Source organism: Streptomyces sp. NPDC050388, from assembly GCF_040655635.1.
Classification (GTDB): Bacteria; Actinomycetota; Actinomycetes; order Streptomycetales; family Streptomycetaceae; genus Streptomyces.
The window spans coordinates 1-115343 of record NZ_JBFAKH010000009.1; the positions used below are offsets into that span (position 1 = coordinate 1).

At 71.6% G+C, this 115343-nt stretch carries 96 protein-coding genes and 1 pseudogene (1 of these 97 running past the window's edge); 38 read left to right on the forward strand and 59 right to left on the reverse strand.

The features are described from left to right. Window positions 1–217, reverse strand: a 217-nt coding sequence (locus tag AB0I73_RS07030; protein ID WP_363034574.1) for a methylmalonyl-CoA mutase family protein, incomplete at its 3' end; no start/stop codon positions are given. 321 nt (window positions 218–538) lie between these two features. Between AB0I73_RS07030 and AB0I73_RS07035 the strand changes: the two genes are divergently transcribed. Further along, complete coding sequence (locus tag AB0I73_RS07035) at window positions 539–1408, forward strand: L,D-transpeptidase family protein (protein ID WP_363034576.1); 870 nt, start codon at window positions 539–541, stop codon at window positions 1406–1408. 212 nt (window positions 1409–1620) lie between these two features. Here AB0I73_RS07035 and AB0I73_RS07040 read toward each other — a convergent pair whose 3' ends face one another. The 5 genes from AB0I73_RS07040 to AB0I73_RS07060 all read right to left on the reverse strand — a co-directional run bounded on the left by AB0I73_RS07040 (window position 1621) and on the right by AB0I73_RS07060 (window position 6253). Continuing rightward, window positions 1621–2742: a hypothetical protein gene (locus tag AB0I73_RS07040; protein WP_363034578.1), complete on the reverse strand. Its 1122-nt coding sequence runs from the start codon at window positions 2740–2742 to the stop codon at window positions 1621–1623. Further along, window positions 2742–3416: an RNA polymerase sigma factor gene (locus AB0I73_RS07045; protein ID WP_363034580.1), complete on the reverse strand. Its 675-nt coding sequence runs from the start codon at window positions 3414–3416 to the stop codon at window positions 2742–2744. The genes AB0I73_RS07040 and AB0I73_RS07045 overlap by 1 nt, the downstream gene beginning before the upstream one ends. A gap of 385 nt (window positions 3417–3801) precedes the next feature. Further along, window positions 3802–4761: a hypothetical protein gene (locus AB0I73_RS07050; RefSeq protein ID WP_363034582.1), complete on the reverse strand. Its 960-nt coding sequence runs from the start codon at window positions 4759–4761 to the stop codon at window positions 3802–3804. Between the two features lie 237 nt (window positions 4762–4998). After that, window positions 4999–5616 (reverse strand): RNA polymerase sigma factor, encoded by a 618-nt coding sequence (locus AB0I73_RS07055; protein ID WP_363034584.1) that lies wholly within the window; start codon window positions 5614–5616, stop codon window positions 4999–5001. A 253-nt stretch (window positions 5617–5869) separates the two neighbouring features. Then, a complete protein-coding gene (locus AB0I73_RS07060; protein ID WP_363034586.1) occupies window positions 5870–6253 on the reverse strand; it encodes a hypothetical protein in 384 nt (127 codons plus the stop codon). Between the two features lie 189 nt (window positions 6254–6442). Between AB0I73_RS07060 and AB0I73_RS07065 the strand changes: the two genes are divergently transcribed. Then, entirely contained in the window at window positions 6443–6937 is a 495-nt protein-coding gene (locus tag AB0I73_RS07065; RefSeq protein ID WP_363034588.1) for a DUF1877 family protein, read from the forward strand. A gap of 57 nt (window positions 6938–6994) precedes the next feature. On the opposite strand, the gene AB0I73_RS07070 is transcribed toward AB0I73_RS07065, so the two are convergent. The 3 genes from AB0I73_RS07070 to AB0I73_RS07080 form a co-directional block, all read right to left on the reverse strand. Further along, window positions 6995–7555, reverse strand: coding sequence for a hypothetical protein (locus tag AB0I73_RS07070; RefSeq protein WP_363034590.1), 561 nt, complete (start codon window positions 7553–7555; stop codon window positions 6995–6997). Window positions 7556–7663: 108 nt separating this feature from the next. Further along, window positions 7664–8218, reverse strand: a complete 555-nt coding sequence (locus tag AB0I73_RS07075; RefSeq protein WP_363034592.1) for a hypothetical protein — start codon at window positions 8216–8218, stop codon at window positions 7664–7666. A gap of 116 nt (window positions 8219–8334) precedes the next feature. Then, a complete protein-coding gene (locus AB0I73_RS07080) occupies window positions 8335–9915 on the reverse strand; it encodes a glycoside hydrolase family 20 protein (protein ID WP_363034594.1) in 1581 nt (526 codons plus the stop codon). Window positions 9916–10344: 429 nt separating this feature from the next. Between AB0I73_RS07080 and AB0I73_RS07085 the strand changes: the two genes are divergently transcribed. From AB0I73_RS07085 to AB0I73_RS07115, 7 genes are all read left to right on the forward strand, one after another. Next, window positions 10345–10803 (forward strand): 2-oxo-4-hydroxy-4-carboxy-5-ureidoimidazoline decarboxylase, encoded by a 459-nt coding sequence (locus tag AB0I73_RS07085; RefSeq protein ID WP_363034799.1) that lies wholly within the window; start codon window positions 10345–10347, stop codon window positions 10801–10803. A 237-nt stretch (window positions 10804–11040) separates the two neighbouring features. Then, window positions 11041–11421 carry a succinate dehydrogenase, cytochrome b556 subunit gene (gene sdhC, locus AB0I73_RS07090; RefSeq protein ID WP_109377789.1) on the forward strand — a complete coding sequence of 127 codons (381 nt, stop codon included), beginning with the start codon at window positions 11041–11043 and terminating at the stop codon, window positions 11419–11421. A 5-nt stretch (window positions 11422–11426) separates the two neighbouring features. Next, on the forward strand, window positions 11427–11909 hold the full coding sequence (locus tag AB0I73_RS07095; RefSeq protein ID WP_363034597.1) for a succinate dehydrogenase hydrophobic membrane anchor subunit: 483 nt from the start codon (window positions 11427–11429) through the stop codon (window positions 11907–11909). A 19-nt stretch (window positions 11910–11928) separates the two neighbouring features. Then, window positions 11929–13683, forward strand: coding sequence for a succinate dehydrogenase flavoprotein subunit (sdhA, locus tag AB0I73_RS07100; protein ID WP_363034599.1), 1755 nt, complete (start codon window positions 11929–11931; stop codon window positions 13681–13683). Beyond that, a complete protein-coding gene (locus AB0I73_RS07105) occupies window positions 13683–14462 on the forward strand; it encodes a succinate dehydrogenase iron-sulfur subunit (protein WP_109377786.1) in 780 nt (259 codons plus the stop codon). The genes sdhA and AB0I73_RS07105 overlap by 1 nt, the downstream gene beginning before the upstream one ends. 287 nt (window positions 14463–14749) lie before the next feature. Beyond that, window positions 14750–15160: a VOC family protein gene (locus tag AB0I73_RS07110; RefSeq protein WP_363034601.1), complete on the forward strand. Its 411-nt coding sequence runs from the start codon at window positions 14750–14752 to the stop codon at window positions 15158–15160. 104 nt (window positions 15161–15264) lie between these two features. Beyond that, entirely contained in the window at window positions 15265–16038 is a 774-nt protein-coding gene (locus AB0I73_RS07115) for a TetR family transcriptional regulator (protein WP_363034603.1), read from the forward strand. A gap of 33 nt (window positions 16039–16071) precedes the next feature. Here the strand turns inward: AB0I73_RS07115 and AB0I73_RS07120 are convergent, their stop codons facing one another. Both AB0I73_RS07120 and AB0I73_RS07125 read right to left on the reverse strand, forming a co-directional pair. Beyond that, window positions 16072–17391, reverse strand: coding sequence for a metallophosphoesterase (locus AB0I73_RS07120; protein ID WP_363034605.1), 1320 nt, complete (start codon window positions 17389–17391; stop codon window positions 16072–16074). 24 nt (window positions 17392–17415) lie between these two features. Next, entirely contained in the window at window positions 17416–17664 is a 249-nt protein-coding gene (locus AB0I73_RS07125) for a hypothetical protein (RefSeq protein WP_363034607.1), read from the reverse strand. Window positions 17665–17836: 172 nt separating this feature from the next. On the opposite strand from AB0I73_RS07125, the gene AB0I73_RS07130 reads away from it, so the two are divergent. Beyond that, a complete protein-coding gene (locus tag AB0I73_RS07130; protein ID WP_363034609.1) occupies window positions 17837–19129 on the forward strand; it encodes a D-alanyl-D-alanine carboxypeptidase in 1293 nt (430 codons plus the stop codon). Here AB0I73_RS07130 and AB0I73_RS07135 read toward each other — a convergent pair. The 3 genes from AB0I73_RS07135 to trpS form a co-directional block, all read right to left on the reverse strand. After that, window positions 19077–19988 (reverse strand): YihY/virulence factor BrkB family protein, encoded by a 912-nt coding sequence (locus AB0I73_RS07135; RefSeq protein WP_363034611.1) that lies wholly within the window; start codon window positions 19986–19988, stop codon window positions 19077–19079. The two genes, AB0I73_RS07130 and AB0I73_RS07135, sit on opposite strands and share 53 nt — an antisense overlap. A 40-nt stretch (window positions 19989–20028) precedes the next feature. After that, window positions 20029–20607: a 2'-5' RNA ligase family protein gene (locus AB0I73_RS07140; protein WP_109377777.1), complete on the reverse strand. Its 579-nt coding sequence runs from the start codon at window positions 20605–20607 to the stop codon at window positions 20029–20031. Between the two features lie 187 nt (window positions 20608–20794). Continuing rightward, entirely contained in the window at window positions 20795–21802 is a 1008-nt protein-coding gene (trpS, locus tag AB0I73_RS07145) for a tryptophan--tRNA ligase (RefSeq protein ID WP_363034613.1), read from the reverse strand. 89 nt (window positions 21803–21891) lie between these two features. On the opposite strand from trpS, the gene AB0I73_RS07150 reads away from it, so the two are divergent. From AB0I73_RS07150 to AB0I73_RS07160, 3 genes are all read left to right on the forward strand, one after another. Then, window positions 21892–22491 (forward strand): sigma-70 family RNA polymerase sigma factor, encoded by a 600-nt coding sequence (locus AB0I73_RS07150; protein ID WP_363034615.1) that lies wholly within the window; start codon window positions 21892–21894, stop codon window positions 22489–22491. Beyond that, window positions 22488–23363, forward strand: a complete 876-nt coding sequence (locus tag AB0I73_RS07155) for a hypothetical protein (RefSeq protein WP_363034617.1) — start codon at window positions 22488–22490, stop codon at window positions 23361–23363. Before AB0I73_RS07150 ends, AB0I73_RS07155 begins: the two co-directional genes overlap by 4 nt. 134 nt (window positions 23364–23497) lie before the next feature. Next, entirely contained in the window at window positions 23498–24253 is a 756-nt protein-coding gene (locus AB0I73_RS07160) for a hypothetical protein (protein ID WP_363034619.1), read from the forward strand. 73 nt (window positions 24254–24326) lie between these two features. On the opposite strand, the gene AB0I73_RS07165 is transcribed toward AB0I73_RS07160, so the two are convergent. From AB0I73_RS07165 to AB0I73_RS07220, 12 genes are all read right to left on the reverse strand, one after another. Then, entirely contained in the window at window positions 24327–25775 is a 1449-nt protein-coding gene (locus tag AB0I73_RS07165) for a glycine hydroxymethyltransferase (RefSeq protein WP_363034621.1), read from the reverse strand. 298 nt (window positions 25776–26073) lie between these two features. Continuing rightward, complete coding sequence (locus AB0I73_RS07170; RefSeq protein WP_363034623.1) at window positions 26074–27297, reverse strand: glutathionylspermidine synthase family protein; 1224 nt, start codon at window positions 27295–27297, stop codon at window positions 26074–26076. A 35-nt stretch (window positions 27298–27332) separates the two neighbouring features. Continuing rightward, window positions 27333–27671, reverse strand: coding sequence for a hypothetical protein (locus AB0I73_RS07175; RefSeq protein WP_363034625.1), 339 nt, complete (start codon window positions 27669–27671; stop codon window positions 27333–27335). 280 nt (window positions 27672–27951) lie between these two features. Continuing rightward, window positions 27952–28908 carry an ABC transporter substrate-binding protein gene (locus AB0I73_RS07180; protein ID WP_363034627.1) on the reverse strand — a complete coding sequence of 319 codons (957 nt, stop codon included), beginning with the start codon at window positions 28906–28908 and terminating at the stop codon, window positions 27952–27954. Window position 28909: 1 nt separating this feature from the next. Beyond that, window positions 28910–30853 carry an ABC transporter permease subunit gene (locus AB0I73_RS07185; protein WP_363034629.1) on the reverse strand — a complete coding sequence of 648 codons (1944 nt, stop codon included), beginning with the start codon at window positions 30851–30853 and terminating at the stop codon, window positions 28910–28912. Continuing rightward, window positions 30853–31977, reverse strand: a complete 1125-nt coding sequence (locus AB0I73_RS07190; RefSeq protein WP_363034631.1) for a glycine betaine/L-proline ABC transporter ATP-binding protein — start codon at window positions 31975–31977, stop codon at window positions 30853–30855. Before AB0I73_RS07190 ends, AB0I73_RS07185 begins: the two co-directional genes overlap by 1 nt. Beyond that, a complete protein-coding gene (locus AB0I73_RS07195; RefSeq protein ID WP_363034633.1) occupies window positions 31977–33512 on the reverse strand; it encodes a GMC oxidoreductase in 1536 nt (511 codons plus the stop codon). The genes AB0I73_RS07190 and AB0I73_RS07195 overlap by 1 nt, the downstream gene beginning before the upstream one ends. A 183-nt stretch (window positions 33513–33695) precedes the next feature. Further along, complete coding sequence (locus AB0I73_RS07200) at window positions 33696–35216, reverse strand: aldehyde dehydrogenase family protein (protein WP_363034635.1); 1521 nt, start codon at window positions 35214–35216, stop codon at window positions 33696–33698. A 310-nt stretch (window positions 35217–35526) separates the two neighbouring features. After that, window positions 35527–36516: a malate dehydrogenase gene (locus AB0I73_RS07205; protein ID WP_363034637.1), complete on the reverse strand. Its 990-nt coding sequence runs from the start codon at window positions 36514–36516 to the stop codon at window positions 35527–35529. Window positions 36517–36951: 435 nt separating this feature from the next. Then, on the reverse strand, window positions 36952–38043 hold the full coding sequence (locus tag AB0I73_RS07210) for a DUF2690 domain-containing protein (protein WP_363034639.1): 1092 nt from the start codon (window positions 38041–38043) through the stop codon (window positions 36952–36954). Window positions 38044–38538: 495 nt separating this feature from the next. After that, window positions 38539–38961 carry a DUF3017 domain-containing protein gene (locus tag AB0I73_RS07215; RefSeq protein WP_363034801.1) on the reverse strand — a complete coding sequence of 141 codons (423 nt, stop codon included), beginning with the start codon at window positions 38959–38961 and terminating at the stop codon, window positions 38539–38541. Between the two features lie 127 nt (window positions 38962–39088). Beyond that, window positions 39089–39943, reverse strand: coding sequence for a bifunctional methylenetetrahydrofolate dehydrogenase/methenyltetrahydrofolate cyclohydrolase (locus AB0I73_RS07220; protein WP_363034641.1), 855 nt, complete (start codon window positions 39941–39943; stop codon window positions 39089–39091). A gap of 364 nt (window positions 39944–40307) precedes the next feature. Between AB0I73_RS07220 and AB0I73_RS07225 the strand changes: the two genes are divergently transcribed. Further along, window positions 40308–40913: a hypothetical protein gene (locus AB0I73_RS07225; protein ID WP_363034643.1), complete on the forward strand. Its 606-nt coding sequence runs from the start codon at window positions 40308–40310 to the stop codon at window positions 40911–40913. 115 nt (window positions 40914–41028) lie between these two features. Here the strand turns inward: AB0I73_RS07225 and purH are convergent, their stop codons facing one another. Together purH and purN are read right to left on the reverse strand one after the other, a co-directional pair. Continuing rightward, window positions 41029–42615, reverse strand: a complete 1587-nt coding sequence (gene purH / locus AB0I73_RS07230) for a bifunctional phosphoribosylaminoimidazolecarboxamide formyltransferase/IMP cyclohydrolase (protein WP_363034645.1) — start codon at window positions 42613–42615, stop codon at window positions 41029–41031. Further along, entirely contained in the window at window positions 42612–43250 is a 639-nt protein-coding gene (gene purN / locus AB0I73_RS07235) for a phosphoribosylglycinamide formyltransferase (RefSeq protein WP_363034647.1), read from the reverse strand. Before purN ends, purH begins: the two co-directional genes overlap by 4 nt. A gap of 339 nt (window positions 43251–43589) precedes the next feature. Between purN and AB0I73_RS07240 the strand changes: the two genes are divergently transcribed. Beyond that, entirely contained in the window at window positions 43590–44384 is a 795-nt protein-coding gene (locus AB0I73_RS07240; protein ID WP_363034649.1) for a hypothetical protein, read from the forward strand. 41 nt (window positions 44385–44425) lie between these two features. Here AB0I73_RS07240 and AB0I73_RS07245 read toward each other — a convergent pair whose 3' ends face one another. Next, window positions 44426–46051, reverse strand: coding sequence for a DUF6350 family protein (locus AB0I73_RS07245; RefSeq protein WP_363034651.1), 1626 nt, complete (start codon window positions 46049–46051; stop codon window positions 44426–44428). Between the two features lie 96 nt (window positions 46052–46147). Here AB0I73_RS07245 and AB0I73_RS07250 point away from each other — a divergent pair, with 96 nt between their 5' ends. Next, the gene (locus AB0I73_RS07250) at window positions 46148–47296 is read left to right on the forward strand and encodes a helix-turn-helix domain-containing protein (protein WP_363034653.1); all 1149 of its coding nucleotides are present in this window, start codon (window positions 46148–46150) and stop codon (window positions 47294–47296) included. Window positions 47297–47387: 91 nt separating this feature from the next. On the opposite strand, the gene sucD is transcribed toward AB0I73_RS07250, so the two are convergent. From sucD to AB0I73_RS07280, 6 genes are all read right to left on the reverse strand, one after another. After that, complete coding sequence (sucD, locus tag AB0I73_RS07255) at window positions 47388–48272, reverse strand: succinate--CoA ligase subunit alpha (protein ID WP_363034655.1); 885 nt, start codon at window positions 48270–48272, stop codon at window positions 47388–47390. A gap of 21 nt (window positions 48273–48293) precedes the next feature. After that, window positions 48294–49472, reverse strand: coding sequence for an ADP-forming succinate--CoA ligase subunit beta (gene sucC, locus AB0I73_RS07260; protein WP_363034657.1), 1179 nt, complete (start codon window positions 49470–49472; stop codon window positions 48294–48296). A 599-nt stretch (window positions 49473–50071) separates the two neighbouring features. Continuing rightward, complete coding sequence (locus AB0I73_RS07265; RefSeq protein WP_363034659.1) at window positions 50072–50977, reverse strand: hypothetical protein; 906 nt, start codon at window positions 50975–50977, stop codon at window positions 50072–50074. A gap of 193 nt (window positions 50978–51170) precedes the next feature. Then, on the reverse strand, window positions 51171–52334 hold the full coding sequence (locus tag AB0I73_RS07270) for a VWA domain-containing protein (RefSeq protein WP_363034661.1): 1164 nt from the start codon (window positions 52332–52334) through the stop codon (window positions 51171–51173). Window positions 52335–52381: 47 nt separating this feature from the next. Further along, window positions 52382–54769: a DUF5682 family protein gene (locus tag AB0I73_RS07275; protein ID WP_363034663.1), complete on the reverse strand. Its 2388-nt coding sequence runs from the start codon at window positions 54767–54769 to the stop codon at window positions 52382–52384. Beyond that, the gene (locus tag AB0I73_RS07280) at window positions 54766–55956 is read right to left on the reverse strand and encodes an AAA family ATPase (RefSeq protein ID WP_363034665.1); all 1191 of its coding nucleotides are present in this window, start codon (window positions 55954–55956) and stop codon (window positions 54766–54768) included. Before AB0I73_RS07280 ends, AB0I73_RS07275 begins: the two co-directional genes overlap by 4 nt. A 132-nt stretch (window positions 55957–56088) precedes the next feature. Between AB0I73_RS07280 and AB0I73_RS07285 the strand changes: the two genes are divergently transcribed. Then, the gene (locus AB0I73_RS07285) at window positions 56089–57444 is read left to right on the forward strand and encodes an SWIM zinc finger family protein (RefSeq protein WP_363034667.1); all 1356 of its coding nucleotides are present in this window, start codon (window positions 56089–56091) and stop codon (window positions 57442–57444) included. A gap of 334 nt (window positions 57445–57778) precedes the next feature. Next, window positions 57779–59494, forward strand: coding sequence for a DUF5691 domain-containing protein (locus AB0I73_RS07290; protein ID WP_363034669.1), 1716 nt, complete (start codon window positions 57779–57781; stop codon window positions 59492–59494). A 168-nt stretch (window positions 59495–59662) separates the two neighbouring features. On the opposite strand, the gene AB0I73_RS07295 is transcribed toward AB0I73_RS07290, so the two are convergent. Beyond that, window positions 59663–60079, reverse strand: a complete 417-nt coding sequence (locus AB0I73_RS07295) for a cobalamin B12-binding domain-containing protein (protein WP_363034671.1) — start codon at window positions 60077–60079, stop codon at window positions 59663–59665. A 453-nt stretch (window positions 60080–60532) separates the two neighbouring features. Between AB0I73_RS07295 and AB0I73_RS07300 the strand changes: the two genes are divergently transcribed. Both AB0I73_RS07300 and AB0I73_RS07305 read left to right on the forward strand, forming a co-directional pair. Next, window positions 60533–61399 (forward strand): alpha/beta fold hydrolase, encoded by an 867-nt coding sequence (locus tag AB0I73_RS07300; protein WP_363034673.1) that lies wholly within the window; start codon window positions 60533–60535, stop codon window positions 61397–61399. Window positions 61400–61577: 178 nt separating this feature from the next. Further along, entirely contained in the window at window positions 61578–63308 is a 1731-nt protein-coding gene (locus AB0I73_RS07305; RefSeq protein ID WP_363034675.1) for a peptidoglycan DD-metalloendopeptidase family protein, read from the forward strand. 69 nt (window positions 63309–63377) lie between these two features. Here the strand turns inward: AB0I73_RS07305 and pcrA are convergent, their stop codons facing one another. After that, window positions 63378–65861, reverse strand: coding sequence for a DNA helicase PcrA (gene pcrA, locus AB0I73_RS07310; protein WP_363034677.1), 2484 nt, complete (start codon window positions 65859–65861; stop codon window positions 63378–63380). A 356-nt stretch (window positions 65862–66217) separates the two neighbouring features. On the opposite strand from pcrA, the gene AB0I73_RS07315 reads away from it, so the two are divergent. Beyond that, complete coding sequence (locus AB0I73_RS07315) at window positions 66218–67444, forward strand: NlpC/P60 family protein (RefSeq protein WP_363034679.1); 1227 nt, start codon at window positions 66218–66220, stop codon at window positions 67442–67444. Between the two features lie 75 nt (window positions 67445–67519). Beyond that, window positions 67520–68533 (forward strand): tellurite resistance/C4-dicarboxylate transporter family protein, encoded by a 1014-nt coding sequence (locus tag AB0I73_RS07320; RefSeq protein WP_363034681.1) that lies wholly within the window; start codon window positions 67520–67522, stop codon window positions 68531–68533. On the opposite strand, the gene AB0I73_RS07325 is transcribed toward AB0I73_RS07320, so the two are convergent. After that, on the reverse strand, window positions 68511–68864 hold the full coding sequence (locus AB0I73_RS07325; protein ID WP_109377742.1) for a hypothetical protein: 354 nt from the start codon (window positions 68862–68864) through the stop codon (window positions 68511–68513). The genes AB0I73_RS07320 and AB0I73_RS07325 overlap by 23 nt on opposite strands. Window positions 68865–69190: 326 nt before the next feature. Between AB0I73_RS07325 and AB0I73_RS07330 the strand changes: the two genes are divergently transcribed. Next, entirely contained in the window at window positions 69191–69895 is a 705-nt protein-coding gene (locus AB0I73_RS07330) for an ATP-binding protein (RefSeq protein WP_363034684.1), read from the forward strand. Beyond that, complete coding sequence (locus AB0I73_RS07335) at window positions 69781–70383, forward strand: GNAT family N-acetyltransferase (protein WP_363034686.1); 603 nt, start codon at window positions 69781–69783, stop codon at window positions 70381–70383. The genes AB0I73_RS07330 and AB0I73_RS07335 overlap by 115 nt, the downstream gene beginning before the upstream one ends. A 209-nt stretch (window positions 70384–70592) precedes the next feature. Here the strand turns inward: AB0I73_RS07335 and AB0I73_RS07340 are convergent, their stop codons facing one another. Further along, window positions 70593–71315 carry a response regulator transcription factor gene (locus AB0I73_RS07340; RefSeq protein ID WP_363034688.1) on the reverse strand — a complete coding sequence of 241 codons (723 nt, stop codon included), beginning with the start codon at window positions 71313–71315 and terminating at the stop codon, window positions 70593–70595. Beyond that, window positions 71312–72604, reverse strand: a complete 1293-nt coding sequence (locus AB0I73_RS07345) for a PspC domain-containing protein (RefSeq protein WP_363034690.1) — start codon at window positions 72602–72604, stop codon at window positions 71312–71314. The genes AB0I73_RS07340 and AB0I73_RS07345 overlap by 4 nt, the downstream gene beginning before the upstream one ends. 178 nt (window positions 72605–72782) lie before the next feature. Here AB0I73_RS07345 and AB0I73_RS07350 point away from each other — a divergent pair, with 178 nt between their 5' ends. Together AB0I73_RS07350 and AB0I73_RS07355 are read left to right on the forward strand one after the other, a co-directional pair. Beyond that, window positions 72783–74165, forward strand: a complete 1383-nt coding sequence (locus tag AB0I73_RS07350) for a PspC domain-containing protein (protein WP_363034692.1) — start codon at window positions 72783–72785, stop codon at window positions 74163–74165. Next, the gene (locus AB0I73_RS07355; RefSeq protein WP_363034694.1) at window positions 74152–74385 is read left to right on the forward strand and encodes a hypothetical protein; all 234 of its coding nucleotides are present in this window, start codon (window positions 74152–74154) and stop codon (window positions 74383–74385) included. Before AB0I73_RS07350 ends, AB0I73_RS07355 begins: the two co-directional genes overlap by 14 nt. A gap of 44 nt (window positions 74386–74429) precedes the next feature. Here AB0I73_RS07355 and AB0I73_RS07360 read toward each other — a convergent pair whose 3' ends face one another. Together AB0I73_RS07360 and AB0I73_RS07365 are read right to left on the reverse strand one after the other, a co-directional pair. Further along, window positions 74430–74960: a DoxX family protein gene (locus AB0I73_RS07360; RefSeq protein WP_363034696.1), complete on the reverse strand. Its 531-nt coding sequence runs from the start codon at window positions 74958–74960 to the stop codon at window positions 74430–74432. 152 nt (window positions 74961–75112) lie between these two features. Beyond that, window positions 75113–76393, reverse strand: coding sequence for a hypothetical protein (locus AB0I73_RS07365; protein WP_363034698.1), 1281 nt, complete (start codon window positions 76391–76393; stop codon window positions 75113–75115). A gap of 275 nt (window positions 76394–76668) precedes the next feature. Between AB0I73_RS07365 and AB0I73_RS07370 the strand changes: the two genes are divergently transcribed. After that, window positions 76669–77157 carry a pyridoxamine 5'-phosphate oxidase family protein gene (locus AB0I73_RS07370; protein WP_363034700.1) on the forward strand — a complete coding sequence of 163 codons (489 nt, stop codon included), beginning with the start codon at window positions 76669–76671 and terminating at the stop codon, window positions 77155–77157. A 33-nt stretch (window positions 77158–77190) separates the two neighbouring features. Here the strand turns inward: AB0I73_RS07370 and guaA are convergent, their stop codons facing one another. After that, window positions 77191–78771 carry a glutamine-hydrolyzing GMP synthase gene (gene guaA / locus AB0I73_RS07375; protein WP_363034702.1) on the reverse strand — a complete coding sequence of 527 codons (1581 nt, stop codon included), beginning with the start codon at window positions 78769–78771 and terminating at the stop codon, window positions 77191–77193. Between the two features lie 359 nt (window positions 78772–79130). Between guaA and AB0I73_RS07380 the strand changes: the two genes are divergently transcribed. Then, a complete protein-coding gene (locus AB0I73_RS07380; protein ID WP_363034704.1) occupies window positions 79131–79445 on the forward strand; it encodes a chorismate mutase in 315 nt (104 codons plus the stop codon). A gap of 343 nt (window positions 79446–79788) precedes the next feature. Here the strand turns inward: AB0I73_RS07380 and AB0I73_RS07385 are convergent, their stop codons facing one another. Continuing rightward, window positions 79789–80976, reverse strand: a complete 1188-nt coding sequence (locus AB0I73_RS07385) for a hypothetical protein (protein WP_363034706.1) — start codon at window positions 80974–80976, stop codon at window positions 79789–79791. A gap of 313 nt (window positions 80977–81289) precedes the next feature. On the opposite strand from AB0I73_RS07385, the gene AB0I73_RS07390 reads away from it, so the two are divergent. Continuing rightward, on the forward strand, window positions 81290–82309 hold the full coding sequence (locus AB0I73_RS07390; RefSeq protein ID WP_363034708.1) for an LAETG motif-containing sortase-dependent surface protein: 1020 nt from the start codon (window positions 81290–81292) through the stop codon (window positions 82307–82309). A gap of 147 nt (window positions 82310–82456) precedes the next feature. Here AB0I73_RS07390 and AB0I73_RS07395 read toward each other — a convergent pair whose 3' ends face one another. The 7 genes and pseudogenes from AB0I73_RS07395 to AB0I73_RS07425 all read right to left on the reverse strand — a co-directional run bounded on the left by AB0I73_RS07395 (window position 82457) and on the right by AB0I73_RS07425 (window position 96148). After that, window positions 82457–84319 carry a GMC family oxidoreductase gene (locus tag AB0I73_RS07395; RefSeq protein WP_363034710.1) on the reverse strand — a complete coding sequence of 621 codons (1863 nt, stop codon included), beginning with the start codon at window positions 84317–84319 and terminating at the stop codon, window positions 82457–82459. Window positions 84320–84375: 56 nt separating this feature from the next. Further along, window positions 84376–85992 (reverse strand): succinic semialdehyde dehydrogenase, encoded by a 1617-nt coding sequence (locus tag AB0I73_RS07400; protein ID WP_363034712.1) that lies wholly within the window; start codon window positions 85990–85992, stop codon window positions 84376–84378. A gap of 121 nt (window positions 85993–86113) precedes the next feature. Then, the gene (locus AB0I73_RS07405) at window positions 86114–87907 is read right to left on the reverse strand and encodes a serine/threonine-protein kinase (protein ID WP_363034714.1); all 1794 of its coding nucleotides are present in this window, start codon (window positions 87905–87907) and stop codon (window positions 86114–86116) included. Between the two features lie 309 nt (window positions 87908–88216). Beyond that, window positions 88217–89389 (reverse strand): annotated as a pseudogene (locus AB0I73_RS07410) (serine/threonine-protein kinase); the annotation flags it as partial. 63 nt (window positions 89390–89452) lie between these two features. Then, window positions 89453–91099 carry a serine/threonine-protein kinase gene (locus AB0I73_RS07415; RefSeq protein WP_363034803.1) on the reverse strand — a complete coding sequence of 549 codons (1647 nt, stop codon included), beginning with the start codon at window positions 91097–91099 and terminating at the stop codon, window positions 89453–89455. Window positions 91100–91291: 192 nt separating this feature from the next. Then, entirely contained in the window at window positions 91292–93877 is a 2586-nt protein-coding gene (locus AB0I73_RS07420; RefSeq protein WP_363034716.1) for a protein kinase, read from the reverse strand. A gap of 153 nt (window positions 93878–94030) precedes the next feature. Beyond that, entirely contained in the window at window positions 94031–96148 is a 2118-nt protein-coding gene (locus AB0I73_RS07425) for a protein kinase (protein ID WP_363034718.1), read from the reverse strand. Window positions 96149–96319: 171 nt separating this feature from the next. Here AB0I73_RS07425 and AB0I73_RS07430 point away from each other — a divergent pair, with 171 nt between their 5' ends. After that, window positions 96320–97363, forward strand: a complete 1044-nt coding sequence (locus AB0I73_RS07430; RefSeq protein ID WP_363034720.1) for a serine hydrolase domain-containing protein — start codon at window positions 96320–96322, stop codon at window positions 97361–97363. 84 nt (window positions 97364–97447) lie between these two features. Here the strand turns inward: AB0I73_RS07430 and AB0I73_RS07435 are convergent, their stop codons facing one another. Beyond that, entirely contained in the window at window positions 97448–99154 is a 1707-nt protein-coding gene (locus tag AB0I73_RS07435) for a glycerol-3-phosphate dehydrogenase/oxidase (protein WP_109377723.1), read from the reverse strand. Between the two features lie 273 nt (window positions 99155–99427). Between AB0I73_RS07435 and AB0I73_RS07440 the strand changes: the two genes are divergently transcribed. Further along, a complete protein-coding gene (locus tag AB0I73_RS07440) occupies window positions 99428–100636 on the forward strand; it encodes a nucleotide sugar dehydrogenase (protein WP_363034723.1) in 1209 nt (402 codons plus the stop codon). Between the two features lie 592 nt (window positions 100637–101228). Here AB0I73_RS07440 and AB0I73_RS07445 read toward each other — a convergent pair. The 4 genes from AB0I73_RS07445 to AB0I73_RS07460 form a co-directional block, all read right to left on the reverse strand. Continuing rightward, complete coding sequence (locus tag AB0I73_RS07445; RefSeq protein ID WP_109377721.1) at window positions 101229–102353, reverse strand: GuaB3 family IMP dehydrogenase-related protein; 1125 nt, start codon at window positions 102351–102353, stop codon at window positions 101229–101231. A 127-nt stretch (window positions 102354–102480) separates the two neighbouring features. Next, on the reverse strand, window positions 102481–103983 hold the full coding sequence (gene guaB / locus AB0I73_RS07450) for an IMP dehydrogenase (protein WP_363034725.1): 1503 nt from the start codon (window positions 103981–103983) through the stop codon (window positions 102481–102483). A 175-nt stretch (window positions 103984–104158) separates the two neighbouring features. Then, window positions 104159–104746, reverse strand: coding sequence for a sigma-70 family RNA polymerase sigma factor (locus AB0I73_RS07455; protein WP_363034727.1), 588 nt, complete (start codon window positions 104744–104746; stop codon window positions 104159–104161). Window positions 104747–105258: 512 nt separating this feature from the next. After that, complete coding sequence (locus tag AB0I73_RS07460) at window positions 105259–105870, reverse strand: response regulator transcription factor (protein ID WP_003948568.1); 612 nt, start codon at window positions 105868–105870, stop codon at window positions 105259–105261. A 380-nt stretch (window positions 105871–106250) separates the two neighbouring features. Between AB0I73_RS07460 and AB0I73_RS07465 the strand changes: the two genes are divergently transcribed. Then, on the forward strand, window positions 106251–106658 hold the full coding sequence (locus tag AB0I73_RS07465; RefSeq protein ID WP_363034729.1) for a WhiB family transcriptional regulator: 408 nt from the start codon (window positions 106251–106253) through the stop codon (window positions 106656–106658). A gap of 143 nt (window positions 106659–106801) precedes the next feature. Here AB0I73_RS07465 and AB0I73_RS07470 read toward each other — a convergent pair whose 3' ends face one another. After that, entirely contained in the window at window positions 106802–107698 is an 897-nt protein-coding gene (locus AB0I73_RS07470; protein WP_363034731.1) for a LysR family transcriptional regulator, read from the reverse strand. An 80-nt stretch (window positions 107699–107778) separates the two neighbouring features. On the opposite strand from AB0I73_RS07470, the gene AB0I73_RS07475 reads away from it, so the two are divergent. The 3 genes from AB0I73_RS07475 (at window position 107779) to AB0I73_RS07485 (ending at window position 111139) form a co-directional block, all read left to right on the forward strand. Further along, the gene (locus AB0I73_RS07475) at window positions 107779–108459 is read left to right on the forward strand and encodes an MOSC domain-containing protein (RefSeq protein WP_363034733.1); all 681 of its coding nucleotides are present in this window, start codon (window positions 107779–107781) and stop codon (window positions 108457–108459) included. A gap of 216 nt (window positions 108460–108675) precedes the next feature. Further along, window positions 108676–110283 carry a multicopper oxidase domain-containing protein gene (locus tag AB0I73_RS07480; protein WP_363034735.1) on the forward strand — a complete coding sequence of 536 codons (1608 nt, stop codon included), beginning with the start codon at window positions 108676–108678 and terminating at the stop codon, window positions 110281–110283. An 82-nt stretch (window positions 110284–110365) separates the two neighbouring features. Continuing rightward, the gene (locus tag AB0I73_RS07485) at window positions 110366–111139 is read left to right on the forward strand and encodes an SDR family oxidoreductase (protein ID WP_363034737.1); all 774 of its coding nucleotides are present in this window, start codon (window positions 110366–110368) and stop codon (window positions 111137–111139) included. A gap of 47 nt (window positions 111140–111186) precedes the next feature. Here AB0I73_RS07485 and AB0I73_RS07490 read toward each other — a convergent pair whose 3' ends face one another. Continuing rightward, complete coding sequence (locus AB0I73_RS07490) at window positions 111187–111636, reverse strand: ankyrin repeat domain-containing protein (RefSeq protein WP_363034739.1); 450 nt, start codon at window positions 111634–111636, stop codon at window positions 111187–111189. 328 nt (window positions 111637–111964) lie between these two features. Between AB0I73_RS07490 and AB0I73_RS07495 the strand changes: the two genes are divergently transcribed. Continuing rightward, entirely contained in the window at window positions 111965–112126 is a 162-nt protein-coding gene (locus AB0I73_RS07495) for a hypothetical protein (RefSeq protein WP_363034741.1), read from the forward strand. Window positions 112127–112698: 572 nt separating this feature from the next. Beyond that, the gene (locus tag AB0I73_RS07500; protein ID WP_109377714.1) at window positions 112699–112977 is read left to right on the forward strand and encodes a GlsB/YeaQ/YmgE family stress response membrane protein; all 279 of its coding nucleotides are present in this window, start codon (window positions 112699–112701) and stop codon (window positions 112975–112977) included. Window positions 112978–113354: 377 nt separating this feature from the next. Here AB0I73_RS07500 and AB0I73_RS07505 read toward each other — a convergent pair whose 3' ends face one another. Further along, a complete protein-coding gene (locus tag AB0I73_RS07505; RefSeq protein ID WP_363034742.1) occupies window positions 113355–114335 on the reverse strand; it encodes a helix-turn-helix domain-containing protein in 981 nt (326 codons plus the stop codon). A 109-nt stretch (window positions 114336–114444) separates the two neighbouring features. Between AB0I73_RS07505 and AB0I73_RS07510 the strand changes: the two genes are divergently transcribed. Next, window positions 114445–115343: the 5' portion of a saccharopine dehydrogenase NADP-binding domain-containing protein gene (locus tag AB0I73_RS07510; protein WP_363034744.1), read on the forward strand. It continues 130 nt past the right edge of the window; only the first 899 of its 1029 coding nucleotides appear in the window; it begins with the start codon at window positions 114445–114447; the stop codon falls past the right edge of the window.

Here is a 115343-nt window from a genome sequence, read left to right on the forward strand (position 1 = left end):
CGTTGGACTCGGTCGCCGTGCCGAAACCGGCGTACTGGCGCATCGTCCAGGGGCGGCCGGTGTACATCGTCGGGTACACGCCCCGGGTGAACGGGAACTTCCCCGGCTCGCCCAGTTGCTCGGCCGGGTCCCAGCCCTCGAGGGACTCCGGCCCGTAGACCGGTTCGATGGGCAGTCCGCTCTCGGTGGATCGAGCACTGCCCGACTCGCGCGCCATGGTGTGATGCCTCCCGCTGAGCGGTGCTGCTCGGACCGCTCGCCTGTTACCCGTCAGTTACCCGCCAGTGAAGACCCGACGCCTCGACGGACTGTAGCCGTGCGGGTGCGGCCCGGTGCAGAGGCGCACGCTGGGACCTTGCTCACAGGGCCGGTGGGACCGCGCACACAGCACACGCCGCCCCGGCCGTCTTCCCGTCACACACCACCATGCCCCGTGGTTCGGAAGCGGTCACGTCCGGGGAACATCTCAGGGAAGAATCCTGGATGACGACCGACCGCGACCGGTGGGACGACGGGGGGCCGCGTGCGTAGTACGGGCATGGGGACGGGGAGAGCGGCGGCCGCGCTTCTGGCGCTGGCCGCCCTGACCGGCGGTGTCGTGGGGTGCACGGTGCAGCCCGTCGACGCGGACGGCAAGCCGCGTTCACCGATACGCATCGAGAGACCGAGCGGGACGCCGTCCGCGTACCGGCCCCCGGATTCCGGGTCCGGTTCCGACGGCGGAGGAAAAGGCGGCCGCGGCGGTGCGGAGACCGCCGCGCCGCCACGGCCGCCCGCGCGGGTGCTCTGGGCGCCCGGGGACTCGGGGCGTGACGTCCGCGAGCTCCAGGCCCGGCTGCGTCAGGTGGCCTGGCTGTTCGACGGCCCCACCGGGACGTACGACCGCCGGACGAGGGAGGCGGTCGAGGGGTTCCAGGGCAAGCGCGGGCTGCCGCGGACCGGGAGGACCGACACCGTCACCTGGCAGCGGCTGCTCGGTATGACGCACGAACCGGGCAAGTGGGAGCTGTACCTGATGGGCGGCCAGCCGGCCGCCGCGCCCGACGCGCGGTGCCGGACGGGCCGGGTGCTGTGCATCAGCAAGTCCACCCGCACCCTGCGCTGGATGATCGACGGGCGGACCGTGACGACGCTGCCCGTCCGTTTCGGCGCCGACCCGACACCGACCCGCGACGGCGTCTTCCAGGTCTACTGGAAGTCCCGCGACCACTGGTCGACGCTCTACGACTCGCCGATGCCGTACGCCATGTTCTTCAGCGGCGGCCAGGCCGTGCACTTCTCGGCGGACTTCGCCGCGCGGGGCTACGCCGGTTCCTCGCACGGCTGCGTCAACGTGCGGGACGAGGCCGCCATCGCCCGGTTGTACGGGCAGGTGCGCACCGGCGACAAGGTCGTCGTCCACGGGTGAGCGCCACGCGGGCACGGAGGGGTGAGAAGGGCGCGGGCAGGACCGGGGGAACGTGTCCCGCCCGCGCCGAGAGGCACGAGCCACAGGTACGGGGGGAACCCTGGCTCAGTGCCGAAGCCGATGACCAGTCGGCTCACTCATTACTGCGCCCCGGCGGCCGAAAACGTCACACATGGCGGCCAAGAGGTGGCCAAAGCCCGCAAAGCCACAGGTCAGCCGGGTTTGTTGGCACCCTTGCCGTTGTTGCCGCCGTTGGCGTTGTTGCCGCCGTTGGCGTTGTTGCCACCGCTGTTGGCGTTGCCGTTGCCCGCGCCCCGGTTGCCGTTGTTGCCCTTGTTGCTCTTGCTTCCGCCGTTTCCGTTGTTTCCGTTGTTTCCGTTGCCCCTGCCCTTGTTGCGGGTGCCGGAGTCGCCGTTGTTCTGCGCCGTGGAGCCGGAACCGGAGCTGTTGCCGGAGCTCGTGCCGCCGCCTGAGCCGGTTCCCCCGGCCCGGGCGGCCAGGACGTTCTCGCAGTACGGCCCGACCCGGGAGGGGCCGCCCGCGGCGTTCTCCAGGACTCGCTTGCGGCTGTCCTGGAGCTTCCTGCCGTCACGCAGCGCGCGGCAGGCCGAGGCGATCTGCCCGCGACCGGCACCGACCGCCGGGTCGCCCGGGCGCTCCGCCGTACCGCCGTCCTCGTCCTCGTCGGCGTCCTCGTCGGCGCCCGGCTCGTCCCCCTCCTGCCCCGCAGCCGCTTCGCCGTCCCCGGACCGCTTGCCCGGGTCGCTCTCCGGTATGTCTCCGCCCCGCGGGTCCCCCTGTGGCGGGGGCGGCTGGAGACGTTCGGGGGTGGTGGTGGCCGTGGCGGAGGCCGTGGGGTCGGAGCCCGAGGACCCCGCGGACCCCGTGGACAACGCCGGCAGGACGCCGGTCGCAGTCACGACCGCCGCTCCACCGAGCATGCCCACGGTCAGCGCGGCCGCCAGCCCGTAGCGCACGGGGCGCGCCCAGCGGGCCCCCCGCCGGGCTCCGGAACCGTCCGCACGCGGGGCGCCGATACGGATCAGCCCGGCGTCGGCGGCCCGCGTTCCGGCCCGGCGCGCGGCGGACGGGTCGACGTGCAGCTGTCCCTCGCGTTCCTCGCGCGCCTTGCGGAAGGCGGCCAACGCGGCTGCCTCACCGGGGAGTTCCTCGTCGGCCGAGGGGGGCGGGGGTGGGGAGGAGAGCGCGCCGAGCGTTCGGGCAAGGCGTTCTGCCTGGTCACGGGTGGCCGGGTCGGCAGCTTCGAGTGGCTCTCCGTTCAGCAGTCGCTCCGCGGTTTCGCGGTTCAGCCACCTGTACTGCTCGTCGGCCATCACATGTCCTTCTGCGTCCGCGCTCGCATGTGCGTCACACTCGCGGACGTCACCGCGGGGCGGCGCGGTTCTCTCTGAAGGGGGAGGGCATCGAGCACCCCGGTGGATTCCGGATGTGCCTCCGGATCGCCGTCGAGCATCTCGGCCAGCCGTTTCAGGCCCCGGTGCGCGGCCGTGCGGACGGCGCCCGGCCGTTTACCCAACGTCTCGGCCGCGGTCTTCGCGTCGAGGCCCACGACCACCCGGAGGACGACGGCCTCGGCCTGGTCCTGCGGCAGTCGGGCGATGAGGGCGAGGGCGCCGTCGGTGGCCATCGCCTCGATGGCCCGGTCTGCGGTGTCGAACGCCGCGGCCCGCCCGGCCAGTTCGGTCTCGTCGCCGCCGATCGCGGGGCGGCGCCCGCGCATGCGTATGTGGTCGAGTGCGCGGTTGCGGGCGATCCGGGCGGCCCAGCCGCGGAACCGGTCCGCGTCACCGCTGAACCGCTGCAGGTCCCGGGCGATCTGCAGCCAGGCCTCGGACGTCACGTCCTCCGCGTCGAGATCGCCGACCAGTGTGCGCACGTATCCCAGCAATCGCGGATGCACGGCTCGGTACACAGTGCGGAACGCGGTCTCGTCCCCGTCCTGTGCCGCCCCCACCGCGGCGGTCAACTCCGCGTCGTCCCCCAACACCGCGCGCGCCCTTCTGCGCCTCAGCCGGCACCGCTTCCGCGGACCGGGTACTCGCCGTCGTGGTTGCTCGATCGATTACGGACTCTAGGACCTGCCCCGGGGTCCGTGGTGGTTGTGGTCGTTTGTCCTTCACGGCCTGGCGCGAAAGGCACGTTACGACCTGAAACCTCTCCCCGTCCATGCCCGGCGACGCTTGTTGGTGATTTTCGTGCATGGTTCACGTGCATGGTTCAACAGACCTGTGACCGGCCGGTGTGACAGAAAACGCACGCATGGCGCTGTAGGAGTTACGGGCCGCCGCGCGGCCCGTGCCGCGCGACGGCCGGGGCCTCTCCTGTGGGGGGTGGCGGCCTCGGCCGTTGCCTTGGCGGCTGACGGGACGGGATTACGGATTCTTCCCGCCACCCGGCTGAGCAGGCTTGCCCTGACTGTCGCTCGCACCGTTGCTCGCCTTGTTGCCTGCGCCGTTGCTCGCCTTGTTGCCTGCGCCGTTGCTCGCGTTGCCGCCTGCGCCGTCGCTCATGCCGTTGCCCGAAGCACCGGTGCCGGAGGAGCTGTTCCCGGCCGCCCCGCCCGCGCCACCGGTCCTGTCGGCCGGCGCACCGGTGCCGCCGGGTTTCGCCTCACCCGTCGTCGGCCGCAACTGCGCGGCGCAGTACGCGTCGACGTTCGCCGCGCCGCCCGCCGCCTCGATGAGCCGCTGCCAGGCGACCGATTCCAGCGCCTTGCCGCGCCCTTCGACCCGCTCGTACGCCCGACAGTGGGCCTCGACGTCCCGGGCCCGGGTGGGGCGCTCCGGCGCTGCGGAGTCGGAACCGGGCCGGGAGTCCGCACCGGCGCCGGCGGACCGGTCGGCGGACGGACCCCCGGACGCCGAGGCGCTGGGCGGAGCCGAGGTGCCGGCCGGAGCCGAGGTACGGCCCCGGCTCCCGCCCTCCCCGGGCCCGTCCACCGCCGAGCCGGCCGCGCCGATCCCGGCGACGGCGACCCCGCCCAGGCCGAGACCGGCGATCAGGACGGAGAGGGTGGCCTTCACCGAGAAGCGGCCGGGGCGCCGCCCCCGCGGCCGCCAGTCGTCCCGGCCCCGGGTGAGGGCGCCGGTGCGATGCGCGCCCGTCTCCCGCGCCTCCCGGAACGCGGCCACGGCCCGCTGCTCGGCCCCGTCGTCGACACCGTCCCGGACCAGCGCCCGGACGAGCAGCACCTCGAGGCCCGCGGTGCCACGGACATCGTGCGGACCGGAGCCGGGGCGGCCCCGTCCGGCCGGGCGATGGCCCTGTGACGCGCCCTCGGGGTGCCCACGCCGACGGCCGGACGGCGCGCCGTCGCTCCTCCGCTCACCCATGTCCGTTTCCGTCCCTGCTCGATCCACTCGGTTCACTCCCGGCCCCGCCCGGCACGGCCGGTCCACACGGCCCGCGCGCCCCGCTCGCTCGGGCGGTGCGGCCCGACCGACGCATACGTTCCGCGCGTCCGGCCTGTTCAGAACGCCCTGCGGGCCTGAGGCCGCGGGTCTCCGGGGCCGACCGGTCCGAGCGGGGCGTCGCCCCCGTCCGTCGTCACGCGCCGTCCCGGTCGCGGGTCACTTCGACTCACCCAGCGTCCGGGAAGCTTCATCCGTCACACTTTCGACACCCAGTTGCGCGGCCAGGCGTTTCAGACCCCGGTACGCGGCCGTCCGTACCGCGCCCGGACGCTTTCCGAGGACGCGGGCGGCGGCGGGGCCGTCAAGGCCCACGACCACCCGCAGCAGTACGGCCTCGGCCTGGTCCCGGGGCAGTCCCGCGACCAGCGCCAGGGCGTGCTCCGTGGAAATGGCCTCCAGCGCCATCTCGTACGTGCTCTGGCGGCCGGGGAGGTCCAGCACGTCCTGTTCCAGCGTCGATGGGCGGGGCCGCACCCGTTGCCGGCGCAGGTGGTCCAGCGCCCGGTGCCGGGCGATGGTCGCCGTCCAGCCCCGGAACCCCGCTCCGTCGCCCTTGAACCTGCCCAGGTCGCGGGCTATCTCCAGCCAGGCGTCCGACGTCACGTCCTCGGCGTCGTCACCGACCAGCCCGCGCACATACCCGAGCAGTCCGGGCTGGACGAGCCGGTAGGCCACGGCGAAGGCGGCCTCGTCCCCGTCCTGGGCCCGCGCGACAGCCGCGCCCAGCTCCCCGTCGTGCGCCTTCGCGCGGCGGGGTTCCCCTCCCTTGCCCAAGAACCGTCCTCGTCCGTACCGAGTTCGTGGGGCGACCGCTTGGTGCGGCACATCGGGTCGTGGCCCGCCCCACGGTCATCAGCGTTCGGCGCCACGAAAGTGTCACAGCTCGTCGACCACCCCGTACGGCCCTCCAGTCGCGAGGGGCCGAGGGTCCACGGACCGGCCTGGCGCCGTATCCGCGCACGCGCCACGGCCGGAGTCCCGTGCGGGACGCGGAACCCCGGCCGTGGTGCGTGCGCGGCGCCGCGCGTCACGTCCGCGAGGCGTCCCGGCACAGCAGGCGCAGTGATCCGTCACCCGTGTAGCAGCGGCGGGCCTCGTCCACGGGGTCCCAGAAGCGGCCGTCGGGGGTGCGGACCCAGTGGTCGCCGCCCGAGGCCCACCACTCTCCGCCGGTCTGACGCACGATCACCTCACCGGCATAGGCACCGAATCCGCGCAGCACCGTCTCCACTGCGGCGTACGGGGCCGCCTCTTGGCGTATGCCCTCGATCGTGCGGTCGACGCTCCACAGACTGCGTACCGAGTAGTCGAGTCGCAGCCGTGCCCCTTCGCGCATCGCCGTCACGATGTCCGCCGCCCACCGCGCGGGCTTGGTCGCGGCCGAAGGCCTGGTCTCCTGCTGTGTCGTCACAGTCGTCGCAGTCGTCACACTCAGTAGAGCGCTCGGGCCGACGGATTCGTCACCGCGGTTCCGCCCCGTCCCGCAACCGGCGCGGAACCGCCCCAGGGCCACCGCACCGTGCTCACAGAACGTGCTCGTTCGAGCGGGGTCGTCGACACGGGAGTGACGGATCGGGGGCCTGCTGCGCTCCTGTCTTCGATGAGTACGTACTTCCATCTACGCGCCGTACCGCCCCCGGCCCTGCGCAACAGCCCCGCCTGGCTGCTGCGGCTGTTCGAGGACGACTGGGAGGCCGTGCGCGAACGCATCGGCCGGCATCGCGAGGAGATCCTGGACAAGGGGTATCTCGACCAGGAGTTCCTCTACACCGGTGCGGCCCCGCGGCACACCCCGGACGGTCCGTCGGCCCACGTGGTCCTCGGCGGCCGCCCGGTCACCCCGCCCGGCCCGGACCGGCCGCCCTTCCTGCTGCTGACCTCGGCCCAGGCCGGCCGGGTGGCCGACTTCCTGAAGACCGCCGACTTCGACACGCTGTGGCGACGGGCCCGTGACCGGATCCTTCCGCGCTACGGCGGCCCGGACGTGGAGCCGCAGGCACGCGACGCCTTCGCGGCGGCCCACCGCGACCTGACCACGTTCTACACGCGCACGGCACGGCAGCAGGAGGCCGTGGTGAAGTGGCTCCTGCCCTGACCCGGAACGACCGTCCCTGCCGGTCGCCGATGCCTGCCGGTCGCCGGTACCCGGCGGTCAGCCGTCTCTGCGGCTCCGGCGGGACAGTGCGGCGACCAGTACGCGGCGGCCCTCCGTCGACACCTCGAGCGCGCGGCGCAGTCCGGCCGGGCCGTGGCCGGCCAGGACCTCCAGGACCGTGATCTGGCGGCGCAGCTCGGCGGCGACGAGCGGCGACATGCCCTCCGTACGGCCTTCGCGGGGTGCGTCGACCGTGTCCGTGGCGTCCTCGGCGGGATCTGCGCCGTCCAGGATCCGGTGGATCCGCAGCGCGGCGACGGAGCAGGCGTGGGCCCACTCCCGCAGTGCGGGGGCGGAGCGCTCGGCGGGGGCGGTGGTGAGCATCCGGTGCGCGAGCGCCACGGCGTCACCGTCGGCGGCCCCGTCGAGCTTGCCCCGCGTCTGCTCCAGCCGCTGCGTCCAGTCGTCGGCGGCGGCGTCCTCGGCGAGGCTCGCCCACAGGGGGCGCAGCGTCTCGTCGTCGCCGCCCAGCAGCGGTACGCACCGATCCAAACAAGCCAGCCCGCTCACGGACAGCCCGCGCTCGTCCGCCTGCGCGATCAGTTCCACCAGACTCATCCACGTCTCCCTCAGCGGGTCTTCGCAGGCCCCTGACAAGGCCACTTTCACGGACCTCACGGGGCGGAGGCCGCATTTCCCCTTACTGCGTGCGACGGCCCGGGAGTGTCACAGAGGCACCACTCCGAGCCGGTCGAGTAAGCGGAAGAAGAGGTTTTCAGCCACGGTCCCGGGGCCGGGCTCGGCGGTCAGGACCTCGACCAGCGCCTCGGCGGACACGGTGTGGCCGGCCTCGGCGGCCCATTCGACGGCACGGTCCGCGGCGTCCCGGGGCTCGAGGAAGTAGTCCTCCAGCGTGAGCCCCTCCCGCTCCACACCGTCCCGCTCCACACCGTCCTGCTCCCCGCCGCCCGTCCCCGCACCGAGGTAGCCCGCCGTCGCGGCGCGTGCCAGGCAGGTCGTCCACGCGCCGCTCTCCGGCGCCGCCGCCTCCACCACCACGCAGGCGCTGTCCATCACGTAGCCGAACAACGCGGGCGCGCCCGTCTGTCCGGCGAGGTCGTTCATGTTCCCGATGCCGCCGTCACCGCTCGGGTACTCCCAGATCTGCCAGCCGCCCGGTGCCGACGTGCGCAGGGTCATGCCCCGGGCGCCGGCCAGCGCGTCCAGTTCGGCGAGCGGCCGCTCCCCACGGCCCACGACGAAATACCCCCAGTAGCCCATGTGCCGGTATTCCCCCCGTGTCGGTCTCGACTCGACAGAAGACCACCACAGTCGCACGGGGGTTCGCAGGAATACGCCGCAATCCGTCCGTTCGTGACCTTGTCGCAACCGCCGGCTCAGCCCAGCTTGTCCGCCAGGGCCCGGAACTCCGCCCAGGACAGTTCCGGTTCACCGTCCGGGTCCCAGAGTTTCTGCACCGTCGCCCGCAGCGGCATCCGTATCCCGGCCGCGACCTGCTCCTGGGTCTGGGAGTTCGCCAGGTCGCACCAGACGGCGAAGGACCCGCCGAGGATCTGTCCGTCGTACTCGGCGGACACCGCGGTGGTGCCGCGCAGCACCAGCGGCGTCCACTGCTCGTAGATCCGCTCGCCCGTCGGGTAGACGAAGGTCTGCGGCTCCCCGAGCACGTAGTAGAGGAACTCGTCGTTGTAGTTGATGACGTCGCGGCCCTCGCTCAGGTACTCCGCCGGCTGGCGGGCACCGATCTCCTTGCCGGTCCAGTAGGCGATCTGGATGTCCTCGGCGGCCCGCACCGAGCCGCCCTTGAAGAAGCCGTCGTTCCAGGCGCGGGGCGTGCGGTCGTGGGCGCGGACGGTGTCGGCCCGGTCGTTGAGCCAGCCGGTGGCCAGGTCCTCGACGGTGGCGCCGGAGCCGTACTTCTTCCGCGCGGCGGCGGCCAGGTTCGGGAACGACGCCTCGGGGTCGGAGACCACCAGCGCCTGGTACTCGTCGGCGCCGAGGTGCCACTGCCCGCCGGGGAAGAGCCCGGCGTACTCGTTCAGCAGGTCGTCGACGATCTCGGCGGACGCGCCCTTGGAGATGTCGATCGCGCCGCGCACCACGCCGCCGTTCACGTTGCGCAGCTGGAGGTCGGGGTGGGCGGCGATGACCGCGCCGAGGTGGCCGGGCGAGTCGATCTCGGGCACGACGGTGATGTGCCGGCTCGCCGCGAGGTCGACGATCCGCTTGACCTGCGCCTTGGTCAGGTGCTGGTCGGACACGATCTCCGGGTGCGAGTCGGACTCGATACGGAAGCCCTGGTCGTCGGAGAAGTGCAGACCCAGCTCGTTGAACTTCAGGTCGCCGAGCTCGCGGACCCGGTCCTCGATCCAGTCGGCGGTGAAGTGCTTGCGCGCGATGTCCAGCATCATCCCGCGCCGCTGCTTGGCGGGCTCGTCGCGCACGACGCCCTCGGGAGCGGTCTCGGCGCCGCGTATCTGCTGCTTGAGGGTGCGGGTGCCGTAGAAGACGCCCGCCTCGGCGGGAGCGCTGACGGTCACCCGGCCGCCCCGCACGGTCATGGTGTACGACTCGGGGTTCGCGCCCTTGTCCTTGTTCAGCACCAGGCGCAGGTCCCCGGCGCGCTCGTCGTCCTTCTCCCCCGCGTACGTCAGGCCCAGCTCGCCGGCTATGAGGCGGCCCTCGTCGGCCAGCGCCGGATCGCCGACGACCACCCGGTGACCACGTTCGGGACGCCAGCCGGGGCCGCGCTCGGCGCTGTGGTCGCGGACGGCGGGTATGGTCCGGGGCGCCTTGGACAGGGGGTAGGAGCGGGTGGGGCTCGGCTCCGGCGGCGAGCCCGCGGAGTCCTCGGACCGGGAGGCGGCGGAACCGGCGTCGTCCGAGGTCGCCCAGAGCCCGAGGCCCACCCCGGACGCCGCGACCACCGCTCCCGCGGCCAGGGACACGACCAGCATCCGCCGCTGCTTCTTCTTCCGAACCGATGCCCGACGTGCCCGACGACTGCCCTGCCTGTGCTGACTCACACGGCCAACCTACGACTCGTACGGGTGAAGGGCCTCGACGGGCTGTTCCGAAACTCTCCCGTCCGGGTGAATTTCGGATATCGATCGGACACGTCATGGACTCACTCGATAACGTGACGACACAACTCTCGCACCATCCACTACTCGATCCCTCACCACCTCATCACCTCATCACCCCGCCACCTCACCCATCGACACACCCACCCACCGACACACCCGTGACACCCCCGAGGACCCACGCTGCCTGTGCACCGTCTCCCGCATCGCCCCGGCCGTGTCGCCATACCCGGACAGTCGCGCGGCACCCCCACGCCCGCCACACCCGGCTCGACCGGCACGCCCGGCGGCGCCCCGTCCCCGCTGGAGCGCTTCAACGCCGCGTCCACCGAGGACGCCGAGCGCGCCCTCCTGGCCTGTCTGCACAGCCCCGGCTGGGCGGTGCGCGTCGCGGCCCACCGCCCGTACCCGAACCTGGACTCCCTCCTCGCGGCAGCGGACGAGGCGGCTTACGACCTGCCCCGCGCGGAGCGCCTCGCGGCCCTGACCGCGGAAGCCCTCCCCGGCCTCCCGGAGGACGCGTACTCCGCCGCCCACACGGCGCTGAACGCCGCCAACGCGGCCTACGAGAGCCGGTTCGGGCACCCGTTCGTCATCTATGTCGACGACCTGAAACCGGACGAGGCCCTGGACCACGTGCTCGAAGGCATCCGGTCACGATTGGCCAACGATCCGGAGGAGGAGCGCCTGGTCGCGGGGGAGGAACTCCGGCGCCTGGCGCGGGGCCGCCTGATCGCCCTCCTCACGGACGGGGACCGCTGACAGGCCGCGGCATCCGCTCCGCCGGCGCCCTCCCCGGAACACCACCGGACATTCCACCTCGGAAGCCGCCTCTCTAGCCCGTAAGCGTGCCAGTTCGATCACGGCGGCAGGGCCCCTGTCGGCCTCGCGGCGACACGTGGCTACGATGCTAGGGGCCGGTGGACCGTACCCGGCCGGGCCCGACCGACACGGAGAAAGCCGGCGCGGCCCCAACCCCCGCTCCCGGAGGAAATTTCCGTGCCGGCTGGAACGCTGTACCGCGGCCGGGAAGGAATGTGGTCCTGGGTGGCTCACCGAGTCACCGGCGTCCTCATCTTCTTCTTCCTGTTCGTTCACGTGCTGGACACCGCCCTCGTGCGGGTGTCCCCGGAGGCCTACGACACCGTCGTGGCCACGTACAAGACGCCGATCGTCGCGCTGCTGGAGTACGGCCTCGTGGCCGCCATCCTCTTCCACGCGCTCAACGGCCTGCGTGTCATCGCCGTCGACTTCTGGATCCAGGGCGCCCGGTACCAGAAGCAGATGCTCTGGACCGTCGTCGCCGTGTGGGTCGTGCTGATGCTCGGGGCGATCTACCCCGTGCTCGGCCACGCCGCTCGTGAACTGTTCGGGAGCTGACGCCAATGTCCACGTCTGAATCCACCGCTTCGGGCATCGGCCCCGTCGAGGGTGCCTCGCTCTACTCGGTCGACAACCCGGCCCCCGTCATCGAGCCGCCCCGCGCGCGCACCAAGAAGACCCCGAAGAGCACCCGGGGCAACTTCGAGATGGCCGCCTGGCTGTTCATGCGCCTGTCCGGCGTCGTCCTGGTCGTCCTGGTCATCGGGCACCTGCTGATCCAGCTCGTCCTGGACGGCGGCGTCTCCAAGATCGGCTTCGCCTTCGTGGCGGGCCGCTGGGCCTCGCCGTTCTGGCAGGTCTGGGACCTGCTGATGCTGTGGCTCGCGATGCTGCACGGAGCGAACGGCCTGCGCACGGTCATCAACGACTACGCGGAACGCACGAACACCCGGCTGTGGCTCAAGGGCCTGCTCTACACCGCCACGGTGTTCACCATCCTGCTGGGCACGCTGGTGATCTTCACCTTCGACCCGAACATCCGCTAGGCACGGGGTTGCGAGAAACATGAAGATCCACAAGTACGACACCGTCATCGTCGGCGCCGGCGGCGCGGGCATGCGCGCGGCCATCGAGTCGACCAAGCGCAGCCGCACCGCCGTCCTGACCAAGCTCTACCCCACCCGCTCCCACACGGGCGCCGCGCAGGGCGGCATGGCCGCCGCGCTGGCCAACGTGGAGGAGGACAACTGGGAGTGGCACACCTTCGACACGGTCAAGGGCGGTGACTACCTGGTCGACCAGGACGCCGCCGAGATCCTGGCGAAGGAGGCCATCGACTCCGTCCTCGACCTGGAGAAGATGGGCCTGCCGTTCAACCGCACCCCGGACGGCACCATCGACCAGCGCCGCTTCGGCGGCCACAGCCGCAACCACGGCGAGGCCCCGGTCCGCCGCTCCTGCTACGCGGCCGACCGCACCGGTCACATGATCCTCCAGACGCTGTACCAGAACTGCGTCAAGGAGGGCGTGGAGTTCTTCAACGAGTTCTACGTCCTGGACCAGCTGATCACCGAGGTCGACGGCGTCAAGAAGTCGGCCGGTGTGGTGGCGTACGAGCTGGCCACCGGTGAGATCCACGTCTTCCAGGCGAAGTCCGTGGTCTACGCCTCCGGCGGCAACGGCAAGTTCTTCAAGGTGACGTCCAACGCGCACACCCTGACCGGTGACGGCCAGGCGGCCGTGTACCGGCGCGGGCTGCCGCTGGAGGACATGGAGTTCTTCCAGTTCCACCCGACCGGCATCTGGCGCATGGGCATCCTGCTGACAGAGGGCGCCCGCGGTGAGGGCGGCATCCTGCGCAACAAGGACGGCGAGCGCTTCATGGAGAAGTACGCGCCGGTCATGAAGGACCTCGCCTCCCGTGACGTCGTGTCCCGGTCCATCTACACGGAGATCCGCGAGGGCCGCGGCTGCGGCCCCGAGGGCGACCACGTCTACCTGGACCTGACCCACCTCCCGCCGGAGCAGCTGGACGCCAAGCTGCCCGACATCACGGAGTTCGCGCGCACCTACCTGGGCATCGAGCCGTACACGGACCCGATCCCGATCCAGCCGACCGCGCACTACGCCATGGGCGGCATCCCGACGAACGTCCAGGGCGAGGTCCTGGCGGACAACACCACCGTCGTGCCGGGCCTGTACGCGGCCGGCGAGGTCGCGTGCGTGTCGGTGCACGGCGCCAACCGCCTGGGCACCAACTCGCTGCTGGACATCAACGTGTTCGGCAAGCGGGCGGGCATCGCGGCGGCCGAGTACGCGCACACGACCGACTTCGTCGAGCTGCCGGAGAACCCGGAGTCGTTCGTCACCGAGCAGATCGAGCGGCTGCGGTCCTCCACCGGCACCGAGCGGGTGGCCGAGATCCGCCGCGAGCTGCAGGAGACCATGGACGCCAACGTCATGGTGTTCCGCACCGAGCAGACGATCAAGACGGCGGTCGAGAAGATCGGGGAGCTGCGCGAGCGCTACAAGAACGTCGCCATCCAGGACAAGGGCAAGCGGTTCAACACCGACCTGCTGGAGGCCATCGAGCTGGGCAACCTGCTCGAGCTGGCCGAGGTCATGGCCGTCTCCGCGCTGGCCCGCAAGGAGTCCCGCGGCGGTCACTACCGCGAGGACTACCCGAACCGCGACGACGTCAACTTCATGCGCCACACCATGGCGTACCGCGAGGTGGGCGACGACGGCACCGAGTCCATCCGTCTCGACTACAAGCCGGTCGTCCAGACCCGCTACCAGCCGATGGAGCGTAAGTACTGATGGCTACCCCTGTTCTGGACAAGGCGGACGCGGCCGGATCGCCCGAGCCCGGTTTCGCCGACTCCCCCTACATCACCGTCACCGTCCGGGTCCGCCGTTTCAACCCGGAGGTCTCCGCCGAGGCGACCTGGGAAGACTTCCAGCTGGAGATCGACCCCAAGGAGCGTGTCCTCGACGCGCTGCACAAGATCAAGTGGGACCTGGACGGCACCCTGACCTTCCGCCGCTCCTGCGCCCACGGCATCTGCGGCTCCGACGCCATGCGGATCAACGGCACCAACCGCCTGGCGTGCAAGACGCTGATCAAGGACCTCAACCCCGAGAAGCCGATCACGGTCGAGCCCATCAAGGGCCTCACGGTCCTCAAGGACCTGGTCGTGGACATGGAGCCGTTCTTCCAGGCGTACCGGGACGTGATGCCCTTCCTGATCACGAAGGAGACCAACGAGCCGACGCGTGAGCGGCTGCAGTCCGCCGAGGACCGCGAGCGCTTCGACGACACGACGAAGTGCATCCTGTGCGCCGCCTGCACGTCCTCGTGCCCGGTCTTCTGGAACGACGGCCAGTACTTCGGTCCGGCCGCGATCGTCAACGCGCACCGTTTCATCTTCGACTCGCGTGACGAGGCCGGCGAGCAGCGCCTGGAGATCCTCAACGACCGTGACGGCGTCTGGCGCTGCCGGACGACCTTCAACTGCACGGACGCGTGCCCGCGCGGCATCGAGGTCACCAAGGCGATCGCGGAGGTGAAGCGGGCGCTCATCACGCGCCGCTTCTGACGTCCTTCCGATGTCCTTCCGGCGTCCTTCGCCGTGACGACCGCGGGCCCCGATCCACTGGATCGGGGCCCGCGGTCCGTTCGTGCCGCCGGGCAGGTCCCGGACGGCGTCAGCCGCTCAGCACGCGGCCCTGCTTGCCGGTGCGGTCGTTGCCGGTCATCCGGCAGGGCGCGGACGGCCGAGGCGAAGTCGGGGCTCCGCCTCGGCCGTCCCTCCGAAAGAGTGGCCCTTCACCGCTCTGCCCCCTCATCTGCTCACTTCGGACGGAAAGCACCTAATGTGACGTCATGTCAGGTGACGAGTCCTACGAACTGCTCGGGTTCGACCATGTTCTGCTGCCCGTCGGGGACCTCGACGAGGCCGTCGGGTTCTACGGCCGGGCCGGGTTTCCCGTCGGCTTCCGGCTGGACGAGGCCGGGATCGTCCAGCTGAAGGTGGGCGGCGAGACGCCCGGCGTGGTGCTGCGGCTCGAGGAGGGGCTGGGGTGTCGGCCGCCGGTGTGGCCCTCCGTGCGGGTGTGGCTGGAGGTGCCCGACGCCCTGGTCGCCGCCGAGGCGTTGAGCGGTGCCGGGATCGGTCTGCTCGACGGGCCCTTCTCGGGCGCCACCGGCTGGACCGTCGAGTTCGCCGACCCCTGGGGGAACGTGGTCGGCCTGACCGACTACACCAAGCGCCCTCAGCTCGGGCGCCGGCCGTGACCACCGGCCGTACCCGCGACGTGAGTCAGGACGGTCCCCGCGCCGCCCTGCGGGGTCTTCCTCCCGGCCGGGGGCCCTCCGGCATGCCGTTAGGCTCTCCTCCCGTGCCCGCGAAGAACGACGGCCCCGGCAACGGCGCCGCACCCAGCAAGTCCGAGCAGACCCGTGCCCTGATCCTGGAGACGGCCATGCGGCTGTTCCAGGAGCGCGGGTACGACAGGACGACCATGCGGGCCATCGCCACGGAGGCCGGGGTCTCCGTCGGCAACGCGTACTACTACTTCGAGGGCAAGGAACACCTGATCCAGGGGTTCTACGACCGGATCGCCGCCGAGCACCGGCAGGTGGTCCGGGAGATCCTGGACCGGGAGACCGAACTGGAGGCCCGGCTCGCGGGCGTATTGAAGGCGTGGCTGGACATCGCCACGCCGTACCACGAGTTCGCGGTGCAGTTCTTCAAGAACGCCGCCGACCCGGACAGCCCGCTCAGCCCCTTCTCCCCCGAGTCGGAGCACGCGCGCGTGCTGGCGATCGGCGTCCACCAGGAGGTGCTGGCCGGGTCGGGGGCCAAGGTCGCACCGGAACTGCGCGAGGTGCTGCCCGAGTTGATGTGGCTGGCCCAGATGGGCCTCATCCTGTACTGGATCTTCGACCGCACCGAGGACCGCGAGCGCAGTCACCGCCTCGCCGAGCGCGGCGCCCGCATCACCGCGCGGGGTGTCGCCCTGGCCCGTTTCCGCGTACTGCGCCCCCTGGTCCGCGAGGTCCACGAACTGTTCACGGACTTCCTGCCGGGCCTGACCGGAGCCCTGCCCGACCCGGCGAAACCCCGCGGCACGGCATCCGCCGAGCACGGCCGCCCCGCGCCGCTCGGCTGACCACGACCCGCGCGCGGGAGCACGGGGACGCCCTCAGGTCTGCTTCGACGCCAGTTCGATCACCGTGATGTCCGACGGCGCGCCGATCCGGGTCGGCGGGCCCCAGGCACCGGCGCCGCGGCTGACGTACAGCTGGGTGTCGCCGTACCGGTCCAGGCCCGCGAGGGTCGGGTTGGCGGCGGCGGCGAGGTAGCTGGCGGGCCAGAGCTGGCCGCCGTGGGTGTGGCCGGAGAGCTGGAGGTCGACGCCGTGGTCGACGGCCTCGTGGACCATCACCGGCTGGTGGGCGAGGAGCACGCACGCGCGTGCCCGGTCCCGGTCGCCGAGCGCCCGCGCGTAGTCGGGGCCCTGGCCGTAGTTCTCACCGGCCAGGTCGTTCACCCCGGCGAGGTCGAAGTGCGGGAGTTCCGTGCGGGCGTTCTCCAGGGGACGCAGACCGAGCCGGCGCACCTCCTCGACCCACTCCTCGGCACCGGAGAAGTACTCGTGGTTCCCGGTGACGAAGAAGGAGCCGTGCCGTGCCGTCAGCTGCGCCAGGGGGGCCGCGGCCGGGCCGAGTTCCTTCACGTTGCCGTCCACCAGGTCGCCGACGACGGCGATCAGGTCGGGCTGGGTCGAGTTGATCGTGTCGACGACCTTCTGCGCGAAGCCCCGGCCGAGAACGGGTCCCAGGTGGATGTCGCTGACCACCGCGATCCGGTAACCGTGCGCCGCGCGGGGCAGCTTGGCGAGCGGCACGGTGACCCGCTTCACCCGCGGTCCGCGCACCACGCCGTGCGTGCCGTACCCGACCGTCCCGACGGCCGCCGCGGCGGCGGCCCCGGCGACCACCCGGGAGACGAAGAGACGACGGGAGGGGCCGACGAGGCTCGAAGAAGGAGCAGAAAGAACGGAAGCGGCGGAAGGAGCGGGGTCGGCGCCGGGGGCAGGGGCGTCCGGGTCCGCCGACTGCGCCGATCCCGGTGCGGCGGCCGTCGCCCCCGCGGGTATCGGCGCCGGTTCCTCGTGCGCCGGTGCCGTCCGCCGCGCCGCCCGGCGCTCCAGGACCAGGCGCAGTACCGGGCGTACGACCTCACCCGCGAGCACCGCCAGCAGCAGGTAGAGGCACAGGGCCAGCCAGAGGTAGCCCGGCCAGGCCAGGACCTGCTTGAGCCAGAACGGGGCACCGCTGCGCGTGGCGAAGAAGGCCGCGAAGGTCAGCGCCCAGCCCCCGGCGAACACCAGGACGCCCCAGCGGCGCACGGCACCCGGCCCCCGGGTCGTGTCGCGGAACAGACGGCGCCACATGTACCAGTTGCCCGTCACCAGAACGGCGAGGACCAGCAGTGCGACGAGTACGAAGACGATGGGCACGGTGCGGTGTTCCCCAGTTTTCCGTTACGACGTGCGTGACGTCCGGCTCAGTGCGCGCAGACCACGCAACCCGATGGCTCCGACGACCGTCCCCAATACGAAGGAGACGACGGCCAGCAGCAGATGGACCCAGAAGTACGCCGTCGGCTCGCCGTCGTCGAACGCGAGCCCGCTGCCGTCCTTGACCAGGTTCTTGACGAAAGTGATCCAGATGATCCAGCTCCACACCCCGAAGGCGAGCAGGAACCAGGAGACGGGGCGGCTGAGCTTCACCAGATCGAACCTTTCATCGCAACGCCGGGCACCCGGAGTCGGCCAGGAGGCCAGGGGGTGTCCCCCGGACGGGCACGGCATGGATCCAGTATCGCCGGACGGCGTCCGGTTCCGTTCGCGGGGTGGGGACGGAAAGGGGACTTCCATGGGCAGGGCATGTACGTTTCCGTCCGTGCCCGCACCCAAAAACTCCATCCGGCGATCGCTGCTGGTCACTTCCGCCATTCTGCTGTCCACCGCGCTGACCGCTCCCGTCGCACTCGCGGTGCCGAGCCCTTCGAGCAGTCCTTCGGCCACTCCCCCGGCGACCATGTCGTCGGTGGGCGGCGCCCGGCTCGGGCAGCCGGGAACGCAGGTCAACCTCGCGAGCGGGGTACCGGTGCTGCCGAAGGAACTGTCGGCCCGTTCCTGGATCGTCGCCGACGCCGAGTCCGGCGAGGTGCTCGCCGCGCACAACGCGCACTGGCGGCTGGCCCCGGCGAGCACCCTGAAGATGCTGTTCGCCGACACGCTGCTGCCGAAGTGGCCCGGATCCGCCGAGCACAAGGTCGCCCCCTCCGACCTCGCCGGCATAGGCCCCGGCTCCAGCATGGTCGGGATCAAGGAGGAGGAGACCTACACCGTCCACGACCTGTGGCTCGGCGTCTTCCTTCGCTCCGGCAACGACGCCGTGCGGGTGCTGGCGGCGATGAACGACGGCATCGAGAACACCGTCAAGGAGATGAACGAGCACGCCGAGGAGCTCCAGGCCCTCGACACGCACGTGGTCAGCCCCGACGGCTACGACGCCGAGGGACAGGTGTCCTCCGCGTACGACCTGACGCTGATAGCCCGCTCCGGGCTGCAGAAGAAGGCCTTCCGGGAGTACGCCTCGACGGTCCGCGCCGACTTCCCGGGCGAGACGAAGAAGAACAAGAAGGGCAAGAAGGTCCGCACGTCCTTCGAGATCCAGAACACCAACCGGCTGCTGTCCGGCGACTACGACGTGCCCGTCTACGAGGGCATAGCGGGTGTGAAGAACGGCAACACCACCAACGCGGGCGCGACCTTCACGGGGGTCGCCGAGCAGGGCGGCACCGTGCTGCTCGTCACCGTGATGAACCCGGAGAAGGGCGGGAGCAACGCGGTCTACAAGGAGACCGCGAAGCTCTTCGACTGGGGTTTCAAGGCGGTCGGCAAGGTCGAGCCGGTGGGTGAGCTGGTACCGCCGAAGAGCGCCGTGCGGGCCGGCGCCCAGGCGGACGCCTCCGCCTCCCCCGGCGAGGCGGGCGGCGCCGGTGACGCCACGCCCGGCGCCGCGGGCGCCGAGCCGGTGGCGAGCGCCCCGGCCGGGGGCGGCGCCGACGGCATGGGGACCGCGCTCGCCGTCACGGGCGGGGCGCTGGTGCTGCTCGCGGGCGGGGCGTTCCTGGTCAACCGCCGTTGGCCACTGCCGGACCTGGTGCGCCGCCGCCCGCGACCGTGAGCCCGGTCTCCTCGTTCTGCGTCGTCGCGGTCCAGGCGGCGCAGAACAGGACCAGTTTCGCGGTGAAGTTGATCCACAGCAGCAGGGCCACCGGGACGCCGAACGCGCCGTACATGCTCTTCGCGGCCACGCCCTGCATGTAGCCGCTGAGCAGAAGTTTCAGCAGTTCGAAACCGACCGCGCCGGTGAGCGCGGCCACCACCAGACGGCGGCGGGCGGGTTCGACACCGGGCAGCAGGGTCAGGACGTACAGCAGGAGCAGGAAGTCGGCTCCCACGGCGACCGCGAAGGCCGCGACGTGCAGCACGATCCCGCCCCAGCCGCCCTCCTCCAGCCCGATGCCCCTGCTGATCCGGCCGACCATCGCGGAGGCGACGGCGGACGCGCCCAGAGTGATCAGGACCGCGCCGCCGAGACCGACGAGGATGCCCGCGTCCTTGGCCTTGCGCAGGGCGGGGTTCTCCCCCTCGTCGGGCAACTCCCACACCGCGCGCAGGCACTCGCGCATGGATCCGGCCCAGCTGATGCCGATGAACAGCAGGGCGGCACCGGCGATGAGGCCCACGGTCCCGGCGTTCTGCACCAGGCCCCCGATGTCCAGCTGGTCCGCGATGCCGGGCACCTGTTGGGTGATCTTCTTCTGGAGGGCGTCCTGCTGTTCCTGGCCGAGCGTGGCGGCGCCGATCGCGGCGGCGACCGTGAGCAGCGGGAACAGCGCGACGAAGCTGGTGAACGTCATCGCGGCGGCCAGCCGCGTCCAGTGCACGCGGTCCATCCGCTCGTACGACCGCCACGCGTGCGTGCGCATCAGTCTTACCGCCCACGGGCCGACGACCGGGATCCTCTTCAGCCAGTCCATGAACCGCCTCTGCCCCCGTCCCGCCGGGCCGGAACCCCTGTCAGCGCGCGGAGACGGAGTCGCAGTCCGCGCGCCCGGCCTGCGGCGGCACCACCAGCGAGCCGAACGGGAACTGCCGCAGCTTGCGCCACACCGCGTCGGCGCCCTGTTCGTAGAGCGCGAAGCCGGTGCAGGGCCAGTGCGCCTCGTAGTCGGCGAGTTCCTCGAAGGCGCGGTCCATCGCCGCCTCGTCGATCCCGTGCGCCACGGTGACGTGCGGGTGGTACGGGAACTGCAGCTCACGGGCGACGGGACCGGACGCGTCGCGGACCTGCTTCTGCAGCCAGGTGCAGGCCTCGGCGCCCTCCACGATCCGGACGAACACGACCGGCGACAGCGGCCGGAAGGTGCCGGTGCCCGACAGCCGCATGGGGAACGGCCGACCGGTCGCGGCTACCTCGCTCAGATGCGCCTCGACGGCCGTCAGGTCGCCCTCGTCGACCTCCGTCGGCGGCAGCAGGGTGACATGCGTGGGGATACCGTGAGCAGCGGCGTCGCCGAAGCCCGCGCGCAGCTGCTGAAGCCGGCTGCCGTGGGGCTCCGGGACCGCGATCGACACACCGATCGTTACGGTCCCCACGTCGTCTCCTTCGTTGTGATGGTGATTCCGCTGAGCACCTGGTGACCGCCGAAGCGGTCACCCTCTACCTGACTGTACGACCACGGCCCCGTCCCGGGCAGGCGCAGCCGACGTGATGTACGGCGCTCGTCCGGTGGTACGGACCGGTGCCCGGGTCGCGTTCAGTACGGCCGGCGACCCGGTCCGTTCAGTGCTTGACGCTCAGGAAGCCCACCCGGTCGTAGGCCCGGGCGAGGGTCTCCGCGGCTACGGCACGTGCCTTCTCCGCGCCCTTGGCCAGGATCGAGTCGAGCGTCTCGGGGTCGTCCAGGTACTGCTGGGTGCGCTCCTTGAAGGGAGTCACGAACTCGACCATGATCTCCGCGAGGTCCGTCTTCAGCGCACCGTAGCCCTTGCCGGCGTACCGCTCCTCCAATTCGCTGATCCCCGCTCCGGTGAGGGTCGAGTAGATCGTCAGGAGGTTGCTGACACCGGGCTTGTGCTCGCGGTCGAAACGGATCACCGTGTCCGTGTCCGTGACCGCGCTCCTGACCTTCTTCGCGGTGGCCTTCGGCTCGTCGAGCAGGTTGATCAGGCCCTTCTGGGTGGCCGCCGACTTGCTCATCTTGGCGGTCGGGTCCTGAAGGTCGTAGATCTTCGCCGTCTCCTTGAGGATGTACGCGCTCGGGACGGTGAAGGTGTCGCCGTAGGTCTGGTTGAAGCGGTCCGCGAGGTCGCGGGTCAGCTCCAGGTGCTGGCGCTGGTCCTCACCGACCGGGACCTGGTCGGCCTGGTAGAGCAGGATGTCGGCGACCATCAGCATCGGGTACGTGAACAGGCCGACGGTGGCACGGTCGCTGCCCTGCTTGGCGGACTTGTCCTTGAACTGGGTCATCCGGGAGGCCTCGCCGAAGCCGGTGATGCAGTTCATCAGCCAGCCGAGCTGCGCGTGCTCGGGGACGTGGCTCTGGACGAACAACGTGCAGCGGTCCGGATCGAGGCCGGCCGCGAGGAGCTGGGCGGCGGCGACACGGGTGTTCTCCCGCAGTTGCCTCGGGTCCTGCGGGACCGTGATCGCGTGCAGGTCGACGACCATGTAGAACGCGTCGTGGGTGTTCTGCATGTCGACCCACTGGCGGACGGCACCGAGGTAGTTGCCGAGGTGGAACGAGCCGGAGGTCGGCTGGATACCGGAGAGCACGCGCGGAGAAGCCATGTTCACCATTCTCTCAGGCCGCGGGGGGCGGTCCGGAACCGACCGGGAACAGGTGGGAACCGATCCGTGTCCGGCGGTGTAACAAGAGTGTGAGGACGCGGGAGGGGGGCCGCATCGTCGACGAGGCTGTGGTGATCGCACGCGTGCGCGCCGGGGAGCCGGAGGCGTACGCGGAGCTGGTGCGGGCCCATACGGGCATCGCGCTCAGGGCGGCCGCCGCGCTCGGGGCGGGGGCGGACGCGGAGGACGTGGTGCAGCAGGCCTTTGTGAAGGCGTACTGCGCGCTGGGCCGGTTCCGGGACGGCATGGCGTTCCGGCCGTGGCTGCTGTCGATCGTGGCCAATGAGACGAGGAACACAGTGCGTGCGGCGGTGCGCCGGAACACCCTCGCCGACCGTGAGGCGGCGTTCGCGGAAACACGACCGGTGATACCGGAGTCGGCCGATCCGGCGGTGGCGACGCTGGAGACGGAGCGCCGCGGGGCGCTGGCGGCCGCCCTGGAGAAGCTGAGCGAGGAGCACCGGCTGGTCGTCACCTACCGCTATCTGCTGGAGATGGACGAGCGGGAGACCGCACAGGCCCTGGGCTGGCCCCGGGGCACGGTGAAGTCCCGCCTGAACCGCGCCCTGCGCAAGCTGGAGCGCCTGCTGCCCGACTTCCGGCCCCGGGAAGGGGGTGAGACGGCGTGAGTGAGCGGTACGACGGTGAGGCCGAGCGCCTGCGGGAGGAGCTGCGGGCCTTCGGCCGGTCCTTGGACGGGCCGGGTGGGGCTGCGGAGTCCGAGTCGATGGTCGAGCGGGTACTGGGGCGGATACTCGCCGAGCAGGTGCCGGTTCCGGCGGCCGAGCCGGCGGGTGCCGGGGAGCGGCTGCGGGCGGCGCGGCACTGGACGCGGGCGCGATGGCGGTCGTTGGCCGCGGCGGTGTGCGGGCTGCTGACGGTGCTGGCGCTGACGTCTCCGGTGCGGGCGGCGATGACCGACTGGTTCGGCTTCGGCGGGGTCGAGGTGCGGTACGACCCGTCGGCGGTTCCCTCACCGGATGCGGAGGTGCGGGGCTGCGGGCGCTCGGTGTCGCTCGGTGAGGCGGAGCGGCGGGCGGGGTTCACGCCGCTGGTGCCCGAGACGCTCGGCGTCCCGGACGCGGTGACGGTGAGCGGGCTGCCGCGGGGGCGGTTCCTGGTGAGTCTGTGCTGGCGGAGGGAGGGGCGGACGATCCGGCTGGACGAGTTCCCGGGCCGCCTGGACATCACCTTCACCAAGACCGTGCGCGAGCAGCCGGAGTGGCTGCCGCTGGGCGGGGAGGGCGATGAGGACGGAGCCCCGCGGTCGGCCTATTGGTTCCCGCGGGCTCATCTGCTGAGCTTCTGGATGGTGGACACGGACGGTCACCGGTTCACCCGGGCGGAGCGCACGGCGGGGCCGACCCTGTTGTGGGCCCACGGGGGCGGGGTGGACGGTGAGGGGGCGGCCGGAGACGGTGTGACGCTGCGGCTGGAAGGGGTGGGGTCGAAGGCGCGGGCGCTGGAGATCGCGGAGGCGGTCGAGGAGGCGGGCCGGTAGCCGGGCCGCCTCCCGAAGTCGCGGAATGCGCGGGGGACCGACTGGGAACCCCGGCGGCTCGGGCGGTGTACCAGAAGTGACAGGCGGCCCGTGGGCGGGCCGCGCGGGGATCGACCGGCCGAGTGGGGGTCCGGATGCGCGGATGGAAGGGCAGTATTCGACAACTGACTGCGGGCGTGGGCGCGTTGGCGGCAGCACTGGCCCTGATGCTGTGGGGAGCGTCGCCCGCCTCCGCCGGGGGGCCGACGAGCGTGCTGGTGGTCTCTCCGGGGAGCGGGGAAACGGCATCGCTGTACAACTCCGACAAGGCGTACGGCATGCTGGAGCAACTGCTCGGCCCCGTCGGCAAGGGCACACGTGACATGCCGCCGGAGGCGGCTTCGGCCTCGGCCCGGCTGATCAATGTGACGTGGATGGTGCACGACGTGACGCCGTGGCGCGTGGACCGGGTCTTCCTGGCGGACATGGGCCAAGACGTGTGGATCCACACGGCGGGGAACCTCGCGGAATCGCCGAACGGCCTCTGGCACCGCGCCGAACACCCGTCGGATGTGCACAAGTTCCTGTTCGACCTGGGCGTGATGGGCAAGACGACAGGCACGGGATCGGCCCCCGACAACTACCCGGCACCGTGGCAGACGGAGCAGGCCGGGGCGGGGACGGAGCAGGCCGGCCCCGGGGCGGACCAGGATGCGACTGCGGCAGCCTCCGAAACCCGCGCCGCACCGGCGACGGACGACGGCACCGACTGGTGGTGGGCGATACCGGGCCTGGCGGCCGGAGCGGCGCTGGCCCTGGTGCTGCGCCCGTACGTGACGCGGTTGCCGCTGATCCGCCGACGGGAGGACCGGGAGGATCCGGGACCGAGGCAGGAACTGCTGGACGCCTGACGACGGCGAACGGCGGCGCGCGGCGGCCCGGCACATGGCCGGACCGCCGCAGGACACGTCGAGAAGGAACTCCTCAGCCGAGGTCGATCTCCGGGTACAGCGGGAAGCCGGCCACCAGGTCGGTGGCACGGCGGGAGATCTCGTCGGCGGTCTTCGCGTCGAGGACGTGGGCGGCCTTGGACGGGGCGCCGGACTTGGTGGTGCCGGGCTCCGCGGTGGTCAGCACGCGGTCGATGAGGGCGGCGACCTCGTCCATCTCGGCGGTGCCCAGACCGCGCGTGGTCAGTGCGGGGGTGCCGATGCGGATGCCGGAGGTGTACCAGGCGCCGTTGGGGTCGGCCGGGATGCTGTTGCGGTTGGTGACGATGCCCGACTCGAGCAGGGCGGCCTCAGCCTGACGGCCGGTGAGTCCGTAGGAGGTGGCGACGTCGATCAGGTTGAGGTGGTTGTCGCTGCCGCCGGTGACCAGGGTGGCGCCGCGGCGCATCAGGCCGTCGGCGAGGGCGCGGGAGTTGTCCACGACGCGCTGGGCGTAGTCCTGGAAGGAGGGCTGCCGTGCCTCCGCCAGGGCGACCGCCTTGGCGGCCATGACGTGCGGGAGCGGACCGCCCAGGACCATCGGGCAGCCGCGGTCGACCTGGTCCTTGAGCGAGTCGTCGCACAGGACCATGCCGCCGCGCGGACCGCGCAGCGACTTGTGGGTGGTGGTCGTGACGATCTGGGCGTGCGGGACCGGGTCGAAGTCGCCGGTGAGGACCTTGCCGGCGACGAGACCGGCGAAGTGGGCCATGTCGACCATGAGCGTGGCGCCGACCTCGTCGGCGATCTCGCGCATGATCCGGAAGTTCACCAGACGCGGGTAGGCGGAGTAGCCGGCGACGATGATCAGCGGCTTGAACTCGCGGGCGGAGGCGCGCAGCGCCTCGTAGTCGAGCAGGCCGGTGGCCGGGTCGGTGCCGTAGGAACGCTGGTCGAACATCTTTCCTGAGATGTTCGGGCGGAAGCCGTGGGTGAGGTGGCCGCCGGCGTCCAGGGACATGCCGAGCATGCGCTGGTTGCCGAAGGCGCGGCGCAGTTCGGCCCAGTCGGCCTCGGAGAGGTCGTTGACCTGGCGGACGCCGGCCTTCTCCAGGGCGGGCACCTCGACGCGCTGGGCGAGCACGGCCCAGAAGGCGACCAGGTTGGCGTCGATGCCCGAGTGCGGCTGGACGTAGGCGTGGCGGGCGCCGAACAGTTCCCTGGCGTGCTCGGCGGCCAGCGACTCGACGGTGTCGACGTTGCGGCAGCCGGCGTAGAAGCGGCGGCCGACGGTGCCCTCGGCGTACTTGTCGCTGAACCAGTTGCCCATCGCCAGGAGGGTGGCCGGGGAGGCGTAGTTCTCGGAGGCGATCAGCTTGAGCATCTCGCGCTGGTCGGCGATCTCCTGGCCGATGGCGTCGGCGACGCGCGGCTCGACGGCGCGGATCACGTCGAGGGCGGAACGAAAGGCGGTGGAAGCGGTGGAGAGGGGCTCGGCGGACATGAGGACCTCCGGACGTGGCGTTCGGCGTTCACGGCATGGCCCAGGCGCACGGCACTCGTACCGGGCACCCAGGGGTGATCCGGGGGCCGCTTCCCGATGGTCGGTCCCATCCCAGCACGCCAGTCACGGCCCGCCGGTCAGCCTACCCGGCGGCACGGAGTGCCGTGGCGAGGCGTCCGCCATGCGAGCGGGAGCGTCCACCCGGCGGCTGCCGGTCGCCGTCCGCGGGCTCGCTGTGGCCGACCGCGCTCCCGCGACGGAGTCGCGTCTCGGCACCTTCCCGCGCGTCTTCGGTGCGCTAGAGGATCACGTGGGGCAGAAAGCGGGCGTACTCGTCGGTGATGAGGCCCGAGGACTCGCGGATGCCGAGGCCGGCGGACTCGTCCCCGACGGTCCAGGCGCCGAGGACGACGTGGTTGCCGTCGAAGTCCGGCAGTGGGGCGAGTTGCTGGTAGCAGCAGGGCTCGTCGCGGACGACGGGGGCACTGCCCGGCTGGTGGATCGTCACACCGGCACCCTCGCGGCCGAGCAGCGGCTTGGCCACGTAGCCGGTGCCCGACGCCAGGTCGCGCGGGCCGTCGAGGTGGGCCGGGAGGAGGTTGGGGTGGTCCGGGTAGAGCTCCCAGAGGATCGCCAGCAGGGCCTTGTTGCTCAGCAGCATCTTCCAGGCCGGCTCGATCCACAGGGTGCTGCCGGTGCCGCCGCCGTTGTCGAGGGTGTCGAGGACGTGGTCGGCGAAGCGGTCGGTGGTGAGCCACTCCCAGGGGTACAGCTTGAAGATGCTGCGGATGAACCGGAGGCTCTTGTCCACGAAGCGGCCGGAGAGCCGGTCCCAGCCGATCTCCTCCATGGAGAGCCACTCGGTGTCGAGGCCCGCCTGTTCGGCGGTCTCCTTGAGGTAGGCGACGGTCATGAGGTCCTCGCCGATCTCGTCGGCCGAGGAGTGGGCGAAGTGCAGGGGGCTGCCCGGCGGGAGGAGGGCAGCCTGTTTCCTCCAGGCGTCGACGAGGCGTTCGTGCAGCGAGTTCCACTGGTCGGCGCCGGGGAAGCGCTCCTCCATCCAGAACCACTGCGGCGAGGCCGCCTCCACGAGGGAGGTGGGGGTGTCGGCGTTGTACTCGAGGAGCTTCGCGGGGCCGGTTCCGTCGTAGCGGAGGTCGAAGCGGCCGTAGACGGAGGGGAGTTCGGCGCGCCGGTGCCAGGCCTCGGTGACCGCTTCGACGACCCGCGGGTCGGTGATGCCGAGGTCGGCGAAGCGGCCGCCGGTGACGATGTGGTCGGCGGCCGCGAGGCACATGCGGTGCAGTTCCTCGACGACCTCCTCGAGCGCCTCGACCTCGTCCAGGCCGAAGACGTAGTAGGCGCTCTCGTCCCAGTAGGGCACCCAGGCGTCGTCGGGGACGGGCATCCCCGACGCCCGGGCGGACTCGAGGGCCTGAGGGAGGGTGAGGGGGTAGATGAGCCCTTGTGCCTCGACGGTCTGCTGCCAGCCGGGGCGGGGCTCGATGGTGCGGCGTTCCACGGGCGGATCCTTCGTTCCTTCGCTCGCCGGGGTGTTCAGCCGCCGCCGCTGCCGGAGGAGCCGAAGCCGCCCCGCTCGACGGCCTCGCTGCGGCTGAAGGTGCCGTCGTGGGCCCGGCCCCTGCTGACGTCCGCGTCGTAGTACCAGTCGACGTCGCCCCGCTTCGATCCGGTGGACGTGCCCTTGCCCACGGAACCGGAGGTCGTGCAGTTCTTGTCGGCGACGATCTTGTAGCCGTCGGGGTAGTCGTAGCTGTTCCGGTCCACGCAGCGGCGGTCCGGATCCGAACTGCACGCGGACAGGGCGGCCGCGAGGAGACCCACGCCACCGAGCATCACCGTGCCGGACCGCAGCCGTCGCCTTGTCTCCGCCATGTCCCCGATTCCCCCTCGTACCGCGTGTACCAGCCGCCGGGTCCCTGCTCCCCGACTCGCGGCGGACAGCCTAGGCGCCGCCCGCCCGACGTGTCCGCGAGACCCCCGGTGCCGGCCTCGCTTCCCCCTGTGTTTCACGGCTTTTGATCCCCTGTGCGCGCTTGGTGCGGCACCGAAAGCCTCATGGAAAGGCTCTGCACGGGACGTCCGGGGTGTGGCCCCGAGCCCACCGTGCTCGGTGGGCTCGGGGCCACACGTCATGTCCGGACCGGACCGGGCGTCAGGACAGCCACTTCTTCCAGGTGGGCTCGTGGCCGTCCACCCACTTCTCCGCCGCCTCCTGAGGTGTCAGCTTCTGGTCGGCGATCATCAGGGCGACCTCGTTCTGGTCCTCCGTCGACCATTCGAACTTCTTCAGGAAGTCCGCCGCCTCGCCGCCGTCCCTCGCGAAGTCCGCGTTGAGGTACTTCTGCAGCGGGGCGGTCGGGTAGGCGCAGGCGACCTCCGCCGGGTCGGCGTCGCAGCCCTCCTCGTACGGGGGCAGCATCACCTCGGTCATCGGCACCTTCTGGAACAGCCAGTGGGGGGTGTTCCAGTAGGTGAGGAAGGGCTTCTTCTCCTTGGCGAACTGCTTGATCTGGGTGAGCAGCGCGGCCTCGGAGCCGGCGAACACCACCTTGAAGTCCAGCTCCAGGTTCTTCACCAGCGCCTTGTCGTGGGTGAGGTAGGCCGGTGAGCCGTCCATCAGCTGGCCCTTGCCGCCGCTCTCCGCGGTGCGGAACCGGTCGGCGTACTTGTTGAGGTCCTTCCAGCTCTTCAGGTCGGGATGCTGCTCGGCGAAGTACGTCGGGATGAACCAGCCGATGTGCCCGGTGACCCCGAGGTCGCCACCGCGCGCGATCGTCTTCTTCTCCTCGACGTACAGCCGTTCCTGTTCGGGGTGGCCCCAGTCCTCCAGGATCGCGTCGACCCGGCCCTGGCTGAGCGCGTCCCAGGCGGGCACCTCGTCGACCTGGACGATGTCGACGCGGTAGCCGAGCTCGTTCTCCAGCAGGTGCTGGGCGACGGCCACGTTGGCCAGGGAACCCACCCAGGACTGCACCGCCAGGTTCACCGTCCGGGCGCCCTTGGCGTTGGCGTACGGCGAGGCCTGCTTGGTCATGTCCGCGGCACCGCAGCCGGTGAGCAGCGCGAGCGCGAAGACTCCGGCCACCGCGGAGGTCGTACGGCGTCGCACGTCAGGCTCCCTTCTTCGCGCGGCGTTCGGTGGGCTGGGTCACCCGGTCGAGCATCAGGCCCAGGCAGACGATCGCGGCACCGGCGACCAGGCCGGTCGCCAGGTCGCCCTGGGCGAGGCCGAAGACGACGTCGTAGCCGAGTGCGCCACCGCCGACCATGCCGCCGATGATGACGACGGCCAGGACCAGGACCACACCCTGGTTGACGGCGAGGAGCAGCGCCGGGCGGGCCAGCGGGAGCTGGACCTGGCGCAGCTGCTGGGCGCTGGTCGCGCCGAGTGAACGGGCCGACTCCAGGGCCGCCGGGTCGACCTGGCGCAGCCCCTGCGCGGTGATGCGGACGACGGCCGGCAGCGCGTAGACGACGGCCGCGGCGACGGCGGGGGAGCGGCCGACGCCGAACAGGGCGACGACCGGGATCAGGTACACGAACTGCGGCATCGTCTGGAACACGTCCAGCACGGGCCGCAGCAGACGGTCGACGCGGTCGCTGCGTGCCGCGGCGATGCCCGTCGCGAAGCCGACGACCAGGGTGACGGCGACGGCCGCGAGGACCTGGGAGAGCGTGTCGAGGGACGGGTTCCACACGCCGAGCACCCCGATGGCGGCCATGGCGAGGACGGCGGTGAGCGCGGTGCGCCAGGTGCCGATCAGCCAGGCCAGGGTGGCGACGACGAGCAGCACCGACCACCAGGGCAGCCACTGCAGTCCGTCGCGGATCGGGTCGAGGACCCAGGTGGTGAAGCGGGCGGCCCAGTCGGCGGTGCCGCCGACGACGGGGACGCCCGAGTACAGGTGGTCGGTCATCCAGCCGACGGCCCGGTTGACCGGTTCGACGATGGACACGACCCATCCGTCGGGCCACTCCAGGCGTGCCGTCAGCCGTCCGGCGACGGCCACGGCCGCGGCGCCGGCCACGACGTACAGCCAGTGCGTGCGGGGCCTGGGCGCCTGGCCGAGGTTCGCCCCGGCCGCGCCGGTCACCCGGTCGAGGACGACGGCGAGCAGCACGATCGGGATGCCGGCGGCGAGGGCCGCGCCCACGTCGACGGAGGCCAGCGCCTGGTAGACGCGGTCGCCGAGACCGCCCGCGCCGATCACCGAGGCGATGACGGCCATGGACAGCGCCATCATGATCGTCTGGTTGAGCCCCAGGAGGAGTTCCTTGCGGGCCAGCGGGATGCGGGCGGTCAGCAGACGCTGGCGGGGGGTGGTGCCGAGCGACTCGACCGCCTCCAGCACCTCCTTGTCGGCGCCCCGCAGACCGAGCGCGGTCAGCCGGGCCATGGGCGGCGCGGCGTAGACCACCGTGGCGAGGACGGCGGCCGGGACGCCGATGCCGAAGATCAGCACGACCGGCAGGAGGTAGGCGAAGGCGGGGAGCACCTGCATGGTGTCCAGGACCGGGCGCAGGACGCGGTCCATCCGGTCGAAGAGCCCGGCTGCGAGCCCGAGCAGCGCGCCGACGACCACGGACGCGGTGACCGCGACCACCATCAGGGCGAGCGTCTGCATGGTGGGCACCCACATGCCGAGCAGCCCGCAGGCGAGGAACGCGACGGCGGTGCCGAGCGCGAGGCGGATGCCCGCGACGCGCCAGGCGACGAGTCCGGCGAGGGCGGTCACCCCCGCCCATCCGACGGCGAGGAGGGCGAGGTAGACGGCTCGTACGGTGACGACGACGACGTTGCTGACGTGGCCGAAGAAGTACAGGAAGAGGGGGTGGGAGTCCCGGTTGTCGATGATCCAGTCGCTGGCCCCGGCCAGCGGTCCGGAGACGTCCACGGTCAGCGCCTCGGGCCAGCTGCCGCCGGCCCAGCGCGCGACGGCGAACGGGACGAGGGCCGCGGCGGCCACGGTGAGCAGCAGGAGCTTGCGCACGGCGAGGTGTCCGAGCAGACCGGGCCGGCCGGTCCGGGGAGCGACTGCGGTGACGGTCACCATCAGACGGCCTCCTCGGGCAGCTCCGTCCCGTCGGACTGCTCCGTTCCGGTGGGCTGCTCCGTTCCGGCGATCACCGACAGCAGCGCGTCGGAGTCGACGACGCCCAGGCAACGGCCCTCGTCGAGGACCCGGGCCGGACCGCCCCCGCGGGCGACGGCCTCGATGGCCTCCGACACCGTGGCGTCCGGACGGACGGCGGGGCCGCTGCCGGCCGCTTCCGCCGAGGAGGCGGGGCGCATGGCCGTACGGACGGTGAGGACCTGTTCGCGCGGGACGTCCCGGACGAAGTCACGGACGTAGTCGTCGGCGGGCGAGCCCACGATCTCCTCGGGGGTGCCCAGCTGGACCACCCGTCCGTCGCGCATGAGGGCGATGCGGTCGCCCAGCTTCAGGGCCTCGCCGAGGTCGTGGGTGATGAAGACCATCGTGCGGCCCTCCTCGCGGTGCAGCCGGACCACCTCCTCCTGCATGTCGCGCCGGATGAGGGGGTCGAGCGCGCTGAACGGCTCGTCGAACAGCAGCACCTCGGGGTCGACGACGAGGGCGCGGGCTAGCCCGACGCGCTGGCGCTGGCCGCCGGAGAGCTGGGAGGGTCTGCGCTGCTCCATGCCCGCCAGGCCGACCTTGGCGACGACCTCGGCGGCCTTCTCGCGCCGCTGCGCCTTGCCCATGCCCTGGATCTCCAGGCCGTAGGCCACGTTGTCGAGGACGGTGCGGTGCGGCAGCAGTCCGAAGTGCTGGAAGACCATGGCGGCGCGGTGCCGGCGCAGTTCGCGCAGCCGTGCCTTGTCCATGGCGCGGACGTCCTCGCCGTCGATGGCGATGGTGCCCGCGGTCGGCTCGATCAGCCGGGTCAGACAGCGCACCAGCGTGGACTTGCCGGAGCCGGACAGGCCCATGACGACGAAGACCTCGCCCTTGCGGACGTCGAAGCCGACGTCCCGGACGGCGGCCGTGCATCCGGTGCGGGCGCGCAGTCCGGCCGGGTCGAGCGCGGCGAGTTCGGGGTCGCCGGGCACGCGGTCGGCCTTCGGGCCGAAGACCTTCCACAGTCCGTCGACGGAGAAGACGGGCGAGCCGGCCCCTGGATCGGCGGGCGCTGCGGCAGCGGTGGCGGTACTCATCACGCATCGCTCCCGATCAGGTCGACGGCCCGCTCGCCGACCATCAGCACGCCGATCATCGGGTTCACGGCGGTCATGGTCGGGAAGACGGAGGCATCGGCGATCCGGATGCCCTGCAGGCCGCGAATCCTCAACTCGGGGTCGACGACGGCTGTTTCGTCGTCCGCCGCCCCCATCTTGCAGGTGCCCGCCGGGTGGTAGACGGTGTGGGCGACCTTGCGGGCGTACTCGCTGAGCTCCTCGTCACCCGTGATGTCCGGGCCGGGGGCCACCTCGCGCTTGAGCCAGCGGGCCAGCGGCTCGGTCTTCGCGATCTCGCGGGCGATGCGGATGCCGTCGACGAGGGTACGGCCGTCGTAGTCGTCCTCGTCGGTGAAGTAGCGGAAGTCCAGCGCGGGCTTGACCTCGGGGTCGGCGCTGGTCAGGTAGAGCCTGCCGCGGCTCTTCGGCTTGGGGATGTTCGGGGTCATGGAGACGCCGAACTCCGGCCGCCGGTAGCCCAGTCGCTCCGGATTGTCCGTGAACGGGATCTGGTAGAAGTGGAACATCAGGTCGGGACCCGCGTGTTCGGGGTCGCGGCGCACGAACAGGCCCGCGTCGGAGTCCATCGCGGAGTTGTCCGGGATGGGGCCGTCGGTCTCCCAGACGATCACCGACTCGGGGTGGTCGAGCAGGTTCTCGCCGACCCCGGGGAGGTCGTGCGCCACGGGTATGCCGAGCGCCTCCAGGTCGGCCTTCGGACCGATGCCGGAGTGCAGCAGCAGCCGGGGCGAGTCGACCGCGCCGGCGCACAGCAGGACTTCGTTGCGGGCCCGTACGAGGATCTCCTCGCCGTCCTTGGTGCGGACGTGGACCCCCTCGGCGCGCGTGCCGTTCAGCTCCAGCCGGTACGCCCAGGTCTCCAGCATGATCGTCAGGTTGGGGCGTTCGTCCATCACCGGGTGCAGATACGCGACCGACGCCGAGGAGCGCTTGTTGTCCTCCGGGTGGTAGGCGAGGTCGAAGAAGCCGACGCCGTCGTCGAACGGCTTCTTGTTGAAGCCCTCGACCCGCGGCACGCCCAGCGCGCCCTGGGCGGCGTCGACGAAGTCACGGGCGATGGCGTTCCGGTCCTTCTCGTCGACCGGGACGATGTTGTTCTTGAGCCGGGCGTAGTACGCCTCCATCTGCACCGCGCCCCAGCCCTTGGCACCGGCCTGCTCCCACTCGTCCCAGTCGGACGGGAGCGGCTTGAAGGCGATCAGGGTGTTGTGCGAGGAGCATCCGCCGAGGACCCGGGCCCGGCTGTGCCGGATGTGCGAATTACCGCGTGGCTGCTCGGTGGTGGGGTAGTCGTAGTCCAGCTCGCCACCGAGCAGGCCCATCCAGCGGCGCAGGGTCAGCACGTCGTCGCGGCCGACGTCGCTGGGGCCGCCCTCGATGACCGCGACGGTGACGTCCGGGTTCTCGGTCAGCCGGGAGGCGATGACGGACCCTGCGGTACCGCCGCCGATGACAACGTAGTCGTACGTGCGTTCGTGGGTGTGATCCGGCATGGAGGTTGCTCCTACGGGGACTCGAAGACGGGACAGGGGGACAAAGGGTGCCGAGCGATGTCGGCGGGCCTCGGGCGGAGCCCTGGCCAGGGGTGTCGTTCGAAGCAGTACGGCGTCACGCGGTGCGTGCGGCCCGGGCCGCACGCACCGCGTTCACTCCGGGTGCCGCTCCGCGGTGGCGGCTCAGCCCGCGAACCAACGCACCGGCTTCGGCGCGAGGTTCTGGTAGACGTGCTTGGTCTCGCGGTACTCGGCGAGGCCGGCCGGGCCGAGTTCGCGGCCCACTCCGCTCTTGCCGAAGCCGCCCCACTCCGCCTGCGGGAGGTAGGGGTGGAAGTCGTTGATCCACACGGTGCCGTGGCGCAGCCGTCCGGCCACCCGCCGGGCGCGGCCCGCGTCGGCGGTCCAGACGGCGCCGGCCAGCCCGTACTCGGTGTCGTTGGCGAGGGCGACGGCCTCGTCCTCGGTGCGGAAGGTCTCGACGGTGAGGACCGGTCCGAACACCTCCTCGCGCACGACCCGCATCTCGCGGTGGCAGTGGTCGAGGACGGTCGGCTCGTAGAAGTAGCCGGCCTCGGGCCGGTCGGCGGACGGCTCCGGCCGCTTGCCGCCGGAGCGCAGCACCGCCCCCTCCTTCAGCGCGGAGGCGACGTACGCCTCGATCCTGTCGCGCTGCTGCTCGGAGACCAGCGGTCCGCACTCGACGCCGTCCGCGGTGCCCCGGCCGAGCCTGATCTTCTCGGCACGGCGGGCGAGTTCGTCGACGAAGCGGTTGCGGACCGACTCCTCGACGATCAGTCGGGCGCCCGCCGAGCAGACCTGGCCGCTGTGGATGAAGGCCGCGTTGAGGGCCTGGTCGACGGCGGTGTCGAAGCCGTCCCTGGTGGCGCAGGCGTCGGCGAAGACCACGTTGGGGTTCTTGCCGCCGAGTTCGAGGGCGACCTTCTTCACACTCGGCGCGGCGGCCTGGGCGACCTTGGTGCCGCTGACCAGTCCACCGGTGAAGGAGACCAGGTCGACGTCGGGGTGCTCGGCCAGCCGGGCACCGACGGTGTGGCCGGGCCCGGTGACGATGTTGGCCACCCCGGTGGGCAGCCCCGCCTCGATCAGCAGGTCGATGAGCGCCACGGTGGTCAGCGGGGTGATCTCGCTGGGCTTGACGACGAAGGTGTTGCCGGCCGCGAGGGCGGGGGCGATCTTCCAACTGGCCTGGAGCAGCGGATAGTTCCAGGGTGTGATCATCGCGCAGACACCAACGGGCTCGTGCACGACGACGCTGTGGACATCGGTGGAGCCCGCGTCGACGACCCGGCCGGGGGCCTCCCCGGCGACCAGGTCGGCGAAGTAGCGGAAGGCGTCGGCGACACAGTCGATGTCGACGCGCCCCTCCTCGACGGTCTTGCCCGCGTCCCGGCTCTCCAGCAGGCCGAGCGCCTCCCTGTCCCGGACGAGGAGACCGGCGACGCGGCGCAGCAGCGCGGCCCGCTCGGCGACGGGGGTGTGCGGCCACGGGCCCTCGTCGAACGCCCGCCGGGCGGCGGCCACCGCCAAGTCGGCGTCCTTCTCGTCGCCCTCCGCGACCACGGCGAACGGCAGCGCGTCCGCGGGGTCGAGGATCTCGCGGGTGGCTCCCGAGAGGGCTGCTCGCCACTCGCCTCCCGCGTGGATCGAGGTACGCACCTGGAGCTCTGTACTGTCCGCCATGATCGCCTGCTGCCTTCCGTTCCTGTTCAGCGCCCATGAGTGACACAGGTCCAGTGACCAGGTCGAGTCACACGGGCGTCACCCACGGAACGGGAGGGCGCCTTCCCCCAGGACCCGAATGCATGCACGATTCATGGCCAGAGGTGCGCTACGTCACGGAAGGCGCGGTCGAAAGGGTGGAAACCCTGCGCCCCCGCGACGCGGAAGGGCCCCGTACCGGTGGAGACCGGTACGGGGCCCTTGACCCGAAGTCCGTCGGACGGAGCGGACGGGTCGGACGGATCCGGCTGATCGGACGGAGTCGTCGGGATCAGATGAGGCCGAGGCCGCGGACCGCCTCGCGCTCCTCCTCGAGCTCCTTGACGGAGGCGTCGATGCGGGCGCGGGAGAAGTCGTTGATCTCCAGGCCCTGGACGATCTCGTACTCACCGTCCTTCACGGTGACCGGGAAGGAGGAGATCAGGCCCTCGGGGACGCCGTAGGAGCCGTCCGACGGGATGCCCATGGAGACCCAGTCGCCGTCCGCGGTGCCGTTGACCCAGGTGTGGACGTGGTCGATGGCCGCGTTGGCGGCGGAGGCGGCCGACGAGGCGCCACGGGCCTCGATGATCGCGGCACCGCGCTTGGCGACGGTCGGGATGAAGTCCTCGGCCAGCCACTTCTCGTCGTTCACGACCTCGGCGGCGTTCTTGCCGGCGACGGTGGCGTGGAAGATGTCCGGGTACTGGGTGGCGGAGTGGTTGCCCCAGATGGTCAGGCGCTTGATGTCGGAGACCGTCGAACCCGTCTTCTTCGCCAGCTGGGTCAGCGCCCGGTTGTGGTCCAGACGGGTCATCGCGGTGAAGCGCTCGGCCGGTACGTCCGGGGCGGCGGCCTGGGCGATGAGCGCGTTGGTGTTGGCCGGGTTGCCCACCACCAGCACCCGGACGTCGTCCGCGGCGTGGGCGTTGATGGCCTGGCCCTGCGGCTTGAAGATGCCGCCGTTGGCCTCCAGGAGGTCACCGCGCTCCATGCCCTTGGTGCGCGGACGGGCACCCACGAGCAGGGCGACGTTGGCGCCGTCGAAGGCCACGTTCGGGTCGTCCGTGATGTCGATGCCCTGCAGGAGCGGGAACGCGCAGTCGTCCAGCTCCATGGCCGTGCCCTCGGCCGCCTTGAGCGCGGGGGTGATCTCCAGCAGGCGCAGCTTGACCGGCACGTCCGCGCCGAGCAGCTGGCCTGAGGCGATGCGGAAGAGCAGGGCGTAACCGATCTGGCCGGCCGCGCCGGTGACGGTGACGTTCACGGGAGTGCGGGTCATGGCGTTCTCCGTATGACAGCTGGCGGTGGGGCGTCCCGGCCCCGGGGTACGGATCCCGCTCCGGCGCGTGACCGGTGCCCGCCACGATGATCGATCACCGGTGCGGACGGGTCATCGTGGCGAGTACCGGTGATCGATCTCTTGGCGTCAAGAGAGATCCAGCGGTCAGGCTATCGCGGCGTCCACGATCGTGGACGTCCAGGCTCCATGTGGTCAGTCCCACAGAGTGACGAACGTGTACACGAGCGCGCCCGGGGAAGGCGGCCGCCTGTCCGGGAGAGGGTCGGAGGCGGCCGCCGATCGGGGGACCGATCGTGCCGGACTCCCGTGGGGGTGAGGGTCACGTGCCCCGGTTCCGCCGCCCTATGCGCACACCGCGCCACGAACTTCACGGGCGGCTGCGCGGCGCGCCCGGCCCGCCGCCTCGGCACCGCCCTACTCCGTGCACCCCTCCTCGCCGGAGGCCAGCACCACGCAGGCCTTGGCCTGGGCGGCGCTCTCGACCGCCATCATCGGGGTGTAGGCGACCGTGTCGCCGACCTCGGTGATGCTGTCGCTCTGCTTCGACTTCCCCCCGGCGATCTCGACCTCGTCACCCTGCGTGGCCTGGGTGATGCGGCCCCATGCGGCGCCACAGGTCTTGCTGTAGCGGACCTCGACCGTGGTGGCGCCGACGGTCGCCGTCTGCGTGGTGGTCACGAGGTCGCCACTGCACCCCATGTTCTCCGCGTCCTTGCCGTCGCAGCCGTCGCCGCTGCACTTCACTCCGGCGGGCAGGTCCACGGGGGCGGAGGCGGTGGGTGAGGGGGACTTCCCGGCTTCGCCCTTCTTGCCGTCGTCGCTCCCGATGACGTAGAACGCGGCGGCGATCACCACCAGCACTCCGACGGCGCCCGTGAGGAACATCCCCGTCCGCCGCTTGCCGTCCGGGCCGCCGGAGCCGCCACGGCCTCCGGCGCCCCGGGGTGGTGCAGGAGGGGCGGCGGCGCCGCGGCGGCCCGCCGGGGCGGGCCCGGTGTACCCGGCCATGCCCCAGGAGTTCGCTCCGGAGGCGTCACGGACGTCCGAGGCGGTCGGCTGCGACGGCACGGCCGGTGAGACGCCGGCCGGTCCGGCGACGCCCGACCGGACCGGAGCACCGCCGCCTTTGCGGCCCCTGCCGCCCCCGCCGTTCGACGGCGGTCCGGCGAGCTCGCTCAGCGCGGAGCGCGCCTGCGAGATCCTGATCGCCTCCATCGTCATGTCGTGCCGCATCTCCGAGCGGCTCCAGGCCCGCTCGGCCAGCTCCCACATGGTGGTCAGGTGCACCGGATTGGTTCCGGTGACCTCGGCCAGGGCCACGATCGCGCCCTTGGGCGCGAGCAGCCGGCCGTTCAGATAACGCTCCCAGGACGTCTTGCTGTAGCCCGTGCGGTCGGAGACCGACGCGACGCTCAGGCCGCTGCGGTCCACGACGCGCCTGAGCTGGCTCGTGAACTCCCTGATCTGCGGATCGAGTTCATCCGGCAAGGCCTTCCAACGAGGCATTGCTTCCCCCCTCTTCCCCCGGTCGTACTGGTATGTCCCTCGCGCGTGGTGGCCCTCTGCCGAGTCGCCGTTCCGGCTACCCACATGGATGCCGCCAGTCAGGATCTCAGTTCCCGGGGTGGGGGCGCACAGGAGCGTCAGGGCCGCGGGCATGCGCCGTCGCGCGCTCGCTCGCTCGTGGCCCAGTCTCCCACCGGCAACCCCCTCGACCGAACAGAACCGGGCACAAAGCGGGAGGGCGGCGCGGATTGCCCGGGATCGTCAGGATCGTCATGCTGGTCCCGCCGGTCCTGCCGGTCCCGCCGGTCGTCCGAAGTGCCCGCCCTGCCGTGGACGGCGGCCCGTCCTCACCCCCGTGAAAGGACGGGCCGCCGCCGGAAACAACCTTCCTGCACGCCGAACCCCCTGTTCAACGGCTGTCCGGGCGCTGTGGCACGGAAGTAACCGTTCCGCTACGTCCCCCGGATCCCCCGGATCATCCTGGGACGGGCCCCGCTAACTGCTGACCGTGAAGTGCAGCAGGTCCTCCAGGAACGGGATCTTCAGCTTGGGATCCGGCTGCACCATCAGTGCCAGCAGCACGATCGCCAGCCCCAGCACGCCGTACGTGACGATGTCCGTGAAGCGGGAGCGCACGGCGAGCATGCCGACACCCGGCAGCGCCCAGCGGAGCACCCCGCCCGCCAGCAGCGCCACGCCGATCAGCAGCGTGCCGATCCGGAACAGGTCGAACACGGTCAGCAGCAGGCCGAGCCCGGCCGTGAGCAGCACGGCGAGGATCGGCCACTGCCGGGCGGGCGCGGGGGCGTCGCCGGCGGCGGCCCGGCCGCCGCCCTCCGGGCGGGCGGTGTCCCTGGTGAACCGCGGGAAGCGACGGGTGGTGCGTCGCGGCTTCCCCTCGGCGTCGGGCGCGCTGATGGGGTCGGGGGCCTCGGCGAGGGCGGGGGCCCCGGCGTTCTCGGCCCGCGCCGAGGCCGGGGCCGGCTCCTGTGCCTGAGGCTGCTCCGGCGCCGACCCGGGGGCCTGCCCCTCTCGGGCGTCGCTGTCAGCCGACACTGCGCTCTGCCGCCTCCACCACGTTGACCAGCAGCTGGGCCCGGGTCATCGGGCCGACACCGCCGGGGTTCGGGGAGACCCAGCCGGCCACCTCGGCCACGTCCGGGTGAACGTCACCCACGATCTTGCCCTCGGCGTCGCGGGAGACCCCGACGTCCAGGACGGCCGCACCGGGCTTGACGTCCTCCGCGCGGACGAGATGGGCGGAGCCGGCGGCGGCGACGATGATGTCCGCGCGCTTCAGGTGCGCCGACAGGTCGCGGGTGCCGGTGTGGCACTGGGTCACGGTGGCGTTCTCGCTGCGCCGGGTCAGCAGCAGCGGCATCGGACGGCCGATGGTCACTCCGCGGCCGACGACCACGACCTCGGCGCCCTTGATCTCCACGCCGTAGCGGCGCAGCAGGGTGAGGACGCCGTTGGGGGTGCAGGGCAGCGGGGCCGGCTCGTTCAGGACGAGGCGGCCGAGGTTCATCGGGTGGAGGCCGTCGGCGTCCTTGTCCGGGTCCATGAGTTCGAGGATGCGGTTCTCGTCGATGCCCTTGGGCAGCGGCAGCTGGACGATGTATCCGGTGCAGGCCGGGTCCTCGTTCAGGTCGCGGACGACCGCCTCGATCTCCTCCTGCGTGGCCGTGTCGGGCAGCTCCCGCTGGATGGAGGCGATGCCGACCTGGGCGCAGTCGCGGTGCTTGCCGGCGACGTACTTCTGGCTGCCGGGATCGTCGCCGACGAGGATCGTGCCGAGGCCGGGCGTGACGCCCTTCTCCTTCAGCGCCGCCACGCGGGCGGTCAGATCGGACTTGATCGCTGCTGCGGTGGCCTTGCCATCGAGAATCTGGGCGGTCATGTACCCATCCTCGCGGATGACCGGGTCCCGGTTCCAATCCGCGCGCGTTCCACCCGCGCTCCGGACGTGCTCCGGCCGCGTCCCCGGCTCGTCCCGAGCGCCCGTGGGGTTCGCGATCCCATATTTCACCTCCGGTCCACCCCCTGACCGGCCATGTTTCACCTGCATCCGGCCAAGATCAGCAATGTTGCACTTGCACAACACATACCGCCTGCGGCTGGACAATCGGCAGATCGGTCAAGAACGATGAACGGCACGGTGCCGCGGGCAAGAACCGGGGGGACGGACCGCGTCTGCAGAACTTCCTCCGAACCGCGCCCCGCGTCGTCCCCGCACCCGCAGCGAAAACGGAGGAAGAAGCGCCATGAGTTTCGGCGACCCGAACAACCCCTACGGACAGCCGCAGCAGCAGCCCGGCCAGCCCGGCTACGGCTACCCCCAGCAGCAGCCCCCCGGTCAGCCCGGCTACGGTTACCCGTCACCGCCCGCGTTCCCGCAGGAGCCCTACGGCCAGCCGGGCCCCGTGGCGGTCATGCCCGGCAGCGTGAAGGCCGCGCGCGTGATGCTGTTCGTCCTCGGCGGCTTCCAGGTCCTCGGTGGCCTGCTGATGATGATCGCCAGCGCCTGGTTCGCCGAGATGTTCGAGGAGATCGTCGCCGACGACCCGACCATCTCCGCGGAGGACGCGGACGCCGTCGCCGGCATCGGCGCGGGCGTCATGATCTTCTTCGGTGTGATCGTGCTGGCGTTCGCGTTCTGGGCGATCTTCACGGGCGTCAAGATGGCCACCGGCCGGGGCGGGGTGCGTGTCTCCGCGATCATCTACGCCTCGTTCGTCACGCTGTTCAGCGTGATCAGCCTGCTGGGGGCCAACTTCTTCGCCCTGATCAGCCTGGTCCTCGGCATCCTGATCATCGTGTACTGCGCCAACAAGAACGGAAGCCACTGGTTCAACCGGCCCCAGTACTGAACCCGTTCCGCCACCGTGCCTGTCGCGCGAGCCGCCCGACAGGCCGTGAAATGGGGCCCCGGCCGACGCCGGGGCCCGATTCGGTTCAGGGGAAGTTCAAGGGGATGCGTGCCGCTCAGTGGAAGAAGTGCCGCGTCCCCGTGAAGTACATCGTGACGCCGGCCTTCTTCGCCGCCTCGACGACCTGCTCGTCACGGACCGAACCGCCCGGCTGGACCACGGCCTTGACGCCCGCCTCGGTGAGGATCTCCAGGCCGTCCGGGAAGGGGAAGAAGGCGTCCGAGGCGGCATAGGCGCCCCGGGCGCGCTCGGCGCCGGCCCGTTCCACCGCCAGCTTCGCGGAGTCGACGCGGTTGACCTGGCCCATGCCGACGCCGACCGAGGCGCCGTCCTTGGCGAGCAGGATCGCGTTGGACTTCACGGCCCGGCAGGCCCGCCACGCGAAGGCCAGCTCGGCCAGCTCCGCCTCGGAGAGGGCCTCGCCGCTGGCCAGCGTCCAGGTGGCCGGGTCGTCGCCCTCGGCCTGGAGGCGGTCGGTGACCTGGAGCAGGGCTCCGCCGTCGATCGGCTTCACCTCGACGGGGGCGGCCGGCGCCTCGGGGGCGCGCAGCACGCGGATGTTCTTCTTCTTGGTGAGGGCTTCGAGGGCGCCGTCCTCGTAGTCCGGCGCGACGATGACCTCGGTGAAGATCTCCGCGACCTGCTCGGCCATCTCCTTGGACACCGGGCGGTTGACGGCGATCACGCCGCCGAACGCGGACAGCGGGTCACAGGCGTGCGCCTTGCGGTGCGCCTCGGCGACGTCCGCGCCGGTCGCGATCCCGCACGGATTGGCGTGCTTGATGATCGCGACGGCCGGCCCGGCGTGGTCGTACGCGGCACGCAGCGCGGCGTCGGTGTCCGTGTAGTTGTTGTACGACATCTCCTTGCCGTGCAGCTGCTCGGCCTCGGCGAGGCCGCCTGTGCCGGAGACGTACAGAGCGGCGGGCTGGTGCGGGTTCTCGCCGTAGCGCAGGGTGTTCTTGCGCTCCCAGGTGGCGCCGAGGAAGTCGGGGAACCGCCCCGCGGCGGAGCTGCTGTCGGCCGCGGCGTCGACGGGGGCGTACTCGGAGGCGAACCAGGAGGCGACCGCCACGTCGTACGCGGCCGTGTGCTGGAAGGCCTCCGCGGCCAGACGCTTGCGGGTGGCGAGGTCGAAGCCGCCGTCGCGGACGGCGGACAGGACGTCGGCGTACCGGGCGGGGTCGGTCACCACGGCGACGGACGGGTGGTTCTTGGCGGCGGCGCGGACCATGGAGGGGCCGCCGATGTCGATCTGCTCCACGCACTCGTCGGGCGTCGCGCCCGAGGCGACGGTCTCGCGGAACGGGTAGAGGTTGACCACGACCAGGTCGAACGGCTGCACGCCCAGCTCGTCGAGCTGCTGCCGGTGGCTGTCGAGGCGCAGGTCGGCGAGGATGCCGGCGTGCACCTTCGGGTGCAGGGTCTTGACCCTGCCGTCCAAGCACTCGGGGAAGCCGGTCAGCTCCTCGACCTCGGTGACGGGGACGCCCGCGGCGGAGATGCGGCCGGCCGTGGACCCGGTGGAGACGAGTTCGACGCCCGCCTCGTGCAGGCCACGGGCGAGCTCCTCGAGCCCGGTCTTGTCGTAGACGCTGACGAGCGCCCGTCGGATGGCCCGCTTGTTGCTCTCGGCGGTCACTGGATAACTACCTTTCGTCCCTCGATGCGATAGCCGTTGCGGGCGAGCCGCCCCACGACCTCGACGAGCAGCCTTCGCTCGACTTCCTTGATGCGCTCGTGCAGCGCGCTCTCGTCGTCCTCGTCCCGGACCTCCACCACGCCCTGCGCGATGATCGGCCCGGTGTCGACGCCGTCGTCGACGAAGTGGACGGTGCAGCCGGTGACCCTGGCGCCGTACGCGAGCGCGTCCCGTACGCCGTGGGCTCCGGGAAAACTGGGCAGCAGGGCGGGGTGGGTGTTGACGAACCGCCCGCCGAAGCGCGCGAGGAACTCCTTGCCCACGATCTTCATGAACCCTGCGGACACCACGAGGTCGGGCTCGTGGGCGGCGACCGCCTCGGCGAGCGCCGCGTCCCACTCCTGGCGGTCGGCGAAGTCCTTGACCCGGCACACGAAGGTCGGCAGCCCGGCGCGCTCGGCGCGGGCGAGCCCCTCGACGCCCTCACGGTCGGCACCGACGGCCACGATCTCGGCTCCGTACGCCTCGGTGCCGGCGGCGGCGATCTCGTCGAGGAGCGCCTGCAGGTTGGTGCCGGATCCGGAGACCAGCACGACGAGGCGCCTGGGGCGCTCGGCCACGGGCTTGGCGGCCACGGTGGGGCCCTTTCTCGGGAGCGCTCGTGCGGTCGGAGGCACAGCGCTTTGTGTATTCGTACGAATGCTTCGCCCCCTCGGATACGGGGAAGCCTACGAAGCGGCCGACCGGCAGCAACGATACCGGCACACTGGGCGGCCCTCACGGGACGGGGGCGTGGCTGGAAGGTAGCGTCTGGGAAGAGCCGGTCCGGGAACGCCTCCTGTGCACCAAGCGTTCACAGGAAGGAGCCCGGGACCGGAGGACGGACGGAACACTCCGGCTCAGCCGTGGAAGTCGTCCGTGGCCAGCCGTACTTGATCAGTCGCACTTCGTTAAAAGGGGAAGACGCTCACTTGATGCCGGACCGCAGCCTGCGATTCCTCACGTTCCCCCAGCCGTCGGCACAGGGAGGGGAGCGTGGCGCCGTGCTGCTGCGGGAGCGCCCCTCCTCGCCGCCCGAAACCCCCCGGGACGAGGGCAGCGGCGGCGAGCGGCGCCGTGGCTCCGAGGAGGACAACCCGTTCGCGCCACCCCCGGAGGGGACCCCCGACCAGCCCTGGCAGCCCCGGCGCCCGTCCGGCGACGAGGGCGGTGACGGTGGCGGCCGGGGAGACAGCGGCCGCTCCCCGTGGGGCGGACGGTGGAGTGACCGGCAGCCCGGTCGTTCCTCGGGCGGCTTCGGCGATCGCCCGCGCAGCCCGGAGGGACAGGGCGGCGGGAACGGCGGGCCCCAGGGCCCCGGACCGCGCTGGGACCCGACGGACCCGGTCCAGCGCCGGGCGCGTTACTCCCTGCTGTCCGGCATGTGGGCCTTCTTCTTCGCCCTGTTCAGCTGGCCCTACGTCGCACTGCTGCTGGGCGCGCTCGCCCTGTACTGGGCGATCAGCGCCCTGCGCGCCAAACCCCGCGCGGCCTCCGACCCCGACTCCCCGGCACCGGCGCAGAAGGGCCGTCCGCAGACCACGGCCGCGGTGAGCGGGCTGGTCACGGCCTCCCTGGCACTCGCCCTGGTCGCCGCCAACTTCACGGCCCAGCTGGTGTACCGGGACTACTACACCTGTACGCATGACGCCCTCACCCAGGAGGCCAGGCAGTCCTGCAACACCCTCCTGCCGGACGAACTCCGGAACTTCCTCGGGACGGCCGACTGAGAGAGCTGCCGACAGCCGCTCCCACGTCCCGGGCCGCTCCCTCACACCGCGGGGGGCGGCTCGGGTGTGTTCGGGGGCTCGGGAGCGCGGGGCGCGGGGGGAACCGCGGGAGCACCGGGAGCCGGGAGAGCGCCGGGTCCGGCCGGGGTGGGGCCCGCGGGCAGGAAGTCGTAGGGGCTGGAGGCGTCCGGGGGCCGTCGCGCGCCCGTGGTGCGCGCCTCGCCCTCCGGTGGCCGCCTGCGCGGCCTGCCGATCCTCGGCACCCATGCCCCTGCCCCTGTCCCTGGTCCCGCCCCCGCCGGTGCCCGTTCCACCGGTTCGTCCCGAGGCGTGCGGCACCGCCGTGCCCGTACCGCCAGGGCCGTCGCCGTGGCCACCGGTCCGATCCACACCAGCGTCGCGCCTCCCGTCTGCCACCACACCGGCCCGAAGCGGGAGAGCGCCTCGACCCCCATCGGCCCGCCCGCCAGCGCGGCGGACAGCGCCAGCAGGCTCGCGCACAACACCGCCGCCGCCCCGGCGGCGCCGGCCGTCCGGCTCCGCGACCACGCCGCGTCCGGCGCCCGCCCCGACCGCCGGCCCTCCCGTTCCGCCGGCGCCGGGTGTCCGGTCGCCGTGGCGCCCTTCCCGACGAACCACCCCGTCACCACACCGGCCGCCAACGGCACCGTCCCGGCCGCCCAGTTCACCGGCGTCCCCGGCCCCGCGTCCGGCACCGCCGCCAGCAGGGGGAAGGCGGGCAGCAGTGGGGCCGGGGCGGAGGCGAACGGGGTCACGGCAGTGCCGGCCCCGAGGAGGAACCCGGGGCCGAGCGCGTAGGCCGCCGCCCACACCGCCGCGTTCGGCAGCAGCATGACGCCGAGCAGCAGCACCGCGGCCCGCCCCGACCATCCCTCCGTCAACCGCAGGAAGGCCGCCTGGGCTTCCCCGCCGTGCCACACCAGCGACACCGTCAGCAGCACTGCCCCACCGCCGACGAGCACCACGGCCCCGGCCGTCGCCGCGCGCGCCGCGACCCCGAGGCGTCCGTCCGGGCCGAGGAGCAGATGCCGCACCCCCCTCGGCAGCAGTGCCCCCACGGTCCGTTCCAGCGGCCCGGTGGGGCAGCCGTACGCCCGCCACACCCCCGCCCCCGCGGCCAGCACGGCGACCAGCGGAACGCACACGCCCGCCGACGCCCACGCGGGCCGCAGCTCACCACCCGCGGCATAGAGCGCGGCGGGCACACCGACGGCCAGGTAGCCGAGGACGACGCCCACCCATGCGGTCGGGCCGTCGACGAGCGGAGCGTCGTCCGTGGCGTCCCCGTCCGTGGCGTCGCGGGCCGCCCGGTGCAGCAGCCACACCGGGACCGTGAGCAGCAGCAGCGGCGGAACGCCCAGGGGCGCCGGCACACCGGAGAGCGTGTCGGTACGGATCAGCTCGGTGCCGTGTGCCAGCAGCCACAGCGCCGCCGCGATGTGCAGCGCGCCGTCAGGTCCGCTGTCGGGGTAGGGCGAGCTGATCCACAGCAGGATCACGAGCGTGGCGAACGCGGCGAGTCCGAGTCCCGCGGCGAGAGCACCACCGAGGAGACCGGAGGTCAGTCCGGGCGGGCGGTCACGCATCCGGGTGAGCAGCAGGGCCGGCGTCGATCGGCGGGCAGTCGTCTGGATCACACCCGTCATGCTCCCAACGACACGCGCTTTCCCGTCGTAACGACTGAAGCACCGCTGTGTCGCTCAATATAACCTTATGTACCTTCTCGCACGAAGAGGCGTCCTGTGACACGGAGCCCTGCCACCCCCCTCCCCTCGCCCGAGGAACGGCGACGCCTGCGCGAGTCCCGCTCGCTGACGCAGGCTCAGCTCGCGAAGCGGATCGGCGTCAGCCGCGAGACGGTGCGTGCGTGGGAGTCCGGTCGCAGCACACCGCGCGGCCGGAAGCGGGAGATGTACGCGGAACTGCTGACGGCCACGACGGCACCCGCGCCCACGGGGCGGTCCGAGCGGCCCGGGCGGCCTGGGCGGCCCCTCGAACGCCCTGATCGCTCCGCGCACTCCGCGCACTCCGAATACTCCGAACACCCCGAGGGGGCACTCGCCCCGTCCGGCCAAGAGGACGGCGGTCCCTCCGCCCTGACACCCGCTCAGGCCTTCGACGCCCTGTACTCCTTCTGCGCCCCGGCGCTCGTACGGCAGGCGTATCTGCTGTCCGGCCGCCGGGGACTGGCGCGTGAATCGGTCGAACGGGCCTTCCAACTGGCCTGGGACCGCTGGCCCGAAGTGGCTCGCGACCGCGACCCGGCCGGTTGGGTGCGTGCGGCGGCGTACGAGTGGGCGCTGTCCCCGTGGCACCGGTTCCGGCCTCGCCACCGGCGCCCGGAACCGGTGCCCGCGGAGCCGTCCGACCGGGAGTTGCTGGACGTCCTGCTGCACCTGCCACCGCCGTACCGCCGCACGCTCGTGCTCTACGACGGTGTCGGCCTCGGCCTGCCGGAGACCGCGGCGGAGACGGAGGCCAGCACGCGGGCGGCCGCGAACCGGCTGCTGCACGCGCACGAGATCGTCGCGGACCGGCTGCCGGAGTTGTCGGACCCGCGGGTGCTGCACGAACGGCTGGCCGAGCTGGCCTCCTCCGAGCACCTGCGGTCCGCCAAGCCGCCGGAGGTGCGGGGCGGCAGCGAGCGCAGGGCCCGGTTCCGGACCCGGGCCGTCGTCGCCTTCACGGCCGCCCTGATCGGCGCCACCGCGCTCACCCTGGCCACGGCGCCCACGCGCTACGACCCACCGCCGCCACCCGGGGAGACCGTCCGGGGGGTGCCGCTGCAGATGGCCCCGGGCCCCCTTTCGGACACGGAACGGAAGCTGCGGAACAAGCTCCGGAAGGAGCTGCAGCACGGCCCGCAACGACTGGCACCGCAACCGTGGTGACCCCGGCCGACAGGGTGACGGGTGACGCGGCCGGGAACGACGGTGGGCCCGTCCCCCTGAGGGAACGGGCCCATCCGTGTTCTGCGGTTGCTCAGCCCGCGAGGAGCTCGCGCGCCAGCTTGGCCGTCTCGGTCGGCGTCTTGCCCACCTTGACGCCCGCGGCCTCGAGGGCCTCCTTCTTCGCCTGGGCGGTGCCGGACGAACCGGAGACGATGGCGCCGGCGTGGCCCATGGTCTTGCCCTCGGGCGCGGTGAAGCCCGCGACGTAGCCGACGACCGGCTTCGTCACGTTCTCCGCGATGTAGGCCGCGGCCCGCTCCTCGGCGTCGCCGCCGATCTCACCGATCATCACGATCAGGTCGGTGTCGGGGTCGGCCTCGAACGCGGCCAGCGCGTCGATGTGCGTCGTGCCGATGACCGGGTCGCCACCGATGCCGACGGCCGAGGAGAAGCCGATGTCCCGCAGCTCGTACATCATCTGGTACGTCAGCGTGCCGGACTTCGAGACCAGGCCGATCCGGCCCGGCTTGGTGATGTCGCCCGGGATGATGCCGGCGTTCGACTGGCCGGGGCTGATCAGGCCCGGGCAGTTGGGGCCGACGATCCGGGTCTTGTCGCCCTTCTCCACGGCGTACGCGTAGAACGCGGCCGAGTCGTGGACGGCGATGCCCTCGGTGATGACGACCGCGAGCGGGATCTCGGCGTCGATCGCCTCGACGACGGCGGACTTCGCGAAGGCCGGCGGCACGAAGAGGACGGATACGTTCGCGCCCGTCTTCTCCATCGCCTCGGCGACCGTGCCGAAGACCGGGATGTCGTTGCCGTCGATGTCGACGGAGGTGCCGGCCTTGCGCGGGTTCACACCGCCGACGATGTTCGTGCCGTCGGCCAGCATGAGCTTGGTGTGCTTCATGCCCGTGGCACCGGTCATGCCCTGGACGATGACCTTGGAGTCCTTGTTGAGGAAGATAGCCATGGCTGTGGTGTCCCTCGTCCCTTACTTCGCGGCCGCGAGCTCGGCGGCCTTGTCGGCCGCGCCGTCCATGGTGTCCACGCGCTGCACCAGCGGGTGGTTGGCGTCGGAGAGGATCTTGCGACCCAGTTCGGCGTTGTTGCCGTCCAGCCGCACGACCAGCGGCTTGGTGACTTCCTCGCCCCGGTCCGCGAGCAGCTGCAGCGCCTGCACGATGCCGTTGGCGACCTCGTCACAGGCGGTGATGCCACCGAAGACGTTGACGAACACGGACTTGACGTCCGGGTCGCCGAGGATGATCTCCAGGCCGTTCGCCATGACGGCGGCGGAGGCGCCGCCGCCGATGTCGAGGAAGTTGGCGGGCTTGACGCCACCGTGCGCCTCACCGGCGTAGGCGACGACGTCCAGGGTGCTCATCACGAGCCCCGCGCCGTTGCCGATGATGCCGACCTCGCCGTCGAGCTTGACGTAGTTGAGGTTCTTCTCCTTGGCGGCGGCCTCGAGCGGGTTGGCCGCGGCCTTGTCGTGGAGCGCCTCGTGGTCGGGGTGACGGAACTCGGCGTTGTCGTCCAGGGTGACCTTGCCGTCGAGGGCGAGGACGTCACCGGAGGCGACCTTGGCCAGCGGGTTGACCTCGACGAGGAGCGCGTCCTCGGCGATGAAGGTCTTCCACAGGGTGACGAGGACGTCGGCGACCTTGTCGGCCACCTCGGCCGGGAAGTTCGCGGCCTGGACGATCTCGCGCGCCTTCTCGGGGGTCACACCCTCGTTGGCGTCCACCGGCGTCTTGGCGACGGCCTCCGGACGGGTGGCCGCCACCTCCTCGATGTCCATGCCGCCCTCGACGGACGCGATGGAGAGGAATGTGCGGTTGGCACGGTCGAGGAGGAAGGAGACGTAGTACTCCTCGACGATCTCCGGAGCGGTCTCGGCGATCATCACCTTGTGGACCGTGTGGCCCTTGATGTCCATCCCGAGAATGTCCGTCGCACGGGCGACGGCCTCGTCCGGAGTGGCCGCCAGCTTCACACCGCCGGCCTTGCCGCGTCCACCGACCTTCACCTGGGCCTTGACGACGGACTTGCCGCCCAGACGCTCGGTGATCTCGCGCGCCGCCTCAGGCGTGTCGATGACTTCACCGGCCAGCACCGGTACATCGTGCTTGGCGAAGAGGTCCCTCGCCTGGTACTCGAACAGGTCCACGCGCTTCCGTCCCTATCAGTGATTCGCGATTCGTTGGATGCGTGGGCGTGCCGCGAAGGGCAACGTGACTACGTCCGCAGTGTCACAGAGGGGGCGCACACGGTGTCCGAGCGCGCGGCATGTCCGTCTCGCAGGTTAGCCCCGGTTGCAAGATGTCTCTAAATCGCGGGTCACACATGAGCGGTGATACCTGTCACAGGATGCCGCAAAAAGTGACACAGCATGCCATCGGTGTGGGGCCCCACCGGGCTGGGGTTGACCCGGTGGGGCCCGCCGTACACCCGGGGCAGGGACGAGGTTCCTGCCCTCCGGGGTGCGGGGTGGCCGGTCCCCACCCCAATGGGGACCGATCACCCCATCCACGGGGTTGCGGCCGGACCAGCCGACGGCGTTCGGCCGTCCGGTTCCGGATACCTCCGTGAAGTTTTCCTTACTCGCGAGTCAGGTGCCGTACGTGCGAGGTGCACGGGGCGTATGGGGTGTACGAGGCGTGCGGATGCAGGGCGCCCGTACGGGCTTGGGGGGCGTTGGGGTGCGCTCGCGCCCGGGCATCCGGGCGAGGGCCCGCGCAGGTGCGCGGGCTGCCCCGGGGGCTCCGCCTAGGCGGGAGAGACCGGGACGTCCCGGTACCGGTCCTCGGTCTCGGCCGCCTCGGTGGAGACGGTGGCGCCGGGTACGAACCGGACGCGGAGACGGTGACCCGGGGTGACGGCGTCCGCGTCGCCGTGGCGCGGTGTGCCGTGATCCGCCGCGGAGCGGTGGCCCGTCGTGCCGTCCGGGCCCCCGCCGGGGGTGTGGGGCGCCGGGGCCGGGTCGGTGGGCGGTGCGGGGGGTGTGGCGCGGTGCTCGGCGTCGTCGTGCGGCAGCGGGTCGACGGCGAGGCCTGCGTCGGCACCTCCGGCATGCGGGCCGTGCTCGGCGGCCTCCGGGGCTTCGGGCCGCGCGGTGGGTGCGGAGGCGTCGGTCGCCGGTGGCGCGGGGGCTTCCGACTGAGCGAACGGCGCCGGGAGGGGGCCCGGTGCCTCCGGTGCCTCCTGTGCGTCCTGCACGTTCGGTGCGTCCGGCGGCACGGCGGGCAGTCGCGGGAGCCGGGGCTCCACCGGGACCTCGGGCAGCCCCGGGGGCTCCGGAAGGGGCGCGGGCCGCGTCAGACCGGGCAAGGTCGGCAGGGCGGGAGCCTGCGGGCGTGAAGGCGGAGACGGTACCGGAAGCGCCTTCACGGGCACCTCGGTCAGGTCGGCGGCAACACCATCCAGCCGATCGGCGACCGGGGTCACGACCCGCTCACCCACCGACCCCGAAACCGACACCACCGCACCGGCGACCGGAGAAGCGAAGGGGGTGCTCACCGGGCCGCCGCCGTCCGCCGCCTGGGCCCGCTCCCCGCACAGCACACCGAGCACGAGCACCGCGCCCACCAGGAACGCCAGGTGCAGCGCACGCCTGCCGACCGCCGTGCGCATCGCGCGCAGAGCGGCACCGGGCAGGAGGGCTGGCCAGGTCAAGGGAGGAAGGTTTCTCGTGGACGGCGGTACATGAAGGAAACTCGATGCCTCAGGCGTCGAGCGTCGTCGATCCTCGCACGCGGCTCCCGAGGGTGCGCAAGCCCTCTCTCACCGATGGGGCGTCATGTCCGCCTTTGCCGAACCGAGTCGGACGACGACGGATCGACAAATCGCCCCTCCCCTTCTCCCCTTCTCACACCGGCTCCGGTATCGGCAGCGGCCGCTTCTCGATCGCCGCGGCCATCACCTCCGGGAACAGGTCGGGCGTGCAGGCGAACGCCGGCGCGCCCAGCGCGGCGAGGGCCGCCGCGTGCTCCCGGTCGTAGGCGGGCGCCCCCTCGTCGGACAGCGCCAGCAGCGTCACGAACTGCACCCCCGATGCCTTCATCGTCGCGACCCGCTTGAGCATCTCGTCGCGGATGCCACCCTCGTAGAGGTCGCTGATCAGTACGACCACCGTCTCCGCGGGCCGGGTGATCTGCGACTGGCAGTACGCCAGCGCCCGGTTGACGTCCGTGCCCCCTCCGAGCCGGGTACCGAAGATCACGTCGACGGGGTCGTCGAGTTGGTCCGTGAGGTCGACCACCGCCGTGTCGAACACGACGAGCCGCGTGTCGACGGACCGCATGGACGCGAGCACCGCCCCGAACACCGAGGCGTAGACGACGGACGCCGCCATCGACCCGGACTGGTCGACGCAGAGGACGACCTCCTTCTTCACGGACTGCGCGGCACGACCGTAGCCGATGAGCCGCTCGGGCACGACCGTCCGGTACTCGGGGAGGTAGTGCTTGAGGTTGGCCGCGATCGTGCGGTTCCAGTCGATGTCGTGGTGGCGGGGCCGGCTGACGCGGGCGCTCCGGTCGAGGGCGCCGGTGAGCGTGGCCCGGGTGCGGGTGGCGAGTCGCTTCTCCAGTTCGTCGACGACCTTGCGGACGACGGCCCGTGCCGTCTCCTTCGTCGTGTCGGGCATCGCCTTGTTGAGTGACATCAGCGTGCCCACGAGATGGACGTCGGCCTCGACCGCCTCCAGCATCTCCGGTTCCAGCAGGAGGGTGGCGAGCCCCAGCCGGTCGATGGCGTCGCGTTGCATGACCTGGACGACGGAGGAGGGGAAGTAGGTCCGGATGTCCCCGAGCCAGCGCGCCACCGACGGCGCGGACGCCCCCAGCCCAGCCGAACGCTCCCGCCCCGTCTGCGGCTTGTCCCCCTCGCCGTAGAGCGCGGTGAGCGCTCCGTCCATGGCGGCGTCCTGGCCGGACAGCGCGCGTCCGGTGCCGTCCGCCGCGCCCCCGCCGAGCACCAGCCGCCACCGTCGCAGCCGTTCCTGCGCCGGGTCCGTCACCGCTGCCGTCATACCTTCCCCTCCGTCCCTTGCGCCTTCGTCCGGTGGCCGGGTGGCCGTCATCGCGCCGCTCCCACCAAGCCGGCGTCTGTGTCCTCGCTGCCTCCGCCGCCCCCGGCCGCCTCCTCCACTCCCGGTCCCAGCCCCAGCAGCAGCCGCACCACGGGCAGGACCGCGTCCGCCCGGCCGGTGTCGAGGCCGGCCGCGAAGCCGGGTGTCCCACGACCGGCTCTCTCCGCACCGCCCCGCGCTCCCGGCCCACGCCGGACCAGGTCGCCGAGCGTGCGCCGCACCCCGGACTCGTACGCCGAGAAGGTCCGCCGCAGCAGCGGGAGTACGTCCGTGAACGCCTCCGCCGGCACCCCCGTCAGCCATGCGTCGACCAGTCCGAGGAGCCGCTCGTCGTGGACGAGGAGCAGCCCGCCCCCCGAGCCTCCGACGAATCCCTCGATCCACGCCGCCGCGTCCGCCGGGGACGTGCCCGGTGACGACAGCACCAGCCCCATCTGCCGGGCCGTCTCGTTCTGCGCCAGCTCCCCGTCGTCCAGCAGCAGGCGGACGGACCGCCCCCGTACGACACCGGGCACGGTGTCCCGCGTCGCCAGCTTCCGCAGTGCCGACGTCCAGCGGGCGCGCAGGTTCCCGCGGCCCGGCGCGGGAACGTCGCCGAGGAGCCCCACCGCCCCGTGCACGGCGTCGAGATGGCGCCGCATCTCGTCGGCGGCGTCCGCGTCCAGTCCGGCGCAGGCCGGGGGCAGGCCGACCAGGACCCGCTCCGCCAGCCCGGCGGCGACCTCGGCCAGCGCCTCGGTGCCGGTGCCGCGCACATCGCCGTAGCGCAGCGAGCGGACCAGGGCGGGCAGGGCCTGGGCGAGATGACCGACGTCCGTGTCGAGGGCCGCGCGGTCGGCGAGCATCCGCGTCACCGTGGGCAACGCGTCGGGCAGTTCGGCCAGGAGGCAGTGCTCGGCGAGCCCGGTGACGGCGGCGAGGTCCCGCGCCGCGACGGCGTCCGCCTCGGCCCTGGCGGTCGCGGCGGCGAGTACGGTCGTCCCCCATATCCCGGCCTCGGCGACCCGCACGGACAGCTCCGGCTCCCAGCACAGCCGCCATGTCTCCCGGAACGTGCCCGTGCTCCCGTACGAGGCCGCCGGTTCCCCCCAGCCGATGCCGAGCAACCGCAGTCGGTGCAGCAGCCTGCTGCGCTGCCCGTCGGTCTCCTTGCGCAGGTCGAGTTCCAGTTCCCGCTCCGCGGCCTCGGGTTTCAGCCGCAGCCGGCGCTGTGTCCGGGTGAGGTCCCGTTGCAGGGGCACCGCGGGGGCCGTCGCCGGCACCTCCCCGAGCACGTCACCGACGATCAGCCGGTCGTGCACCAGGGCCAGCGGCACGTCGGAGCCCTCGCACATCACCGCCCGCACCGCGTCCGTCGTCTCGCCCGGTCCGGGCAGGGGCCGGCCGCGCACCGCGGCAAGTGTCTCCGCCAGCCGTACCGCCTCGATGACGTGGGCGGAGGACACGATCCGGTCCTCGGCGCGCAGCAGCCCCGCCACCTTCGTCATCCACCGCTCGACCGGCCGGTCCTCCACGCCGAACAGATGCCCGTACCAGCCGGGCGAGTCGATGCCCGCGCCGTATCCGCTGAACCGGGACAGCCTGCGGTTCGTCCACGGCACCCACGTCATGTCCGTCTTGACCTTCGGCAGGCCCCTGAGCAGGGCCCGGTCGGCGGCGACGGTGGCCTTCCGCCGCAACGCGGGCACGTGCCAGGCCCCGCAGACGACGGCCACGCCGCCCCCGAACTCCCGCTGCGCCGCCCGGATCTGGAGCCGCATGTACGCCTCGCGCACGAGATCCCGGTCGTGTCCCCCGCTGCCGTACACCTCCCGCAGCGCCGTCATGGCCTCCTCCAGCGCGGTGAACGGGGCGAGCGCGTCGCCCTCCTCCCCCACTCCGCGGTGCTCGACGACGTCCTCCCACCACCGCTCGGCGTCGTCGTACCCGGCGGCCTCGGCCAGCACCCGGAGCGGATCGATCCGCGCATCGGTCCGCTGCCCGGTGTCCGCCCGCTCCCCGTCATTCGCCTCGCCCCTCCCCCGGGCCAGGGTGTGGGTGGCCGGCAGGTCGATGAAGCGGGCCGGGGCGCCGTGCTCCAGCGCCCAGTGGATCGCGACCCACTCCGGGGAGAACGCGGCGAGCGGCCAGAACGCCGAGCGGCCGGGCTCGTCCACCGCATGGGCGAGCAGGGCGACCGGCGGACGCATGCCGTCGTCCGCGGCGAGCGGAATCAGATCGTTCGCCTCGGGCGGACCCTCGATCAGGACGACTTCCGGACGGGCCTCCTTCAGGGCCGCCCGCACCGCCCGCGCCGACCCCGGTCCGTGGTGCCGTACTCCGAGCAGCAGCGGTCCCGCTCCCCGGCCACCGCCGGGCTGTTCCACCTCGCTCACGCGCCTGCCTCCCTGCAGGCCCGGTAGAAGTCCTTCCAGCCGTCGCGTTCGCGGACGACGGTCTCCAGGTACTCCTGCCAGACGACGCGGTCCGCCGCCGGGTCACGGACGACCGCGCCGAGCACGCCCGCCGCCACGTCCCCGGCCCGCAGCACGCCGTCCCCGAAGTGGGCCGCCAGCGCCAGCCCGCCCGTGACCACGGAGATCGCCTCGGCGGTCGACAGGGTGCCGCTGGGCGACTTCAGCTTCGTCCGGCCGTCGGCGGTGACCCCGCCGCGCAGCTCGCGGAAGACGGTGACGACACGGCGGATCTCGTCGATGCCGTCGGGCGCGGTCGGCAGGTCGAGGGAGCGGCCGATCTGGTCCACCCGGCGCGAGACGATGTCGACCTCCGCCTCGGGGGTCTCGGGCAGCGGCAGCACCACGGTGTTGAACCGGCGGCGCAGGGCGCTGGACAGGTCGTTGACCCCCCGGTCACGGTCGTTGGCGGTGGCGATCAGGTTGAAGCCGCGGACCGCCTGCACCTCCTGGCCCAGTTCCGGTATCGGCAGCGTCTTCTCCGACAGGATCGTGATCAGCGTGTCCTGCACATCGGCCGGGATCCGGGTCAGTTCCTCGACGCGGACCATCGTCCCCTCCGTCATCGCGCGCATGACGGGGCTGGGCACGAGGGCGTCGCGGCTGGGACCGTGGGCGAGCAGCCGGGCGTAGTTCCAGCCGTAGCGGATGGCCTCCTCGGGCGTGCCGGCGGTGCCCTGGACCAGCAGGGTGGAGTCGCCGCTGACCGCCGCGGCCAGGTGCTCGGACACCCAGGTCTTCGCGGTGCCGGGCACGCCGAGCAGAAGCAGGGCGCGGTCGGTGGCCAGGGTGGTGACGGCGACCTCGACGATGCGGCGCGGGCCGACGTACTTCGGTGTGATCACGGTGCCGTCCGGCAGTGTGCCGCCGAGCAGATAGGTGGCGACGGCCCACGGGGACAGCTTCCAGCGGGCCGGCCGCGGACGGTCGTCCTGCGCGGCCAGCGCGGTGAGTTCGGCGGCGAAGGCGTCCTCGGCATGCGCCCGCAGCACCTCGGTCGCGGGCGCGGGCGGGGCGGTCCCCGCGCCCCCGTCCACGAGCGCGGAGTCGTTCCGGCTCGGGTCGACGGGTGTCGGTTCGACAGACGTCGGTTCGACAGACACAGACATGGCGGAGTCCCCCTCCAGCTCGGCCGGTTCGGATCTGGTACCCACCGTGCACCACACCACTGACAATCGCTGTGACCTGGGCAAACGCTCATGCGAGGCCGATTGTCAGTGGGGGGATCTACCTTCGACGACATGACTCAGCAGGGGGTGCGCTGGACCGCGGACCAGGTGCTGGCCTTGGCGCCTGACGTCGCGTCGCGCACAGCGGGAAGCAGACTCGGCGCGGCCGGCCCGTGGTCCGAGGCCGGCAGTTCGGGCGAGGGGGCGGTGTGGGGGCTGTGCGAGGGCAGCGGCAGCAAGCCGTACCGGACGGTGGTCGACATCACGGACGCCTCCGGGCCCGCGTACAAGTGCAGTTGCCCGAGTCGCAAGTTCCCGTGCAAGCACGCCCTGGGCCTGCTGCTGCTCTGGGCGGGCGACGAGGGGGCGGTGCCGCGGGCGGAGGTGCCGGAGTGGGCCGGGCAGTGGATCGCGGGCAGGCGCGGGCGCGCGGAACGGAACGGGACCGCGGCCCCGTCGGGTCCCCCGTCCGGACCCGCCGATCCGGAGGCGGCCCGGCGCAGGGCGGAGCGCCGGGCCGAGCGGGTCACCGCGGGTGCGTCGGAGCTGGAGCAGCGGCTGTCGGATCTGCTCCGCGGCGGACTGGCCGCGGCGGAGCGGTCCGGGTACGGCCTGTGGGAGGAGACGGCGGCCCGCATGGTCGACGCACAGGCGCAGGGACTGGCCACCAGGGTCCGGGAGTTGGGGGCGATTCCGGGCACGGGCCCGGGGTGGCCGGTGCGACTGCTGGAGGAGTGCGCACTGCTCCACCTCCTCGATCAGGGCTGGCTGCTCCGTGATCGGCTGCCGGAGGGGCTGGCCGCGACCGTCCGCTCCCGCATCGGTCTGCCGACCTCGGCGGCCGGCCCGCCGGTGCGGGACCGCTGGTTGGTCCTCGCCCAGTACGACTCGGCGGACGCGCGACTGACGACCCGCCGGATCTGGCTGTACGGCACGGACTCGCGGCGCACCGCGCTGCTCCTCTCCTACGGGGCCGCGGGGCGCGCTCCGGAACTCGCGCTGCCGGTGGGTCTGGCCCTGGACGCGGAGCTGTCCGCCTACCCGGGCACCGGGCAGTCGCGGGCGGCGCTCGGTGAGCGGTTCGCGGCGCCCGCCCCCACGGCCGAGCGGCCCCCCGGGACGACCACGGCCCGGGCCGCCGCCCGTTACGGCGACGCGCTGCGCGACGACCCCTGGCTGGACTCCGTTCCGGTGACCCTGGACCGGGTGATACCCGCCCCGGACGGCGCCTCCTGGCAGCTCGCGGACGCCGACGAGGACGCCGCCCTGCCGCTCACCGCGGCCGCGCGTTCCCGTCCCGGCCTGTGGCGTCTCGTCGCCCTCTCGGGTGGTGCGCCGGTCACGGTCTTCGGCGAGTGCGGCCACCGGGGATTCACCCCGCTGGCGGCCTGGCCGGAGGGACCCGGCGAGGTGGTGCCGCTGTGCTGAGCCGCCCGCACTTCGCCGACCCCGCCCGCCTCCGGCCGTCCGACGGAAAGGAATCTCTTGACATCTACCCCGGCCGAGCAAGGGGGTCCGACCCTCACGGGTCGATCTTTCTGTTTCATCGACAACAGCCGACCCGAATCAACGGCGAGGACCGGTGTACCAGTCATCGGTCTTACGCCGGCTCCACAGACCTGACACCCCGCCGGCCCGGCGATAGGCCCGGTCAGCTTGGTTTTCGTCGACCGGGCATCCCGCACGTATCACCCCGCTCGGGGCCGTGGGTGGCCGGCGGCGGATCGCCCCTGAAGGGCGGGTTCCCCTCGAAGGAGATCAGATGAGCAGGACCTCCGTACCGGCCGCGCCCTCGGCCGCGTCGGCGCCGCACTCGGCGGACCCGTCCCTCCCGGGCGCCTGGGAGGACCTCGTCACCACGGCGCTGCTGGGGACGGACCGGCGTACTCCGGCCGGCGCCGCGCCCGGCCCGGACGCCCCGAAGGCGCTGCTGGACGCGGCGGCCGTGGCGACCGTGCGGCGCCGCGCCGGACTGCGCCCCGCCAAGGCGGCGGGGCGTCCGCGACCGGCGCCCCGGGACCCGCGCCCCGCGCTGCCATCCGCCGCCGCCCGCAGGCTCACGTTGCTGCTCGCCGACCGCCCCGGCACCTCCGGCGGCGGCCGCCGGGGCACGGCACCGGACCTGATGGAGCTGCTGCCCCAGTGGCTGGCGGCGGCGAACGCCCACGGCTTCGCGGCGCCCGCCCCGGCGCTGCCCGCGCTGCTCGACGCCGCGCGGGGGCGCACCGACCTGCGGCCGGCGGTCCTGCGGTTCGCGGGGCCGCGCGCTCTGTGGCTGGCCCGCCTCAACCCGGACTGGCGGTTCGCTCTGCGCTCGACGCCGGGAGGGGGCGTGTCACTGCCGGGGACCATGAACGCCGCGAACCCCGAGGTTCCCGAGGACCCCGAAGCCCCCGAGAACACGGATTCGTCCCTGCGGCTCTGGCAGGAGGGCCTCTTCGCGGAACGGGTCGCCCTGCTCGCCGCCCTCCGTTCCCGTCGGCCCGCCGCCGCACGCGAACTCCTCGCGACGACCTGGGCGACGGAGCGGGCCGAGGACCGGCTGATGTTCCTCGACTCGTTGCGCACCCGGCTCGCCCCGGACGACGAGCCGTTCCTGGAGCTGGCGCTCGCCGACCGCAGCCGCAACGTACGGGCGACGGCCGCCGAGCTGCTGTCGGCGCTGCCCGGTTCGGCCCTCGCGGAGCGTATGGCGGTCCGGGCCGGGGTGTGCGTGGCCGTGGACCACACCCGGGACACGCCCACCCTCGCCGTCGAGGCGCCGCACGAGTGCGACGCGGACATGGAGCGCGACGGGGTGACGGCCAAGGCTCCCGCGGGCCGGGGCGAACGGTCGTGGTGGCTGGGGCAGCTGGTGGAGGCGGCCCCCCTGGGCACCTGGTCGCGACGGCTCGGCGGACGTTCCCCCCGGCAGATCGTGGCCCTCCCCGTGGCGGACGACTGGCGGAGCGAACTGCACGCGGCATGGTGCCGCGCGGCGGTGCGCCAGCGGGACGCGGAGTGGTCGCGGGCACTGCTCGGCGAGCCCGCCGCGGTGGAGGCGGGCGGCCCGGGAGCCGTGTCCCTGGCCGAACGGGCCAAGCTGCTCGGCACGCTGGACGCGGCCGAACGAGCCGAGTGGGTGGCGGGGTTCATCGGGACACACGGGCTGCCGGACGCGTTCCAGCTGCTCGGCGTGTGCGCGGTGCCGTGGGCACCGCCGCTCGGCCGGGCCGTGGTGGACGCACTCGACATCGCCCGGGACGCGGGGAGTTATCCCTGGAGTTTCAGCGGTGTCATGGGCCTGGCCGAGCGCTGCCTCGACCCCTCGGAGGCAGGCCACCTCGATGCGCTCCTGGCCGTACCGGACGAGCCGGAGGACGCCTCGCCGGGCTCCGGTGGTTACTGGTCGGAGGCGTTCCAGCGACTGGTCACCACGCTGCGGCTGCGCGCCGCGATGCTGGCGGAGCTGACCCCGGCGCCACCCGGCCACCCCTGACTCCCCGGCCCCCACCACGGCCCCCGCGCACCGCCCTCGCGGATGAATCCAGGGACGCCCGCACCGATCGCGGCCGGTCCGGCCGCGTGGTCTGCCTCGGAGCCGGAAACCGCACCGTCGGTTCCGAGCCGGGTCCGCGCGGTCGACGGGGACCGCCCGAGCCGGGGTCTACGCCTCCGCGGGATGCCGCACGGTCGCGCGCACCCAGTCCACGATCGACGCCGTCGTCGCACCCGGGGTGAAGATCTCCGCGACGCCCTTCTCCTTCAGCGGAGCGATGTCCGCTTCGGGGATGATCCCCCCGCCGAAGACCAGGATGTCCGCCGCGTCCCGCTCCTTGAGCAGGTCGATCACCGCAGCGAAGAGCGTGTTGTGCGCGCCGGAGAGGATGGACAGACCGATCGCGTCGGCGTCCTCCTGGATCGCGGTGTCGACGACCTGCTCGGGAGTCTGGTGGAGCCCGGTGTAGATGACTTCCATACCGGCGTCGCGCAGGGCCCGCGCGATCACCTTGGCCCCACGATCGTGGCCGTCGAGCCCCGGCTTGGCCACCACCACGCGGATCGGACCGGCTGCCACACCCATTACTGCCTCCTAAAGCGACTACATCCATCCGTACCGAGAAATACCGCACATACAAGTCATGCCGCACCCGTCACGTGCCGCACGCCTCCGCCGCCCACCGAATGCGCCGTCAAGGCACGGACACCCCGGTCCGCACCGGGACGGAGAAGTGAACGAACGTGATCCCCAGCATCCCGCAACCGGCAGTTTCACGGTGCGGACCGAGGGGGAAATCACACAGAGGGACATGTTCACCGCGCACCGTCCCGGTGCCTCACGAGTCGGGCACCGCTGCCCGTGCGACACACGGACAACAGTGGGAACATGCATATAAGGGATTCGTAACGAGGTCGTCCCACCGCCGCGACCAGCCAAAGCTCCTGACGGGCGCGGCGTCGACCGCTTTTCGTAGCGAACCCCATGAGGGCACATGGGGGACAGAGCTGTCCTTCGCGTGCCGACAGGAGGTCGGCCATGAAGGTCACGGAGGCAGTACTCCCCTTTCTGCCGCTCTGCCGGCGCCTGGTGCCGAGCCGGCTGGCAGGTCTCTCCACCGCCCTGCTGAAGGCCACCGCCCTGGAGCTCGCCATCCTGGTGGGTCACATGCTCCTCTATCCCGCCGGCATCGTGCAGGAGCGGCGGGACACGATGCCTGAGCTCCCCCCGCCGGACGGCACCGCGAAGCTGCCGACGGAGTGCCGGCCCCCGGTCGTGCTGCTGCACGGCTTCATCGACAACCGCTCGGTGTTCCTGCTGCTGCGCCGCAGTCTCGCCCAGCACGGCAGGCAACAGGTCGAGTCGCTCAACTACTCTCCGCTGACCTGCGACATCCGCGTCGCAGCCGAACTACTGGGCCGGCACATAGAAGAAGTGTGCGAGCGCACCGGCAGCAGCCGCGTCGACATCGTCGGACACAGCCTCGGAGGGCTGATAGCGCGGTACTACGCGCAGCGCCTGGGCGGTGACGCCCGCGTACGGACCCTCGTCACGCTCGGTACCCCGCATTCCGGCACGCGCGTCGCACCGCTGGCCAACGCGCACCCCATCGTGCGCCAGATGCGTCCCGGTTCACCGGTGGTCGAGGAACTCGCCCGCCCCGCACCCGGCTGCCGCACCCGCTTCGTCGCCTTCTGGAGCGACCTCGACCACATCATGGACCCGCTGGAATCGGCCTGCATCCAGCACCGGGACCTGGTCGCGCAGAACGTGCGGGTGGGCGGCGTGGGCCACCTCGCCCTGCCCGTGCACCCCGCCGTGGCGACCGGCATACGGGAGGCCCTCGATGCGGCGCACCCCGGAGAGCCGTCCACCGGCCATGCGGGCGGCCTGACGGTGGCGTGACGGGAGGCGGCGACACGCCCGAAGCGCATGCCCCTCGACATTCACGACGACAGCACTTCCCCACCCGAACAACAGCCGCTCCGCCCGGGCGACTTGGCGACGTGAACGCATACAGATCTCGAACGGATTTCGAACACAAAGCCAAGACCGTGAATACCCGCCGCCAAAACGCAACCGAATGCCCGTTTCCTGCGCGCGCGAAACCTACGGAAGATTGTCGCGCCCGCGTACCGCCGGGTACAGTCGCCGCACTGCTCTGCCAGCCCCTGTTGTCGAGGCGAAAGAGAAGTTGGTGAACGACCGTCACCCGTCGGGGACAATGGCCCCGCCCCCGGCTTCCGACGCCGTCTCGGCGCACTACGCGTCCTACGGCACCCAGGAAGCCCCGTACGGAGACTTCACCACGTACAGCGGCTACGACACCAACGGTTTCGACTCCACGGGTTTCGGAACCGACGTTCCGGCCCCCGCGGCCTTCACCACCGACCCCCTCTTCGGCAACCCCTCGGGAAGCGGTCACGACCCGGCTTCGTACGCCACCGGGGACTGGTCCGCGGGCGGCCACGACACCGCTCACTACGACGCGTACCCGGCTCAGCAGCAGGCCACCTACGACACGGGCGGCTACGACGCGACCGCCTGGACCACCGGGCAGCAGCAGACGCCGACGGTCCCGCCGCAGGCCACGGCACCCGACGCGAGCGGCCAGTGGGACGCCGGTGCCTGGCTCCAGCCCGACCAGGCCCAGAGCACCACCGACCCGACCCAGCAGTGGCACTGGGGCACCCAGACCTTCGACACCGGCGCCTACGACGCCACGCAGTGGAACTCCGACGGCAGTACGGCCGCACAGGTCACGGCCACACAGGTCTCCGAGTCCTACGAGACCCCCTCCTACGAGCATCAGGCCGTACCGTTCGACCAGCAGGCCACCGCCACGTTCGAGCGACACCCGGACCTGCGGTCCTCCGCCGCCGACCCCTCCCCGGGCTTCGATTCCCAGGAATCCGATCAGGAGCTCCACGAGGCCGGCTACGAGGTCTCCTACGAGCCCGCGCACGACACACCGGACGACGCCGGTGAGCCGCCCACGACGGCCCCGCTGCTCGACGAGCAGGAGGAGTCCACCCCGTTGCCCGCGCCGCGCGCGGCGTCACACGGCGGGTCCCGTTCCCGCCGCCGCACGCCCGCCAAGCGCTCCGCGCTGCTGACGGTGGCCGTGCCCTCGGCGTGTGTGATGGGTGTCGCCGGTATCGCGGCGGCCTCGGTCGGCGATCTGGCCGAGGACGGCGGCGGCCCGGAGACCAGGACGACCGCGGCGGACCCGCCGCCGGTGCAGCCCGCCACCGTCAACAACGAACTCAACACCCAGCTCGAGAGCCTCTCCGCCGGGGCCAACGACTTCGCCGACCGGGCCAGCCGCACCCAGGAACGCATCGACCTGAAGGCCCAGCAGGAGGCCGACCGCAAGGCGGCGGCGGAGGAGGCGGCCCGCAAGGAGCGGCTGCGCCCGAAGTTCGCGCTTCCCGTCGCGCAGCACGGCCTCAGCGCCTACTACGGCCAGTCCGGCATCAACTGGATGTCCGTGCACAGCGGAATCGACTTCCCCGTCTCGTACGGCGCGACGGTGATGGCCGCGACCGACGGCACGGTCCGCACCCAGTACAACAGCGCCTACGGCAACATGATGATCGTGACCGCGATGGACGGCACGGAGACGTGGTACTGCCACCTCTCCAGCTACCAGGTCCCCTCCGGCACGGCGGTGAAGGCCGGCCAGCCGATCGCGTTCTCCGGGAACTCGGGCAACTCCACCGGTCCGCACCTCCACTTCGAGGTCCGTCCGAGCGGCGGCTCGGCGATCGACCCGCTGGCGTGGTTCCGCAGCCACGGCCTCGACCCGACGTAGACCACCCCCGCCGCCCGGCGACAGCGGGGCTCACGCCCGGCTCGGGTGCCGGGCGCTCCCGGCACCCGGCTACAGCTTCTCGACCGGCGCGTACCGCAGCAGCAGTCGCTTCGGCTTGGTGTCCCCGAAGTCGATCGTCGCCTCGGCGTTGCCCCCCGTGCCCTTCACCGCGACGACGGTGCCGAGCCCGAACTGGTCGTGCGTGACACGGTCTCCGACCGCCAGCGACACCACCGGCTTCTCGGCGGCCCGGCGCGTGGCGAAGCCGGACGCACCCGACGCCGCCGAGCGGGAACGGGACGACGACAGCGAGGCCGCCACCCCGGACACCGGTCCGGAGGGCACCGGGGAACTCGCACCCGTCCGCTTCCACTCCAGATGGGCGGCCGGGATCTCCTCCAGGAAACGCGACGGCGGGTTGTACGAGGGCTGCCCCCAGGCGCTGCGCAGCGTCGACCGGGTGAGGTACAGCCGCTCACGCGCGCGCGTGATGCCGACGTACGCCAGGCGCCGCTCCTCCTCCAGCTCCTTGGTCTGGCCGAGGGCGCGCATGTGCGGGAAGACGCCGTCCTCCATGCCGGTCAGGAAGACGACGGGGAACTCCAGGCCCTTGGCGGTGTGCAGGGTCATCAGGGTGATGACGCCGGAGCCGTCCTCGTCCTCGTCGGGGATCTGGTCGGAGTCGGCGACCAGGGCGACCTGCTCCAGGAAGTCGGACAGCGCGACCGACTCGCCCTCGCCGCGCTCCTGCTCGAACTCCAGGGCTACGGCGGCGAGTTCCTGGAGGTTCTCGATCCGGGTCTCGTCCTGCGGGTCGGTGGATGCCTGCAACTCGGCGAGGTAGCCGGTGCGTTCGAGGACCGCCTCCAGGACCGTCGCCGGGCCCGCGCCGGACTCGACGATCGTACGGAGGTCCTCCATCAGCGTGTTGAACCGCTTCACCGCGTTGGCGGAGCGCGCGGCCATGCCGTACGCCTCGTCGACGCGCTTCAGCGCCTGCGGGAAACTGATCTTCTCGCGCTGGGAGAGCGCGTCGATCATGGCCTCCGCGCGGTCGCCGATGCCCCGCTTGGGGACGTTGAGGATGCGGCGCAGCGGCACCGAGTCCTCGGGGTTGGCGAGCACCCGCAGGTAGGCCAGGACGTCCCGGACCTCCTTGCGCTCGTAGAAGCGGACGCCTCCGACGACCTTGTAGGGCAGGCCGACCCGGATGAAGATCTCTTCGAAGACACGGGACTGGGCGTTGGTGCGGTAGAAGACGGCGACGTCCCCGGCCTTGGCCTCGCCCGCGTCCGTGAGGCGGTCTATCTCGTCGGAGACGAACTGGGCCTCGTCGTGCTCGGTGTCGGCGACGTATCCGGTGATCTGCGCGCCGGTGCCCGCGTTGGTCCACAGGTTCTTGGGGCGGCGGGACTCGTTGCGCTCGATGACGGCGTTGGCGGCGCTGAGGATCGTCTGCGTGGAGCGGTAGTTCTGCTCGAGCAGGATCGTCGTCGCGTTCGGGTAGTCCTCCTCGAACTGGAGGATGTTGCGGATCGTCGCACCACGGAAGGCGTAGATCGACTGGTCGGCGTCGCCCACCACGCACAGTTCGGCGGGCGGCAGCTCGTGCGCGCCCGGCTGTCCGTCGACGGGGGGCTCGGAGGTGCCGACCAACTCGCGCACGAGTGCGTACTGGGCGTGGTTGGTGTCCTGGTACTCGTCCACGAGGACGTGCCGGAAACGGCGGCGGTAGTGCTCGGCGACGTCCGGGAAGGCGCGCAGCAGGTTGACCGTCGTCATGATCAGGTCGTCGAAGTCGAGCGCGTTGGCCTCGCGCAGCCGCGACTGGTAGAGCGCGTAGGCCTGGGCGAGCGTCTTCTCGAAGCCGTCGGCCGCCTGCGCGGCGAAGTCCTCCTCGTCGATCAGCTCGTTCTTCAGATTGCTGATCTTGGCGCTGAAGGACTTGGGCGGATAACGCTTCGGGTCGAGGTCCAGGTCACGGCAGACCAGGGCCATCAGGCGCTTGGAGTCGGCCGCGTCGTAGATGGAGAACGACGACGTGAAGCCGAGCTTCTTGCTCTCGCGGCGCAGGATGCGCACACAGGCACTGTGGAACGTCATGACCCACATCGCGTGCGCGCGCGGGCCTACGAGCTGCTCGACCCGCTCCTTCATCTCACCGGCGGCCTTGTTGGTGAAGGTGATCGCGAGGATCTGGCCCGGGTGGACGCTCCGCGCGGCGAGCAGGTGCGCGATGCGGTGCGTGAGCACCCGGGTCTTGCCGGAGCCGGCGCCGGCCACGATGAGCAGCGGGGAGCCGGAGTGCGTGACGGCGGCGCGCTGGTTGTCGTTCAGTCCTTCCAGGAGGGCGGCGGGGTCCAGCACCGGGCGCGGGGCACCGTCGCGGTAGTGGGTGTCCCGGTCCGGCGGCACGTCGAACTTCCCGCCGAACAGATCGGCCGGAACCTCCTCCGGCACATGATCGTCCTCGGGCGGCGGCGGGGGCTCCTCCGCGGGGCCCCGCTGGGCCTGGAGGTCCGCCAGGAAGCTGTCGTCAAAGAGGCTGCTCATCGCTCTCCGAGTCTAGGCCGCCCCACAGACAAGCCGTGGCCACCCCGAGAACATCGCCCCCGCACCGCACCCCCACCCTCCAGCACCGCGACCTCACCCTGCGTGACGTGACGAAGAAGGTCACGAAAACGTATCGGGCATATCACCCATCAACCTTCACACGAGCCACATGAGTTGGCTACCGTTCGGGCGGGCCGCGCGTCCCCCACCGGCGAACCCCGCCGGGCCGAGCGGCCTCCGCCGAGTCCGTCACCGCCGTCGCGGCAGCCGGTCCCAGGCCCTCCCCGGAGCGATGACGGCCCGGAAGTCCCCCTGCCGCCGCCCCGCAGGCGGAACGTTGGAAGGAGTCGCCTCCCTTGGCGTCGCACCGCAAGTCGCGCACCCCCGGTACGCGCGTGGCCGGCAAACGGACCCCCGCCCTCGCCACGGCGGCCCTGACCTCCGTCGCCCTGCTGTCCCAGACCGCCGAGGCCGCTCCCTCGGACGACGGCCGGCCGAGTCTGGAGGAGGTCGAGAAGAAGGTCGACGACCTGTACCGCCAGGCGGAGTCGGCGACCGAGAAGTACAACGCGGCCAAGGAGAGGACCACCAAGCAGCGCAAGCGCGTCGACACCCTCCTCGACGACGTGGCCCAGCGCACCCAGACGCTCAACGAGGCGCGGGAGAAACTGGGCTCCTTCGCCGCCGCCCAGTACCGGACCGGCGCGGGCGTCCCGGACACGGCGACCTTCCTGCTCGCGGACTCCCCGCAGGACTTCTTCGACCAGAACCAGCTGATGGACCGGATGACCGACCGCCAGAAGGAAGCGGTCGACGACTACGTCACCAAGCAGTCCGAGACGATGGAGAAGCGGCAGGAGGCCACCGAGAGCCTCGAGGCGCTCACCGAGTCGCAGAACGACCTGAAGGCCGCGAAGGCCACCGTCCAGAAGAAGCTCAGCACCGCGCGCGAGCTGCTGTCGAAGCTGGACGCCGAGGAGAAGGCGCGGCTCGCGGCGGCCGAGGAGAAGAAGCAGGAAGAGGCCGCCCGCAAGGCCGCCGAGCTCGCCCGGCAGCAGGCGGAACAGCAGAAGGCCGAGCAGGAGGCCCAGCAGGAGAGCGGCGCGTCCGACGCCTCCGGCACGGCCGGCGCATCCGGCTCCTCCGGCTCGACGACCGCGCCGTCGACCCCGCCGTCGACGTCGCCGTCGACGTCGCCGTCACCCCCGACGGACTCCTCGTACGCCGCCAAGGCAGAGAAGGCCATCGCCTTCGCCCGCGCGCAGATCGGCAAGCCCTACGTCTGGGGCGCCACCGGTCCCGGCTCCTACGACTGCTCCGGCCTCACCCAGGCCGCCTGGAAGGCCGCCGGCGTCACCCTCCCCCGCACCACCTACGACCAGGTCGACGCCGGAACCACGGTTCCGCTGTCCCAGGCCCAGCCCGGCGACCTCGTCTTCTTCTACGACGACATCACTCATGTGGGCGTCTACGTCGGCAACGGCATGATGATCCACGCGCCGAAGCCCGGCACCTACGTCCGCGAGGAATCGGTCTTCTACGACGGCGAGTCGTCGATCCACAGCGTGGTCCGCCCGGCCTGACCCGGGCTTCGACCCGCGGTCCGCCCCACGGCCCGGCGCGCCTTCGCGCGCGGCGGGTTCTTCTAACATCGCCCCATGCCCGCCCCTACCCCCCCTCCTTCCCCCTCCCGCGCCTGGTGGGCGCAGCGTTCCCCGGCGGCCGGTTCCGCCGTGATGGCGACCGGCATCGTGTCCGTGGCCCTGCAGCTGGCGGGGTGGGAGACCCTCTCCCTGGTCTTCCTCGTGCTCGCCTGCGCCGCCTGGCTGGGGCTGGCGGCGCAGTTCGTCCTGCGGTTGCTGCGGGAACGGGAGCGGTGGGTGTCGGAGGCGGAGACCCCGGGTTCGCTCACCGCGGTCGCCGCGACGACCGTGCTCGGCACGCGGGTGTCCGCCCTTGGTTACGACGCCCTGGCCGGGGCGCTGCTCGCGCTGGCCACCGTGCTCTGGCCGACGCTGCTCGTCCTCGTCGTACGGCACTGGCGGCCGCGCATGCCCGGCTCCGTGTTCCTGGCCTGCGTGGCCACGCAGGGGCTCGCCGTACTGGGCGCCACGCTCGCCGCGGCCGAGTCGGCAGCCTGGCTCGCGCGGGTGGCACTGGTGCTGTTCTGGTTCGGGCTGGTGCTCTACGGGCTCGCCCTGTTCCGCTTCGACCCGCGGCAGGTGCTCGAGGGGGCCGGGGACCACTGGGTCGCGGGCGGTGCCATCGCCATCTCGTCGCTCGCCGGGGTCAAGCTGCTCACCGCCGACAGCGCCCGGCTGTACCTGTGGAACGACGACGACCGCGGTGTCCTGTACCTGACGACCGTCACCCTGCTGGTGCTCGACCTGGCCTGGTACGCGGTGCTGCTGGCCGCCGAAGCCGTCCGGCCGCGGCCGGCCTACGACACACGGCGCTGGGCGACCGTGTTCCCCCTCGGCATGGCGGCGGCGGCGACGCTCTCCGCGTCCGCCGCCCTCGGTGTCCCCTGGCTCGAGGGCCTGGGGCGGGTACTGCTGTGGGTCGCGGTGGCCGTCTGGCTGGCGGTCGCCGTCGGCGCGGCGGCCTCCGCACGGACCACGATCACGTCCGGCCCCCTGTCGGCCTTTGTCAGGTCCAGAGCACGGCGATGAAGATGTTCGCCGTGGTCAGCAACCCGACCAGCCCGAACAGGCCCTTGTCCACCTTCTCGTCGTCCCGCTTCACGTAGACCAGGCCGAGGATCACGATCAACAGGGCCAGCTTGACGCCGATCTTGATGTGGTCGACGGAGTGGTTCTGCGCCTCGTTGAGCCCGACCAGGACCACACCGGTGACCAGCATCGTCAGCGCGCCGTGCAGCATCGCGGGCACGAAGCGGGCGGTTCCCTGGCCCATGGCCTTCATCTGGGTGAGGAACCCGCCGAGCAGCGACGCGATGCCGATGATGTGCAGTCCGACAAATATGTGGATGAGTACGTCCATGAGCCGGAGCCTAACCAGCCCCCACCCCACGCCCGACACCGGCCCGACGCGACGGCTACGGCTGTGGGGCTGTGGGGCTGTGGGGCTGTGGCCTGACGGAACACGGCCAAGGGAGGAATGGGCGGCGGGTTGAACCCCACCACTCATTCCTCACCGCCAGGCCACGGGCGGCTGGGAGTTCACTTCGGTCGACACACGCACCTCCGCCGGGTCCACGGTGGGGACAACCGCGTGCTGTACCCACGTCGCTCCTCGCGAGGCTGTGCGCGGGCCGAGACCGTGATCCCACGAAACGTCAGAAGTTCGACGCAAGGGATGAACCGCGCATGCAGAGCCCACGACTTCCGCTGCCGACGACCGCCCCGAGGGACATCGAGTGGCGCCTGCCGCAGGACGTGACGGACACGGCGGAACTCCTCCTCAGCGAGCTGATGACCAACGCCCACCGCCATGCGAAGGTCCCGGCCGGCCGCGAGATCCGGGCCCGCTGCGAACTCACGGACAATCGCCTCCGCATCACGGTGACCGACGCCGACGAGACGCTGCCGACCCCGGCCACGGCCTGCCCGGACGACGAGTCCGACCGAGGCCTCACCTTGGTGGAAACGCTGGCGGACGACTGGGATGCGGAGCTACGCGAATCCGGCGTCGGCAAGACGGTCTGGTTCGAGGTGGCACTCACGCGTCGTCGCACAGTGCCCGTACGTCCGCCATACGAAAACGCAGCAGCATGCAGCCCTCCTCCCTCCGGCCCCAGCGTGATCCGTCGCAGCGAAGGCCGAGCGCCCGAGCCGCGTGAGACCGGACGGCACCGGGTCCCCGGTGCCGTCCTCGCCTCGTACGCGGCGCCCGCTGCGTGCCTCACCGCCCGACCTCCGACCAGGAATTCACCTGCCGTCAAGATCGTTCAATCGGCATGCCACAGCACCAGGACGCCCCTGACGTACGTCCCCTCACCGATGCCGACGTCCCCATCGCGGTCGACACCCTCACCCGGGCCTTCGTCGACTATCCCTTCACCCGGCACGTGATCGCCGCAGACAGCCACGAGGCCCGGATCCGGCGCTTCCAAGAACTCTGCCTGACCCGCATCGGGATGGTGTACGGCCGCGTGTGGGTTGCCGACGCGGGCCGCGCCGTCGCTGTCTGGGCCACTCCTGACCAGGACCCCTCGCCCGCCTTCGCCGAGATCGGCCCACTGCTCGGCGATCTCACCGGTGACCGGACGGCCGCCTACGAGTCCGCAGAGCAGGCCGTCGCTCCGCATCGACCGCAGGAGCCGACGTGGTTCCTCAGCACGGTGGGAGTCGCCCCCGGAACCCAGGGGCGGGGCCTCGGTACCGCGGTGCTGACCCCCGGCATCGAGGCAGCCGAACGCGCCGAGTGCCCGGCGTTCCTGGAAACTTCCAGCGAGAGGAACGTGACGTTCTACGAGCGCCTCGGTTTCAAGGTCACAGCCGAGGTCCTGCTCCCCGGCTCCGGCCCCCGCACGTGGTGCATGCGCAGGGATCCGCGGTAGGGCTCCGGGGCCCGCAACGCGGGAGAACCCGGAGCCTGGACATCAGGTTCACCGGCGTGCACAGCGCTCGCCATGTGCGGTGCGATCACGTCACCCTGTTCCGCCCATCCGGTCTCGACCCGCTCGGCGCTCAGCCTTCAACGGGATTCGCTCAGCCTTCGCTGCGACAGGTCAGGAACGGAGTGATCACAGCGGCGCCCACCGGACGGTCACACCAGGCGCCGTGCCGTCGCCCAGCGGGTGAGCTCGTGGCGGTTGGAGAGCTGGAGCTTGCGCAGGACCGCCGAGACGTGCGACTCGACCGTCTTCACGGAGATGAAAAGCTGCTTGGCGATCTCCTTGTACGCGTAGCCGCGGGCGATCAGCCGCAGCACTTCACGTTCGCGCTGGGTGAGGCGGTCGAGGTCCTCGTCGACCGGAGGGGCGTCGGTGGAGGCGAAGGCGTCGAGGACGAAGCCGGCCAGGCGGGGGGAGAAGACGGCGTCGCCCTCCTGGACCCGGAAGATCGAGTCGACCAGGTCGGCCCCGGTGATCGTCTTGGTCACGTATCCGCGGGCGCCGCCCCGGATCACCCCGATCACGTCCTCCGCCGCGTCCGAGACCGAGAGCGCGAGGAAGCGGACCGGCCGTTCGGGGTCGCCCATCAGCGGCGTGCAGCGGCGGAGCACTTCCACGCCTCCGCCACCGGGCAGGTGCACGTCGAGGAGGACGACCTCGGGCCGGGTCGCGGTGATGACCGTGACCGCCTGGTCGACGTCGGCGGCCTCGCCGATCACCTCGACGCCGGTCTGTTCGGTCTGTCCGATCTCGGCCTGGACGCCCGTGCGGAACATACGGTGGTCGTCGACGAGGACGACACGCACATGGCGTCCGGCGCCGTCGGCCGGTCCCGCCGTTCCGTTCGTCCCGGTCGGTTCGGTGGGCTCGCTCATGACGTCTTCTCCGCCCTCTCCATCTCCAGCTCGACCTCCGTGCCGCCGTCCGGCACCGCGCGCAGCCGCGCCGTGCCGCCGTTGCGCTCCATGCGGCCGATGATCGATTCTCTGACACCCATGCGGTCGGCGGGTATCGAGTCGAGGTCGAAGCCGGGGCCGCGGTCCCGGACGGACACGAAGACCGTCCTCCCCTCGACTTCGGCGTAGACCTGTACGGCACCCCCCTCGCCACCGTACTTGGCCGCGTTCACCATAGCCTCGCGCGCGGCCTGCATCTGCGGGCCGATCTTCTCGTCCAGCGGGCAGTCGCCGACGACGACGACCTCGATGGGGACGCCGTGCTTGTCCTCCACCTCGGCGGCGTTGCGCCGCACGGCGTCGGCGAGGGTGGTGGGCTCGTCGTCCTCGTCCTTGCCGGTGCCCTCGGGCTTGTAGAGCCAGTTGCGCAGGTCGCGCTCCTGGGCGCGGGCGAGGCGGCGCACCTCCCCCGGGCTCTCGGCGTTGCGCTGGATCAGGGTGAGGGTGTGCAGCACCGAGTCGTGGACGTGGGCGGCGACTTCGGCGCGCTCCTGGGCGCGGATGCGCATCAGCCGTTCCTCGGAGAGGTCCTGGGTCATGCGCACGAGGTAGGGGCCGGCGAGAAGTGTGATCCCGACGAGGACCGCGAGGGCCGCCTGGAGCACCGACGCGAGGTGAGTACCGGAGCCCCGCAGCACGAAGATGCCCGACGCCCCCGCCGTGACCAGCAGGACGCCGGCGCCGCCCCGCAGCAGGGTGACCGTACGGCGACGGCTGCCGACCTCGACCCAGCGGGCCCGGCGCGCGTTGTCGGCCTGCCGCCAGACCAGGGCGACGCCCGCGCCGACCAGCACGGTCGGCCAGAGATAGGCCCTGGCGCCGTTGGACAGGTTCACATTGCCGACGAAGCCCAGGGCCACGACGACCATGAGGAGCAGGGCGACGATCTGGCCCTTGTCCGGTCTGCGGGTGACGAGTCTGCGCCGCCCGTCCGGCGAGGTCTCGGTCCCGACCAGCGGGGGCGGCTTCTGCGCGTCCACGCCGCCGACTCCGAGCGGTACGAAGAACCAGAACGCGGCATACAGCAGCGCGCCGAGGCCGTCGGCCATGAACAGGCCGACGAACATGAGCCGTACCCAGATCACGGGCAGCCCGAGGTGTCCGGCGAGCCCCCGCGCCACGCCACCGAGCCAGCGTCCATCACTGCTGCGGTAGAGCTTGCGCGGCGGCCGCGGCTCGACGAGTGGCGCTGCTGCGGCTTCCGACATGTCAATGATGGTCACACGGTCCCCGGTTCCGGGGCATCAGGGTCGATCCCGGAGACTCCCCTGATCTCCGGGTCCGGGCCCTCGGGTAGCCCCCCGGGCACCCCTCAGGGCCGATATCAGGGTCCGGCCAGGGTCGTCCCGACTGCCGTCACGGCGGCCCGCCCGGCACCATGGACTCATGACAGATCACCAGCACGCCGCGCCGGGCCCGGGGCCCGGCTCCGGCGCGGTCGGAGAGACCGCTTCCGGCGGGTCCCCGCAGCCGCCCGGTGAGGCGGGCGTGCCCGAGCCTCCGCACCGGTTCCGGCGCGACCGCCGGCACCAGATGATCGGTGGAGTGTGCTCCGGGCTCGGCCGGCAGTGCGACATGGACCCGGTGATCTTCCGCATCACGCTGGCGGTGCTCTCCGCCACCGGCGGCGTCGGCCTCATCTTCTACGGCTTCGCCTGGCTCCTCGTCCCGTACGAGGGCGAGGAGGAGAACGAGATGCGCAGACTGCTGACCGGCCGGGTCGGCGGCCACACGCTGGCGGCGATACTTTTCGCGCTGGTCGGCTGCGGCGTCTTCCTCACCATGCTGAACAACGGCGGGGTGCTGAGCTTCGCCGTGATGCTCTCCCTGCTGCTCGCCGGTGCCGGGTACTGGTCCCGGCACCGCGGTGCCCCCAGCCCCGATCCCCTCGCCGCCCAGGCCGCCGCCGACGCCCCGCCGGAGCCCCAGGCGCCGCCGGTTCCCGCCTCCTACTCCTCCTGGTGGCGCGATCCCATCGTCAAGGACGGCACGTACACCGGCGGTACGGGCTATCTGTGGGGCCCGGGGAACTCCCGCGACCTGGACATCGCCTCAGTGGTCGACGTCCGCCTCGACCCCCACGGCTCCGGCCGCGGCGCCGTGCGGGCCCCGCACCCGCGGCCGGTCAAGCCGCGAGGGCCCCGCGGGATCGGCGGCTGGGTCTTCCTGCTCGCCCTGCTCGCGGCCGGTCTGGGCACAGGCCTGACATGGCAGGAGCATCCGCTCGGTACCAGCCTGCAGACCGGCCTCGCGTGTGCGCTCGCCGTCTTCGGCGTCGGTGTGGCGGTCAGTGCGTTCCTGGGCCGCACCGGGGCGGGGTCGATCATCCTGGCGGTCATCACCGCGGGGCTGCTGGCCGCCTCCACGACCGTGCCCAAGGACATCGGCACCGAGTGGATGCGCACCAGCTGGGAGCCCGCCTCGGTCGCGCAGATACGCCCGGCGTACGACCTGGGCACGGGGAGCGGCACCCTCGATCTGTCCAAGGTGCGGGTGGCCGAGGGGCAGACCCTGTCGACGCGGGCGAACGTCGGTCTGGGCCGCATCCACGTGATCGTGCCCGAGAACGTGACCGTGCGGCTGAACATCCAGGTCGGGCTGGGCGACATCCAGTTGCCGGGCGACCTGCGGAAGGACGTGGACGTGGCGCCCGGCAAGCAAAAGGAGGCGACCCTGGCTCCGCCCGCGGGCGTCAAGAAGGCGGGCACGCTCGACCTGGACCTCCAGGTCGGCGCCGGGCAGGCGGAGGTGAGCCGTGCTACGTCATGAGTTCCAGCCCGGCAGGCTGGTCGCCGGCACCTTCCTCACTCTCGCCGGCGTGCTCTACGCCGGAGACGCGGGCGGTGCCTGGGACACCCCGTGGTTCGTCGTGTTCCCCGTCGTCGTGGGCGGCCTGTGCCTGGCCGCAGCGGTGGGCAGCGTGACGGGTCTGATACGCCGGAACAGACGGTCCGGCGACCGGGAGAGCCACGCGAAGTCACCGACCTGACGAAGGCGGCCGGCCCGGCACTTTCGCCGCCGGCGGGGGCGGCCTTACCGGTAGTCGCTCACCCGCCGTCGCCGGCGCCCCCGGAGGGCGGCGTCCACGGAGAGCAGGGGGGCACCTGCCAGCACCAGCGGGATCCAGCCCATGAGGTAGGGGAGGTCATTGCCGTAGTAGTACGGTTCGGCGGCCCAGCTCACCGTCAGCCACAGGCTGAGAGAGATCAGCGCGCCGCCGAGGGCGGCCGTCCGGGCGAGCAGGCCGATGAGGGTTCCGATGCCGACGGCCAACTCGCCGAAGGCGATGGCATAACCGAAGGCGACGGGATTCTGCAGGGACATGTCGACCAGCCCGGGAATGGCCGAGGAGTCGCGGACGGCACGCATCATGTCGCCGATCGATCCGGCCCCGGCGTCCTTCATGAACGCGCTGTCGGTGAGTTTGTCCAGTCCGGCATAGATGAAGGTGACGCCCAGAAAGATCCGCAGAGGCAGGAGTGCGTACCGCGTGGCGGTGTCCCGCCAGTTCCTGCTGCCACCGAAGTGAGGGCTGTACGTATCCGTGCGCATACCCTGAGTCATCGCCGTCTGTCGCCTCTCGCCGCCGTACCGAGACCCCCTCAACAGACCATACGTATGACAATCAAGGCCGGATCAATCCACTACCGCCCTGTTTTTTCGGAACTTCACCTCGACCACTCGGCTCGGCCACTCGGCCACGCCGACCGGTCCGGCTAGTCCGTCACGTCGATCGTGTACCGGTTCGTCTCCACCCCGGCTGCCGTGACGACCTGCACTTCCACCCGCCCCGGTTCCACCTCCACCGGGACCGGAACGGTCAGCAGGGCATCCGTCGGGTTGTCGAAACCGCCCCTCACCGGCACCAGCGGCACATGGACGTGCACCGTTCCCACCCGGACCACCATCCGGGCCAGCCGGTCGGCTCCCTGCGCGCCCGTCGGAACGAAGCCGGTGCCCCGGATCTCGATGTCGTCGCCGGTCCGGATCGGCGCGTCCAGGTCCCCGGCCTCCCGAGCCCGTACCACCGAAAGGATGACCGGTCGGCCGCCCTCCGCGTACTTGCCCGCGAGATAGGTCGCCGCCGACACCAGCACGACCACCGCGAGCCCCCACGGCAGATCGGGCAACTGGTCCGGCCGCCGCGCCAGTCGCACCGCCGCGAACACCAACGCGACGGCGCTGATCACGACGTACTGGATGTCGGCGAAGCAGCCCCGTCCCGCGTCGTCGGTCAGCAGATCGGCCGCCCGGGGCCGGTCCGCACGTACCTTCTGCAGCCGCTGCCCCTGCACACGCAGTCCGACCACCCGCCGCACCACCACGGCGATCCCGCACACCACGGCGAGTACGGTCACCACGCCCGCACCGCGGGCCAGTTCCAGTCCCGCGATCAGCGCGTCGCGTTCCCGGTGCTCGGAGGCGACCGCCAGTTGCCCCACCAGGACCAGCACCGCGTACGCCAGGAGCAGCACCCAGGAGGCCGCCACCGCGCGGGAGGTGGAAAGACGGTTGTCCTCCCCGATCACCGGCGCCAGCACCCCACCCCGCGCCCGGTGGAACCACGAAGCGGCGGTCAGCGCGCCGGCCACCACCAGCGCGGCCAGCAACCCGGCCGTGCGCGCGGCACTCCAGCCCGAGCCGATCGCCGTGAGCGCCTGGCCCAGAAGCAGCAGCACGACCGCCGCCCACACCACGACCGCCGTCCGACGCCACAGGCGCGCCAGCCAGGCCGCGCCCTCGGCCCGGCCGCGCTCGGCCACGAGTTCAGCGGCCTGCGCCAATTCCTCCGAGACCCACTGGCGGGAGGCGGACGCCGAGTGGGCGACCGCCGCCGGCAGCCCCTGCCCGGCCGCGAACTCCTCCCGCTTCAGCAGGAACGCGGCGACCGCGCGCCGGTGCCCCTCACGCACCCCGTGCGGACAGTCCCCGCAGGCGCAGCCGCCCTCGTGGGCGCCCGCGTCCGCACCGCCCTGTCTCGCCTCCTGCACCGCCACGCCCGAAGCCCGCCTTTCCCATGTCCGCGCACCCGTTGAAGATCACAATCGGTGCACGCAACTCCCCGGCAACGAATGCGAATTGTGCCCTACGTCCGACCCTCCCCACCCGGCAGGTCCGGTCAGTGGGTGAAGTTCGAGACGTCATGTTGACCCGGTCGTGAGATTCCCCCGGGCCGACCGTGGCCGACCGCCGTACGCCGCCTGTTGCTCCATCCGGAGGACACCGCGGATACCCGACACAAGGCGTCCGGTATCCGCGCCACACTCGGCCCATGGACACGATTCCCGTGCACCCGAACTGGGAGGCCTTCACCTCCGCCGAACCCGCTCTCGCGAAGACCGTGGAGGAGCGCTTCGGCGCGCACACCCACCACGTCCTCGCGACCCTGCGCAAGGACGGGTCGCCGCGCACCACCGGCCTGGAGGTGCGCTTCCTGAACGGTGAGCTGTGGCTCGGCATGATGCCGGACTCGCTCAAGGCGCTCGACCTGCGCCGCGACCCGCGCTTCGCGCTCCAGGCGAACCCGGGGACGGGCACGGGCATGGGCGGCGGGGACGTCCGGATCAGCGGACGCGCGTTCGAGGTCGACGACGCGGACACCAGGAGCGGGTACGTCGAAGAGGTGGAACCGCCGGAGCCGTTCCACCTCTTCCGCACCGAGTTGACGGAGGTCGTACGGACCTACGTGGAGGACGAGACGTATCTCGTCCTCCAGGTCTGGAAGCCCGGTGAGCCGGTGCGCACGCTCAAACGGACGTGAGCCCTCTCCGAACGGGGACCACCCGAACGGGGACTACTCCCACTCGATGGTCCCCGGCGGCTTGGAGGTCACGTCGAGGACGACGCGGTTGACGTCCCGCACCTCGTTGGTGATGCGGGTCGAGATCTTCCCGAGGACGTCGTACGGCAGCCGCGACCAGTCGGCGGTCATCGCGTCCTCGGAGGACACCGGGCGCAGGACGATGGGGTGACCGTAGGTGCGGCCGTCGCCCTGGACACCGACGCTGCGGACGTCCGCGAGCAGGACCACGGGGCACTGCCAGATGTCCCGGTCGAGGCCGGCCGCGGTGAGCTCCTCGCGGGCGATGGCGTCGGCCTCGCGCAGCAGGTCGAGCCGCTCCTTGGTCACCTCGCCGACGATGCGGATGCCGAGCCCCGGGCCGGGGAACGGCTGCCGCTGGACGATCTCCTCGGGCAGGCCGAGTTCCTGGCCGACCATCCGGACCTCGTCCTTGAACAGCTGGCGCAGCGGCTCGATCAGCTTGAACTCGAGGTCCTCGGGCAGACCGCCCACGTTGTGGTGGGACTTGATGTTGGCGGTACCGGTGCCCCCGCCGGATTCGACGACGTCCGGGTAGAGGGTGCCCTGGACCAGGAACTCCACGGCCGGACCCGCGTCCGCGACGATCTCGGCCTGGGCCTGCTCGAAGACCCGGATGAACTCGCGGCCGATGATCTTCCGCTTCTCCTCGGGGTCCGAGACGCCCTTGAGCGCGGTCAGGAACCGCTCCGACGCGTCCACGACCTTCAGCTGCACGCCGGTCGCGGCGACGAAGTCCTTCTCGACCTGCTCGGTCTCGCCCTTGCGCATCAGACCGTGGTCGACGTACACGCAGGTCAGCTGCGAACCGATGGCCTTCTGGACGAGGGCCGCGGCAACGGCGGAGTCCACCCCGCCGGACAGACCGCAGATGGCGCGCCGATCACCGACCTGCTCGCGGATGGCGGCGACCTGATCCTCGATGACGCTGCCGGTGGTCCAGCTCGGGCTCAGGCCCGCGCCCCGGTACAGGAAGTGCTCCAGCACCTGCTGCCCGTGCGTGGAGTGCATCACCTCGGGGTGGTACTGGACGCCGTAGAGCTTCTTGTCGTCGTTCTCGAAGGCGGCGACCGGGACGACCTCCGTGGAGGCGGTCACGGTGAATCCCTCGGGGGCGGCGGAGCAGGCGTCGCCGTGCGACATCCACACGGCCTGCTCGTCCGGGGTGCCCTCGAAGAGGGTGGAGGACGACTTGGAGACGTGCAGGTCCGTACGGCCGTACTCACGCGCGCCGGTGTTGTCCACCTGGCCGCCCAGGGTCCGCGCCATGAGCTGGAAGCCGTAGCACATGCCGAAGACCGGGACGCCGGCCTCGAAGAGCGCGCGGTCGACGGTGGGGGCGCCCTCCTCGTACACCGACGAGGGGCCGCCGGAGAGAATGATCGCCGCCGGGTTCTTGGCAAGGATCTCCGCGACCGGCATGGTGCTCGGCACGATCTCGCTGTAGACCCGCGCCTCGCGGACGCGACGGGCGATGAGCTGGGCGTACTGCGCGCCGAAGTCGACGACCAGGACGGTGTCGGGCGCGTTGGCAGCGGAAGTCGCTGATGACACGAGGTGCCTTCCGGCGGTGGGCGGTTCTGGTGTCTTCCGATTCTAGCCGGTGGACGTGCGGCCCTCCCCTGGCCACCGCTGGCCACCGCAGCCGCGCACGGCGGGGGCCCGTCTCACCATGCGACCCGTGTTGGCGGGCCGGGGCGAGCGCGGCATACTGGGACCCATGTTCACGCACGCGGCCTTCTCGGCTTTCCTCTTTACCTATGGCAACCGGCCCACCGGCTGCCATGGTCGTGCTGCTTGAGCAACTGACAAGCGACTTCCCAGGCGCCCCGGGCCGACAAGGTCCGGGGCGCCTGGCGTTTTCGGACCCGGTCGTTCCAGGGCACCCCACACATCCAGCGAGGAGCCCCGCCATGACCACCACCACCGACATCACGGCCGTCGACAGCACGACCGCCGAGAGGACCGGCGCCCGCACCGCCGAGGCCGCCGACGTGATCACCGGCGCCCGCGAGCGGATCGACGCGCTCGACGATCGGATCATCGGCCTGGTCCAGGAACGGATGGCCGTGTCGGCCGTCATCCAGCGGGAACGGATCGCCTCCGGCGGCCGGCGCGTGAACCTCTCCCGCGAGATGGAGATCCTCAGCCACTACAGGGACGCCCTGGGCAAGTCGGGCACCGCGCTCGCGATGACCCTGCTGGAGCTGAGTCGCGGCAGGATCTGAGCCGGCCGGACACCGGGGTCTGCCGCCGGTGACTGAATCCGCGTTCCAGGCACACACGTACGCATCCCCCCTCACCCGTACGGCGCGTGACCGGAGCCGCGGTCGCGCCGTTGGTACGGGTGTCCGTGTCAGCCAGAGGCGGGCTCGAAAGAACCACGCGTGGCTCGCCGGAGCGATGGGACGTACGGATCGCGCCGTGCGTCGTGGGACCTCGTTCCGGACAGGTGACCGGACGGCAGGGGACAGCAGCCCGGTCACCCAAGAGGACGGTCGGCCCCGGGGACGCCCGGGGCCGACCGGCGGGGTCCTCCCCCTGCGGCCGATTCCCGTGCGGGACGCGGTGTCAGGTGCGGGACACGACGCCGCATTCCTCGGCGGCCCCCTCCAACCCCTGGCTCCGGTCGTACGGATCCCGTGCCTCCCCCGTCGGTACGGGACCGTCTTCCAGGTCGGCGAGGAACTGCGGGCGGATCACTCCGTCGCCGTCCCGGCAGTCGTCGTTGCTGATCTCGCTGTTGATGTCGCCGAGCCAGATGCGTCCGCCGGTCGCCTGGAACCTGGCGGGGTCCACCGCCTCCACCTCGATCACCCGGCGCGCGATCACCCGGGCCACCTCGTCCCCACCCTGGCGGGCGAGCGCGTACACGAAGGTGTAGTCGCCCTTGACCACGGCCTTTCCGGCGGTTCCGCGCACGGGCTCGACCGTCAGACGTCCACGAACCCTCACGTCGTCCACCAGTTCGACCTCATCGGGGTCGAACCGGGTGAACGTCCACACCGGGTCGTTCTCCACCGTGGGCTTGCGCAGCCCCGCGCGCAGCTCGGTCAGGTAGTCCCCCATCAACGGGTCGAGGAGGGCCAGCGCCTCCTTCGGCTCGGCCCCCATGATCACCTCATGGTCGAGGTTCGCGGCGATCAGGAAGTCCCTCGCCCCCTCCAGGGTCGCCTCGACGGAGGCTGCGGAGACACCGTTGACGGCCTTCGCCTTCCCCTCCGGCAACCGGATCGCCTCCGCTCCCGACTCCCACCGCGCGGCCGGAGATCCGGCGAACGGCCGCTCCCGGGTGGGCATATCGGCGGGGGCCGCGGAGGGGGCGCTCGTGGGGCGGGCGGTCTCGGGGGCCAGCGGTGCGACGGAGGCGCCATTCGTCCCGCCCGCCCCGTCCGACGTGCCCGAACCGTCACCGGGACCGCCGGGCAACCAGGAGAGCGCGCCGGACGGGTTGACGGCGACCACGGCCACCGCCACGGCCACCAGCACGCCGACGACGCTCCATCCCGTGCGCCGGCGCGTGGTACGGCCGTTCATCTCCTGCCAGGCGGGCCCGGTGCGCCACCCCTCGGGCTGAGCGGGCGGGGCCGCGGGCTTGTTCCGGCCCCAACGACGCTTCCCGCCACCGCTGTTCGACCTGGCCTGCGCCTCGTCCATGGCGCGCAGCCGCTCGGTCACCATCCGCGCCCGCGCGGACGGTTCCTTCGGGGCGGAGGCGCGGATGTCGCGCTCACTGTCCGCGAAGAATGTGTCCCACACGTCGTCGGGCGGGGTGGAGGGCTCCGGTCTTGTGGGCTCTTCGGATGGCTGCTCAGGCACTGAGTGACGCGCTTTCTGTCAAGAGGTGTCGGATTCCGTCAACGCGGACCGAAGGGTGAGCGTACGTCCGCACCGATCACTCCACACGAGTGATCCACCTCACATAAAATTCCTGTCAGAGTCAGGACAACCATTCACGGGGTTCGGTGATCAAACCCATCAGAACCACGGGCCACACCCCGCGCCCCACCGCGGAGTCCTCCCCCCTGACGCGTACCGCAACCGGCGGTACACCTGACTTACCGAGGTCTTCATGAAGCTCCGCCGCGCCATGGCTGTTGCGGCCGCAACAGCAGTGATCGCCCCGGCTGCGCTCCTCGCGGCTCCGGCCGCGTACGCGACCGACGACCCGACAAACCCGTCGCCGATCTCCTCCCCCGAGGAGGTCGAGCCGACGGAGACGGACGACCCGTCCACCGAGCCGTCCGCCACCGAGACGACCGACAACCCCGGCGACGACGAGACGGACGAGCCCGGCGAGCCCGGAGCCGAGGAGCCCGAGCCGGAGCCCACGGCCAGCGAGTCCGACCCGGCCCCGAGCACTTCCGCGCCCGAGCCCACGCCCAGCGCGTCGGAGCCGGAGGAGTCCGAGACTCCGGACCCCGAGCCGTCCATATGCGAGGACACCAAGGTCGACGTCGGCTTCTCCGGCCTGCCCGGCAAGATCGCGGTGGGCAGCGGCTGGCACAAGTTCTCGCTGGACGTGGTGAACAACTCCGACTCCACCCTCGAGGACCTCGACTACTTCGCCGGGGCCTCCCCCGATGAGTACGGCGAGGACATGTTCCGGAGCAAGCATGTCCAGCTGCAGGTCTGGGACCCGGAGGACAAGATCTGGGCCGACCTCAACGAGGACGGCTACGCGGCCGGTTACATCGGCTACAGCACCGAACTCGAAGCCGGCTACCAGGTCAACATCCCGATGCGGATCAATGTGAAGGCCTCCGCCCCGGTCGGCGCCGGCTTCTCGCTCGGCGCGACGATCTACGGCGACAGCGACGGCGAGTGCGTCGGCTTCGGTGGCGTGTCGTACAAGTTCCAGATCGTGGCCGCCGGTACGGACACGGAGGGCACCAAGCCGCAGGAAGGCGGCAAGGCCCCCGTCACGGACAAGAAGCCGGCCGCCGACACCCCGAAGGTCACCGGCAGCCTGGCCGAGACCGGTTCCAGCTCCGCGCTTCCGATGATCGGACTCCTCGGCGGTGCCGCCGTCGTGGCCGGTGCGGGTGCGGTGTTCGTGGTGCGTCGCCGCCAGGCCGGTGCGGTGGCGTGAGCACGCCGTGAGCAAGGTGGCGTGAACACGCCGCAGACATAGGGAAGAGGACCTGCGCTCGGAGGGGGGCGCAGGTCCTCTTCCCTTCTCCGGATCGCCCGGACCACCCGGACCGTCCGGACCTCCCGACCACTCCGACTGCCGCGGCTACTTCTTCGGCGGCACCGCCGGCATCCCCAGGAACGGCAGCTTCAGCGCGCCGAACGCGTCCGCCGGGACCGCCGGCGACTTCGGCTCGACCGGCTGGAGCCGTTCATAGGCCGCCTCCTGTTGCGGACGTGGGTCGGGTTCGCCCTTGTTCGGCCAGTACGCCATGGCCCGCTCGGCCTGTGCCGTGATCGTCAGGGACGGGTTCACGCCCAGGTTCGCCGAGACCGCCGCCCCGTCCACGACCGAGATGCCGGGGTGACCGTAGAGGCGGTGGTACGGGTCGATCACGCCGGTGTCCCGGGTGGCGCCGATGGGGCAGCCGCCCAGGAAGTGGGCGGTGAGCGGCATGCCCGACAGCTCGCCGATGTTGGAACCGGCGAACCCGTTGATCTCGGCCGCCAGGGCGGACGCGCCCTCCGTGGCCGCCTTGATCTGCTTGGGGTTGGCGGCGCCGTGGCCCTGCCGCGCGGTGAGCAGCCCGCGGCCCGCCCCGGACGGTTTCAGGTACGTCGTCAGGGAGTTGTCCAACGACTGCATCACCAGGCCGATGATGGTCCGCTCCGACCAGCGCCGGTTGGAGAGCGAACGCACCATCAGCCAGGGGTGCCTCGCCGCGTTGCCCAGCCAGCCCAGCACCCTGGCCGCGCCCGAACCACCGCCCGCGTACGGGACCTGGAGGATCGACAGGCCGCCCATCGAGTTGGAGCCGCGACCGTAACGGACCGGTTCGATATGGGTGTTCTCGTCGGGGTGGATCGACGAGGTGATGGCCACGCCGCGGGTGAAGTCGACCTTGGGTGACCCTGTCGCCTTGCGATAGCGGCGGTCGTCGGTCTGCGCGCCGACCAGCGCCTCGGAGTTGGTACGGGTCAGTTCGCCCAGCCGGTCCGATATGTGCGGGAGCCGTCCGTCGGCCTTCATGCGGTGCAGCAGTGTCTGGGTGCCGTACGTGCCGGCGGCCAGCACGACGCGGCGGGCCCGGAAGGTCCGCCCGCCGCCCTTGCGGCGGTCGCGGCGGTTTTCGGTGGGGAGCGTGGCGACGGCGAATCCGCCCCGCGGGTCCTCCGTCACCGACACGGCCGTCGTCATGGGGTGGACGACCGCGCCCGCCTTCTCGGCGAGGTGGAGGTAGTTCTCGTTGAGGGTGTTCTTCGCGCCGTGCCGGCAACCGGTCATGCACTCGCCGCATTCGGTACAGGCCCGGCGCGCGGGTCCCGCCCCGCCGAAGTACGGGTCGGCCACCTCCCGCCCCGGCTTCGCCCGCACCGTGCCGTCGGCGTCCTCGCCGTCGCCGAAGAAGACGCCGACCGGGGCCATGTGGAAGGTGTCGCCCACGCCCATCCGCTCGGCCGCCGCCTTCAGGTGCACGTCGGACGGGGTCGTCGTCGGGTTGAGCCGTACGCCCAGCATGCGCCGCGCCTGGTCGTAGTACGGCTTCAGCTCGTCCTGCCAGTCGGTGATGTCGCGCCACTGCGGGTCGTCGAAGAAGGGTCTGGGCGGCACGTAGAGGGTGTTGGCGTAGTTGAGGGAGCCGCCGCCGACGCCCGCGCCGGCCAGGACCATCACGTTGCCCAGCAGATGGATGCGCTGGATGCCGTACATGCCGAGCCTGGGGGCCCACAGGTAGTTCCTCAGGTCCCAGGAGTTCTTCGGCAGGGAGTCGCGGGTGAAGCGGCGGCCCGCTTCCAGTACGCCGACGCGGTAGCCCTTCTCGGTCAGGCGCAGGGCCGTGACGGAACCGCCGAAGCCCGAGCCGACGACGAGGACGTCGTAGTCGTACGCGGTGTCATGCGCCGTGCCGTGCGGCGTTTCGTCCTCGTGTTCGTCGTTCCGTTCCTGGACGGAGTTCTCCTGTGACACGTGCTCTCCTCGTCGAAGGCTGCGGCGCCGGCTCGGCCCGGTCGGGGTGGGGCGGGCTAGCGGAAACGGAATGCCTTCATCAGACGCAGGCTCCGGCTCATGAACTCCGCGTACCGCTCGTCGTCCAGGCCGAGGGAGGGAGCCATCGGCAGCAGCCGCTGGTGCGCGACGGTCTGGGCCTCCGTGTACTTGAGGATGCCCTCGGCGCCGTGCCGGCGGCCGAGACCGGAGTCCTTCATGCCGCCCATCGGCGACTGGGCGCTGCCGTAGGCGGGCGCGTACCCCTCGTTGATGTTGACCGTGCCGGTGCGCAGCCGGCCGGCCACCTCGCGGCCGCGCCGGGCGTCCTTCGTCCAGACCGAGGCGTTCAGGCCGTACGGGGTGGAGTTGGCGCGTTCGACGGCCTCGTCGTCGGAGCCGAAGCGGTAGAGGGAGACGACCGGGCCGAAGGTCTCCTCCGCGCAGACGGTCATGGACTCCTCGACGCCGTCGAGGATGGTCGGCTCGTAGAAGTACGGCCCGACGTCCGGCCGGGCCGTGCCGCCCGCGATCACCTTGGCGCCCTTGGCGACGGCGTCCTCCACGTGCCGGGTGACGGCGTCCAGCTGGCGTTCGCCGACCAGGGAGCCCATGTCGGCGCCGTAGCTCAGGGAAGTGCCGAGGCGGATCGCGCGGGTCCGGGCGGCGAAGCGGTCCAGGAAGGCGTCGGCGACCGACTCGTGGACGTACAGCCGCTCGATGGAGATGCAGAGCTGGCCCGCGGAGGAGAAGCAGGCGCGGACGGCGCCGGCGGCGGCCTTGTCCAGGTCGGCGTCCTCCAGGACCAGCATGGCGTTCTTGCCGCCGAGCTCGAGGGAGACGCCGACCAGGCGGGCGGCGGCGCTCCGGGCGACCTCGCGGCCGGTGCGGGTGGAGCCGGTGAAGGAGACGTAGTCGGCGTGCCGGACGACCTCCGGACCGACGACCGGCCCCTCGCCGAGCACGACCTGGAAGACGTCGGCGGGCAGTCCGGCCTCGATCAGCAGGTCACGGGCCCAGAGCGCGGTGAGGCAGGTCTCCGTGTCGGGCTTCATCACGACCGCGTTGCCCGCGACGAACGCCGGGAGCGCGTCGCCGACGGACAGTTCGAGCGGGTAGTTCCAGGGCGCGATCTGGCCGACGACACCGCGCGGGTGACGCAGTTCGGTGACCTTCGTGAGGGCCGGAACGGCACCCGCGTGGCGCTTGGGCCGCAGATACGCGGCGGCCCGGCGGCCGTAGTGACGGGCGGCGACGGCGACGGCCTGGACCTCCTCGTGGGCGTGCAGGCGGGCCTTGCCGGTCTCCAGCTGGATCAGGTCGAGCACCTCGGCCTGGCGTTCGAGCACCAGGTCGTGGAACCGGAGCAGAACGGCGGCGCGCCGCCGTACCGGGATCTGCGCCCACACGGCCTGGGCGGTGCGGGCCGCCTCGAAGGCCCGCTCCACGTCCTCGGGGGTCGACTCGGGGAGGTCCGCCAGCTTCCGGCCGGTGAAGGGCGTGTGGTTGGCGGTCCGCCCGGAACCGACGACGCCCTTGGTGAGCTGGGCGACCAGTTCGGGAGTGACCACGTCGGCCGCGGTGCGGGCGCCCGCCGGGGCGGGGGCGAGAGGGTTGGTGCCGGTGGTGTCCGGGGTGGTCTGCACGTCCGTCATGAGCCGCAGGGTATGCCCACGCGGACGCTTTGTGTACCCGCCGGTAACAGATTCACGGACCACTCACAGACCACGCCAGTGAACGCTGGCAACAAACCCGCTGATCAGGACGTTGATCGGTTCAGGGTTCGTCGACCGGCTCCTCGGCGGACTTCTTGGCGGACTCCTCGACCTCCAGGTTGTCGATCACGGTCTGCGCCACCTCACGCCCGCGCTCCGTGAAGTCGCCCTTGCCCGGGTAGCTGATGGTGAGCTTGTACATGTCCTCGGCGGAGGTCATGTAGTAGAAGATCCGCATCTCGCGCGGGCGGGGGTTCTGGCTGTCGTCCGTGGTGTAGACGACGGTGTTCTCCGCGGCCGGCTTCCCCTTGTGGGTGAGCTTGGGCTTCGGGTCCGTCGTCGGGTTCTCCGGCATGTCGAGGGAGTAGTTGCCGCTCTCCTTGAAGCGCTTGTTGTCGTCGTACATCTCGGCGTCGGCGGACCCCTCGATGTCGTTACCGGTGTCCTCGGCCTTCCGCTCGAGTGTCAGACCGACCCAGATGCTGCCGCTGTGGTCCGTGTACCTGACCCAGTGGTCCTGGTCCGTCTTCCGGTCGGGCACGGACCTCTGATAGCCCTTCGGCACCGACACGGACGCCGCGACGTCCTCCTCCTTGTGGGTCTCCCAGCCGTCCGGCAGCGGGCCCGCGAAGGGGTCCGCGATCACCAGGTACGCGGCCACCGCTCCGGCGACGACCGCCGTCCCCAGACCGGCCAGCGTCCTGTAACCGATTCGAACGCCACCCTTGCCGCCGGAAGCGGGCCCGGACCCGTCGCCGAAGCCCGGGGAGTGGACGACCTGCGTGGGCGGGGGCACGGGCGGGTTGACCACTGCTTCCAGCAGCACTCGGACCTGCGCGGCGTTCGGGCGGTGCACCGGGTCCTTCTGCAGCAGTCCGGTGATGACCTCGGCCAGCGGCCCCTTCGCGGCGGCCGGCGGCGCGGGCGCGGCGTTGAGGATGGACTGGAGTGTCGCGGGCGTGTTGCTGCGGCGGAACGGCGAGACCCCCTCCGTGGCCGCGTACAGCACGACGCCGAGGGACCACAGGTCGGAGGCGGGGCCGGGGCGCTGGCCCAACACCCGCTCCGGCGCGATGTACTCGGGCGAACCGACGAAGCCGCCGGTGTCGGTCAGGTTGGTCTCGCCCTCGATCTGGGCGATGCCGAAGTCGGTGAGGACGACCCGGTCGTACCGGCCGAGCAGCACGTTGTCCGGCTTCACGTCCCGGTGCAGGATGCCGGCCGCGTGCGCGGCCTCCAGCGCGCCGAGCACCTCCAGGCCGACCCTGGCCGCCTCGCGCGCGGAGAGGGTGCCCTCCTCCTGCAGTACGGCACCCAGCGAGCGGCCCTGCACCAGCTCCATCACGATCCACGGCTGTCCGTCCACGACCGCGACGTCATGGACGTTGACCACCGCCGGGTGGTCGAGCCGGGCCGCGGCACGGGCCTCGCGGCGCATCCGCTCGAAGGCGTTGGCGCGTTCGCGTTCGCGTTCGGGAAGATGGTCCGGGACGCGGGGCTCCTTGACGGCGACCTCGCGGTCCACCGTCTCGTCCGCGGCACGCCACACCGTGCCCATGCCGCCGTGCCCGAGCTTGGAGAGCAACCGGTAACGACCGGCGATGAGCCGACCGACGCCGGGGTCCTGCGACGGCTGTGAGGAGGGCGGCGGCGAGTGGGGCGGCTGCGGCGGCGGTCCCTGCCGGGTGTGCGCCTGTGGCGGCACCACCTGCGTGGGGGACGCGTACGGGTTGTCGGGATGCGGCATGGCCGCGGTCGGGTTCGGAACCCGGCCCGGGTTCGGGGTCGGCGGTTGCAGATCAAAACTCGTCGGCTCGTCTACTCCGCCGTGGCGGGCTCCCCCGTGGCTGCTCATGCTCCATCCATATCGCGCCAACCCCTCACGGAGCCACTTCGAACACCGTCCGGTCACAGACCCGTGACTCCGCCTGCGGCTTATCTCCCGTTTACGCCACTATGCGGCCGGTGACGTCGCGTCGGACGTCACACCGGACGGCGTATCGGACGGTGCGTCGGGCGACGTATCGGACGTGACGGACGCGCCGGGAGCCGTGGGGACGGTCGTGGGAGGCACCGCTGTGGGAGACACCGTGGCCGACGGGTGACCCGTGCGGGACGGGCGTGGTGTATCGGACGGACGGGGTTCGGGGGACTGGCTCGCGGGCGTCCGCGGTCCCGTGCTGGACGGCGTACCGCCTCCTCCGCCTCCGCTCCCGTCACCGTCATGGTCCAGGAGCAGCGCCGCCGCGGACACCCCGGCGCCCGCCATCGCGGCGACGGCCAGCGCGGCCACGAGCACGCTCCGCGTGGGCTGTCGGGCCGGGCGTTCCCCGGCGAGGCCGTCGGCCGGGGAACGCCCGGCCCATCCTCCGGCAACTCCTTCCCCGGCCCCGCTTCCGCCGGCCGCCCCTGCCCCGCCGGCCGCCCGCCCCCCGGCCTCCGCCGCCACGGCGTACCCGAGCGGCGGGTGCTCCGGTGTGCGGCCCGTCTCGCGGAAGGCCCGCAGCATCCCCTCGGCCCGGTCCGCGTCCAGCCGTCGGTCGGGGTCGCGCTCCAGCAGGCCTCGTACGACGGGCAGGATCGGACCGGCCTGCGCGGGCGGCCGTATCTCCTCGGTCACGACCGCGTGCACGACCCCGCCGATCGAGTCCCGGCGGAACGGCGACTCACCGCTGAGCACCGTGCACAGCAGGGCGCCGAGCGACCACAGGTCGGACTCGGGGCCGGTCCTGGCCCCGGACATCCGCTCGGGGGCGGTGTACTCGGGCGAGCCGACGAAGGAACCGGACTCGGTGAGCGTGGTGGCCCCCGCCACCTGGGCGATCCCGAAGTCGGTGAGGACGACCCGGTCGGTGCCGCGCTCCAGCAGCACGTTCGCGGGTTTGAGGTCACGGTGCAGGACACCCGCCGTGTGGGCGCCACGGAGCGCGCCGAGCAGGTCGATGCCGATGCGCGCGGCCTCCGCGGCGTCGACCGGGCCCCGCGTGGCGATACGGTCGGCCAGCGATCCGCCGTCGATCAACTCCAGGACGATGTACGGACGTTCGTCGTCCTCGACGACATCGTGGACGACGATGATGTGCGGGTGGCTCAACTGGGCGAGCGCGCGTGCCTCACGGAGCGTACGGTCCCGCTGCCGCCGGGCCTCCGCCGCGGAGAGCGTCTCGTCGAGGGGGAGTTCCTTGACGGCGACGTCACGCCCGAGTAATTGGTCGGTCGCCCGCCACACCACGCTCATGCCACCGCGGCCGAGTCTCTCCTCCAGCCGGTAACGTCCCGCTATGACACGGGCGTTGTTCCGTGCCGTCCCGTTTCCGGGCTCCCCCTCGGTCCCCATGGGCCCATCATGCCCCACCGGATGTGTTCCCTCCGGTAGGCCTATTCGGCCAAGCGCGCCCGGCTACTGAGGTTCGCGCCACCCCTGCAGGATCGTTTCGAACTGCTTGCTCGTCGTGGCCCAGTCCTCGGCCGGGGCCGCCATGTAGAGCGCGTACTCAACCCCGTCGCGCGAGAGGTACATCTGGTCGACGGCCCGGTACGACCCCGGGAACTCCGTGTCCTTGGGCAGCGCTGTCCAGGAGTACTCGAGCCGCGCGCTCTTGCGGTCGCGGTAGACGCGGCGCTCCAGACCCACCTGCCGGTAGTCGACCAGCCGTTGTCCTATCTGCTGGTCCAGGTCTCTCAGGTGCTCGTACGGATCGTCGAAGTCGGGGGATTCGTCGGCGGCGATACGGATGAAGTGCTTGCCACCGTCGGGCGTGTAGTCGACCTGGCGGGTCTCCTCGTCGAAGACGACCCGCTCCCAGTCCTCGCCGGGCAGGACGATGCTGAAGCCGAAGGGATCGGTGCGGCGCACCCAGCCCTCCGGCAGGCCGTCCGTCTGCTCGGTGTCGTCGCCCGTACCACTGGTCGCGTCGGGCGTGGTCGTGCCGAAAGGCGCCGCCGAAGTACCGCCACCGCCCTGTGCGTTGCCCTCACCCTCGTGCAGCAGCACCGCGGCGCTCCCGCCGGCGAGTGCGGCCAGGACCACGACCAGGGCGATCAGGCGCGGGCGTCCGCGCCGCCGGGTTCCGGCGGCCACGGCCGTGGAAGGCGGCTGGACGGCCGTGGCACCCACACCCGCCTCGGGCCCGTACGGCGTCGGCACGGGTGCAGGTGCAGGTGCAGGTGTAGGTGCGGGTGCGGGTGTGCCGACGGCCTGCGTCGGCACGTACGTCTGCGCCGAGTTCGGCCGACGCCCCTCCGCGGCCTCGGCGAGCATCTGCTCGGTCGCCGCCGCGTCGGGCCGCATGGCCGGATCCTTGCGCAGGAGTGCGCTGATGACGGGTGCGAGCGGGCCGGCGTACCGCGGCTCACCGGCCTCCTCCTCGACGACCGCCTGCATGGTGGTCAGCGGGGACGTCCGGCGGAACGGTGATCTGCCCTCCACCGCCGTGTACAGCGTGGCGCCGAGCGCCCAGAGGTCGGAGGAGGGTCCGGGGTCCTGGCCGCGGATGCGCTCGGGTGCGAGGTAGTCGACCGAGCCGACGACCTCTCCGGTCCGGGTGATCGCCGTGTCACCCTCTATCTGCGCGATGCCGAAGTCGGTGAGCAGCACGCGTCCGTCGCCACCGAGGAGCACGTTGCCGGGCTTGACGTCACGGTGCACCACACCGGCGGCGTGCGCGGCCCGCAGGGCGCGCAGCACCCACAGGCCGATCCGTGCCGCCTCACGGGGCTCGACACGCTCCCGCTCCTTCACGGCGTCGGCGAGCGAGTGGCCTTCGACCAGCTCCATGACGATCCACGGGCGGCCGTCGTGCTCCAGTACGTCGTGCACCGTGACGACCGCGGAGTGGTTGATCCGTGCCGCCGCGCGCGCCTCGGCGCGGGTGCGCGCCAGCAGCGTGGCCTGCTCGCTGTCGGAGACGTAGAGAGCGGCGGTCAGCTCCTTGACCGCGACGGATCGGTGCAGCACCTCGTCATGCGCGCGCCACACCCGGCCCATCCCACCGTTGCCGATGGCTTCGCCCAGCCGGTAGCGGCCCGCGACGAGCCGATCCTGTATCTCATTCACCTTGCCCCGCAATGGTCTTGACAACGTCAGGGTAGGTACCCGGGTCGGCCCTGGGAACCGAAGGGGGGCCATGGAGACCGCACTGTGATGGTTGTCGCTGTGCGGGACGGGAGGCAACCGAAGCACCTGCGGAGGCGTGCGGCCCTCGGGGGCCTCCCTGCCGCTTCCTCGCCGCTTCCCCGGTCAGCCGGTGAACCGGTACGTCGTCGACGCCTGCTCGAACAGCCGGCTCACCTCGTCCCGTTCGCCCTCCGGGCCACGCACCTGTACGACGTGGTACCGGCCGTCGATCAGCGTCGCGAGGTTACGGACGTACAGCTCGCCCCCGTCGCCGCCGGTCCATGTGAACTGTCCCTCGGCCATGGTTCGTCCGCCCACCTCGATGGTCTTCAGCCCGGTGGACGTGGCCCAGCTGGAATCGCGGTACGGCTGGAGCTCACGCTCGTCGTCTCGCTGATAGGCCATCGGATCGTCGCCGTACCGCGAGGCACTGTCCCGGCCCGGTACGACGATCAACTCGAAGTCGCCGCTGGAGTAGACGACCTGGCCGCTGCCGTTCTTCCCGGTGCGCTGCCAGCCCTCGGCGACGGCGACCCGGAAACCCTCCGGGTCCTCGCGCAGGGTGAAGCCCTCGGCGGCGCCGGGGCCGGTGGTCTGCGTCTCGTTGGACGCGGCCGACTCCTCGGCGCCACCCTTCGGGTTCTTCGAGTCGTCCGGTTTCGTCGAGGAGTCGCCGACGCCCGGCGCTCCGCCGGCCTCCCGCGACGGAGATGCCTCACCGACCTCTCCGGAGGCGCCGGTACGGTCGGCCGTACCCGCGCCTCCGGTCTCCTCTCCGGCCTTCGGCATGAACAGGACGGCGTACGCGATCGCCGCGGCCATGGCGAACAGCACCAGCAGGAGCAGGGTGCGGCCCAGCCGTCGCGGGGAGCCCGACTCCTGTTTGGCCCGCTTGTGCCGTCCGTGGTGCGCGGGCAGTGCGGCGCGGCGTCTGCGCACCAGCTCGCCCCGGCGCCGTACGACGGGCAGACGGCTGGTGTCGACCGGTGGTGCCGCTATGACGTGTACGCCGGCCTCCGGCTCGGGCGCCGACCGCACCAGTGAACGCAGCCAGCCGCGCAACTCCTCGAAGTCCAGCCGCTCGGTGGGGTCCTGACGCAGCAGCGACTCCACGACCGGCCTGAGCGGCCCGCACTCCTCGGCGAACGCGGGGGGTTCGGCGCACACCATCTGCACCAGTTCGGCCGTCGACTCCTCCGGGTAGGGCGCGTGGCCCTGCACGGCCCGGAACAGGAGCGCGCCCAGAGCCCACAGATCGGTCGCGGGGCCGATGGGCGCGGCCAGCTGCCAGTTCTCGTGCACGGGCCCGGCCTGCTCCGGTGCCCACCGCTCCGTCACGGGGCCGACGACGGCCATCCGCGCCTGCCGTGCCCGCTCGGCGGCCAGTGCGGTGGTGGGGACCCGGCGCGCGGGTGTGTGGACCGCCGACTCGTCCCAGCGGGCGGGCGGGGTGGCCCCGCCGGACGGGGCGAAGCCTCCCGAGTCCGCCGCACCGGTCGCGGGGCTGAGCGCGGGTGCTGACGTGGAACCGCCGGGCGGCAACGCGGCGTCGGGTCCGCCGCGAGGGGTGGCGCCGGATCCGCCGACGGTTCCCACGCCGTAGGGGTCGGCTACCTGCCCCGGCGGAACCGCCCCGGCCTGCACACCGGTCCCGCCGGTCTGCCCGGCGCCGGGCAGGGCGGCCCGGCCTGTCCGCTGTGCCTCCTGCACCCGGGCGGCGGCGCGGGTGCCCGCCCGGTACGCGGCGATCGCCCCCGCGCGCGCGGCCCTGACGTCTTCGGCGCTGTCGACGGGCCGTGGGGCCGCCGTGGCGGAGGCGCCGTCGGCCGGGTTCGCCGTCCCGCCACCGGGCAACCGGCCGGCCCGCGCCTCGATGGCGGCCCGCCGCGCGGCGTCGGGGTTCGGGTCCGAGTCGGCCGTGAAGCCGGGAGGCCACGACGGAGTGCGCTGCGGAGCCGAAGCGCCCATGCCCGTGCCCGTGGGTGTTACCGGTCCCAGCTCCCCGGTCGCTCCCGCCCCCGGCACCGCGGCATCCGGAACGGGAGTACCCGAGGCGGGAGTGTGCGCGACGAGGGGGTCCTCAGCAGGCACCGGGTCGTACCCGCACAGCGCCTCCTCCGCCGCGCCGACGGCGAGGCCGGTGAGCATCACCCGGCCGTCGTCACAGACCAGCACCGTGCGCGGGGTGATGTTCCGGTGCACCCAGCCATGGGCGTGCAGGACCCGCACCGCCATCAGGACGTCCGAGGCGACCTCGGCCGCCCGGTACGGAGTCAGCGGCTGCTCGGCCAGCAGCGCCGCCAGGGGGCGGGCGGACACCAGTTCGCTGACGATCCACAGGGAACCGCCCTCCGCGAACACGTCGAAGACCTGGTCCAGCCGCGGATGGTCGGGGATGGCCGCCGCGGCCTGCGCGGCCTCGACCGCGCGCCGCGCCACGGGATCGGTGGGCCGTCGTGCGCCCACGCGATCGCCGGTACGTCCGGCGGTCCGCCGGACGCTTCCGTCACGCGCCGTGAAACCGTCGGGCAGCCCCTCCGCGTCGAGCACCTCGGCTTCGACGACTTCCGGCAACGGCACCTGCCTGACCAGGACTTCCTGTCCGCTGTAGGTGTCGAAGGCGCGGGTCTCGGTCAGTTCGTACTCGTCGGAGGGCGGCAGCGGCAGACGGTAGCGATCAGCGAGAACTCGTCCCGCGTATTCGTCCACTGTGCCTCCCCCGGCAGTATGGTCGGTCGGTTCCGCTCGCCCAGCGGCCCGTTCCGGCTGCGTACGGCCCGCGAACACTCACGATACGTGCCGGGGGCAACCCGCAGAGAGGGGATGCCACATCTCACTCCCCGATCAAGCGGTCACCCGTGCTCAGGACTTGGGTTCAAAGGACTGCGTCAGCACCTGCCACGTCTCCTTGCGCTGCCCGCCGTCCCAGTCGGCGGCCTTCGCCGAGTACATCAGCGCATACCCGTACCGGCCGTCGACGACGAACCCCCGGTCGATGGTCCGGTACTTCGTCCCCCCGTCCACGTAGGTGAACTCCCAGTCGGCGGTGTTCCACCCCCGGTAGTCCACCGCCTCTATGCGGATCCTCTTGTACTGCGGACGCACCATGCCGCGTTCCTGGTTCTTCCAGTCGGCCACCGGGTCGCCCTTCGGCGTGGACGTCCAGGCGACGAGGAGCCTCTGTCCGTCGGGCCCGGTGAAGCGGTCCCCGGCCCCGTCCGTCGACCGGTACTTCCAGCCCTCGGGCAGACCGATCGAGTACCCCTGGCTCCCGTTGTGCGTCGCCTTCACCGCCGAGGCGCCCTCGCCGCCCCCGGCCGGATCGTCCGCCGCGCTCTCTTCCGAACCGGCGTCGCCGGATTCCGGTTCCCCTCCCGTGCCGTTTCCCGGGTCCACCGACCCGTTCGCCGCACCGTCGGTACCGGTACCGTCCTCGGCTTTCTTGGTGTCGGCCTCGGCCTCGGTGCCCTCGGCGTTCCTGGTGTCGGCGCTGGGCGCCTGACTGGAGGCGACCTTGTCCGTGCCGCCGCCCTTCGCCCCCGCACCGTTCTCGTCGCCATCGCTGTTGAGCACGATGGCCAGCACGGTACCGAGCACGGCGAGCACCACGACCACCGCGATGACGACCAGCGTCCGCCGCGGCACCACGTCGGTGAGCGACGCTTTCGGCGCGGACCTCGCCGGCAGATCCGGCGGCGCCATCACGGGCCACCCCGAACTCCGCGCTTCCGAAGTCCTGTTGGACGGCCCGCCGGGTGCCGGGTGCGGCGTCGGGCCCGAGTCCGCACCGGAGCCGCGGGTCGAACCCGGTGTCGAGGCCGATCCGGAACCCGAGGGGGACCCCACAGTCGGCCGTCCCTCAGGCCGGGTTCCGGACACCGTGGCCGCAGGGGCCGTGCCGGCCGCCGAACTGCCGGCGTCACTGCCGGACTTGGCGCGTGTCGCCGCCGCGGCACCGGCCGAGCCGGCGGCCACCGCGGCCTTCCGCACGGAACGCATCGCACCGCGCAGCCGTTCCCCGGCCTCCTCGCCCCGCTTGCTTCCACCACCGGCGCGCCCACCGGGCTGTTCGGGCAGCGGCACGACCTTCGTCGCGTCCGCCGGTTCCGGGTCGCTCCGCTTGCCCCCGGGTGCGTGGATCACCGCGCTCAGCATGGCCCGCGCGCGAGTGTCGTCGAGCCGCTGGGCAGGGTCCTTGTTGAGCAGCCCGTAGATGACGTCCCTGAGCGGTCCCGCGTTCCTGGGCTCCTCGAGCGGCTCGGTCATCACCGCCGTGAGCGTCGCGATCGCGGAACCCTTGTCGTACGGCGGCGCACCCTCCACCGCCGCGTACAACAGCCCGCCGAGTGACCACAGATCGGCCGCCGGCCCCGGCTTGTGCCCACGGGCCCGCTCCGGAGAGATGTAGGAGGGGGCGCCGACGAGCATGCCGGTCGAGGTGATGGACGGGTCGCCCTCGACCTGGGCGATGCCGAAGTCGGTGAGCACGACCCGGCCGTCCTCGGCGATCAGCACGTTCGACGGCTTCACGTCCCGGTGCAGAATGCCCTCTCGGTGCGCGGAGCGCAGCACGTCGAGCACCGCGAGCCCGACCTCGGCGGCACGCCGGGGCTCCAGCAGGCCGTCCTCCCGGATGGCTTCGGCCAGCGACTTGCCCTCGACGAGCTCCATCACGATCCAGGGCCGGTCATCCTCCTGGACCACGTCGAAGACCGTCACTGCATTGTTGTTGCGGATCCGCGCGATCGCCTTGGCCTCGCGCAGCGTCCGTGTGATCAGCCGCCGCTTCTCCTCCTCGTCGATGCTCGACGGGAACCGGAGTTCCTTGACGGCGACCGTCCGCCCCAGGGTCTCGTCCACGGCTCGCCACACCGTCCCCATGCCGCCGCGGCCGAGCACATCTCCCAGCCGGTACCGCCCGGCGAGGAGACGTGCGCTCTCGTCCTGACGGGGTGTCCCCGCCCGCTCCGGCTCCGACATGCGTCCCCTCATGCAACCCGCCCTGACAGAGCCTTCATTGTCCCTCACCCGACAAGTGCTCCACGCCCAGGGTGCCCCTGGCGACGCCTCACGCCCGGCGCACCCGGAACCCGGGTGAAGGACATGTTCCGCGGCCTTGCATGATGTCCCTCCGACGAGAGAGGAACCGGGATGCCGCCGCCTCGGACGCTACTGGCCATCGCTGTGTCCGTGGCTTCGCTCGCCCTGCCCCCGACCGCTCCCTCGACTCTGCCGGTCCCGCCGGCGGACGCACTCCTCCCGCTGCTGGTCACACAGGGCGGGGCCCCGGCGGCGGCCCTCCTCGCCCTGGGGGAGGCCGGCCCGCGTTATGCCTCCGCCGGCGAGGGCATCACCCGGGCAGACCACTTCCGTGCCGGCAGCGTCACGAAGACGTTCATCGCGACGGTCGTCCTGCAACTGGCGGACGAGCACCGCCTGTCGCTCTCCGACACCGTGGAGAAACATCTTCCGGGACTGGTGCGAGGAGCGGGCAACGACGGCCGCACGCTGACCCTGCGTTCCCTGCTCAACCACACCAGCGGCCTGTACGACTTCGCCAAGGACACCGGTGGCACCGCCCCCGTCACTCCGCGTCAGGCACTGCGTATCGCACTCACCCACTCCCCGGCCGACCCCGGCCACTTCGCCTACTCGAACACCAACTACGTCCTGCTCGGCCTGGTCGTCGAACACGTCACCGGCCGCTCGTATGCCGCCGAGGCCGAGCGGCGCATCATCTCTCCTTTGCGTCTGACGGGCACCTCCTTCCCCGGCTCCCGCACCTCTCTGCCCTCTCCGCACGGCCGCGCCTACGCCACCGACGGAACCGACGTCACCGAACTCGACCCGCGGGTGGCCGGCGCCGCGGGCGAGTTGGTGACCACGCTCACCGATCTGGACCGCTTCTACGCGAGTCTGCTCGGCGGTGAACTGCTGCCCCCGCGCCAACTGCGCGAGATGCTCGACACCCGCGCCGCAGACGGCTCGTACGGCATGGGCCTGTTCCCCGTGAAGCTTCCGTGCGGCACCACTGTGTGGGGGCACAACGGACACATCTCCGGCAGTTACGTGCGCACCGCGACCACCGCCGACGGCGGGCATGTCCTCACCCTCCGGGTGAACACGGACGCGATGGCGGACCCCGGTCTCGTACCCGCGGTACTCGCGGCCGAGTTCTGCCCCCGCACCTGGTAGAACGCCCGGGTTCCGGACAGAGATCCCAGTCCACGACACTCGTTCGAGTGAAGCTCGAGCGGAAGCACCCCGACTCGCGCCGGCCTACATCGGAACGATGTCCGGCGCTCCCAGCCGTGCCGCGTCCGCCGTCAGGTCGTCCGGCTGACGCTGCGACTCCCGTTCGGCCTCCACCCGCTTCTCGTAGTGCCGCACCTCGCGCTCGATCCGGTCCTTGTCCCAGCCCAGCACCGGCGCCATCAGCTCGGCGGCCTCCCGTGCGCTGCGCGTACCCCGGTCGAACGTCTCGATCGATATGCGGGTGCGCCGGGTCAGCACGTCGTCCAGGTGACGCGCCCCCTCGTGCGAGGCGGCGTAGGTGACCTCGGCGCGCAGGTAGTCGTCGGCCGCCTGCAGCGGTTCGCCCAGCGAGGGGTCCTCGGCGACCAGTTCCAGGACCTCCTCCGCCAGCGTCCCGTACCGGTTCAGCAGGTGCTCGACCCGCACCACATGCAGTCCGGTGCGCGCGGCGATCCGCGCCCGCGCGTTCCACAACGCCCGGTACCCCTCGGCGCCCACCAGCGGTATGTCCTCGGTGACGCAGGCGGCGACGCGTACGTCGAGACCGTGCACGGCCTCGTCCACCGCGTCCTTGGCCATCACCCGGTACGTCGTGTACTTGCCGCCCGCGACCACGACGAGTCCGGGGACGGGATGCGCCACGGTGTGCTCCCGCGACAGCTTGCTGGTGGCGTCGGACTCCCCTGCGAGCAGCGGCCGGAGGCCGGCGTACACGCCCTGGACGTCGTCCCTGGTGAGCGGGACCGCGAGCACCGAGTTCACGTGCTCGAGCAGATAGTCGATGTCCGCGCTGGACGCGGCCGGGTGTGCCTTGTCGAGGTCCCAGCCGGTGTCCGTGGTCCCGACGATCCAGTGCCGGCCCCACGGGATGACGAACAGGACGGACTTCTCCGTGCGCAGGATGAGCCCGGTCGTGGAGTGGATGCGGTCCTTGGGGACGACCAGGTGGATGCCCTTGGAGGCCCGTACGTGGAACTGGCCCCGCTCGCCCACCATCGCCTGGGTGTCGTCGGTCCACACTCCGGTGGCGTTGACGACCTGCTTGGCACGGACCTCGTACTCCCCGCCGCCCTCGACGTCCCGCACCCGGGCGCCGACGACCCGTTCGCCCTCGCGCAGGAAACCGGTCACCCGGGCACGGTTGGCGACTCGCGCGCCGTACGCCGCCGCGGTGCGCACCAGGGTCGCCACGAACCGGGCGTCGTCCATCTGGGCGTCGTAGTACTGCAACGCCCCGACCAGGGCGTCCTTCTTCAAACACGGTGCCACACGCAGTGCGTGACGACGGCTCAGGTGGCGGTGCACGGGGAGCCCGCGTCCGTGCCCGGGGGCCATCGACATGGTGTCGTAGAGCGCGACGCCCGCCCCGGCGTACAGCCGCTCCCAGCCCCTGTGCTGCAACGGGTAGAGGAACGGCACCGGCTTCACCAGATGCGGAGCGAGTTTCTCCAGCAGCAGGCCACGCTCCTTCAATGCCTCCCGTACGAGGGCGAAGTCGAGCATCTCCAGGTAACGCAGACCGCCGTGGATCAGTTTGCTGGACCGGCTGGAGGTGCCCGACGCCCAGTCACGCGCCTCGACCAGACCCGTGGACAGACCACGGGTCACGGCGTCGAGCGCGGTGCCGGCACCCACCACACCGCCGCCCACCACCAGGACGTCCAGCTCACGCTCGGCCATGGATGCGAGTGACTCGGCGCGCTCCGCCGGTCCCAGTGTCGCTGTCCTCACCGCTGCCTCCCGCTCGTCGGTCGCATCGGCCGCACCCGTGGGGCGAAGCCCGGTTCCCCCTCCCTCATGCCCAAATTCTGGCCGGGTTGCCCGACCACAGCCACCGCGTACTCCCAGCCTGTGGACGACCCTCGCGGCGACTCGCCGAAACTCGACCGATCAATACAGCAAATCGGTCATATTTACTCCTAGTCTGACATTGCGCTCGCTCGTTCTGTCCACAGGGCTTGCGCGCCTGTCCCACTTCGGTTACTGGGAAGGACGGCCCACGCCATGCCCGCAGATCTCGCCGTCATCGGACTCGGCCCGTACGGCCTGCCCCTGGCCCAGGCCGCCGTCGCCGCCGGCATCCCCACCATCGGCTACCGGACCGGCCCGGAGGCCGCCTCCCTCAGCCCCGCCGAACTGCGCCGCATGGTCGCGCAGGGGTTCCGGGTGATGACCAGCCCGGTCGAACTCGGCCGGGTACGGACGGCGGTCATCTGCGCACCGGCCCCACCCGGCGCGGAAGGCGGGCTGGATCTCAGCCAGGTGGAGACGGCCGCCCGCACCCTGGCCGCGCGGCTGCGCCCGCACACCACGGTGATCCTCGAGTCGCCGGCCCCACCCGGGACGACCGAGGGACTCCTGTGCCCCCTGCTCGAATCCGGATCCGGGCTCCGCGCGGGCCGCGACTTCCACCTCGCCTACTCCCCCAGCCGCGTCGATCCCGGCAACCGCGACTTCACCCCCGCCAACACCCCGAAGGTCATCGGCGGGCTCACCCCGGCCTGCACCGAGTCGGCCGCCGCGTTCTACGGGAGGCTCACCGACAAGGTCGTACGCGCGCGCGGCCCACGGGAAGCGGAAACCGTGCAGTTGCTGGAGACCAACTTCCGGCACGTCAACACCGCCCTCGTCAACGAGATGGCCGTGCTCTGCCACGATCTGGGCGTCGACCTGTGGGACGTCATCCGCTGCGCGGAGACCAAACCCTTCGGCTTCCACGCCTTCCGCCCCGGCCCCGGCGTCGGCGGCCACGCCGTCGCACAGGACCTGACCGCCCACGCCGGCCGCACCCTGCGGATGGCAGAACTCGCCCAGCAGGTCAACGGACGGATGCCCCACTACGTCGTACAGCGTGCCGCCGCCCTCCTCAACGAACACGGCAAGTCGGCACGCGGCGCACGCGTGCTGCTCCTCGGCGTCACCTACAAGGCCGACCTCGCCGACCAGCAGGGCAGCCCCGCGCAGGAGATCGCGACGCGGTTGATGGAGCTGGGCGCCTCCGTCAGCTACCACGACCCGCACGTCCCGTCCTGGAGCGTGCTCGACCGCCCCCTCCCGCGCGCCGACTCCCTGTACGAGGCCGCCGCCGACGCCGACCTGACGATCCTGCTCCAGCAGCACCGCACGTACGACCTGCAGGGCCTGTCGGTGAAGGCCCAGCTGCTGCTGGACACGCGCGGGGCCACCCCGACGGGGGCGGCGCACCGGTTGTGAGAGGGGGCGTCCACGACGCCTCGCGCTCCAAGGGCTGGTGGTGGGCGGCACTCAGCGTGGGTACCTTGGGATTCAGGTGGAGCCCACCGCAGCGGCTGACTGCGGCAGGCTCCGGATGGATCACGGAGTGTCCACCCCTAATTCTCGTAGGGGTGGCCGCTCACCATCCAAAGATCCGCAAGATCCACCCCCTCCGGCACTCCACCGTCCACAGACGGATCCGGTTCCAGCGGGTGGGCTCGCGGTGGCGACCCATGGGCACGCCCCCTTCCACGAGGCCGCCCGTCAGCCCGGTTGGGCGGTCCGTTCGGAATCGGTCCGGGCCCCGAAGGGCGAGGTCCGGAACGTGTCCTTGGAAGGGGGCGACCCCGAGAACTGAGCCGCCGGACACGGACACCATCGACTCGAAACGGCCTTTCCCCCGGTATTCACCCCGAAAGCAACCGCACGCCCCCTTACCGCGCCACGCGCCCTCACCACTCCCCCACCGGACACACGACGGGGCCCGGCCGCCCCACATGCCGTCGTGGTGGCCGGGCCCGTCGTCACTCTCAAGGGCGTCCGCCGTGCTCAGAGCGAGCGCGGCATCACGTCATCGCCGGTGCTGCGAGTCCGCCACCGTCACCTCGACCCGCTGGAACTCCTTCAGCTCGCTGTACCCGGTGGTGGCCATGGCGCGGCGCAGGGCACCGAAGAGGTTCATCGAGCCGTCGGACGTGTGGGACGGGCCGGTGAGGATCTCCTCGATGGTGCCGACGGTGCCCAGGTCGACCTTCTTGCCACGGGGCAGTTCCTCGTTGACGGCTTCCATGCCCCAGTGGTTGCCCTTGCCCGGGCCGTCGGTGGCGCGCGCGAGCGGGGAGCCCATCATCACCGCGTCGGCACCGCAGGCGATCGCCTTGGGCAGGTCGCCCGACCAGCCGACGCCGCCGTCCGCGATCACGTGCACGTACCGGCCGCCGGACTCGTCCATGTAGTCACGGCGGGCGGCGGCCACGTCGGCGACCGCGGTGGCCATGGGGACCTGGATGCCCAGCACGTTGCGGGTGGTGTGTGCGGCACCGCCGCCGAAGCCCACCAGGACGCCGGCCGCACCGGTGCGCATCAGGTGCAGGGCCGCGGTGTAGGTGGCGCAGCCGCCGACGATCACCGGGACGTCGAGTTCGTAGATGAACTGCTTCAGGTTGAGCGGCTCGTGCGAGCTGGAGACGTGCTCCGCGGAGACCGTCGTCCCGCGGATCACGAAGATGTCCACGCCCGCGTCGACGACGGCCTTGGAGAACTGGGCGGTGCGCTGCGGGGAGAGCGCGGCCGCGGTGACGACGCCGGAGTCACGCACCTCCTTGATGCGCTGCCCGATCAGCTCCTCCTTGATGGGGGCGGCGTAGATCTCCTGGAAACGGCGCGTGGCCGACTCGGCGTCCAGCTCGGCGATCTCGTCGAGCAGCGGCTGCGGGTCCTCGTACCGCGTCCACAGCCCTTCGAGGTTCAGCACACCGAGGCCGCCGAGCTCGCCGATGCGGATCGCCGTGGCCGGCGAGACGACCGAGTCCATGGGGGCTGCCAGGAAGGGCAGCTCGAAGCGGTAGGCGTCGATCTGCCAGGCGATCGAGACCTCCTTCGGGTCCCGCGTACGGCGGCTGGGGACGACGGCGATGTCGTCGAAGGCGTACGCCCGGCGGCCCCGCTTGCCTCGCCCGATCTCGATCTCAGTCACGTCTGTGGCCTTTCCCTGATGCGTTGCAGCGCCTTCCAGTATCCCCGACGGCCGTGGCAGTCGGCGCGCCGGACATACGGCGAGGGCGGCCCCGGACACTCCGGGGCCGCCCTCGGGAGGCCACTGCCTACTTGCGGCTGTAGTTCGGTGCCTCGACCGTCATCTGGATGTCGTGCGGGTGGCTCTCCTTGAGGCCCGCGGAGGTGATCCGCACGAAGCGGCCCTTGGTCTCCATCTCCTCGATGGTGGCGGCGCCCACGTAGCCCATGGTCTGACGCAGACCGCCGACAAGCTGGTGCAGCACGTTGGCCAGCGGACCGCGGTAGGGCACCTGCCCCTCGATGCCCTCGGGGACGAGCTTGTCGTCGGAGGCGACGTCGGACTGGAAGTAGCGGTCCTTCGAGTACGACCTGGCCTGGCCGCGCGACTGCATGGCGCCGAGCGAGCCCATGCCGCGGTACGACTTGTACTGCTTGCCGTTGATGAACTGCAGCTCACCGGGGGACTCCTCGCAGCCGGCGAGGAGGCTGCCGAGCATCACCGTGTCGGCACCGGCGGCCAGTGCCTTGCCGATGTCGCCGGAGTACTGCAGACCGCCGTCACCGATCAACGGCACGCCGGCCGGGCGGGCCGCGAGGGACGCCTCGTAGATGGCGGTCACCTGCGGAACGCCGATGCCGGCGACCACACGGGTGGTGCAGATCGATCCGGGGCCCACACCCACCTTGATTCCGTCGACACCGGCGTCGATCAGCGCCTGGGCGCCGTCACGCGTCGCGACGTTGCCGCCGATCACGTCGATGCCGACGCTCGACTTGATCTTCGACATCCAGCTGAGAGCGTTGCTGTTGTGGCCGTGGGAGGTGTCGACGACCAGGAAGTCCACCCCGGCCTCGGCGAGCGCCTGGGCGCGCTCGAGCGCCTCGGGGCTCGCGCCCACGGCGGCACCGACGATCAGGCGGCCCTCCGCATCCTTCGCGGCATGGGGGTACTGCTCAGCCTTCACGAAGTCCTTGACCGTGATGAGGCCCTTGAGGACGCCCTCGTCGTCGACCAGGGGAAGCTTCTCGATCTTGTGACGGCGCAGCAGCTCCATGGCGTCCACGCGGGAGATGCCGACCTGCCCCGTGACCAGCGGCATCGGCGTCATGACGTCGCGCACCTGCTGGGAGCGGTCGGTCTCGAAGGCCATGTCACGGTTGGTGACGATGCCGAGCAGCTTCTTGTTGCCGTCGGTGACCGGGACGCCGCTGATGCGGAACTTGGCGCACAGCGCGTCGGCCTCGGCAAGCGTGGCGTCGGGGTGGATGGTGATCGGGTCGGTGACCATGCCGGACTCGGAGCGCTTCACCAGGTCGACCTGGTTGGCCTGGTCCTCGATGGACAGGTTGCGGTGCAGGACGCCGACACCGCCCTGGCGAGCCATCGCGATCGCCATGCGGGACTCGGTCACCTTGTCCATGGCCGCCGAGAGCAGCGGGATGTTCACACGGACGTTGCGCGAGATGCGGGACGAGGTGTCGACCGCGTTGGGGAGCACCTCGGATGCACCCGGCAGCAGCAGCACGTCGTCGTAGGTCAGCCCGAGTGTCGCGAATTTTCCGGGCACTCCGTCGACGTTCGCAGTCATGACACCTTCCCCAAATGGCCTTGATCGGTGCGGATGTCCATGCTAACGGGAAGTGGGAGTGTCTCATTCCACGGTCCCGCACGGCTCCGGTCTTCGTATGTTCGTACGGAATCGTCCGGGTGCCCGTTCAGCGCCCGAGGGCGCACCGGGCGGCGGATGGTTTCCGCAGTGGCGGTCACTGCTCCGCCAAAGCTCGCAGCCTGCTCAGCGCACGGTGCTGGGCGACCCGGACGGCGCCGGGTGACATTCCCAACATCTGGCCGGTCTCCTCCGCTGTGAGGCCCACGGCGATGCGCAGCAGAAGCAGCTCGCGCTGGTTCTCGGGCAGGTTGGCCAGCAGTTTCTTGGCCCATGCGGCGTCGCTGTTGAGAAGAGCGCGCTCCTCCGGGCCGAGGGAATCGTCGGGACGCTCGGGCATCTCGTCGGAGGGTAGGGCTGTCAGACCGGGATGACGCATCGCCGCGCGCTGCAGGTCGGCCACCTTGTGCGCGGCGATGGCGAAGACGAACGCCTCGAAGGGACGGCCGGTGTCCCTGTAGCGGGGCAGCGCGAGGAGCACCGCCACGCAGACCTCCTGGGCGAGGTCCTCGACGAAGTGCCGGGCGTCACCCGGGAGCCGGGACAGGCGGGTGCGGCAGTACCGCAGCGCCAGGGGGTGAACATGGGCGAGCAGATCGTGGGTCGCCTGCTCGTCCCCGTCGACAGCGCGGTGAACGAGCGCACCGATCGCCCCTTGGGCAGTGCCCGCCTCGTCGTCGCGCATCGGTCCATGGTGCCCTGCGGGCCCCTGCTCCGCGGCACCACGTCCCTTGTTGTGCACCGAAGCGTTATGAGCAGGTGCGCCGGAACTCATCCCCTGCGCCCTCCCCTCCCGCTCGACCGACTCGTCCCCGAGGAACTCCACACCTCAAGGATGCGTCATCCGCGGCGAAACAGGCACAGGGCACCCGGCGGTCGGCTTCGGTGCCCTGGTGGGCCGTGCTTTCCGCGCCTCTGCCGACGAGGCATGAGCGGACGGCCGTAGGACCTGTCGTCCGGATCGGTCCAGGGCGGTCGAGCCGCGCGCCCGCCCCGCCGGACCGCGCGCCCGCCCCGCCGGACCGCGCGCCGCACCCGGCGGCGCGGCGGCGGTTCGCACCGGTGGCGCCGCCCGTCATCGGCGCGGCCCCGCGCGGGTGCGGTCCGGGCGGGAACGGCCCGCGCGGGGCATCCGCGTACCCGCGGGCCGCCGCTCGATGTCGTACACCGGGACCGGTCCGATCCGAAGGACAGGCCCTAGCGCACCAGGCCCCACCGGAATCCGAGCGCCACCGCGTGAGCCCGGTCCGACGCGCCGAGCTTCTTGAAGAGCCGCCGGGCGTGCGTCTTGACGGTGTCCTCGGAGAGGAACAGCTCGCGGCCGATCTCGGCGTTGGAGCGGCCGTGGCTCATGCCTTCGAGGACCTGGATCTCACGCGCGGTGAGCGTGGGCGCGGCGCCCATCTCCGCCGAGCGCAGCCGCCGCGGGGCGAGCCGCCAGGTCGGGTCGGCGAGTGCCTGGGTGACCGTCGCGCGCAACTCCGCGCGCGAGGCGTCCTTGTGCAGATAACCGCGGGCGCCGGCGGCCACGGCGAGTGCCACACCGTCGAGGTCCTCGGCGACGGTGAGCATGATGATGCGCGCACCGGGATCGGCGGACAGCAGCCGCCGGACGGTCTCGACACCGCCCAGGCCGGGCATGCGTACGTCCATCAGAATCAGGTCCGAGCGGTCGGCGCCCCAGCGGCGGAGGACTTCCTCGCCGTTGGCGGCCGTCGTCACGCGCTCGACGCCGGGCACGGTCGCGACCGCGCGGCGCAGCGCCTCTCGGGCAAGCGGGGAGTCGTCGCAGACGAGGACGGAAGTCATGGCCGCCCTCCGCAGCTGATGCGCGTCACCTTGTGCCTCCAGGCTGGTACGAAATCGTCACCTGTGCGGTCGACCGCTTCGGACACCCGCCCGAGCGCTTGTTCCTTCAACCGCCTCGCACTCTCAACGACGGTCACTCGAAAGAGTTACGGGGGCCGTTCGCTGTCTTCGGCACTCTACGTGAGGGGACGGACACGATGGAGGCACGCGCGGGAGACCCTCGAACTTTCATCACAACCTATGCCCCGTTCAGACCCTTTTCTTCCCATTTACGGGTGTCTGAGGCTAGATTCGCAATGGGTCATATTTTCATCTCCTTGGATCGTAGTTGTACGGTCGTGGACACGGATCCGCCCAGAATGGCTACAAGGGGTCAAGAAATGGCAGATTTCTCCCGCCTTCCAGGACCGAACGCGGACCTGTGGGACTGGCAGCTCCTGGCCGCGTGCCGCGGGGTGGACAGTTCGCTCTTCTTCCACCCCGAGGGCGAGCGCGGGGCGGCACGAAGTGCTCGCGAGAACTCGGCCAAAGAGGTATGCATGAGGTGCCCGGTACGCGCCGAGTGCGCCGCCCACGCGCTGGCCGTGCGCGAGCCGTACGGCGTGTGGGGCGGACTGACCGAGGACGAACGCGAAGAGCTGATGGGCAGGGCGCGCCATCGGCTGGTGTCGTCCTCGGCGTCACCACCGGGCTCACCACCAGGCCCACCACCGGCGACATCGGCCGTATCGGCGCCGGTCCCGGCATCGGTCTCGACCACCGGCGAGCACGCCGCTTCGAACAACTGAAGGAACGTTTCTTCAGCCTCGGGTACCCGTGTGCCCTTGTTTTTCGCAGGAGGGCGCTCCACCGCCCCCACCGACGGACAGTCGGCAGGCCGGACGACCGGTGGACAGTCGACCGGCAGACAGACGGCCCCGCCGGGCCCGGCCTACCGCCCGGCCGCCCGCACCAGTTGGTCGAGTGTCGCGTCGACCGCGGGCACCTGGGCGAGGTCGGGAAGCGTCAGTGCAACGATCTCCCGCCGCACCGCGGGCTCCAGGGCTACCGTGCGCACTCCTCTGGGCCGTACGGACTCGAGGGCCAGCTGGGGCAGGACGGCCACCCCGAGCCCCGCACCCACCAGGCCGGCCACCGCGGGGTAGTCGTCGGTCGCGAAGTCGATACGCGGGGTGAAGCCTGCCGTCTCGCACACCTCGACCAGCTGACCACGGCAACGCGGGCAGCCCGCGATCCACGGTTCCTCGGCGAGTTCGCCTATGGCGAGGGACTTCGCATGCGCCAGCCGGTGCCGCTCGGGCACCAGCCCCACGAGCCGGTCCGTGAGCAGCGGGCGCACGACCAGGTCGTCCCACTCCTCGACGCCCGCCGCCCCCTCGTAACGGAAGGCGAGAGCGATGTCGCAGTCGCCCTCACGCAGCATCTCGACGGACCGGGGCGGCTCGGCCTCCTCCAGGGAGACACGGGTGCCGGGGTGGGCGTCCCGCAGAGCGGCGAGGGCTGTCGGAACGAGCGTCGAACTACCGCTGGGAAAGGACACGAGCCGCACCCGGCCCGCCCGCAGCCCGGCGATGGCGGCGACCTCCTCCTCGGCGGCGGTCAGCCCGGCGAGAACACCGGCCGCATGGCGCACCAGCACTTCTCCGGCCTGCGTCATGCGCATCTCGCGCCCGCTGCGGACGAGCAGCGGCGTGCCCACGGACCCTTCCAGTGCCTTCATCTGCTGGCTGACTGCGGGCTGGGTGCAGCCCAGTTCCCGGGCCGCCGCGGAGAACGAACCGGTGGTGGCCACGGCGCGCAGCACACGGAGATGACGGGCTTCGATCACCCCTCAAGGATAAGCCGACCTTTTACGTAATGCCGAATATTACGTCGATGCTTTGATCCATATCGCTTACCGTGCAGCTCATGAAGCTTCTGTCTGTGAATCTGGGGCGCCCCAAGGCCGTGCCGTACACGGATCAGCCCGAGGGCGTGACCGGCATCGACAAACAGCCGGTGGACGGGCCGGTACGGGTGGCGGCGCCGGGACCGAAGGGGGTCGGCGCGAGCGGGCTGGCCGGGGACTCGGTGTGCGAGACACGGCACCACGGAGGCAATGACCAGGCCGTGTACGCGATGGCCCGCGAGGACCTCGACGAGTGGGAGGGCGTGCTGGGACGCACGCTGCCGAACGGCTCGTTCGGCGAGAACCTCACCACGGAGGGGATCGACCTGTCCGGCGCCCTGATCGGTGAGCGCTGGGGCATCGGGTCCGAGGTGGTGCTGGAGATCACCTCCGGCCGCATTCCCTGCCGCACCTTCCAGGGCCATCTGGGTGAGAAGGGCTGGGTGAAGCGGTTCACGCAGCGGGGTGCTCCAGGTGCCTATCTGCGGGTCGTCCAGCCCGGTGAGGTCCGGGCTGGCGACGCGATACGGATGGTGCACCGGCCGGACCACGAGGTGACGGTCGCACTGCAGTTCCGGGCGGTGACCACGGAGCGGACACTGCTGCCGCGGCTGCTGGCGGCGGCAGACTCGCTGCACCCGGAGACCCTGGCCAAGGCGCGGCAGTACGAGACGAAGTACGGAGCGGACCGGGGAGCCTGACGAAGGGCCACGGAACGCCGCACCGCTTCCCCTCGTTCCCCTCTTTCCCTCTTCCCCTCTTCCTCACTTCTTCCCCCTCACTTGCCCGCGCGCTTCTCCTGCATTTGCTCAGCCGGTTCCAGGGGGAAATCCCTGATGTCGAGCGAGGGTTGACTCAGGGCCGGTTCCGGGGAGGCCCCCGATGTCCTGCGGGCCATGGACCGCGACGCTCGAAGCATGTCTCGCCATACGCCCAAGAGCGAGGTGCCGGACGGGAAGAGCCCGCCCGGCACCACCCGCCGCGCATTCCGCTGGAAGCGCCTTGTCATCGTGCTCGGCTCCCTGGTCACCACGCTCGCCGTGGCCGTCGGCGCCCTGTTCGCCTGGCTGTGGACCGGCGCCACGGTCAGCACGGTGGACAAGGCGCCGTTCGACAACGCCCTGGCGATACCTCCGCAGGCCGAGTCGACCGTGGAGAGGGACGGCACACGGGTCTTCGACCTGCGCATGCAGGCGGGCGAGACGGAGTTCCAGGAGGGGAGGAGGACCAGGACCTGGGGGTTCAACGGCTCCTACCTCGGCCCGACACTCCGGGCGAAGCGCGGCGAGAAGGTGCGCGTACGGGTCGACAACGACCTGGACGAGGCGTCCTCCGTGCACTGGCACGGGATGCACCTGCCGGCCCGCATGGACGGCGGCCCGCACCAGATGATCGCCCCGGGTGCCACCTGGACCCCTCACTGGACGGTGGACCAGCCGGCGGCGACGCTCTGGTACCACCCGCATCCGCACGGCAAGACCGAGGAGCACGTCAGGCGTGGTCTCGCCGGTCTGTTCCTCCTCGACGACGAGAAGTCCGCTCGCCTGCCCCTGCCGAAGCGGTACGGCGTCGACGATCTGCCGGTCGTCGTGCAGGACGTCCGCTTCGACGGCTCACGGCTGTCCGGCGACCGCGGGCTGATGCAGAACGTGGGCTTCCTGGGTGACCGGACCATGGTCAACGGCACCCTGCGCCCCTACCGGGAGGTCCACGACGAACTGATACGGCTGCGGCTGCTCAACGCTTCCACCGCCCGCGCCTACGCCTTCGGTTTCCCGGACGACCGTGACTTCTCTCTGATCGGGACGGACGGCGGACTGCTGGCGCGGCCCGCGGTGACGGACCGGATACAGCTGTCACCGGGTGAGCGCGCCGAGATCGTCGTACGGGTCGAGGCCGGTGAGCGGGTGATGCTCCGGAGCTTCCCACAGGACAACTACGGCGGCTTCTGGCAGCGGCGGTTCGGCGGGGGCGACGACTCCTTCGACGTACTGGAGCTGCGAGCGGCCCGGCAGTTGCGGCCGTCGCCGCGGTTGCCGGCCACGCTCACCGAGCCGGAGCTTCCCGACGGTACCGAGGCGGTGCGCGGGCGGCACTTCGATCTGAAACTGTCCGGGATCAACGGCCGGTCGATGGACATGGGCCGCATCGACGAGACCGTCACCCGCGGGACGACGGAGCTGTGGACGATACGCAACACCAACGGCATGCCGCACAACTTCCATGTGCACGATGTGCAGTTCCGCGTGGTGGAGGTGAACGGCTCGGCACCGCCGCCGGCGCTGCGCGGGCCGAAGGACACGGTGTTCGTCCCGCACGGCACGACGATGAAGCTGGCACTGCGCTTCACCGGGCCGGCCGATCCTGACGTCCCCTACATGTATCACTGCCATCTGCTGTACCACGAGGACAAGGGGATGATGGGTCAGTTCGTGGTGGTCGAGAAGGGCCAGTCCGCGGGGACCCCGCCGGATCACGCGGAGCACGGGGCCGGACAGGCCCTGGAGGGGCGGGCACTCGGGTGACTGATCCGGCCGGGCTTCAGTGCACCGGTCGGGACGGCGACGCCGAGCGGACGCCCGGACTCCGGGTAACTAGTCTTGCGCCATGACAACCGCTCTGATTACGGGATCGACGGCTGGGATCGGCGCCGCGTTCGCGCGGAAGCTGGCAGCCGACGGGCATGATCTGGTGCTGGTGGCCCGCGACATCGTCCGGCTCCGCGAGCAGGCGACCGAGCTCCACGACCGCCACGGCATCGAGGCGGAGGTGCTGAGGGCCGACCTCGCGGAGGACAAGGGCATCGAGGTGGTGGCCGAGCGGCTGAGGGACCGCAGGAACCCCGTCGACCTACTGATCAACAACGCGGGTTTCGGCAACAAGGGCCGGTACCTCGAGGTCTCGCTGGCGGATGAGCTGAGAATGCTCAAGGTCCACTGCGAGGCGGTGCTGCGGCTGACGTCGGCGGCAGCGGAGGCGATGCGGGAGCGCGGACGCGGGGGCGTCGTGAACGTCGCCTCGACCGCCGCGTTCGTGCCTCGCGGGACCTACGGGGCGTCCAAGGCGTGGGTGGTGCAGTTCACCCAGGGGGCGGCACAGGACCTGGCGGGCAACGGCGTACGCCTGATGGCGCTGTGCCCCGGCTTCGTCCGCACCGAGTTCCACAAGCGGGCGGGGATGGGGACGGACAGCATCCCGAACTGGATGTGGCTCGACGCGGACAAGGTGGCGGAGGCGGCCCTCACGGACCTGGCCCGCGGCAAGTCGGTGTCGATCCCGGACCCGCGGTACAAGGCTTTGATGGGAGCGGCGAAGCTGGTCCCACGCGGCGCCCTGGGCGGCCTCTCCTCACGAACGGGCCGCAAGTACGGGCCGCAGTGACAGCACGGACGGGCCCTGTCTCAAAGATGACCTCGGTGTTTCAACGGTCAGGCCACGGGCTGTCGAACGGCTTCCTCGTAAGGTCTTGCTCCCGCCGTGACGAGCAGTCCGGCAGTCGCGGGGTGGGGGCCGTTGTTCGCCCAGTCCAAGGGAGACCAGCCTGTTCCGCGGTCTTCACGAAGGTTCGGGTCGGCGCCGTGCGCCAACAGCTCACGGACGGTCTCGGTGTGTCCCCAGCACGCGGCCGCACAGAGCGGTGTGCCGTCCGACCCGACTCCCCGGCTCTCGGTGTCGGGGGAGGCCCCGGCTTCCAGGAGCAGGCGTGCGACCTCGGCTTCCCCCTGTACAGACGCCAGATAGAGAGGGGTGGTTCCGTCGCTGTCTCCTCGCTCCGGGTCTGCTCCAGCCCTCAAGAGCGCCTGCACTCGGGCAGTGTCTGCTGTCAGAGTCGCTTCGAAGAGCTGACGGGAGAGCTTCTTCTGCCGACGCCGTTTCATGGTGGGTGAGACTAGCGATCACGGACACGGTGGGGCCAGCCGTATCCACTGGCCGGGCCGCACGAACTGCCCCGCGGTCACACCTACGTACGTGAGCACGAGCGGGGGATTCAGGCGGCGTTCGTTCACGTGCTCGGCCGAGGGGCGCATTCGACTTTCCTCAGCCGGTTCCAGCTTGGCCGGCCGGTCGGCGCAGCGAGGCGTTGACGCTCAGGCATCTGGGCGACGCGTCCCTGGCGCGTCGCGAGCTCGGCGACGCGCTTTCCGACACTCTGCGGAGGCCGGTGGAGGACATCACGAACGCGAGGAGCGGAGAGGGGGAAGGAACGTGATCGAGCCGGGTGAGGTCGTGTCCGAGAGCGACGGACGGGAGTCCGCCGCCGACTGGTTCCGCCGGATCCGCGACCTGCACGACGGTGTCTTCTCCGCCGAGCCGTTCGTCTGGTGCCGGAGGTGTCACCGGAACACGAGGAGGAACCAGGGAACCTGATGACGGTTCCGGGTTTCCGGCTGGTCGTGGTGAGGCAGCGGGATCGCCTCGTCGGCTACGTCCACGGTCATCCGCTCCCCTCGACCACGGCTGGTGGCGCGACTTCACCCACCCGCTCCCCGCCGGCCCGGTACGGGAACGGCCGGGCCGGACCTTCGCCGTCGTCAGCCTGGCGGTCCTCCCCGAACGGCGTGGCCGTGACACGGGGAGGCGCCTGCTGAAGGAGCTCCTGCGCGACCGCGAGGAGCAGCGCGCGGTTCCCTCGGTGCAGCCCACCGCCCTCGCCGCACGGAACGCCTACCGGCAGTGGCGGTGGAGGAAGGCCGGCAGGAAGGGTCCTCGGCCCGCCGGCACCAAAAGGGTCGGGGCGTGGGAGGAGAGCTGATGGCGTGTGCGAAGCGAGCCGGTTCGACGATCATGACCACCGCTTCGCGGACAAGGTCGCCGGCAGCTGCTCGACACCCGGTTCGGGGAGGGGCGGGCAGGGTTGTGGGGCGGAGCACAGGTTTGTTCGGGCGCGGACGGTACAGACGAGGACCTGACACAGCCTTCACGACAGGACGGAGACAACAATGGGCATCATCGCGTGGATCGTCATCGGCCTGCTCGCCGGCGCCATCGCCAAGTTCATCATGCCGGGCAAGGACCCCGGTGGCATCATCATCACCATGCTCATCGGCATCGCCGGCGGTCTGCTCGGCGGCTGGCTCGGCAAGGTGATCTTCGGCGTCGACTCCATCGACGGGTTCTTCGAACTCTCCACCTGGATCGCCGCGATCGTCGGCTCCCTCATCCTGCTCGCTCTGTACCGCCTCATCACCGGCAACCGGCATCCCCACCGCCACGCCTGACCTCCTGATGGCGCTTCTGGACGGCTCCCTCCCTGGTGCGCAGGGCGGGAGCCGTCAGGCATGTACGGGCCGGGCGTCGGAACGGCCGGTCCAAAGGGCGCGGAGAAGTGCCACCGTCACCGATGCGGGAAGAGCCGTGCCACGCCCACAGGCCCACAGGCCGAGCACGCACCGGAGCCGTACCGCTCGCCCGGGGCTCACTCCCGCTCACTGATCAGGAACGGCTCCAGCGGGCGGATCCTGACGTCACGGGCCCCCGGCCGGGATGACGCGGCTTCCGGGCGCGGGAGACCGACCCGACACGGATGCCGACGGGGCCATGGAGTCCTGCCGTGCCATCGTCGACGGCACTGGTCGTGGTGGTCCCTGAAGCAGACTCAGGGACGGTGGGGGTGCTCGCTGCCGTCGGGGCCGGAGCCGTTCCGCGTGCGGAAGGTGCGGCGGTAGGTGTCCGGGGGCACGCCGACCATGCGGTTGAAGTGCCGGCGCAACGTCGTGGCGGTGCCCATGCCGGTGGCCGCCGCGACGGCGTCGACGCTGTCGTCGGTGGTCTCCAGCAACTCCTGGGCGCGCCGGATCCGTTGGGTGAGCAACCACTGCAGCGGGGTGGTACCGGTCACGGCCCTGAAGTGGCGGCCCAGGTGGCGCGAGCTCATCCGCGCCCGGCGGGCCAGGTCTTCCACCGTCAACGGCCGGTCGAGCCGTTCGAGCGCCCAGGGGAGCAGTTCGGCGAGGGGGTGGTGGTCCGGGGCGGGCACCGGGGTGGTGACGAACTGGGCCTGTCCGCCGTCCCGGTGCGGCGGCACGACCAGGCGGCGGGCGACCGCGTTGGCGACCGACGAGCCGCGGTCGAGACGGACGAGGTGCAGGCACAGGTCCATGGCGGCGGCCTTGCCGGCGGAGGTGAGCACGCTGCCGTTGTCCACGTAGAGGACGTCCGGGTCCACCTCGACCTTCGGATGGCGGTCGGCCAGGACCTGGGTGTGCGCCCAGTGCGTGGTCGCGCGCAACCCGTCCAGCAGGCCGGCGGCGGCCAGCACGAAGGCGCCCGTGCACAGGGAGACCAGGCGTGCGCCCGCCTCGTGGGCCGCGCGCACCGCCTCGACCAGGTCGGCGGGCGGGGCCTCGTCGACGTCGGCCCAGCCCGGGACGATCACGGTGTCGGCGTGGGGGAGCCGGTCGAGGCCGTGATCGGGCTCGAGCAGGAACCGGCCCGCCCGCACCGGGCCGGGTCCGCAGACGACGAGGCGGTACCAAGGGCCTGCCACGCCGGCCGGGGCGGCGTCGAAGACCTCGTACGCCAGGGCCAGTTCGAAGTGAAGCATCCCATCGGTGACGGCCAGCGCGACAGTGTCCATGTCCGGAAGTGTACGGGTCCTGTCGTTCCGGACACTCGTGCGAGCCCCCTGCCCCCGCCAGGATGGTCGCGACGGAGCTGAACGGACCATTCGAGCGAAGGAAGCATCCATGACGACGGGGCCCAGGGTCGCGGTGTACGGCGCGTACGGACACACCGGACGGTTCGTGGTGGCGGAGCTGCGGGAGCGCGGGGTCGTCCCGGTGCTCTCCGGTCGCGACGCCGACAAGCTGAAGGCGCGGGCGTACGGAACCGGGCTGGATGCCCGCCCGGCGTCGGTCGACGACCCGGCTTCGCTCGACCGGGCGCTGGCCGGCGCGGCGGCCGTGATCAACTGCGCCGGGCCCTTCGCCACGACGGCCGCCCCGGTGATCGAGGCGGCCCTGCGGGCCGGGATCCCGTATGTGGACGTGGCGGCCGAGATCGAGGCCAACGCCGACACCTTCGCGCACTTCGCCGACCGGGCACGAGCGGCCGAAGCGGTGATCGTCCCCGCGATGGCCTTCTACGGCGGCCTCGGTGACCTGCTGATCACCACCGCGATGGGCGACTGGACGGCGGCCGACGAGGCGCACATCGCCTACGGGCTGAGCGGTTGGCACCCCACCGCCGGAACGCGTACCGCGGGCGCGGTCTCCCGGCAGCGGCGGGACGGCCGGAGCGTCCGTCACCGCAACGGACGGCTGGAGTACCACCGGGACGACCTGCCCACCCTGGAATGGCCCTTCCCCGCCCCGATGGGCCCCCGGGCCGTGATCGGGGAGTTCACGATGGCCGACGTCGTCACCGTCCCCAGCCACCTGGCCATCCCCGAGGTACGCACCTACATGGCGGTCGAGGCGGCCCGGGACATCGCGGCCCCGGACACGCCGGCACCGGCCGCGGCCGACGAGCGCGGACGGTCCGGGCAGACCTTCCTCGTCGACGCGGTCGTGCGCTCCGGCACCGCTGAACGGCGTGCCGTGGCGAGGGGCCGGGACATCTACGCCGTCACCGCGCCGCTCGCGGT

Bases quoted from the DNA above. Each gene is read 5' to 3' on its own strand.
- AB0I73_RS07035 (WP_363034576.1), top strand. From the start codon at position 539: ATGGGGACGGGGAGAGCGGCGGCCGCGCTTCTGGCGCTGGCCGCCCTG.
- AB0I73_RS07040 (WP_363034578.1), bottom strand. From the start codon at position 2,742: ATGGCCGACGAGCAGTACAGGTGGCTGAACCGCGAAACCGCGGAGCGA.
- AB0I73_RS07050 (WP_363034582.1), bottom strand. From the start codon at position 4,761: ATGGGTGAGCGGAGGAGCGACGGCGCGCCGTCCGGCCGTCGGCGTGGG.
- AB0I73_RS07065 (WP_363034588.1), top strand. From the start codon at position 6,443: ATGAGTACGTACTTCCATCTACGCGCCGTACCGCCCCCGGCCCTGCGC.
- AB0I73_RS07070 (WP_363034590.1), bottom strand. From the start codon at position 7,555: ATGAGTCTGGTGGAACTGATCGCGCAGGCGGACGAGCGCGGGCTGTCC.
- AB0I73_RS07075 (WP_363034592.1), bottom strand. From the start codon at position 8,218: ATGGGCTACTGGGGGTATTTCGTCGTGGGCCGTGGGGAGCGGCCGCTC.
- AB0I73_RS07080 (WP_363034594.1), bottom strand. From the start codon at position 9,915: ATGCTGGTCGTGTCCCTGGCCGCGGGAGCGGTGGTCGCGGCGTCCGGG.
- AB0I73_RS07095 (WP_363034597.1), top strand. From the start codon at position 11,427: ATGTCCACGTCTGAATCCACCGCTTCGGGCATCGGCCCCGTCGAGGGT.
- sdhA (WP_363034599.1), top strand. From the start codon at position 11,929: ATGAAGATCCACAAGTACGACACCGTCATCGTCGGCGCCGGCGGCGCG.
- AB0I73_RS07105 (WP_109377786.1), top strand. From the start codon at position 13,683: ATGGCTACCCCTGTTCTGGACAAGGCGGACGCGGCCGGATCGCCCGAG.
- AB0I73_RS07110 (WP_363034601.1), top strand. From the start codon at position 14,750: ATGTCAGGTGACGAGTCCTACGAACTGCTCGGGTTCGACCATGTTCTG.
- AB0I73_RS07135 (WP_363034611.1), bottom strand. From the start codon at position 19,988: ATGGACTGGCTGAAGAGGATCCCGGTCGTCGGCCCGTGGGCGGTAAGA.
- trpS (WP_363034613.1), bottom strand. From the start codon at position 21,802: ATGGCTTCTCCGCGCGTGCTCTCCGGTATCCAGCCGACCTCCGGCTCG.
- AB0I73_RS07160 (WP_363034619.1), top strand. From the start codon at position 23,498: ATGCGCGGATGGAAGGGCAGTATTCGACAACTGACTGCGGGCGTGGGC.
- AB0I73_RS07165 (WP_363034621.1), bottom strand. From the start codon at position 25,775: ATGTCCGCCGAGCCCCTCTCCACCGCTTCCACCGCCTTTCGTTCCGCC.
- AB0I73_RS07175 (WP_363034625.1), bottom strand. From the start codon at position 27,671: ATGGCGGAGACAAGGCGACGGCTGCGGTCCGGCACGGTGATGCTCGGT.
- AB0I73_RS07185 (WP_363034629.1), bottom strand. From the start codon at position 30,853: ATGGTGACCGTCACCGCAGTCGCTCCCCGGACCGGCCGGCCCGGTCTG.
- AB0I73_RS07190 (WP_363034631.1), bottom strand. From the start codon at position 31,977: ATGAGTACCGCCACCGCTGCCGCAGCGCCCGCCGATCCAGGGGCCGGC.
- AB0I73_RS07195 (WP_363034633.1), bottom strand. From the start codon at position 33,512: ATGCCGGATCACACCCACGAACGCACGTACGACTACGTTGTCATCGGC.
- AB0I73_RS07200 (WP_363034635.1), bottom strand. From the start codon at position 35,216: ATGGCGGACAGTACAGAGCTCCAGGTGCGTACCTCGATCCACGCGGGA.
- AB0I73_RS07205 (WP_363034637.1), bottom strand. From the start codon at position 36,516: ATGACCCGCACTCCCGTGAACGTCACCGTCACCGGCGCGGCCGGCCAG.
- AB0I73_RS07210 (WP_363034639.1), bottom strand. From the start codon at position 38,043: ATGCCTCGTTGGAAGGCCTTGCCGGATGAACTCGATCCGCAGATCAGG.
- AB0I73_RS07220 (WP_363034641.1), bottom strand. From the start codon at position 39,943: ATGACCGCCCAGATTCTCGATGGCAAGGCCACCGCAGCAGCGATCAAG.
- AB0I73_RS07225 (WP_363034643.1), top strand. From the start codon at position 40,308: ATGAGTTTCGGCGACCCGAACAACCCCTACGGACAGCCGCAGCAGCAG.
- AB0I73_RS07240 (WP_363034649.1), top strand. From the start codon at position 43,590: ATGCCGGACCGCAGCCTGCGATTCCTCACGTTCCCCCAGCCGTCGGCA.
- AB0I73_RS07245 (WP_363034651.1), bottom strand. From the start codon at position 46,051: ATGACGGGTGTGATCCAGACGACTGCCCGCCGATCGACGCCGGCCCTG.
- sucD (WP_363034655.1), bottom strand. From the start codon at position 48,272: ATGGCTATCTTCCTCAACAAGGACTCCAAGGTCATCGTCCAGGGCATG.
- AB0I73_RS07270 (WP_363034661.1), bottom strand. From the start codon at position 52,334: ATGACGGCAGCGGTGACGGACCCGGCGCAGGAACGGCTGCGACGGTGG.
- AB0I73_RS07280 (WP_363034665.1), bottom strand. From the start codon at position 55,956: ATGTCTGTGTCTGTCGAACCGACGTCTGTCGAACCGACACCCGTCGAC.
- AB0I73_RS07285 (WP_363034667.1), top strand. From the start codon at position 56,089: ATGACTCAGCAGGGGGTGCGCTGGACCGCGGACCAGGTGCTGGCCTTG.
- AB0I73_RS07290 (WP_363034669.1), top strand. From the start codon at position 57,779: ATGAGCAGGACCTCCGTACCGGCCGCGCCCTCGGCCGCGTCGGCGCCG.
- AB0I73_RS07295 (WP_363034671.1), bottom strand. From the start codon at position 60,079: ATGGGTGTGGCAGCCGGTCCGATCCGCGTGGTGGTGGCCAAGCCGGGG.
- AB0I73_RS07300 (WP_363034673.1), top strand. From the start codon at position 60,533: ATGAAGGTCACGGAGGCAGTACTCCCCTTTCTGCCGCTCTGCCGGCGC.
- AB0I73_RS07305 (WP_363034675.1), top strand. From the start codon at position 61,578: ATGCCCGTTTCCTGCGCGCGCGAAACCTACGGAAGATTGTCGCGCCCG.
- pcrA (WP_363034677.1), bottom strand. From the start codon at position 65,861: ATGAGCAGCCTCTTTGACGACAGCTTCCTGGCGGACCTCCAGGCCCAG.
- AB0I73_RS07320 (WP_363034681.1), top strand. From the start codon at position 67,520: ATGCCCGCCCCTACCCCCCCTCCTTCCCCCTCCCGCGCCTGGTGGGCG.
- AB0I73_RS07325 (WP_109377742.1), bottom strand. From the start codon at position 68,864: ATGGACGTACTCATCCACATATTTGTCGGACTGCACATCATCGGCATC.
- AB0I73_RS07330 (WP_363034684.1), top strand. From the start codon at position 69,191: ATGCAGAGCCCACGACTTCCGCTGCCGACGACCGCCCCGAGGGACATC.
- AB0I73_RS07335 (WP_363034686.1), top strand. From the start codon at position 69,781: ATGCCACAGCACCAGGACGCCCCTGACGTACGTCCCCTCACCGATGCC.
- AB0I73_RS07340 (WP_363034688.1), bottom strand. From the start codon at position 71,315: ATGAGCGAGCCCACCGAACCGACCGGGACGAACGGAACGGCGGGACCG.
- AB0I73_RS07345 (WP_363034690.1), bottom strand. From the start codon at position 72,604: ATGTCGGAAGCCGCAGCAGCGCCACTCGTCGAGCCGCGGCCGCCGCGC.
- AB0I73_RS07350 (WP_363034692.1), top strand. From the start codon at position 72,783: ATGACAGATCACCAGCACGCCGCGCCGGGCCCGGGGCCCGGCTCCGGC.
- AB0I73_RS07360 (WP_363034696.1), bottom strand. From the start codon at position 74,960: ATGACTCAGGGTATGCGCACGGATACGTACAGCCCTCACTTCGGTGGC.
- AB0I73_RS07370 (WP_363034700.1), top strand. From the start codon at position 76,669: ATGGACACGATTCCCGTGCACCCGAACTGGGAGGCCTTCACCTCCGCC.
- AB0I73_RS07380 (WP_363034704.1), top strand. From the start codon at position 79,131: ATGACCACCACCACCGACATCACGGCCGTCGACAGCACGACCGCCGAG.
- AB0I73_RS07390 (WP_363034708.1), top strand. From the start codon at position 81,290: ATGAAGCTCCGCCGCGCCATGGCTGTTGCGGCCGCAACAGCAGTGATC.
- AB0I73_RS07400 (WP_363034712.1), bottom strand. From the start codon at position 85,992: ATGACGGACGTGCAGACCACCCCGGACACCACCGGCACCAACCCTCTC.
- AB0I73_RS07405 (WP_363034714.1), bottom strand. From the start codon at position 87,907: ATGAGCAGCCACGGGGGAGCCCGCCACGGCGGAGTAGACGAGCCGACG.
- AB0I73_RS07425 (WP_363034718.1), bottom strand. From the start codon at position 96,148: ATGTCGGAGCCGGAGCGGGCGGGGACACCCCGTCAGGACGAGAGCGCA.
- AB0I73_RS07430 (WP_363034720.1), top strand. From the start codon at position 96,320: ATGCCGCCGCCTCGGACGCTACTGGCCATCGCTGTGTCCGTGGCTTCG.
- AB0I73_RS07440 (WP_363034723.1), top strand. From the start codon at position 99,428: ATGCCCGCAGATCTCGCCGTCATCGGACTCGGCCCGTACGGCCTGCCC.
- guaB (WP_363034725.1), bottom strand. From the start codon at position 103,983: ATGACTGCGAACGTCGACGGAGTGCCCGGAAAATTCGCGACACTCGGG.
- AB0I73_RS07455 (WP_363034727.1), bottom strand. From the start codon at position 104,746: ATGCGCGACGACGAGGCGGGCACTGCCCAAGGGGCGATCGGTGCGCTC.
- AB0I73_RS07460 (WP_003948568.1), bottom strand. From the start codon at position 105,870: ATGACTTCCGTCCTCGTCTGCGACGACTCCCCGCTTGCCCGAGAGGCG.
- AB0I73_RS07465 (WP_363034729.1), top strand. From the start codon at position 106,251: ATGGCAGATTTCTCCCGCCTTCCAGGACCGAACGCGGACCTGTGGGAC.
- AB0I73_RS07475 (WP_363034733.1), top strand. From the start codon at position 107,779: ATGAAGCTTCTGTCTGTGAATCTGGGGCGCCCCAAGGCCGTGCCGTAC.
- AB0I73_RS07480 (WP_363034735.1), top strand. From the start codon at position 108,676: ATGTCTCGCCATACGCCCAAGAGCGAGGTGCCGGACGGGAAGAGCCCG.
- AB0I73_RS07485 (WP_363034737.1), top strand. From the start codon at position 110,366: ATGACAACCGCTCTGATTACGGGATCGACGGCTGGGATCGGCGCCGCG.
- AB0I73_RS07490 (WP_363034739.1), bottom strand. From the start codon at position 111,636: ATGAAACGGCGTCGGCAGAAGAAGCTCTCCCGTCAGCTCTTCGAAGCG.
- AB0I73_RS07500 (WP_109377714.1), top strand. From the start codon at position 112,699: ATGGGCATCATCGCGTGGATCGTCATCGGCCTGCTCGCCGGCGCCATC.
- AB0I73_RS07505 (WP_363034742.1), bottom strand. From the start codon at position 114,335: ATGGACACTGTCGCGCTGGCCGTCACCGATGGGATGCTTCACTTCGAA.